We start from the raw sequence: 113,542 nt of genomic DNA on the forward strand, positions 1-113,542 counted from the left end.
CGGTCCTCGGCCGCCGCGTAGCCGGCGCCGAACTCGGTGCCGTAGCGGCTGGTACCGGTGATGTGCGGTACGCCGGCCTTCTTGTCGCGGACGATCGTCACGTCGCTGCGGCCCGCCGGGCTCTCCGTGGAGGCGACTTGATCCGAGGGGACACCGAACGAGGCGTCGTTGAAGAAGGTGTTGATCTTCGCGTCGGTGAGCCCGGAGTAGCCCGTGGCCAGGTTGGCGTAGGGGCCGAGCTGGTCCTCGGCATGGCTGGGCTGGGTGCCGAAGGCCTGGTTGAGGAGGATCTGCGCGAGGGTGGCGTTGCCGTTCTCACCGGGCGGCAGGATGTCGGAGCACTGGCCGCCGCAGTAGTCGTTCGAGGCGGTGGCGGCGGTGGCGGTCGCCTGGGTGAGCGGGGACAAAAGGCCGGCAATCAGGACGCATATGGATGCGGACTTCAGGAACCCGGTGAGTCTGCCGGGAGTTCTCAGTCTGTCGAGGGTGGTGCGCACGGTGCGCCGAGGCATGGCGGCTCCTGCCGACGAGGGGGTGTGCCGGGACGTTACCGCCGGTATCCCCGAGATTGAAGATGAACATGCGTCAAGTTTTGGAACACGGTGGTCGGCTTATGGGGGTCATCGGAAATCGGATGGAGCCGAATCGCTTGTCGATACGTCTATTCGGCGAAGTCCTTACGACGACGCCGAAGTGACCGAAGTACAGGTGCAGGTGTGACGGAGGTGCAGGACGATGGCGGGTTTCCGGAGTCTGGCGAGACAGGTCCGCGATCCGCGGTGCGATCTGGCACTGCGGCGCTACTCACTGCGCAAGTGCCTTGAGAGGTTCGCTCCTTACGGGCACAGGGCGACCTGGGACCACTTGTGCTCCCGGGCAGGGTTCGGTCCCGAGGACCGCTCTCCCGAACCGGCGCGGCTCGTGGCCGCACTGGAGGAGCTGGAGGAGGCGCGCTCGGTCTGGCTGGCCTACGAGGTCGAGTTCGCCGAGCGGCGCAAGAAGGAGAAGCACGACGGGCTGCGCCGACCGGGCAGCGTGGACGACTGGCACCGGCTGACCTGGGGCGGGTTCGGTGTCGCGTGGTGCGACGACCCACGGGTCCACCCCCGTGAGCCGCTGGCCGAGGTGCTGCGCCGGCTGATCTCCGCCCTGGAGCGCGAGCCGGGGGCGGAGTGCCCGGTGTGCGGCGGGGAGCGGCTGGTGTGGACGTACGACCTGGACCATGAACCGTCCTCCGGTCCGGTCTGCAGCAACTGCGGGATTCTGGTGCCACGGCCGGTGCTCAAGCCCGAGGCCCTGGCGGACGCAAGGCGCGGAAGGCTGCTGGTGTCGGCCTAGCACGGCGGGGGTGCGCCGGGGATGCCGCACCCCCTGTATGTCCGCCGGACACGCGGCCGGCGGTCCGTTGTCAGTGGCGTCCGGCACGCTTGGGGCATGGTGCAGGTGTGTCTCAACGGGACGCGGGGGTCCGCCGATGGCGCGGTGGTGCCGCTGACCCCTTCGGCGCTGGCCGAGTCCGCGGCCGAAGCCGTCGCGGCCGGTGCCACGGATGTGCACGTCCACCCCAAAACGCCCTGCGGGCGCGACACGTTGTCGCCGCGGGTGATCGGACCGGCGCTGGAGGCGATCCGAGCGCGGGTCCGGGTGCCGGTCGGCGTGACCACGGGCGCCTGGGCCGAGCCGGATACGGCGGCCCGGCTCGCGCGGGTGCGGAGCTGGGCGGAACTGCCCGCCCCGCCCGACCACGCCTCGGTCAACTGGCACGAGGAGGGGGCCGAGGAGATCGCCGCCGCCCTGATCGACCTCGGCGTGGGGGTCGAGGCCGGCGTCTGGTCCGGGACGGACGGCGCGCCACGGTTCGCCGTGTCGCCGCTGGCGGGACGGGTGTTGCGGGTGCTGGCGGAGGTGACGGACACCTCTGAAGGGACGGCCGAGGACAGCGCGCGGGCGCTGCTGGATCGCCTCGGTCCCGCGCGGGGGCGTCCGGTCCTGCTGCACGGCGAGGACGGGGGCGCCTGGCCGGTGCTGCGGCTGGCGGGACGGCTGGGGCTCACCACCCGGATCGGTCTGGAGGACACGCTCGTCCTGCCGGATGGCCAACCGGCCCTGTCCAACGCGGAGTTGGTGGCCGCGGGACTCAGGCAGTACCGCGACGCGCGACGGTAGCAGCCGTAAAAGCGCTCGCTCCACCGTTTTCGCGTCCGGACAGTGGGAGGCGATGAAACCGAACTGAACGCCCTCCCGAACCGAGGTGTCCCATGTCGACGCTCCGCGTCACCGCCGAAGTGCTGACGGTCCACGAACATCCCAACGCCGACGCGCTCGAACTGGCCCAGGTGGGCCTGTATCGCGCGGTCGTCGCCAAGGGTGCCTACCGCACCGGCGACGCCGCCCTCTACATCCCCGAGCAGGCCGTGCTGCCGGCCGGGCTGATCGAGGAGCTGGGGCTCACCGGGCGCCTGGCGGGCACGAAGGCCGACCGGGTCAAGGCGGTGCGGCTGCGCGGCGAGCTGTCGCAGGGGATCGTCTGCCGTCCGAAGGCGCTCGCGGACGTCGACCTGGCGCGGGCCGCCGTGGAGGGCACCGACTTCGCCGAGCTGCTCGGCATCACCAAGTGGGTGCCGCCGATCCCGCCCACGATGAGCGGCGAGGTGGAGTCCGCGCCCGAACTGCTGCCCTGGGTCGACATCGAGAACATCCAGCGGTTTCCGGACGTCTTCGCACCGGGCGAGGCTGTGGTCCTGACCGAGAAATTGCACGGCTCGGCGTGCCTGCTGACCTACGCGGCCGCCGAGGGACGGGTCTACGTATCGTCCAAGGGCTTCGGCGCCAAGTCCCTTGCCCTGAAGGAGAATCCGCGCATTCTGTACTGGCGCGCGGTGCACGGGCACGGCGTCGCCGAGGTCGCGAAACGCCTCGCCGACCGGCTGGGGGCGCGCCGGGTCGGGATCTTCGGCGAGGTGTACGGGGCCGGGGTGCAGGACCTGACGTACGGCGCGGACGGCAGGCGGGAGAGTCTCGGGTACGCCGTGTTCGACGTGTCCGCGGAGATCGACGGCACCGTGCGGTGGCTGGACGCGGCCGAACTGCTCGACGGGGAGCTGCCGTTGGCGCCCCGGCTGTACGAGGGACCGTACGACGTCGAGCGGGTGCTGGAGATCGCGAGCGGACGGGAGACCGTGTCCGGGCGCGGGCTGCACCTGCGGGAGGGGGTCGTGATCCGTACCGCGGTGGAGCGGTACAGCCCGGTGACGGGCGGCCGGGCGATCGCGAAGGCGGTGAGCCCCGCCTACCTGACCCGCAAGGGCGGGACCGAGTACGAGTAGGCCCGCGCGGTCACCCGGTCCCGGCCGTCCCGCCGCGCCGCCGCTCCACCATCAGCCGGGACCCGCTCCGCCGCTCGCCGAAGGCGTCGTCCGGGTTGGACAGGACGCACGAGTCCAGTGACAGGCAGCCGCAGCCGATGCAGTCCGTCAGGTGGTCGCGGAGTCGGTTGAGCTGCTTGATGCGCTCGTCCAGTTCCGAGCGCCAGTTCTCCGAGAGGCGGGCCCAGTCCTCGCGGGTGGGGGTGCGCTCCTCGGGGAGTTCGGACAGGGCCTCGCGGATCGTGGCGAGGGGGATGCCGACGCGCTGCGCGGCGCGAACGAAGGCGACCCGGCGCAGGGCGTCACGGGAGTAGCGGCGCTGGTTGCCCGCGGTGCGGCGGCTGCTGATCAGCCCCTTGGACTCGTAGAAGTGCAGGGCCGAGACGGCGGCGCCGCTCCGCGCGGCGAGCTGGCCGACGGTGAGCTCGTGGATCTTCTCGGGGATCTGGGGCACCCCTCGAACCCTACCCACCCCCCGTCGGCGGTCGTCCGTTGACATCGGATTCCCGGCCGACCATGCTAAGCAGTCGCTTAGACATTGCGACGCATGGGAGGCCGGGACATGGCAGAGCCGAGGATCTTCACCTCCGCCGACGAACTGAAGGCGGCGGTGGGCGAGCAGCTGGGGTACACCGACTGGCTGGAGATCGACCAGAAGCGGATCGACCTGTTCGCGGAGGCGACGGGCGACCACCAGTGGATCCACGTCGATCCGGAGAAGGCCGCCTCGGGGCCGTTCGGCACGACCATCGCGCACGGGTACCTGACGCTGTCGCTGCTGCCGCTGTTCGGCCCGCAGCTGATCCAGGTCGAGGGCGTGAAGATGGGCGTCAACTACGGCACCAACAAGGTCCGTTTCCCCGCCCCGGTCCCGGTCGGCTCCCGGCTGCGCGCGACCGCGAGGATCAGCGGCGTCGAGGACGTGCCCGGTGGCGTCCAGGTGAGCGTCGCCTACTCGGTGGAGCGCCAGGGCGGCGACAAGCCGGTCTGCGTGGCCGAGTCGGTGGCCCGCTTCTACCTCTGACGCCGCCGGGGCGGTCCGGCCGCTACTTGACCCCGACCATCCGCAGCACGAGGTCGGCGTAGAGCGCGCCGACCTCGTCCGGCGTCCAGGGGCCGTGGACGTTGAACCAGCGGGCGACGTCGATGCAGAGCGAGAGGACGGCGAGGGTGGTGCCCTTGACGTCCAGCACGTCGAAGTCGCCGACGGCGATGCCGTCCTCGATGATCCCGCGCACCTCGGCGTCGCACTGGCGGCGCAGCGCGAGGATCTCGGCGCGGGCGTCCGGGCCGAGGGAGTCCAGCTCGTACTGGACCACCCGGGCGGTCGTCCGCCCCCCGGCGTGCCAGCGCACGAAGGAGCTGACGGCGTCCGCGAGCCGCTCGGCCGGCGTGCCCTCGCCGCGGGCCGCCGTGCGCAGGATGTCGACCGCCTTCTCGTGGCCGATGCGGCTGATGCGGTGGAGCAGCTCTTCCTTGGTCTTGTAGTGGATGTAGAGCGCGGCCGGGCTCATGCCGGCCCGGCCCGCGATGTCACGGGTCGTCGTGGCGTGGTAGCCGCGCTCGGCGAAGGCCTCCACCGCGGCCATCAGCAGCCGCCGGGCCGCGTCGGGCGTGACCTCGCCCCACGGCGCCACCTCGCCGCCGGCCGTCTCCTCCGCCGTACTCATCGCTCGCTCGCCCCTCTCGCAGACAGACACCCCACCATACCGCCCAAGGTGAGCGAGCGCTTAGTCCGCGTGTTCACAGCTTCCGCGGCGGTCACGGCTTCCGCGGATGTCACGGCTTCCGCGGATGTCACGGCTTCCGCGGATGTCAGAGCTTCTCGAAGGGGTGGTACGACCGCTCCGCAGCCTCCTGCCGGTCCCGGATGACCTTGGCAAGGGTGAAGGCGGAGGTGACGAGGTAGAGGACGGCGATGCCGAGGAACGCCCGCACCCAGGCGTCGGCGTTCAGCTTGAAGATGCCGATGGCGGTGGCCGCCATGGCGACGGCGAAGGAGGCGACCGCCTGGCCGTAGAAGGCGGCGGTGTTCTGCTGCTTGCCCGAGGTCTCACTCATGGGGACAAGGGTGCGGGCGGCAGGGCGGGCGCCACATCCGCGCACATACTCAGCCGACGTACTCAGCCGGTGCGCTCAGAACGCCGAAATACCCGTCAGCGCACGGCCGATGAGGAGTTTCTGGATCTGGCTGGTGCCCTCGTACAGGGTCATCACACGGGCGTCGCGCAGCAGCTTGCCCGCCGGGTACTCGTCGATGTAGCCGTAGCCGCCGAAGACCTGAAGGGCGTTGTTGGCGGCGCGCACGGCGGCCTCGGAGGCGAAGAGCTTGGCCTTGGAGGACTCGACGGCGAAGGGCTGCCCGCGATCGATCAGATCGGCGACCCGCCAGGTCAGCAGCCGGGCCGCGTCCACGTCGACGGCGATGTCGCTGATCAGCTCCTGCACGAGCTGGTGGTGGGCGATCGGCCTGCCGAACTGCTCCCGCTCGCCCGCGTACCTCACGGCCGCGTCCAGCGCTGCCTGGGCTATGCCGACGCAACCCGCCGCGACCGACATCCGCCCCTTGGCGAGAGCCGACATCGCGACGGAGAAGCCCTTGCCCTCCTCCCCCAGCATCGCGGAGGCGGGCACCCGCACGTCCTCAAGGGCCAGCTCGGCCGTCGCCTGGCCGCGCAGTCCGAGCTTGCCGTGGATGGTGCGGCGGGTCAGCCCGGGGGTGTCGGTCGGCACGAGGAAGGCGGAGACGCCCTTGTGGCCGGGGGCGTCGGTGGAGCGGGCGAAGAGCAGGACGACATCGGCCCAGGTGCCGTTGGTGATGAACATCTTGGTGCCGTTGACGACGTAGTCGTCGCCGTCGCGGACCGCGCGCGTGGTGAGGTTGCCGGCGTCGGAACCGGTGCCCGGCTCGGTGAGGCCGAAGCAGCCGACGTACTCGCCGGAGGTGAGCCCCGGCAGCCACCGCCGTTTCTGCTCCTCGCTCCCCCGGGCGGCGATCGTCTTGGCGACCAGCCCGAGCGAGACGGACACGATCCCGCGCACGGACGAGTCACCGCGCCCGAGCTCCTCCGTGACCAGGCAGTACGCGAGGTGGTCGCCGCCCGAGCCGCCGTACTCCTCGTCGACGGTCAGCCCCAGGAAGCCGACCTCGCCGAGCTTCTTCACGATGGCCCGGTCGGCCTCCTCGGCGCGGTCCCAGGCGATGACGTTCGGGGTGATCTCCCGCTCCACGAAGTCCCGGGCGAGCCGCCGTACGGCCTCCTGCTCCTCGCTGAGCCCCAGGTTCACCACGAGATCACCCCACACAGACAGATCTTGAAAGCCGTACCTTTAAATTAGCACTGCTAGTTTCTGATCGCAGCCCTACTATGTGCGCCATGGCCCGACCGCGCAAGCCCCTGCTGAGCACCGACCGGATCGTCGAGACGGCACGCGCGCTCGTGGACGCGGAGGGCCTCGCGGCCGTCTCCACGCGCCGGCTGGCCGCGGAGCTCGGAGTCAGCGGCCCGTCGCTCTACAACCACTTCCGCACCAAGGACGAGATCCTGGAGGCGGTCGCGGACTCGGTGAGCGCCCAGGTCGACCTGTCGATGTTCGACGACGGCCGGGACTGGCGGACCGCGCTGCACGACTGGGCGGTCTCCTACCGGGCCGCGCTGCGCGACCACCCCAACATCGTCCCCGTCCTCGCCACCGGCCCCGGGCGGCGCCCGGCCGGCCTCCGGCTCGCGGACGCGGTGTACGGCGCCATGGTCCGCGCGGGGTGGCCGGCCGCGCAGGCCACGTCGATCGGCGCGCTGATGCGGTACTTCATCATGGGTTCCGCGCTCGGGTCGTTCGCGGGCGGCTTCGTGGACGACGCGGCGGCCTACGACCCGGCCGACTACCCCCACCTCGGCCAGGCCCACCTCCTGGCCGAGCACCAGGAGAAGATCGACGAGCGGGCCTTCGAGACGGGGCTGACGGCACTGCTTGACGGGCTGGCGCAGCAGTACGAGCAGGTACGGCGGCGGGTGTAGCGACCTTTCGGTGGGGGCCGAAGTGTCCGTGGCCCATGCTGGGGTGCATGACGACCAGGGATTCCCAGGCGCCGCGACTGGCCCGGCTCGCCGGCCTTCTCGCCGACGAGACGCGGGCGGCCTGTCTGCTGGCACTGCTGGACGGCCGGGCCTGGACCGCGGGTGAGCTCGCGCGGCATGCCGGGGTCGCCGCGTCGACACTCAGCGAACACCTCGGCAAGCTCGTCGCGGGCGGGCTGCTCAGCGAGGAACGGCAGGGGCGGCACCGGTACGTGCGGCTCGCCGACGCGCGCGTCGCGCAACTGGTGGAGGAGCTGGCCGCGCACGCCGGGCCCGGGGACGTCGTACGGCCCCGGGGCCTGCGGGAGTCGAGCGCCGGATCGGCGATGGCGCGCGGGCGCACCTGCTACGACCACCTGGCGGGGCGGCTCGGTATCGCGCTCACCGACGCGTTGGCGCTGCGCGGGTTGCTGCGGGTGGACACCGGGTTCGCCCTGACGGACGCGGGGGTCGAGTGGTTCGGCACGGCGGGGATCGTCCTGGAGCGCGGGGGCCGGCGTCCACTGGTCCGGCCGTGCCTCGACTGGACGGAGCGGCGGCCGCATCTGGCGGGGGTCGCCGGGGCCGCGTTGTGCCGGCACGCGCTGGACGCGGGGTGGTGCGTGCGGATCGGGTCCTCGCGAGCGGTGAAGGTGACTGCCGTCGGGGAGCGGGTGCTGGGGGAGCTGCTGGGGATCGAGGAGGGGGCGTTGCGGTGAGGTGGGGAGGGGACGGAAGGGGAGGGGGTGGGCGGATCGGTGGGATGCCGGGTGCGGGCGGTTCGTGGCCGGTCGCGCAGTTCCCCGCGCCCCTAGGGGGTGGAGCAGTCGTGGGTCGAGTGCGGGTGATCGGGGGCTGATCGCGCAGTTCCTCGCGCCCCTGGGGGTTGCCGAGCCGTCGGGGCGCAGGGGCTCGGCCCTCGGAACTTCGTCGCCTGCCACTCCCCAAGGGGCGCGAGGAACTGCGCGACAAGCCACGAACCACCCGCACGCAACACCCCACAGCACCACCCCCCAGGGGCGGGAGACTGCGCGACCGGCCCGGCACCACCCGCACCCGGCACGCACCCCAGGCCCCCACCCCAGTAGCCGCCCCCCCGTCCGAAATCCGCCAGCCCCGTACCCCCCGCCCCGCCTACCCTCAGGAGCATGATGAGCACCGCCCATTCCCGCCCCCACCTGCTCCCCACCGCCGCGGCTGCCACCACTGTCGTGCTGTGGGCCTCCGCCTTCGTGTCGATCCGGAGTGCCGGGGCCGCTTACTCGCCGGGGGCACTCGCGTTGGGGCGGCTGCTCTCCGGCTGTCTGGTGCTCGGCGTGCTCATGGTCGTACGCGGGGAAGGGCTGCCGCCGCGGTCGGCCTGGCGGGGCATCCTGATATCGGGGCTGCTCTGGTTCGGGTTCTACAGCGTGGTGCTGAACTGGGGCGAGCAGCAGGTGGACGCCGGCACGGCGGCACTGGTCGTGAACATCGGCCCGATCCTCATCGCCCTGCTGGGGGCGCGGCTGCTCGGCGACCCCGTGCCACCGCGGCTGCTGGCCGGCATGGCGGTGTCGTTCGCGGGGGCCGTGACGGTCGGACTGTCGATGTCGGGTGGCGGCGGCTCCTCCGTGCTCGGCGTAGTGCTGTGCCTGCTCGCTGCCGTCGGCTACGCCGGCGGTGTCGTCGCCCAGAAGCCCGCGCTCGGTCGGGCCAGCGCGCTCCAGGTGACGACGTTCGGGTGTCTGGTCGGCGCGGTGGTGTGCCTGCCGTTCACCGGGCAGCTGGTCGGCGAGGCGGCCGACGCGCCGGTGTCGGCGACGCTCAACATGGTCTACCTGGGAGTCTTTCCGCTGGCACTGGCCTTCACGACGTGGGCGTACGCCCTGGCCCGGACGACCGCGAGCCGTATGGGCGCGACGACGTACGCGGTGCCCGCGCTGGTGGTGCTGATGTCCTGGCTGGCGCTCGGCGAGGTGCCGGGGCCGCTCACGCTCGCGGGCGGGGCGCTGTGCCTGGCGGGCGTGGCGGTGTCGCGGTCGCGCGCACGCGCACGGGCCGCGGCCCCGGAGACGGTTCCGGGACCACGGCCCGAGCGGGCGCCGGACTCAGTGTGAACGCGCCCTGCCGGCCAGGACCTTGATGGACAGCAGGGCGATCACGGACAGCGCGATGATGTAGGCGGAGACCGACATCGAGGTGCCGGTCGCCTCCAGCAGCAGGACCATCACGAAGGGCGCGAGGCCGCCGCCGAGCACGGCCGCGATCTGGTAGCCGAGGGAGGCGCCGGTGTAACGCATCTCGGGCGTGAACAGCTCGGCGAACAGGGCGGCCTGGGGGCCGTACATGATGCTGAGGAAGCAGCCGGCGACGAAGGTGGCGACGGCCAGCCACAGCAGTGAGCCGGTGTCGATCAGCAGGAACATCGGTACGGCCCACAGGGCGATGCCGGCCGCGCCGAGGGCGTAGATCCGGATGCGGCCGACGCGGTCGGAGAGCGCCGCGGCGGCCGGGATCAGCACGAGCTGGGTGAGGCTGACGCAGAGCGAGACGGTGAGCACGGCGTCCTTCTTCATGCCGAGGTCCCGCGTGGTGTAGTCGAGGACGCCCGTGATGAGGATGTAGAAGGTCGCGGTGTTCACGGCGAAGGAGCCGCCGGCCAGGAACACGGTGCCGAGGTGGCCGCGCAGGATCGTGCGCAGCGGCGAGCTCTGCTCGGTCTTCTCCTTCTGGGCCAACTCCTGCTCGGAGCGCTGGAATTCGGGCGTCTCCTCGACGTGGCGGTGGATGTACCAGGCGAGCGCGAGCACGAACAGGCCGACGACGAAGGGCAGTCGCCAGGCCCAGGCCACGAAGTCGGCGTCGGTGGTGAACGCGCCGGCCAGCAGGAAGACGGTGTTGGCGGTCACCACGCCGATGGGGACGCCGAGTTGGACGAAGCTGCCGTAGACACCGCGCTTGCCCTCGGGGGCGTACTCGGTGGCCAGCAGCATCGCGCCGCCCCACTGCGCGCCCACCGCGACGCCCTGTACGACGCGCAGCAGGACCAGCAGGACGGGGGCGGCGACGCCGATCGTGTCGTAGGTGGGGAGGACACCGATCCCGGTGGTGGCGATGCCCATAAGGGTGAGTGCGAGGACCAGCATCGGCTTGCGGCCGCGCTTGTCACCGAGGTGGCCGGCGACGATGCCGCCGATGGGGCGGGCCAGGAAGCCGACGGCGAAGGTGGCGAAGGCGGCGAGGACTCCGGCGGTGGAGCTGCCGGAGGGGAAGTACAGGTCGCCGAGGACCAGGGCGGCGGCGATGCCGAAGACGAAGTAGTCGTACCACTCGACGGCCGAGGCGAGGGCCGCCGCGGTGGCGACGCGGCGGCGGTTGACCGCGGGGAGGACGGTCGTGGGGACGGGGGAGGTGGAGGGGGCCATGTCCATGCGTGCACACTCCGATGGGTGCGGCGGTGGGGACGTTGGCGGCGAACATACTGACCGGCCGGTATGGGGTCAACGGTCCTGCACGAAGGTTGCCCGGGGCACCCAGACCCCGGGCGCTCTCCCCCGCGTCAGAAGACGATCAGCGCACGGCCGCCCTTGCCGGCCAGCATGTTCTCGAAGGCCGCCGGGATGCCGTCCAGGGCGATCCGTTCCGTCACCAGTGCGCCCAGGTCCAGGCGGCCGGAGCGGATGTGGTCGGCCAGAACGGGCAGGTCCCGGGCCGGGTCCGAGTTGCCGTAGACGCAGCCGGACAGGGTCCGGCCCCAGTGGAAGATCTCCAGGGCGTTGAAGGTGACCTGCTGGTCCTTGCCGCCGATGCCGACGACCGTCGTACGACCGCCGCGCCGGGTGGAGTCCCAGGCCGTGCGGATCGTCGTGGCGCGGCCCACGCACTCCACGGCGACGTCGACGCCCTGCTTGCCCGTCAGGCCGCGGATCTCCCGGGCGGTGTTCTCCGACGCCACCACGTAGTCCGTGGCCCCGGCGTTGCGGGCCAGCTCCTCCTTCTCCGGTGACACGTCGACGGCGACGATCCGCGCGGCTCCCGCGATGCGGGCGGCCTGGAGGGCTGCCAGGCCCACGCCCCCGACGCCGTACACCGCGACCGTCTCCCCGGGCCGGACCTTCGCCGCGTGGTGGACGGCGCCGTAGCCGGTGAGGACCGCGCAGCCCAGGAGGGCCGCGTCGGTCAGGGGGACGCCCTCGGGAAGGGGCAGGAGGCAGGAGGCCGGCACGACCGTCTCCTCGGCGAACGCGGCGACGTTGAGCCCGGGGTGCAGGTCGACGCCGGCGGCGGTGCGGGCGTACACGTCGGCGGCGCCGTTCAGGGCGTTGGCGCACAGCCACACCTCGCCGAGCGAGCAGACGTGGCAACTTCCGCAGGAAGGAGCCCAGTTGAGGACGACGGGGTCACCGGGCGCGATGTCCGCGACGCCTTCGCCGACCGCCACGACCGTGCCCGCACCCTCGTGGCCGAGGACCGCGGGGACCGGCACCCGCATGGTGCCGTTGGACAGGGAAAGGTCGGAGTGGCACACCCCGGCGGCGGCGAGGCGGACGCGGACCCGGCCGGGGCCCGGGTCGGGCAGCTCGATGTCGGTGATCTCCAGCGGGGCGCCCACCTCGGGCAGGACGGCTGCGCGAACCATGTGAACGCTCCTCAGAACTGCAGGGACTTGGTCTGGAGGTACTCGGCGAGTCCGTGCGCGCCGAGTTCCCGGCCGACGCCCGACTGCTTGTAACCGCCGAAGGGGGCAAGGGGGTTGAAGCGGCCGCCGTTGATGTCGACCTGGCCGGTGTCCATACGGCGGGCGAATGCCACCGCCTCCGCCTCGTCGCCCGCCCAGACGGCGCCCGCGAGGCCGTAGACCGTGCCATTGGCGATACGCAGGGCGTCCTCCTCGTCCTCGTAGGGGAGGATCACCAGGACCGGACCGAAGATCTCCTCCTGGGCGACGGTCATCTCGCACGTCACGTCGGCGAAGACGGTCGGGGCGACGAAGTAGCCCCGCTCGTGCGGAGATTTCGTGCCGCCGGTCACCAGCCGCGCACCTTCCGCGACACCCTTGTCGATGTAACCGCGCACCCGGGCCAGCTGCTTGGCGTTGACGACCGGGCCGATGCGCGGGCCGTACTTCGCGGCGGCCGCGGCGGCCAGCTCGACCGCCTCCTCGTAGCGCTCCCGGTGCACCAGCATCCGGGTCCACGCGCTGCACGTCTGGCCGGAGTTGGACATCACATTGGCGACGCCGACGTTGACCGCCTTGGCGAGGTCGGCGCTCGGCAGGATGACGTTGGCGGACTTGCCGCCCAGCTCCAGGGCGACCCGCTTCACGGCCGCGCCCGCGGTCGCGCCGATCCGCCGGCCGACGGCCGTGGAGCCGGTGAAGGACACCAGGTCCACGTCCGGATGCTCGGCAAGGGCCTGTCCAGCGACCGGGCCGAGCCCGGTGACCAGGTTGAACACACCGGCCGGTACGCCGGCCTCGTGGACCGCCTCGGCGAAGAGCTGGGCGACCAGCGGGGTGTCCTCGGCGGGCTTGAGGACGATCGTGCAGCCGGCCGCCAGCGCGGGGGCGACCTTGGCGACGACCTGGTGCAGCGGGTAGTTCCAGGGGGTGATCGCGCCGACCACGCCGACCGGCTCCAGGTAGACGGTCGAGTTGCCGGCCTTCTCCTCGAAGGCGTACGTCGCCACCAGCTCGGCGTAGGAGCCCGCGACCGCGATGGGCACGGCCGCGTGCACGTTCTGCGAGAACTGCAGGGGTGCGCCGAGCTCCGCGGTGACTGTCTCCGCGATCTCGTCCTTGCGGGCCAGCAGGACGTCCCTCAGGGCGGTGAGCCGGGCGGCCCGCTCGGCGGGCGCGGTGGCGGACCAGGCCGGGAGCGCGGCACGGGCGGCCCGTACGGCCGCGTCGACGTCGGCGGCGGTGCCCGCGGGCACGTGGCCGATGACCTGTTCGTCGACCGGGTTCACGACCTCGATCACGTCCGTACCGGCGGCGGGGCGCCAGGCGCCGTCGATGTACATGCCGTCGTGTGCCTTCATGGTGCTCCTCCGGGCGGGGCGTCGTCCGCGTCACAACCTACCGACAGCCACATAAACTAGCGGCGATAGTTTTCGGACGCCAGACTCCCCCCGCCGGAGAGCCGCTACTCCTCCAGGTCGGGCAGCCGCGCCGGAGCCGGGGAGATCCGCTCGCCGTGCTGGTCGAAGACGAACAGGTGGGCGATGTCGACGAGGAGGGGGACCTGCAGGCCGCGGCGGAGGTCGATGTCGGGGGTGGTGCGGACCACCAGGTCGCCGGGGAGGCGGGGCTCCGAGGGCGTCGCCGCCGGGTCCGGGTCGGCCGGCTCGTCCAGGACCACCACCGGTCCGGCCCGCATCGCGCCCGCCCGCTCCCGCAGCCGCCCCAGCACCGTCGCCCCGCTGTCCCTGCGCCGCCGCCGGGACGGCCGCGAGGCGGGACGGGGCGCCTCCAGGTCCGGTACGACGGCGGGCTGGGAGCCGGTGTTGAAGTGGACGAGGATCTCGTGCCCCTGGAACTCCACGTGCTCCACCAGACCGGTGAGCGGCACCTCGCCGGGGCGGGCGGAGCTGTGCTTGGCGATGCGGATGGCCTCCGAGCGCAGGCCGACGATCACCTCGCGCCCCTGCTGGACGCGGAGCAACTGGTGGTCCTGGGACAGGGGTTCGGGCAGCCGCAGATACTGCTTGCCCAGGCTGATGGTCATCGCGCCGTCGAGCGGGGCGCGGACCAGGCCGCGCAGCAGGTTGATGCGCGGGGTGCCGATGAAGGCGGCGACGAAGACGTTGCGGGGCAGGGCGTAGACCGCGCGCGGGGTGCCGAGCTGCTGCAGGACCCCACCGCGCAGCACGGCGACCCGGTCGCCGAGTGACATGGCCTCGGCCTGGTCGTGGGTGACGTAGACCGTGGTGACGCCCAGTTCGCGGGTGAGCTTGGAGATCTCGGCGCGCAGATGGTTGCGGAGCTTGGCGTCGAGGTTGGACAGCGGCTCGTCCATGAGGAACGCGGACGGGTGGCGGGCGATGGCCCGGCCCATGGCGACGCGCTGCCGCTCGCCGCCGGAGAGCTGGGCTGGGAGGCGGTCCAGGAGGTCCTCGATGCCGAGCATGCGGGCGGTGGCGTCGACGCGGGGGCGCGGGTCCTCGCCCGGGTTCTCCACCCGCAGCGGGAATCCGATGTTCCCGCGGCTCGTCATGTTCGGGTAGAGGGCGAAATTCTGGAAGACCATCGCCATGTTCCGCTCGGAGGGCAGCAGGTCGTTGGCCTCCTCGCCGTCGAGCAGCAGCCTGCCCTCGGTGATCTCCTCCAGCCCGGCGATCATGCGCAGCACGGTGGACTTGCCGCAGCCCGAGGGCCCGAGCAGGACGAGGAACTCGCCGGGCTCGATGTCCAGCGACAGCCGGTCCACCACGCGAACGTCTCGCGTGTAGGTCTTGCTCACGTCCTGCAGGGAGATGGCGCGTGTCATGACTGTTGCCCCCGGGGGCTGCTGGGCGCTGGTGCTCCGCGATGCCGACCACCTCGTGCGGTTCGCACGAGGCCTGTGGGTCACGGAAGTTAACGGAATGTGCCCGGCCGAGGGAAGACTTCGGACGCTCGGGTTCAGCCTGTGAGAAAGCGGACGATCTCGTTCAGCGGTCCGTCCGCGCTCACCGTGTGCGGGTGAGGTGCGCGAACACCACGGTGTTGCCCGCGTAGCCGGTCCTGCGGTCGTAGATGCCGCCGCAGGTGATCAGCCGCAGCTCGGGCCGGCCGCGGGCGCCGTAGACCTCGCCGTTGGGGAAGTGCGCCTTCTCGTACGTCCGGACCCTGTCGACGGTGTGGACGGCTCTCCGGCCGTCCGCGCGGCGCAGTTCGACGAGGTGGCCGGGGCCGAGCTCGCCGTGACCGGCGAAGACCGCGGGGCCGGTCCGGGTGTCCAGATGGCCGACGACGACTGCGGTGCCCTGTTCGCCCGGCGAGGGGCCGCCCTCGTACCAGCCCACCCGGTGGCCGTCGTCATCGGGGGGCGCGGTGAGCCGGCGGTCGCGGTCCAGGCCGAGGCCGAAGACCGGGGCGCCGACCCCGGTGTCGGGGATGACGACGCGGGTCGGGCGGGAGCGGGACAGCGGGCGGGGCGGCGGGGCGGTGCGGCGCGGTGCCGTCCGGTGCGGGGCGGGGCGCGCGTCGGAGGCGCGGGGGGCGGGGGCCGGGAGCCGGCCGGGGGGTGCGCGGGGGTGGCCGTCGTGGCGGGAGGGCCGTCGTCCTGGGTGCACCGGACGGCGCCCACCACCAGCAGGACCCCGAGGACGTGCGTCCGGGTCAGGCGGCAGGCGCGCGTCCGGTACCAGGGTCTGGGGTGGCGCGCCCGTCCACGGTGTGTGGACGGGCGGCGGGCGCCGGGCCCCGGTGTCCTGGTGCTACGCCCTGCCATGCGGGCGGCGACGGAGCCGGAAATAGGCCGCCCCGCCCACCGCGGCCAGACCGACGGCGGCGGCACCGGCGACCTGGTTGATCGCGGCGTCGCGCGAGTCCGCCGGCGAGCCGAGGAGCGCGCTCCCGGCGAGGGTCTAGGCCGCCGGCGGACTCGCGCGCGACGCCGCAGAGGCATGGTGGGCATGCGAGTCCTCCGAGTCAGACGATTTTCGTATAAATCGCGGTTATTCTGACTCTCCTTCACATGCGGCGCGCGGAGTGCGGGAGCGTCGCCCGACGCCCCGTCACTTTTCCTCCGTCCGGAGCAGGCGAGCGCAGCGCGACCCCCGCCGACAGCAACAGCAGCCCCCCGAGCATGACGAAGGGCGCGGCCGCGCCGACGAGGCCCGCGACCAAGCCCGCCGTCGCGGGGGCGGCGACCTGGCCGAGGCGGTTGCCGGTCAGCCGCAGGGCGAGCGCGGTGGAGCGGGCGCCGTCGGGGGCGGCCTGGACGACGGTCGTCATGGACAGCGGCTGGCCGACGCCCAGGCAGAAGCCGAGCGCCGTCAGCATCAGTCCGAGGGCCCAGACCGGCACCGGCAGCGCGATGCCCGCACACAGTACGGCGGCCAGCAGGCACGTCACGGTCAGCAGCGCGGTCCGGCCGAGCAGCCGTAGCAGCGGAGTCAGGACGAGCCGGCAGGCGACGGTGGCGCCGGCCCGCAGGCTGAGCAGCACGCCGATCACGGAGGGCGCGATATCGCGGTGCTCGCCGACCACCGGGAGATAGGCGGTGAGGATGTCGGTGGCGGACAGCACGGAGAGGCTGATGAGCATGCCGGCGGGCACGCCCCGGGCCCGCAGGATGCTGCCCACGGCGACCCGGTCCGCTTGCGCCGCACGGGAGTTGACCGCCGTACGGTCCTCGATGCGCCACAACGAGGTGAAGGCGGCCGCGGCGCCCGCGCCTGCCACCAGCAGCGCCAGCGCGCTCGTGCCCGCCATGTCGGGACCGCCGATCAGCGCGCCCGCCGCGATCGGGCCGACGAGCTGGCCGAGGGAGGCGCCGATGGTGAAGTGCCCGAAGTTGCGGTCCTGTTCGTGCGGGGCGGATTGGCGGGCCACCAAGGACTGGGCGCCGATCACGAAGCAGAGGTGGCCGAGCCCCATCACGCCGCTCCACACCGCCATCGCCCACAGGGAGTCGGCGAGCCCGCTCAGGGCGCAGCCGCCGGCGATCAGTGCGACGCCGACCGGGAGCAGGGGCGCGCAGCGGCCGTGGTCGGTGCGGCGGCCCAGCGGTACGGCGGCGAAGAGCGGGAGGAGGGCGTAGACGCCCGCGATGACGCCGACCGCCCGCTCGTCGGCGCCCAGCGCGAGGGCCCGGTAGGAGACGGCGGGCCGGGCCATCGACACCGCCCCCTGTGCGAAGGAGAAGGCGATGACGAGGCGGAGCAGCCAGCCGCGGTTCCCACCGGGCCTCATGGGACGGAACCTTTCGCGGTGCGGTCAGATGATGCCGAAGAGGATGCCCGCGCCCAGGACGACGAGCGAGGTGAGCGCGGCCCACTTGACCACGAACCTGGTGTGGTCGCCGAACTCCACCTTGGCCATGCCGACCAGGACGTAGACGGCGGGGACGAGCGGGCTGGACATGTGCAGGGGCTGGCCGATGAGGGAGGCGCGGGCGATCTCCAGGGAGGAGACGCCGTGTGCCTGGCCGGCCTCGGCGAGGACGGGGAGGATGCCGAAGTAGAAGCCGTCGTTGGACATGAAGTACGTCAGCGGGATGCTCAGCACGCCGGTGACGAAGGCCATGTGCGGGCCCATGCCGTCGGGGATGTTGTTCACCAGCCACTTGGCCATGTGGTCGACCATGCCGGTGCCCTGCAGGACGCCGGTGAAGACGGCGGCGGCGAAGACCATGCCGGAGACGTTGAGGACGTTCTCGGCGTGCGCGGCGATCCGGGCCTTCTGGTCGGGCATGTGCGGGAAGTTGACGGTGAGGGTCAGGGCCGCGCCGAGCAGGAACAGCACCGGGATCGGCAGCCACTCCATGATCATGGCGGTGAGCAGGACGACCGTGAGCAGCGCGTTGAACCAGTAGAGCCTGGGGCGCAGGGTGGGCCGGTGGGGGTCGAGTCCCTGGAAGCCCTCGTCCTCGGGCGCGTCGGCCAGGCCCGCGCCGGTGCCCGAACCGGCGCCGTTGCGAGGTCCCTTGCCGTTCTTGGCGCCGTTCCCGGTGCCCGCGCCGACCAGCACGGTCTCCTGCTCGGCGGGCTCCTCCACGAGCACCTCGTCCAGCGTCAGCACGCCGAGCCGCTTGCGCTCGCGGCGGCCGAGGACGTAGGCGAGGGCGAAGACGAAAAGCAGGCCCATGGCGAGGGCCGGGATCATCGGCACGAAGATGTCGCTCGCGTCGAGCTTCAGCGCGGTGGCCGCGCGGGCGGTCGGGCCGCCCCAGGGCAGCGTGTTCATCACGCCGTTGGCCATCGCGGCGACACCGGTCATCACGACCAGGCTCATCTTCAGGCGCTTGTACAGCGGGTACATCGCCGAGACGGTGATCATGAAGGTGGTGGAGCCGTCGCCGTCGAGGGAGACGATCGCGGCGAGGACCGCCGTACCGACGACGATCCGGAGCGGGTCGGCCTTGCAGAACTTCAGGATTCCCCGAACGATCGGGTCGAAGAGGCCGACGTCGATCATCACACCGAAGTAGACGATCGCGAACATGAGCATCGCCGCGGTGGGGGCGAGGCTGGTGACGCCGTCGATGACGTAGTCACCGAGCTTGGCGCCCTTGCCGACGAACACGCAGAACAGCGCGGGAATCAGCACGAGCGCCGCGATCGGCGACATCTTCTTCAGCATGATCAGGACCAGGAAGGTCGCGATCATGGCGAAGCCGAGGATGGTCAGCATGAATGGATACCTAACGTTCGCCCTTGAACATCCCACCGGGGCAGGCGGTGCGATGACGTTAGGTCCGTTCAATCGGCGTTAACAAGTAGTTGACGTGTGAGCAATAAGCGCAAAACCGCAGGTCACAGCTTTGCTCAGGTCAGGCGGGCAGCGCGGCGGCGATTTCCACCGGCACTCCGTTGAGCACGGCGTTGCCGGACAGCGGGTCGAGGAGGCTGCCGTCGAGGAGCTGGTTGACGTTGACTCCGGGGTCGGTGGCGGCGTGGCTCATCCGGGTGCCGGGCCGGTCGTGGCCCCAGCCGTGCGGCAGGCTCACCACACCCCGGCGCACGGCGTCCGTGACCTCCGCCGGGGCGGTCACCTCTCCCCCGGCCCCCTTCACCCGCACCGGGTCCCCGTCGCGCACCCCGAGCCGCTCGGCGTCCTCGGGGTGGATGTGCAGGGTGCACCGGTTGGAACCGCCGGTCAGGGCCGGGACGTTGTGCATCCAGCTGTTGTTGGAGCGCAGGTGCCGGCGTCCGACGAGCACCAGCCCGTGGGGCAGTTCGTCGAGGGCGCGCCTGAGCCGGGGCAGGTCGTCGGCGATCGGCCACGCCAGCAGTTCGACCTTGCCGCTGCGGGTCTTCAGCGGCTGCGGGAGGCGGGGGGCCAGCGGTCCGAGGTCGATGCCGTGCGGATGCGCGAGCAGCTTCTCCAGCGACAGCCCGTCGGGGCGTACGCCGAAGCCGTCGCCGTAGGGGCCGAGGCGCAGCATCATGTCCAGCCGGCGCTCGGGGCCGTTCTCGCCGGTGAGGAGGGCGGCGAGCTCCTTGGGGTCGCGGCCGTGGACGGGCGAGTGGGGCTCCTTGACCGCCTTGCCGAGGGTCTGGCCGACGACCAGGTCGTCCACGGCGGACGGGTCGGTGCCGTGCATGCCGGTCGCGGCCAGGATCAGCCGGGCCAGGATCTCGGTCTCGGCCATGCGGCCGGGCTCCAGCGGGACGGCGGGGCGGGTGTAGCGGACCTGGTTGCGCACGGCGAGGGTGTTGAAGGCGAAGTCGTGGTGCGGGCTCTGGGAGGGCGGGGGCGGCGGCAGCACGACGTCCGCGTGGCGCGAGGTCTCGTTCAGGTACGGATCGACGCTGACCATGAAGTCCAAGCCGTCCAGGGCCTTGTCGAGCCGGTCGCCGTCGGGCGCGGACAGCACCGGGTTGGCGGCCACCGCGATCAGGGCGCGGACCGGCTCGCCCTCCTCGGTCGCGGTGTCGATCTCCTCGGCGAGTGCGGAGAGCGGCAACTCGCCCTTCGCCTCCGGGTGCTTGCTCACTCGCGAGTGCCAACGGCCCAGCGCGAAGCCGTGGCTGGGGCCGGCGGGCCGCGGCGTCCGGTCGGTGGCGGCCTGCGGGAAGAGCGCGCCGCCGGGCCGGTCGAGGTTGCCGGTGAGGATGTTGAGGACGTCGACGAGCCAGCTGCCGAGGGTGCCGTACGGCACGGTGCAGCTGCCGATCCGGCCGTACACGGCGGCGGTCGGGGCGGCGGCGAGGTCACGGGCCAGGGTGCGGATCAGGGCGGGCTCGACGTCACAGGCGCCGGCGACCGCCTCAGGGGTGAAGTCCCGCAGTTCGGCGCGGAGTTCGTCGACGCCTTCGACGTGCGGCACCAACTCGCCGAGGTCGACGAGGTCCTCGTCGAAGAGCACGTACGCCATCGCGGCGAGCAGCAGCGCGTCGGTGCCGGGCCGGATGGGGATGTGCCGGTCGGCGAGTTTGGCGGTGCGGGTGCGCCGCGGGTCGATGACGACGAGGGTGCCGCCGCGCGCCTTGAGGGCCTTGAGCTTGCCGGGGAAGTCGGGTGCGGTGCACAGGCTCCCGTTGGACTCCAGGGGGTTGGCGCCGATCAGCAGCAGGTGGTCGGTGCGGTCCAGGTCCGGCACGGGGATGGCGTTGGCGTCGCCGAACAGCAGCCCGCTGGAGACGTGCTTGGGCATCTGGTCGACCGTGGACGCGGTGAAGATGCTGCGGGTGCCGAGTCCGGCGAGCAGCACCGGCGGGTAGAGGCCGCCGGCCACGGTGTGGACGTTGGGGTTGCCCAGAACGACGCCGACGGCGTGCGGGCCGTGGCGGTCCACGACGGCGCGTATGCCGGCCGCGACCGCGTCGAAGGCCTCCTCCCAGGTGGCCTCGCGCAGCTCGCCGTCCCGGCGCACGAGCGGGGCCCGCAGCCGGTCGGGGTCGCCGTCCACGGCACCGAAGGAAGCGCCCTTGGGGCAGATGAAACCCCGGCTGAACACGTCGTCACGGTCACCGCGGGCACCGGTGACCCGGGTGCCCTCGATGGTGAGGGTCAGCCCGCAGGTGGCCTCACAGAGGGGGCAGATACGCAGGGCGGTGCGGGACACGGGTCCTCCCGGGCGGCGGCTATGCTCACTGACGGGCCGAGCATACCGACCGGTATGCATCTGGGCGAGAGGGTCGGTCGAACAGGATCGGGCCGTTGCGGGTGCCGACGATCAGTTCACCGGCGGGTCCCGTGGTGAGGGCGGTGCAGGGGGACGGCAGGACGATGGTCAGCTGCAGCGTGCCGGTGCGGCTGCCGAGGACGGCGAGGGTGGTGCCATACGCAACGGCGTAGGTGTCGCCGCCGGGCAGCAGGGCCGCGTGTTCGGCGAACTCCGCCATCTCGTACGAGTGCGTCGCCGGCGGCTCCGGGGCGGGACGGCGCCGAGGCAGCCATCGGCGGTCTGCCGCGCGGTGCTCGGGCGGCGTTTCACCCGGCCTCGTGAAGCGGGCGTGCAACGCCGCCCACGGGACGACCCATGAGCGGAACGTGCCGACCAGCAGCAGCTCGTCGCCGTCCGCGGTGGCAAGCGTGAACGCATGGCACAGGCTGTCGTCCCTGAGCCACAGGGAGGTCCAGCGGCGGCTGGAGGTGTCCAGCACGCGCACCACGTCGTCACGGTGCTGCACCAGGACCAGCAGACGCCCGGCACAGCGCACCGCATGCGGCTCCGTCTCCGGGACGTCCCCGTCGGCCGGGGTCCAGTAGGGCTGGTCGGGCAGCGGCCCACGGGCCACGTCGTGCAGGAAGACACGGCTGCCCACCTGGAGGGACAGCAGCGACTGCGCGCCGGGGCCGTCCGGCAGCACCTCCAGCCGCGCCCCCTCGTGATGGTGCGGCACCGGAGTGACCAGCGGCCGGCCGGCGGAGGAGACGGTGCCGCCGGTGCCGAAGTCCCAATACTCCAGCAGGCCGTACTCGCTGCGGGAGAAGAGCAGGGGACGCACCGGCCGCCCGGGGGAGCGCCAGTCCACACAGGCCAGCTGCCGCACCGCGCTGTGGTCGACCGGCCGCAACCGCCGCAGCAATTCCCCTCGCTCGCCGTCGCGCACCTGGAGCGAGCCGTCGGCGGCGCCCACGACGACCGCCGGCCCCTCCTCCTGCGGCACCGCGGTGACGGCGGACACCGGCCGCACCGCGTCGAGCGCCTCCACCATGCGGCGCCCCTCGGCCGTGTCGCGCATCCACCACACCTGCCCGGCCTCGTCCCCGCACAGCAGTCCGTCCTCGGTGGCGTGGAGCGAGGCGGCGGACTCCGGCATCCGGCGCTCCCAGCCGTCGGTGTACGAGACCAGGCGGTGGTCGGTGCCGAAGCCGACCAGGCCCGTCGACGTGTACGCCAGCCCGCTCACTCCGCCCCGGTGTGCCGGGCGAGGCGGCCCCAGCGGTCTGCACGTGGGCAGCGACCACTCGCGCACCGTGCCGTCGAGGCCGCCGACCGCGAGCCGTCCCGAATGGTCGACGGCCAGCGCGAGGGCGGCGGTCCACACCGGCACCTCGGGCAGCGGGCCGTAGACGTACATGCGGCCCGCGCCCACGTCCCAGCACACGATCCGGCCCGAGTCGGTGCCGGCGACCAGCACGTCCCGGCCCCGGACGCGTCCGGTGGCCAGCGCCGTGACGAGGTCGGGGACGGTGAACTCCTGCTCGGCGCGCGGCAGTCCGTCCCGCAGGACGAGGATCCGCACCCGGCCGCCGTACTCACCGGTGGCGACGAAGTCCCGGCCGTCGGCGGTGCGGCCAGTGGTTGCGCAGCTGATCAGCGGGACCTGCCAAGGGCCGGGGTCCAGCACCCGGCGCCGCCACACCTCGTGCCGGCGCCCAAGGTCCCAGCAGCGGATCTGATGGTCCTCGCCGACGCTGACCAGGGCGGGTACGCCGGACGGGCCGCGGATCTCGCCCAGGGCGAGGATTCGGCCGTCGTGGGCGGTGACCTCGACGGAGTCCGCGGCGTGCGGTGTGGGCCACAGCCTTACCACCCCGTCCGAGCCACCGACGCACACCGTGCCGCCCGCCCGGCACACCGCAGCCGCGGAGTGCCTGAGGACCTGGCCGCCGAGCCGGTCGCCGGTCACCAGGTCGTAGAGCTGGAGGCCGCGGGTGTCGCCCTGAACGGAGACGCAGGCGTGCGGCCCGAGGCCGAAGGTGCTCAGCTGGACGGACGGGCCTGCGTCCACGCGCAGCGGCAGGCCGATGGGGCGTCCGCTGTCGAGGTCGACGCGGTGCAGCTGCCCGTCGGACGTCACGGCGGCGACGATCCACTGCCGACCGACCCGGCGCACCCCGAAGGAGGCGATGGCGTTCACGCTCGTCAGGAGGGTGCGGACGGGCGCGCCCGTGACGAGATGGGAGAGCCGGAGGGTGTGGTCCGCGCCGGCGGTGACCAGCAGGCTGCCCTGCGGATGGCCGGTGACCAGGTCGATGTGGGTGACGGCTCCCTGGTGACCGGTCGTCACCGGCTCGCCGAGCGGCTCCACGGGGTACTCGTGGCGCTGCACGGTGCCGTCCTCGCGGCCCAGCAGGTACGTCATCGCGGGCAGCCCCGCGGGCGCCGCGCACGCGGTGGCGCGGGCCCCCGGCCCGTTCGGGGCCAACGCCTCGGGAGCGAGCGCGGTGAGCCTGTCGGCCAGTTCCTCCCAGCTCTCGATCTCCCAGGAGTACAGGGCACGGCGCTGTCTGCGGGACAGCGGCGGATAGTGGCGAGCCCGTCCGAAGGCGTGCACCAGGACGTGTCCGCCGCGCAGCCGCAGGACCGCCGCCGCGGGGGTGCCGTCGGCTGCCGCGAGCACGGCCAGCTGCTCCGGCGTTTCCAGGACCCTGCGCTCTGGCTCGAGGTCGTACTCGGGGCTCGGCGGCAGCACGTAGGTCTGGTGGCCGTACCCTTCCCAAAGGTGGAGCAGACGCACGTAGCCCGTCCGCTGCACCAGGCGTCCCCGCTGCACCGCCGGCTCGGAGTCGACCGTCATCGCGGCGACCGTGCCCGGCAGCTGAGGCGGTGCCATCAGGGTCCGGGTGAACCAGACGGCCTCGCTGCGGTACGCCGCACGGGTGCCTCCGTCCTCCAGGTCGTACCAGGTGGCCCCCTGCCGTGCCACCAGGTCCAGGAACCGGGCGCCACCGGGTCCCGGCACCACGATCCCCTTGCCCACCCCGATGGTCATCCCCGGGTATCGCCGCACGCCCTCGTGCGGATTCCAGGCCGCCCACCGTGCCCGCCAGGGGAGCTCCCCCTCACCCTTGTCGCACGAGTCGGCCAGCGTGCGGGCCCGGTGGCAGACGGCGCCGAGCCGCAGCCTGGCGCGCGCCTCGGGCTCGGGGCCCGCTCCCGCGTGGTCGCGCAGCATGCTCTCCAGGTCGCGGAGGGCCTGCCCCGCCCGGCGCCCCTCGGCGGTCCGCAGCCGGGGCAGGGAGGAGAGGAGCTGGCCCGGCTCTGCGGAGAGCACGAAGGAGGCGTCCTGCACCAGCGAGTCGAGCACCGCGCCCTCCCCCGCGTGCAGCGCGAGGTACCGCCGTACATAAGGGTGTTCGACGTTCCGCAGCACCTCCGTCACCGTCCGCTGGACCCACTGCGGGTCGAGACCCTCCCGCAGGTACTCGATCAGCGCCCGGTGGTAGACCCGGTACACCGAGCCGCCGTCCTCCACGCTCTCCACCACGTACGATCCCGCCGCCTGCCGCAGCCACACGATGTCCTCGTCGTCGTAGGACCGTCCGGTGATCGCCGAGGCCAGGCGGGGCCAGACGCCGCCCCAGGGCAGTCCGGCGCCCTGCGCGTAGGCGAGCGGGAGGAGCAGGTTCCGGGCACGCCCGGCCTCTGTCCCCAGGCGCTGGTCGAGGTCGCGTTCCATCGCCTCGCCCGGCAGCCGCGGGAGGTCCTCGCGCCACCGCGGGTCCCACGGGTCGGGCGGAGACGGTTCACGCGCGATGGTGCGGGCGGTGATGCGGGCCACCAGGAAGGAGCGGTCGGCGGCCTCGGCGACGGCTTCGGCGATCGCGTCGACCAGACCGGACGCGGCGGTCGCGAGTACGGAGCCGTGCGGGCACAGCAGCTTGCGGGCGTAGGAGCGGACGGCCTCGGGGTCGCTGTAGCGCTCGGAGTCGAGGTCGATGCGCGGGGCGTCGGCGGGGAGGCGGTGCGCGATGTGCGGGCGGGCCCCCACCAGCAGGCGTAACGGCAGGCGGCGTTCGGGGTCGGTGAGCGGGGTGATCAGTTCGTCGACGGTCTCGTGCGGGGCGAGTGCCTCGTCGAGGGAGTCGATGAGGACGACGAGCGGGGCGGTGCGGGTCTGAAGGTGGGCGGTGAGCGCCCCGAGCGACTCGGCGGCACAGCCCGCCGCCGCGGACAGGGAGTCGAGGAGCTGCCGGGTGGAGCGGTGACTGGCGTTGATCCGTTCGTCGACCGCGCCGGGCCCGGGCAGGAGCGCGGGCAGCCCGGCGCGCGGGACGGATGCCGAACGGCCCGGGTCGGTGAGGACCGCGACCATGCCCAGCAGGGACGACTTGCCCGAGCCGGGGTCCCCGGTCACCACGCACAGCCGCCCCTCGGCAGGCTCCGGCGCGAGCCACCGGGTGACGTCCGCGATCGCCGCGTGCCGCCCGGTGAAGTGCCAGACGTCCTCGGTGGGTACGTCCGTCCCCCGCGCCCGGGGCAGAAAGAAGCCCCGCATGTCCTGCTCCCGAGCGCCGCGTTCGCGGGCGCCGAGGGCCACGATGCGGTCGATCTCCTCCAGCCGGAGTCCGTCGGCCTCGGGGATGTGGCGGGGGTTGGGGAGGAAGGCGGGGATGTCGCCGGTGGCGTGGGTGAGGGACCACACCGGGCGCTGGGCTCGCGGAACCTCGGGGTCGTTGTGGATGGCCGCCATGACGTGTTCGAGGCTGATGTGGGCCGGCGCGTGTCCCGCGGTGGCCTGGCGGCGCACCGCCCGATCGAAGGCGGTGGACAGGGCGCCGGTGTAGGTCTCTTCCTTCCGTCGGGAGGAGGAGACGAGGACCAGCCCGGTGCTGCCGTGCTCGGTGACCGGTTCGCGGAAGCGGCGAGCCTCCAGCGCGGTGCGCAGGGCGCTGTCGGCGCCCTCCTCGGCGTAGCAGGCGTCGATCAGCACCAGCAGCCGCTCGATCGCGGTGTCCTCCCACAGGTGCGCGACCAAATCCTCGGTGGGGAGCGCGGTTCCCCTCAGGTCGCGGGCGTCGCTGTCGTGGAGCAACAGGTAGTGGCGTCCGTTGTGCGGGGCCGTCACCCCGTGGGTGGCCAGGTAGAGCACGACGTAGTCGTCCGGCCGCCGCTCCGGCGCCTTCGCGAACGCGCGCAGGGCGCCGACGAGTTGGGCCAGTGTGGGATCGAGACCGATCCGAGCGCCCGGGACGTATCCCAGCTCGCCCAGGAACAGCTCCTCCATGCGCCGTACGTCGTCGGCGAGTTCGGGACGGTCCGCCTCGGGGTGCGCCCTGACGTCCGTGACGGCGGCGGCGATCAGGAAGCGGCGTGCGGCCGGCTCAGGCGGCGCCGCAGCCATCGTTCACCGCTCGGCCGGCCTCGGGGGTATCGAGGTAGCGGGTCACATCGTGGGCCCGGCTGCCGTTGTGGACGAGGTGGCAGACGACCCGGTCGCCGAACAGCGGTCGCAGGTCTTTCACCAGGGCGACGACGTCGCCGGTGTCCGCGATGTTCGTCCAGGCCTCCACCGGCCCGGGCCAGGCTCCGGGGCGCGGTAACCGCTCGTAGACGAGGTTGCGGATACCGAGTGGGGAGCCCAGCGTCAGCAGGGCGCGCACCGGCCAGCCGGGGTTCGCGCACAGGGCGTCGTAGGCGACGACGCTGCCGAGGGAATGTCCCACGATCACCCGGGTCCGTGCGGTCACGGCGGCGGCGACGCGCTGCTGCACGGCGTCCCGCACGGCCGGGTCGCACAGGTAGGCGCGGACATGTTTGAGGTCGAGGACCAGACCGCGCAGGGCGACACCGGCGAAGAACCGTGAGCGGCTGAGGGCGTTGAGGGCCCGCTGGACGGTGTGCGCGGTACGGACCAGGGTCCGGGCGTCGGGCGGCAGGACGGCCTCGTCCGTACGGGCGGCCTCGGCCCACAGCGCCAGCAGGAGATCGGTCTCGAAGCCCTCGTCGACGTCGGAGGCGTCCAGGGGCGGGTCCTGCACGGCGAGGGTGCGGCCCGGCGGCCGGAACAGGTCACCGTAGAAGACGCAGCGCACGTCGTCCGGGGCGAGGGCGGTGGTGGCCCCGGCGCGCAGCAGTCCGTCGGCGAGCGCAGGGTGCCATGCGCTGTGCAACTGGCTTTCCCCGGCGTACTGCTGGCCGATTCCGTGAATGCAAACCACCCGAGCCATGGCGTCCCCCCATGCGCGCATCAAGGGCCTGATCATCCTAGCAACGGGCGGGCGTGGAGGCGCTGTTCAGTCCAGCACCCGCGCCAGATAGGCCCGCAGCATCTCGCGTGCCTCCTCGATGATCTTCGCGTCCCCCTCCGGTGCCATCCTGAAGGCCAGGTGGACCAGGGTGTCGGCGGTTTCGACGGCTATGAGGAAGCTGCGGCGCAGGTCCTCGTCCGGCTCGCGGTCGAGATAGCCGGAGAGCAGTTCGGTGAGGCGGTCGGCGACGCGGTGGTTGGGTTCGGCGTCGCGGGCGCCGACCGGGATCTGGTTGCCGAAGTCGACGAGGGAGAAGCCGGGCGCGGTGCGTTTCATGGACAGGTACTCGTCGAGGACGGCATCCATCGCGGTGCGCCAGCCGCCCTCACCGGAGCCCTTCAGGCGCTCGGTGACGTGCTCCGTGAAGCGTTCGAGGTTGCGCTGGGCCAGGGCGTCGGCCATCTGCCGCTTGTTGCCGAAGAAGCGGTAGACCGAGCCGATGGGGACACCGGCGCGCAGGGCGACGGCCCGGGTACTGAGGGCGTCGTAGCCGACCTCGTCGAGGAGGTCGGCGCAGGCGTCGAGAATCCTGGTGAGCCGTTCGGCGCTGCGCCGCTGCACGGGCGCTCGGCGTAGCGATGTCGCGTGGGGCACGGGTTTCATGATGCCTTTCCGACGCGGTCCGGTGAACCTCGCCCCCTGGTACGGAGATCGATGCCTGGTGCACTCATTCCGTGCGTGTCCGTCGTGTGCGTCGAGGCGCCGGACGTGGTGGTCGGCTGTGCCGTGTCGCTCGGCGAGGGTTCGGACGCCGTGATGTCGGCGGTGCTCTGCACGGGCCGGCCCTTCACGGCCCAGGCCGTGCCGTCGTCGGCGTACAGCCGGGCGGTGACGTGGTGGGTGCCGCGCGGGACGAGCCGGGCCGGGAGGCGGTAGGCGGCCGAGCGCAGCCGGGTGACGGGCCGGCCGTCGACGTACAGCCGTACATAGCCGCGGCCGGCCACCGCCCGCCGTTTCGCGTCGGCCGCCGAGAAGCGGAAGTGGTGCACGCTCAGGCGTACGTCCCAGGTGTCGTCGGTGTCCGGCTGCACCTCGATACCGACCTCGGGCGCGCCCTTCTTCTCCACCTCGCGCAGATGCCGCCCCTCCCGGTCGGTGCCGTCGAGGACCTTGCCCACGGGGGATGTCGACACCCCGTTCTCGCCCTCATGTGCATCACTGGTGCCGCAGCCCACGGATCCGGCCAGCAACAGGACGCAGACCGCGAGCGCGGCGAGAAGTCCCCGCGTCCACGACATGCCCGGAGACTAGAACACAGGTCCGACAGGCGGATCCCCCTGAAGGCTGGTTCGGCTCCTCCCTGAAGAGGAGGAGCGATGTACCTCTTGCGCACGGGAAACCGCAATCCTACGGTGTTGCATAGGAATCGGAGTCGCAAGGGAGCGATCATGAGCGATGGGGGTACGACCCGCGCGAGCGGGTTCGAGCGTGCGGGAGCGCGGAAGACCGCCGAGGGACTGACCTACCTGTCGGGTTTCGGCAACGAGCACGGCTCCGAGGCGGTGCCCGGCGCCCTGCCCGAGGGACGCAACTCGCCGCAGCGCGCACCCCTCGGCCTGTACGCGGAGCAGCTGAGCGGTTCCGCCTTCACCGAGCCGCGCGCCGCCAACCGCCGCTCCTGGCTCTACCGCATCCGCCCCTCCGCCGCGCACCCGCCGTTCACGGAGACGCACAACGGCTGGATCCGCACCGCCCCCTTCACGGAGGCCGTCCCGGACCCCAACCGCCTGCGCTGGAACCCCCTCCCGGAGCCGGCCGACGGCACCGACTTCCTCGCCGGCCTGTGGACCCTCGGCGGCAACGGCGACGCGACCCAGCGCACCGGCATGGCCGTGCACCTCTACCACGCCAACGCCTCCATGGACCGCGTCTTCAGCGACGCCGACGGTGAGCTGCTGATCGTCCCCGAACGCGGCGGGCTGCTGCTGCACACGGAGTTCGGGATGCTGCATGTGGAGCCGGCACATGTGGCGCTGATTCCCCGTGGGGTGCGCTTCCGTGTGGAGCTGCTGGACGAGTCGGCCCGCGGATATGTGTGCGAGAACTACGGCGCCCCCTTCCGCCTCCCCGACCTCGGCCCGATCGGCGCCAACGGCCTGGCCAACGCCCGTGACTTCCGGGCACCTGTCGCCGCCTACGAGGACGTCGAGGGCCCGGTGGAGGTGGTGAACAAGTTCTGCGGCAACCTGTGGCGGGCGACGTACGACCACTCCCCCCTCGACGTCGTCGCCTGGCACGGCAACCACGTCCCGTACGTCTACGACCTGCGCCGCTTCAACGTCATCGGCACCATCTCCTACGACCACCCCGACCCGTCGATCTTCACGGTGCTGACGGCCCCCTCCGACACCCCCGGGCTGGCCGGCGTCGACTTCGTGGTCTTCGCGCCGCGCTGGCTGGTGGGCGAGGACACCTTCCGGCCGCCGTACTTCCACCGGAACGTGATGAGCGAGTACATGGGGCTGATCGAGGGCGCCTACGACGCGAAGGCGGAGGGTTTCGTGCCCGGCGGGGGCTCGCTGCACAACATGATGTCGGCGCACGGCCCGGACCGGGAGACCTTCGACCGGGCGAGCGCGGCCGAGCTGAAGCCGCAGAAGATCGACGACGGGCTCGCGTTCATGTTCGAGACGCGCTGGCCGGTCACCCTCACCGCGCACGCGGCCCACGCGGAGCACCTGCAGCCGCACTACGACGACGTGTGGAACGGCCTCGAACGCCACTTCCGCCCGTTGCACTGATCGCGGCCGACCGGTACGGATAACCCCGTGACCTCCTTCGCCCCGGACTCGATCGTCCTGAACCGCAAGTTGCCGCTCTGGTACCAGGTCTCGCAGTCCCTGCGGGCCTCGATACTCGGCCGTTCGCCCCAGGACCCCCTCCGCCTGCCCACCGAGGAACAGCTGGCGGAGCACTACGGGGTGAGCGTGCTGACCATGCGGCAGGCGTTGAAGGAGCTGGAGGACGAAGGGCTGATCACCCGGCACCGCCGCCGGGGCACCTTCATCGAGCCGGACGCCCGCCGGGGCACCCCGGTGCGGCTGCTGGGCTCGGTGGACGCGATCGTGGCCCAGCAGTCCGGCATGACGACCGAGCTGCTGTCGCACGGCAGCGCGCCCGTGCCGCCCGAACTCGCCGAGTTCTTCCCGGAGATCGACGAGGTGGCCGCGTACCACCGGCTGCGCAGCGACGAGAAGACCGGTGAGCCGACCAACCACGCCCGCAACTGGGTGCGTCCGGACGTGGCAGCGCGCGTCGACCCGGCGGACCTGGTGCGCTGGCCCATGACCAAGGTGCTGCGGGACGTCGTCCAGGCCGACATCAGCCGCATCACGGACACCGTCGAGGCCCGGCTGGCCGACCCCGAGACGGCCCGGCTGCTCCAAGTCCCGCTGCTCAGCCCGATCCTGCACTACACGGGGGTGACGTACGACGCCGCCGGACGGGTCCTGGACGTGGCGGTCATCCACTACCGCGGGGACCGCTTCTCCTTCACGGTGACTCTGGACGCCACGTGACCTCACCGTCGGTGGCAGGTCGTACGATGCCCAGCGTGACGCACGACGACGCTCCGCCGCTGGCGGACCTCATGCCGTGGTCCGTCGCACCGCCGCGGCTGGGCCGGGGGTGGCCGGCGGGCCCCGACGCCGCATCCCTGAAGGCCCGCTGGGACGTCCTGCTCAAGGCTGACGGACCGGAGCGGGAGGCCCTGTTCGAGCCGACGCGCTCACGCACGCTGCACTCCGCGGTGGGGCAACTCCCGGGCCAGTCGAGCGGCACGGAGAAGCTCCTGCGTGCGGCCGGCCCGTGCCCCGAGCCGGTGCGCGTCCTGCACGCCCCCTTCGACGAGCAGTGGCTGATCCCCGACCACCGCCTGATCGACACGGCCCGCCCCGAGCTGTGGCGCGTCGCGGACGAGCACCAGGTCTTCGTGGTCGAGACGCCCTCGGAGACGGGCGGTTCACCCCTGCTGGCCACGTCCCGCCTCCCGCTGCTGCGCCCCGGCCGCATCCGCCCCCTGTACCGCCGCCCAGGTGGTACGGAGCCCAATCTGACGCAGGGGCTGCTGGACCATCTGGGCACCCGCCTCGGCCATCCGCCCACCCCGCCGGACGCCCTCGCCTGGATCATGGCGGTCGTCCGGCCGGACCTGACCGTCCCGCTCACCGAGGACGCGGAACTCTGGTCGCACGGCGTCGAGTTGGGCCGTCGGCTGCTGTGGCTGATGCGCCGCGACGGCGACCGTCCCAGGCTGCCGGGCGGCCGCCGCCCGTACGTCCGCGCCCCGCTGCCCGCACGCCCGCTCACCGTCGACTACGACCGCGACGAGGAGACCCTGCTGCTCGACGAGGGCCGCATCTCCCCCGTACCGCCCGAGGCCTGGGACTTCGAGGCGGCGGGGGTACGGGTCCTGGAGCACTGGTTCACGGTCCGGACCGCGGGGGCCGAGCCCGGTACCCTGTCCGCGATCCGCCCGGCGACCTGGCCCCAGACCTGGACCTCGGAGCTGCTGGAACTGATCACGGTCCTGGCCCTGCTGGCGGAACTGCGGCCGCAGCAGCAGGAGTTGACGGTGACGTCGCCGATCACGGCAGCGGACCTGCGCAAGGCAGGCGTCCTCCCCGCCCCGGAGGCGGCACACCGACCGGCCTCGGTCCTGGACCACCACGAGGAGGGCCCCGAGGGCCAGTTCACCCTGATCTGAGCACCCCCCAGGGGCGCGGGAAACTGCCCGACCAGCCACGACGGCGCCGCGGACGACCAACAACCCCTCCCGCCAAGCGCCGCCCAGCCTCACCCCCCAGGGGCGCGGGGAACTGCGCGACCAGCCACGACGGCGCCGCGGACGACCAACAACCCCTCCCGCCAAGCGCCGCCCAGCCTCACCCCCCAGGGGCGCGGGGAACTGCGCGACCAGCCACGACGGCGCCGCGGACGACCAACAACCCCTCCCGGCACCCCCAGCGGAGCGCTACCGCTCAGGGTCGAACCCGTCGAGCACCCTCGCCAGCGCCATGTCGAAGACCGCGTCGAGGTCGATCGGCCCCGGGTCCTCCATGAACGCCGCGGCCATGCGCGGATACGCCCCGCTCGCGACCTGACTGCCCAGATACGCGATCCGCACCGCGTTCTCCTGCTCCTCCGACCACGGCAGGTTCCGGGTCCGCTCGGCCGTGGCCAGCTCGTTGACGACGTACATCGTCACGACACCGTTCAGCAGCCCGATCAGCTGCATCTTCATGCCGTACTTCATGTCCTCGAGCGGGTCCAGACAGGCCAGGCAGTGCTCCAGGTACCGCAGGGCGTTGGGGCTGAACCCGTAAACGGGCGACATCAGACGGGGCAGCCACGGGTGCCGGTGCATCAGCTCACGGGTCTGCCGGGCCACCCGCATCATGTCGGCCCGCCAGTCCCCCGACGGCTCCCACTCCTCGTGCTCGGCGCTGACCGCGTCCACCATCAGCTCGTACAGGTCCTCCTTACGGGGGACGTAGTTGTACAGCGACATCGTGCCGCAGCCCAGTTCGGCCGCGACATGCCGCATCGACACCGCGTCCAGGCCCCCCTCGTCGGCGATTCTCACCGCCGCCGCCGCGATGTCGGCCCGCGTGAACGCCGGCCTCGGCCCGCGCCCCGCCCGCTCGGGCCGGGCCCAGATCACTTCGGGTACCGCCGCTCGGCCCGCCATCGATCATCACCTCGCCCACCATCGTAGTTACGTACACCGTACGTAGTGCGCTATGGTCGGAGCATGGCAACTACGTACGCTGTACTTAGTGAAGGTCTGGAGAAGAGGTTCGGCGAGGTGCACGCGGTGCGCGGGCTGGATCTCGCGGTGGCCCAGGGCACGGTCTGCGGTGTCCTCGGGCCCAACGGGGCGGGCAAGACGACCGCCGTACGGCTGCTGACGACGCTGCTGCGGCCGGACGCCGGCTCGGCGCGGATCGCAGGGCACGACCTGGTGCGGGAGGCGGCGGCCGTACGCCGCAGCATCGGCGTCACCGGGCAGAACGCGTCGGTCGACGGCGATCTCACGGGCCGGGAGAACCTGTGCCTGTTCGGACGGCTGCACCGGGTGCGCGCGCCGGGGCAGCGGGCCGGCGAGCTCCTCGACCGGTTCGGGCTGGCCGAGGCCGCCGACCGGCCGGCGTCCTCCTACTCGGGCGGGATGCGCCGCCGGCTGGACCTCGCGGCGAGCCTGATCCGCCGTCCCGAGGTGCTGTTCCTGGACGAGCCGACGACCGGGCTCGACCCGGCCAGCCGCGCGCTGATCTGGGACGCCGTGCGCGAACTCACCGGCGACGGCACGACCGTGCTGCTGACCACGCAGTACCTGGAGGAGGCCGACCGGCTCGCGGACGACATAGCCCTGGTGGACCGGGGGCGGGTGGCGCACACGGGGTCGCCCGCGCAGTTCAAGGCGCTCGTCGGCGCGTATGTCGAGGTCGTCGTCGCCGACGCGGACGTGATGGTGCGGGCAGCCGCGGTCCTCGACCGGCTCACCGGTGCCGAGCCGACGTTCGACCCGGAGCGGGGCGCGGTCGGCGCGGTCACCCGCGACGACACGCTCACCCTGCCACGCCTGGTGCGCGAGCTGGACGCGGCGGGGGTGCCGCTGCTCGACGTTAGCCTGCGGCCGCCGACGCTGGACGAGGCCTTTCTCCGACTGACGGGGACCGGGACGGACGAGGAGCGCGCGGCATGAGCACAGTGGCGTACGACGGGACGGCGCTGCTGGGACGGCAGCTGCGGCGGATGCGGAACAACCCGGGACTGCTGATCCTGACCCAGACGATGCCGATCAGCATGCTGCTGTTCTTCGGCTACGTCTTCGGCAGCGCGCTGGCGGTGCCGGGCCGCGAGTACCGGTCCTTCCTGGTGCCGGGGCTGCTGGTGGCGACCGCCGCGGGCGGGATCATGACCGGCATGTTCCAGGCGGCCCAGGACACGCACCGAGGTGTCATGGACCGGCTGCGGACGCTGCCGATCAGCAGGTCGGCCGTGCCGCTCGGACAGGCCGTGGCGGACCTGGTGGTGACGGCGGCCGGGACGGTGCCGTTCCTGCTGGTGGGGCTCGCGGTGGGCTGGCGCGTCGAGGGCGGAGTGTTCGAAGCGGTGGGAGCAGTGGGGCTGTTGCTGCTGTTCCGGTTCGCCGCGACGTGGATCGGCATCTTCCTCGGGCTGCTCACCCGGAACGAGGAGGCGGCCGGCCAGCTGGGCGGCGCGACCTTCCTGCTGCCGCTGCTGTCCAGCGCCTACATCCCGACCGCCGGTCTGCCCGGGTGGCTGCGTACGGCGGCCGAGTGGAACCCGATCAGTGCGGTCGCCACGGCACTGCGGGACCTGTTCGGCAACGCGCCGGTGCCGACGGGCGGCGCGTGGCCGGTGACGCATCCGATCGCCGGATCACTGGCGTGGTGCCTGGTGCTGATCGCGGTGTTCATGCCCCTCGCGGTGCGGAGGTACGCGTACGGGGGGCGGTGACCTCAACGACCGCGAGCGGGCGGGGGGTTGTCTTCGGTACCGAGCGGGTGGAACGTACCGAAGACGCCCTCCGCGGCGGGACGCACCGCACGGGACACCGTGACGCCGATACGGCTCAGCGCCCGCCGAACAGCGAGCGGGTCAGCCGGCGCAGCGGTGCGAAGAGCGACACGCGGCGGACGCGCGCACCCCTGTCGCTGCGGGTCTGCGTGGCGTCACGCGCGGTCAGCTCACGCATCAGCGAGGTCGCCTCGGCCGTCTTCTGCTGCGGCACGGCGGGGCCCGCCAGCACTGAGAGATGGCGGTCGAGGCGCGAACTGGTCGCGCTGCTCCCGCAGGTGATCGCAGGGACCCTGGCCCTGCTGCGCACTGTTATCTGTTCCATGTCACTCCCCACCCGTACGAGTCCACCCGGCCCGGGCAGGGTAACCCTATCGCCCCGACCGGGCACTCGTGTATCGCGGTCACAGGATTCACCTTCCCCGTAAGGGTGTTGACGACCCCTCCTTCATTACTCTCCGAATCCGACCGATTTCAGGGCGAGTTGGACAATGGGCTGGCTGGTGGGCCGAGGTGAGCCCCCGTCGGGTTCGACGGTCACAGCGAGTGACGCGGCGGACTTGTTGAGACCGGTGGCGACCAAGGGCGTGTCGCCGCCCTTGAACAGGCCCAAGGAGCGTGGTTGGGCATGGGGGCGCATGAGCCACAGCTGGTGCACCCGCCCGCCGGCCGGATCGGCGTATCCGCTGAGGGTGACGATCGCCTGGCCGCGGGATGCGGAAGCGATCACTCCGATACTTCGGCCCTGAGCGTCCTCACCGGTCGTCGCGCGCGCGTCGGGAGCTGCGAGAACGTGGTTGATCTCACGTGACTGGGACTGCGCGGCGTCCAGCCTGTCCTGGGTCTGCCTGGCCTGCACGGCGAAGAGGGAGGCGACCACGAGGGCCGCGGCGGCCGTCGCCGTGGCGAGCGGGACGAAGAACGGGCGGCGCTCACGGGGCGCACGGGTGCGTGCCGGCGGTGGCTGCGTGCCCCAGACGTGCGGGGGAAGTTGGGGGGTGTGCTCCGGAATCGGCGCCGGCTCCTGCGGGGTCGCGCGTACGGCGGCCAGCACCCGGTCGCGCATCGCGGCCGGCGGCGGGGCGGCCGTGGACCAGGCGAGCCGGACGGCGTCCTCGGACAGGGCGCGCACCTCGGCGGCACATCCGGCGCACGTCCTGAGGTGCCGTTCGAAGCGGACCCGCTCGGCCGGCTCCAGCGCGTCGAGCGCGTAGGGCGCCGCGAGCGAGTGCAGATCCTCGCGACGGAGCATACGGTCGAGCAGACTCATGCGACACCTCCCAGGCACTTGCGCAGCTGGGTCAGGCCATCGCGCATCCGGGTCTTGACGGTCCCCAGTGGCAGGGAGAGCCGTTCGGCCACTTCACGGTACGTGTAGCCGTCGTAGTAGGCGAGGGTGACGGACTGGCGCTGCAGCGCGGTGAGGCGGTCCAGGCAGCGGCGCACCCACTCGCGTTCGAGCCCCGCCTCGACCTCCTCGGTGACGTGGTCGAAGGCAGGGTGGTGGGCCCGGCGGGCCTCGCGCTGCTCGCGGTCGACGGCCGCGCGGGCGCTGCGCACCCGGTCCACGGCCCGGCGGTGGGCCACGGTGAGGATCCAGGACAGGGCGCTGCCGCGGCCGGGGTCGAACTTCGCCGCCGACCGCCACAGTTCGAGCAGCACCTCCTGCGCCACCTCCTCCGACTGCGCCGGATCCCGCACCACCCGGCGCACCAGTCCGAACACCGGACCGGACACCAGGCCGTACAGCTCCTCGAATGCCTTCTGGTCGCCGCCTGCCACGAGTACCAGAAGCTCGTCCGCCTCCACTCGGTCCCCTCCCCGGCCGCATGGGCCCCGTCCCGTCACACCAGGCATTCGCAACGAACGCACCTCCGGATGGGGTTACGGATCAGCAGCCCCGAAACGCGGGTCGGCGCGCGACGAAAGAAGAATCGTGCTTCGACTGAAACAAGATCAGGGCTCCGCCGTAAAGACGTTTGGGATTCCACCAATCCACCCTGTCGACCGCTCCGAATCAGCGTTCGTCAGGCAAGTTGGGACTGAGGACGGACGGCATGACAACTGACTCCAGGAGCGGCGCGGGACGCAGGGGCATCGCGACCCTCATAGCTGGTGCGCTGGCCGCCGGCGGGCTCGCGGCCGCCGGCGTGGCCACGCTCGAACCGGGGGCGGCCTCCGCCTCCAGCCACCGGGAGGCCCCGCTCATCTCGGGGCAACCGCAGTACGACAACACGGACCTGTACGCGTTCGTCAGCCCGGACAAGCCGGACACGACGACGATCATCGCGAACTTCATCCCCTTCGAGGACCCGGCCGGCGGCCCGAACTTCTTCCAGTTCGCCGACGACGCCCAGTACGACATCCACATCGACAACAACGGTGACGCGCAGGGCGAACTGCTGCTGCGCTACACCTTCCGCACGCAGACGAAGAACAAGAAGTCGTTCCTCTACAACACGGGCGTGGTCAGCAACCTCACCGACCCCGACCTCAACGTCACGCAGACGTACGACATCGACCTGGTCAAGCTGAAGCACCAGAAGGTCGTGTCGAAGACCAGGCTCGCCGACGACATCCCGGTCGCCCCCTCGAACGTCGGCAAGGCGTCGATGCCCGACTACAACAAGCTGCGCGAGCAGGCGATCTACAAGCTCTCCAACGGCGGCGAGACCTTCGCCGGCCAGGCCGACGACCCGTTCTTCGCGGACCTGCGCGTCTTCGACCTGCTGTACGGCGGGAACCTCTCCGAGGTCGGCCGGGACACGCTCAAGGGCTACAACGTCAACTCCATCGCCCTGCAGCTGCCCACCGACATGCTCACCGAGTCCAAGAACCAGCCGGTGATCGGCGTCTGGGCGACGACTCAGCGCAGGAACGCCCAGGGCTACTACGAGCAGGTCTCCCGCCTGGGCAACCCGCTGGTCAACGAGGTCGTCAACCCACTGAAGGACAAGGACAAGTTCAACGCGTCCTCGCCGTGGGAGGACGGGCAGTTCCTGAAGAACGTGACCAACCCCGAGCTGCCGAAGCTCATCGAGTCGATCTACAAGATCAAGGCGCCGTCCGAGCCGCGCAACGACCTCGTCGACGTGTTCCTCAAGGGCGTCAAGGGCCTCAACCAGCCGCCGTACGTGAAGCCGGCGGAGGAGCTGCGCCTGAACACCTCGATCAAGCCGGCCGCCAGCCCCAAGCGGCTCGGTGTTCTCGACGGTGACAACGCGGGCTTCCCGAACGGCCGTCGCCTCACCGACGACGTGATCGACGAGGCCCTGCAGGTCGTGGAGGGCGAGCTGGTCGGGTCCAAGAACGACCTGGGCGACGCGGTGAACGCGAACGACAAGGGCTTCGGCAAGTACTTCCCGTACCTGGCCAACCCGACCGCCGGTTCCCGCGGTGCCACCGCCAAGGGCGTCAGCAGCGGCAGCGACGTCAAGAACCAGCTCGGCGACGCGCTGCAGCCGTCCGGCTCCGGCGGTATGGGCAACACGGGCCTGATCGCCGCCTCCGCGGGCGGCGGCGCGGCGGGCATCGCCCTGATCGGCGCCGGCCTGATGTGGTGGCGCCGGATGCGGAGCCGGGTCTACTAGGCCACCCCCTACGGCGGACCGGGCGGTTCTTCGGAGCGGCGCCGCCCGGTCCGCGGCCCGCTCACAGACTGGCGCGGCCCGCACGAATCCATCCCCCACGGTGCGGGCCGCGCCGCCCCACGACTTCCCTTCACCGCACGGCACTTGAGGAGAGGGCATGGCCCCGCACACGAACGACAGCGAGCCGGACGACCGCTCCGCGGAAAGGGGCGGGACGGACAGTTCCTCGTCTGCGGGGTTGTCCGGGCCGGTCACGGAGTTCCTCGCGCCCCTTGAGGACGTCGCCGAACCGGAGTCGACGGAAACGGAGTCGACGGCCGCCCCCGACGAACGTGTCGCCGCAGTGCGCCGGGTCGCCGCCGCCGGCCGGCGCTGGCGAACGGCACAACTGGCGGGCGTGGCAGCTCTGTTGGCCATCGCGCTCACCGGCGGTTCCATCGCCTACGGCGCCATCCGGGACCACGGGGGAACCACCGTCGCCGCCGCGCCGAACGCCATGTCGCCGACGCTGCTGAACAGCGGGGACATCGACTCAAGCATCGCCGCCCTGCAGACCCAACTGCGGGCGCAGCCACGGGACTACGGAAGCTGGGCCACCCTCGGCCTCGCCTACGTGGAGCAGGCCCGCACCAAGGGCGACCCCTCCCGCTATCCGCAGGCCGAGAAGGCGCTGAAGCGCTCCCTGGCCCTGAGGCCCGGCAACGAGCAGGCCGTCACCGGACAGGCCGCCCTCGCCGCCGCCCGGCACGACTTCAAGAACGCCCTGAAGTACGCCGACCAGGTACTCGCGGAGAACCCCTACAGCCAGAACGCCCTCTCCTCCCGTATCGACGCCCTAGTCGAACTCGGCCGCTACACCGACGCGTCGAAGGCCGCCGACACCGCCGACTCGCGCCGCCCGGGCGTCCCGGTCTTCACCCGGTACGCGTACGTCCACGAACTGCGCGGAGACGTCAAGACGGCCCGCCGGGTCCTGGAGCAGGCCCTGGCCACCTCCACCACCCCCGGCGACATCTCCTACGTCGCCGCCCAGCTCGGTCAGCTCGCCTGGAACCAGGGCGACTACAAGACGGCACTCACCTACTACGCCCGCGCCCTCGCCGCCGACGAGAACTACCTCCCCGCGCTCGAGGGCCGCGCCCTCGCCCAGTACGGCAGCGGCGACCGGGCCGCCGCGATCGAGGGCATGGAGCAGGTCGTCGCCCGCTATCCGCTGCCGCAGCCGCTCGTCCAGCTCGGCGAGCTCTACGAGGACCGCGGCGCCGAGGGCGACCGGGCCAAGGCCCACGACCAGTACGCCCTCGTCGACGCCTGGATCGCCCTCGCCCGTGCCAACGGCGTCAACGCCGACCTCGACACCGCCCTCGCGGCCGCCGACCACGGCGACGGGGCCGCGGCCCTGCGTGCCGCCCGCGCCGAGTGGGCCCGCCGGCACACCGTGCACACCGCGGACGCCCTGGCCTGGGCGCTGCACGTCAACGGCAAGGACGCACAGGCTCTGCCCTACGCCAGGCAGGCCACCGCGACCGGCTACCGCAACGCCTCGTTCCTCTACCACCGAGGCATGATCGAACGCGCCACCGGCCACGCGAAGGACGCCCGCACCTCCCTGGAGGCGGCGCTGAAGCTGAACCCCGGCTTCTCGCCCCTGGGCTCCCGCGAGGCACGTAAGGCGCTCAAGAGCCTGGAGGCGACCAAGTGAACTGCCGTCGTCTGTTCGCCTCCGGTGCCGCCGTCCTCACGGCGGCATGCGCGCTCGCGCTGGTTCCTTCCACCGGCGCGAGCGCGCACCCTCTCGGCAACTTCACGGTCAACCGCTACGACGGCCTCGTCGCCGCCCCGGGTGAGCTGCGCGTCGACCACGTCGAGGACCTCGCCGAGATCCCGGCGACCCAGGCCAAGCCCGACATCGCGCGGCTCGGCATGGCCGCATGGGCGAAGGAGCGGTGCGAGAAGGCGGCCAGGGACAGCAGGGCCGAGGCCGACGGCCACGCCACCACGCTCACCTCGGTGAGTGCCACAGCCCGGCTGCGGCCCGGCCAGGCGGGCCTGCACACCCTCCGCGTGGAGTGCCGGCTGACGGCACCGCTGCCCGAGGGCGACACGGTGAGCCTCGGCTTCCACAGCGCGGGCGCCTCCACCGGCCCCGGCTGGCGGGAGATCACGGCGCGCGGGGACCGGATGACGCTCACCGCGACGGACGTACCGAAGAAGTCCGTCTCGCACGAGCTCACCACGTACCCGAAGGAGCTGCTCTCCTCCCCCGCCGACACCTCCTCCGCCTCCCTGCGGGTGCGGGCCGGCGGGCCGGCCCTGGCCGCGGACCGGCAGGACGCACCCGCGGCCTCCGTGCTGCCCCGCGGTGCCGACCGCTGGACCGAGGCCCTGAACAACCTCGTCGCCCGCCACCACCTCACCGCCGGCTTCGCCGCGCTCGCCCTGCTGATCGCGATCGTGCTGGGCGCGATGCACGCGCTCGCCCCGGGCCACGGCAAGACCCTGATGGCGGCGACGGCGGCGGCCCGGGGCGGCAGGGCCCGCCTGAAGGACGTCCTGCCGCTGGCCGCCTCGGTGACCGTCACCCACACCCTGGGCGTGGTCGCCCTGGGCCTGCTGGTCACGGCCGGCTCGGCGGCCACGCCCTCGGTCATCGCCTGGCTGGGCCTGGCCAGCGGCGTCCTGGTGCTGGCGGCGGGCGTGAACCTCGTACGCCGAGCCTGGCGCAACCGCGCGCACGGACACGCGCACCACCACCGTTCCCCGCGAGAAGCCGCCCCGGATCGGCAGTTGGAGCTGGTGGGCGCCCACGGTGCCCCGGCCCCGGCCGAGCACGGCCACCACGATCACGATCACGGCCCCAGCCACGGGCACGAGCACGCGCACGGACACGAGCACGGGCACCACCACGGTGACGGTCACGACCACGCCCACGATCACCACCACCCCCACCACTCGCACGAGGTCGAGCACACCCACGGCGGCTTCACCCACACGCACTCCACCGCCCCCACCCTCCGCGGCACCCTCCTCCTCGGCTTCGCCGGCGGCATGGTGCCCAGCCCCTCCGCCGTCGTCGTCCTGGTCGGCGCCGCGGCCCTCGGCCAGGCGTGGTTCGGTCTGCTGCTCGTCGTCGCCTACGGCGTCGGGCTGGCGCTGACCCTCACCGCGGCCGGGTTCGCCGTCGTGAAGCTGGGTACGGGAATGAGTCGGGTGCTGGACAACCGTCCACGCTGGACCACGCATCCCCTGGCGACCCTGGTGCGCAGGAGCGCACCGCTGGCGTCCGCCCTGGTCGTGGTGGTCTTGGGGGCCGGTCTGGTCCTCAAGGGGGCGGCTTCGGCACTCGGATGAGTTACTTTGTGAATGACTCAGGTGAGATGCCGTGGGGGGCGTCGGTGTCCGAAGACCCTGGCAGTGAACGTCTGATCGCGGGCCGCTACCGTCTGCTGTCCCCTCTCGGCGAGGGCGGCATGGGAACGGTGTGGCGGGCCCGCGACGAAGTGCTGCACCGTGAGGTCGCCGTCAAGGAGGTACGCGCGCCCGCCGGGCTGGCGGCCTCGGACGTGGAACGGATGTACGCCCGGCTGGAGCGCGAGGCGTGGGCGGCCGCGCGGGTCGCCAACCGCAACGTCGTCACGGTGTACGACGTGGCGACGCAGGACGGCCGCCCCTGGATCGTCATGGAGCTGGTGCGCGGCATCTCGCTGGCGGAGCTCCTGGACGCCGAGGGTCCGCTGGAGCCCCGGCGGGCCGCGCACATCGGTGCCGAGGTGCTGTCCGCGCTGCGGGCGGCGCACGAGGCCGGCGTGCTGCACCGGGACGTGAAGCCCGCCAACGTGCTGCTCTCCAACGACGACCGGGTGGTGCTCACCGACTTCGGCATCGCACAGGTCGAGGGCAGCTCGGCGCTGACGATGACCGGCGAGGTGATCGGCTCGCCCGAGTTTCTGGCGCCGGAGCGGGCGCTGGGCCGCACGCCGGGCCCCGAGTCCGACCTGTGGTCGCTCGGTGTGCTGCTGTACGCCGCCGTCGAGGGCAACTCCCCCTTCCGCCAGGCCACCCCGCTGAGCACCCTGCGGGCCATCGTCGACGAGGAGCTGCCGCCGCCGCACCGGGCCGGGCCGCTCGCCCCGGTGATCGAGGGGCTGCTGCGCAAGGAGCCGGCCGAGCGGATCGCGGCCGGCCGGGCCGAGCAGGACCTGCGGATCGTGGCGGCCGGGGGCACGCCGAGCGCCGACGGCGCCCTGGCGTCGCCGTACGCGCCGACGGTCGCGGCCTTCCAGGAGCCGGTGTCGCCGACCCCGCCGATGCCCTATCCGAGCGCGGCGAGAACCCGGCCGGTGCCCGGTCCGGGCACCACGGCCACGGACGCCGGGCCGCCGGAGCGCAACCGCCGCGCCGGTCTCGTGCTGGTCGTCGGCGTGGTCGTCCTGGCGCTGGCCGTCGCGGGGCTGACGTACGCCCTGCTCCACCGCGACGGTGGCGGCAAGAACCCGGACGACGCCGGCAGTCCCCGCTCGGGGACCCGGACCTCGGCGCCCGCCACGGACCCCGGGGCCGGCACGACCCCGACGAGCCCGACGCCGAGCGCGAGCGCGAGCGCGAGCAAGTCGAGTACGCCCCAGTCCGTGCGCGTCACGCTGGCGGGGACGAACACCACGTACTCCGGGACCTGCCCCCCGGACAAGTCCCGGGCGCCGGCGTTCACGGCGACCTTCACGGTGGGCCGGGTGCCGGCGACGGTGACGTACCGCTGGGTGACGCAGAAGGGCTCGCTGTCCGGGGAGTGGAAGACGCTCTCCTTCCCGGCCGGTGGCGGCCGGACGCAGCAGGAGAGGAACTTCATCACCACCCGCGACAGCAGTGGCACGTTCCAGGACGTGATCGGTGTGGAGGTGCGCGATCCCGTGCACGCCACGTCCAACTCGGTGCCGTTCTCGCTGACCTGCCAGGCGGAGACCCCTACGGGCGGGGCCTCCCCCAGTACTTCGGCGTCACCCTCCCAGTGATCAGACCGCGCCGTTGAGGACCGGCAGGTAGCCGCCGGACTGGCCGGACGCGGTCGGGTGGTACGACTCGCCGATGTTGAGCCAGTTCACGCTGTGCAGCCAGGAGCTGCCGGAGCAGATCTCGTGGCCGGTGAAGGTGGAGCGGACGTCGCCGAAGGCGAAGCCGTGATTGGCCGCGGCCTTGTTGATGGCGGTGTCCAGGTAGTCGGCGGCACCGTTGATGGCCGTCCGCTTGGTCTCGGACAGGCCGAGGCAGGTGGTGCCGAGCTTGTAGAAGCGGGGGTAGCCGATGACGACGACGTGGGCGTTCGGGGCTTTGGCGCTGATCGCCGAGTAGACGTTGTCGAGCCGGCCCGGCAGCGTCGAGTCGACGTACGCCTTGGCGGTGTTGATCCGGGACAGGCAGGTGCTGTCGGACTGGAGCACGCAGGTGGTCATGACGTCGGCGAAGCCGGCGTCGTTGCCGCCGATCGTGATGGAGACGAGCGCGGTGGCGGAGCTGAGGGTGCCGAGCTGGTTGGCCAGGACATCACCCGTACGGGCGCCCGAGCAGGCCTTGAAGTCGAAGGTCGAGGGTGAGTGCGCGGCCGCCCACAGGTAGGGGTAGGCCTTGGTGCTCTGCTTGCAGTCGCCGCTGGCGCTGAGGTAGCTGCCCGCGCCGACCCCGGAGGAGTAGGAGTCGCCGAGGGCCACATAGCCGCCGGTGGCGGCCTGCTGGGACGCCTGCGCCGCGGTGGCCCCGGTGAGGGCCGTGCCGGCGGCGAGGAGGATCGAGCTCACGAAAACGGCAATTCGGGAACGTCTCATGGAACCTCCCTTTAGCAGGATCTCTGCCATAACCGTCGTACCAACTACGCGTGTTGATGGGAAGTGTCCATGTCAAGACTGTTGAAAAGTCCTCAACTTCCGGTTGCGAACGGTCTGGATGGAATATTTGTTCAGAAATGCGCGAGAAACGGCTGTAGGCCCTTTGGTCCCTTGACGCCCCCTCTTGCGCTGAGCGACATTGAAGACTGGCATCCGGCGCGCTGGGGGGCGAAGTCGCCAATGCAGACGATCCACATCAGAAGACGCGTCAAGACGCCTTCGTCCGACGGCGTCGAGCAGGCGCGGCAGGGCCCGGAGGGGGACCTGTCACCGTTGCTCGCGGGCGCCGCGACGGCCGTTGGGGCCTTCGGTGCGCTGCTCGCACTCGTTGACGCGGACTCACCCCTGCGCGGACCGTGCACCCTGTTCTTCCTCCTCGCGGCACCGGCGACCGCCATCTGGGCGGCGCTGCGCGGGCTGGAACGATTCGGCCGTGTCCTCACCGCTCTCGCGGGCGCGGTCGTCCTCGACATGCTCGTGGCACAGGGCATGTTGGCCGTCCATCGCTGGTCGTGGCGCGGCGGGATCATCGCCGTAACCGCGATCAGCTGTCTCCTACTCCTTCTAAGTTGCGTAACGGTCAAACCAACAAAAACGTGAGGCCTGGTTCCAGGCCTTGCCATATGGGTTCAATCGTCAATACCGTCGTACATCTCACCCGCATCGGACCATCTTCCAGCGGCTCCAGGGGAGGGCTCAGGACCGCGATGGCTGCCGGGGCGGGGCGCGGTAGGGGGGTGCCGTGCTCGGTGACCGTGACCGAGTCGTGCCGCGCGACCGGCTGCCGCCCTGCGGCAGGCGGCCAGCTTTGCCAGCTCGCCTCGGCGTGCACGTAGCTCCATCTCGTCATGCCACAGGCGTGAACCCCCCTTTCGAACCGGATACAGAGCCGGACCGCCCGGGGGCGGGCGGTCCACCGGACGAGAGGGACCAAGACTCATGAGTTCAGTTCTTCGGCCGGCGGCCACGAATCACGGGCCGTCGACCGCCGACAAGTACCGGCCGATCTCCACTCACCTGGCCATCGCGCCGCCGGTGAGCGTGGTGATCCCCGCCATGAACGAGGCGGAGAACCTTCCCTACGTCTTCAAGACGCTTCCCGACTGGATCCACGAAGTCGTTCTCGTGGACGGCAACTCCACGGACGGCACCGTCGAAGTGGCCCGCGAGCTGTGGCCCAAGGTCAAGGTCGTCGAGCAGCGGGGCAAGGGCAAGGGGGACGCCCTGATCACCGGGTTCGAGGCGTGCACCGGTGACATCATCGTGATGGTGGACGCGGACGGCTCGGCGGACGGCAACGAGATCGTGTCGTACGTCTCCGCCCTGGTCTCCGGCGCGGACTTCGCCAAGGGCTCGCGCTTCGCCAACGGCGGCGGCACCGACGACATGACCTTCATCCGCAAGCTCGGCAACTGGGCCCTGTGCACGGCCGTCAACCGCAAGTTCGGCGCCCGCTACACCGATCTCTGCTACGGCTACAACGCCTTCTGGCGGCACTGCCTCGACAAGATCTCCCTCGACTGCACCGGCTTCGAGATCGAGACCCTGATCAACATCCGGGTCGTCAAGGCGGGCCTGAAGGTGCAGGAGATACCCAGCCACGAGTACCTCCGTATCCACGGCACCAGCAACCTGCGGGCCGTGCGGGACGGGATCCGGGTGCTGAAGGTGATCCTCAAGGAGCGGTCCAACCGCAAGGAGCTGCGTCGGCAGGAACATCATTCGCCGCTCCTCGACTCGGTGCGGGGAGAGGTGTCTTGAGCGATCTCGACGTCTCCGTCGTGATCTGCGTCTACACCGAGGACCGCTGGGAGGACATCCTCGCCGCGGTCTCGTCGGTGCGGTCACAGTCCCGGCCCGCTCTGGAGACCCTGCTGGTCGTCGACCACAACCCGGCCCTGCTGGAGCGGCTGGCCAAGGAGTACAAGGAAGCCGACGAGGTGCGGGTGCTCGCCAACGCGGGCCCCCGTGGGCTGTCCGCCGGCCGCAACACCGGCATCGCGGCCTCGCACGGCGAGGTCATCGCCTTCCTCGACGACGACGCCGTTGCCGAACGGGACTGGCTGCGCCGCTTCGCCGAGGGTTACGCCGACCCTCGGGTGATGGCCGTGGGCGGCCGGACGATGCCCATCTGGGCGTCGGGGCGGCGGCCCGCCTGGTTCCCCGAGGAGTTCGACTGGGTGGTGGGCTGCACGTACCGGGGCCTGCCGGCGGGCCTGGTCCGGGTGCGCAACGTTCTCGGCGGGAACGCCTCGTTCCGTCGTACGGCGTTCGACGCGGCGGGCGGATTCGCCACCGGCATCGGACGCGACGGCGACAAGCGCCCGCTGGGCTGCGAGGAGACGGAGCTGTGCATCCGGCTCACCAGGGCCAGACCCGACGCGATCCTGCTGATCGACGACCGTGCGGTGATCCATCACCGGGTTCCCGAGGCGCGCGAGCACTTCGGGTACTTCCGCACGCGCGCGTACGCCGAGGGCCTGTCGAAGGCGCTCGTGGCGCGAAGCGTGGGCGCGGACAAGGGACTGGAGTCGGAGCGCCGGTACGCGACGCGCGTGCTGCCGGCCGGGGTGGCGCGCGGGTTGCGCGACGCCGCGCTGGCCAGGCCGGGCGGCGCCGGCCGGGCGGGGGCGATCGTCGCCGGGGTGCTCACCGCGGCCGGGGGGTACGTGGTGGGGAGCGTGCGCGCCCGCCGCGGCGGAGCGGCGTTCACCGTCGCCGCGATCGAGGGGGCGGCCGATGACCGAGGGGGGAGCTCATGACCGAAGCGCCCGTGCCGATTCTCATGTACCACTCGGTCACCACCGCGCCGAACGACGCCACCCGCGGGCTGTCGGTGACGCCGGAGTCGTTCGCCGAGCAGATGTCGCTGATCGACGACCTGGGTCTGACCCCGATCGACACCGGTGATCTGGCGGCGGCTTGGCGCTCGGGACGCCCGCTGCCACCACGTCCGGTGCTGGTCACGTTCGACGACGGCTACGAGGGCGTGCACCGGCACGCGCTGCCCGTGCTCGCCAAGCACGGCTTCGCCGCCACCCTGTTCGTCTCCACCGGCTGGATCAGGGGCGCGTACGACACCGGGGGCGCCCTCGACACCATGCTCGACTGGGACCAGGTCCGCGAACTCGCCGCCGCGGACGTGGAGATCGGCGGCCACAGCCACACCCACCCGCAGCTCGACCAGCTCGACGACGAGCGGCTGCGGCACGAGCTGGCCCACTGCAGGGACATCGTCACCGACGAACTGGGCACCGCCCCGGTCTCCTTCGCCTACCCCTACGGCTACTCCAGCCGCCGGGTGCGCGAGGCCGTCCGGGAGACGGGGTACGCCCAGGCGCTCGCCGTCGGCAACGGCCTCGCGCGCCGCCGCCAGGGCCCGTACGCCCTGCAGCGGGTCACCGTGCGCCGCGGCACCGGGATCGAGGAGTTCGAGCGGCTGGTCGAAGGCCGTTCGATCGCCCGCATCTTCGCCAGGGACCGTGCCCTCACCAAGGGCTACGCCATGGTCCGCAGAACACGCCAGGTCCGCCGGAAGGCCATCGGTTCCCGTGTCTGACACGACGACCACGACACCCCAGCCGCAGTCCGTGAGCGAGGCGTCCGAGCAGTCGGGGCGCCGCCTTCGCCTGCCCGGCATGGGCAGGGGCGGTGGCAGCCAGCTGTTCCGCAACGCCTACGCGCTGATGCTGAACACGGGCATCTCCGCCGTCCTGGGCCTCGGCTACTGGCTGATCGCCGCCCGCTACTACTCCGACTCCGCCGTCGGCCAGGGCTCGGCCGCGATCGCCGCGATGAAGCTCCTCGCGGGCCTGACCGCGGTGACCCTGACGGGCGCCCTGGCCCGCTTCATCCCCGTGGCCGGCCGGAGCACCGGCCGCCTCATCTTCCGGACCTACGCGGGCAGTTCGCTGGTCGTCTCGCTCGCCGCGATCATCTTCCTGCTCACGCTGAACATCTGGGGGCCGTCCTACCGCTTCCTGCACGGACCGGTCCACGGCCTCGGCTTCATCGCGGCCGTCGTCGCCTGGAACGTGCTCACGCTGCAGGACGGAGTGCTGACCGGACTGCGCAGCGCGCCCTGGGTGCCGGTGGGCAACACCGTCTTCTCGGGGGTGAAGCTGGTCCTGCTGGTCGGCCTCGCCGCGGCGATCCCCACGAGCGGTGTCTTCGTCTCCTGGGTCGCGGCCATCGCCTTCTCCGTCGTGCCCCTGGGCTGGCTGGTCTTCCGCCGTCTGGTGCTCCGGCACATCGAGGCGACCGAGGAGCACGCCCGTGCGCCGTCCGTGAGGGAGATCGGCAGGTTCCTCGCGGGCGACTACACGGGCTCGCTGTTCTCGCTCGCCGTGGTCTACCTCGTCCCGGTGATCATCGCCTCGCAGGTCAGTTCCAAGGACAACGCGTACTTCTACATCACCACCACCATCGGCGGCACGGTCAACCTGCTCGCCATCAACATGGGCGCCTCACTGACCGTCGAGGGCTCGCACGACCCGGCCCGGCTGGCCCTCAACACCCGTGCCGCGCTCAGGCGGATGGCACGGATCATGCTGCCGATCTGCGGCCTGATGTTCGTCGGGGCACCGTGGATCCTCGGCGTCTTCGGGCAGGGCTACGCGGACGCCGCCACTCCGCTGCTGCGCATGTTCGCGGTCGGCGCGCTGCTGCGGGTCGTCATGGAGACGTACTTCGCGGTCCTGCGCGCGCAGAGCCGCACCGCCGGGCTCGCCTGGCTGCAGGGCCTGTTGTGCGTCCTGGTGCTGAGCCTGACGCTGCTTCTGCTGCCCCGCATGGGGCTGACCGGCGCCGGTGTCGCCGAGATCTCCTCGGTCGCGGTGATCGTCACCATCGCCGCGCCGAAGCTGTACCGCACCCTGAAGGCGGCCCCGCCCGCCGAGGTGCCCGAGGACGCGGCGCCCGACGGGGATCTCGCCGACCTCGGGACCGCCACCGTCCCGATCACCGAGAAGGCGCGCAGGCGGGGCCCGGCCTGGGCCCTCGACAGCGACACCCTCACGCTCGGCATCCACGTCGACTTCGACCACCTGGAGCGCCGGCCGGACGTGCGGCCGGGGCCGGGGACGCCGCCGACGGGGACGCCCGTGGTGCGGGCCGATCACCGGCCGGCCTGGGCGAAGACACCGGAGGTGGGGCTGCCGGTGGAGCCGCGCGAGCGAAGCCGGGCGTGGGGCAGCGAGCCCGGTTCGGAGGCCTCGGTGGGTCCGGCAGAGGTGGAGGTGGACGCGCCGTTCGGGGCCGCGTTCGCGGCGCGGGCGGCCGAGCGGGACGTACGGCAGGAGCCGTCGGCGCGGGAGCCCGGGCCGCCCTCCCTCCCCTGGCGCGAGCGTCTGCACCCCAGCCGCGTCGGGCTCGTCCTCGGCGGTGCGCTCGTCGCCGCGCTGCTGCTGTACTGGGTGCCCGCGCTGGAGCTGGGCGAGGCCGACCTGGACGGCATGGGCGGGCTGGGCCTGATCTCGGTCCTGCCCCTGCCGACCCTCCTCGGAGCCGCCCTGCTGGTCGCGGTGTTCGCCTCCCTGCTGTGGCTGGGCCGCGAGCACAAGGCACTGCTGCTGATCACTCTGCTGGCGACCGTGGTGTCCCTGCACGCGCTGCCCGCGGTCCTCGAGACGGAGCCGCGCTTCCCGACCGCCTACCAGCACCTGGGCTTCCTCGACCACATCGACCGCACCGGTTCGGCGGTGCCCGACCTGGACGCCCGCTGGAGCTGGCCGGGCTTCTTCGCGGTGGCCGCGTTCGTCGGCCGGGCCTGCGGGGTCACGGACTTCACCGAGGTCGTCCGCTGGTGGCCGCTGACCATCCAACTCCTGTATCTGGCGCCGATGTTCCTGCTGGTCCGCTCGATGCGGGCGAGCTGGCGGGCCAAGTGGACCGGCATCTGGATCTTCGTGCTCAGCGGCTGGGTCGGCCAGGACTACTTCTCCCCGCAGGGTTTCACGTACCTCCTCTACCTGGCCTTCGTCGCGATCCTGCTCGTCTGGTTCCGCGCGCCGCGCGTGCTCTGGACGAAGAACCGGCCCGGCGAGGCGGAGGTCGAGCCGACGGACCGCCGTCAGCAGGCGGTCCTGCTCGGGGTGCTGATCGGCCTGTTCGCGGCGAGCGTCCCGGCCCACCAGCTCACCCCGTTCGTGATGCTGGGCGTCCTCACGGTGCTCGTCCTCGTCGGCAGGTCGGAACTGCGCGGCCTGCCCGTGCTGTTCGCCGTGCTGGTGGCCGTCTGGGTGGGCTTCATGGCCGAGCCCTACTGGTCGGGGCACTTCGACGACCTGTTCGGCGGCGTCGGCGGAGTCGGCAGCAATGTGTCCACGTCCGTCTCCGGTCGCATCCAGGGCGGCGACTCCACGCACAAGCTCGTCCTGTACACGCGGGTGCTGCTGGCCGGCGGTGTGATGACGTTCGCCTGCTGGGGCTGGTGGCGCCGGCGGGACCACAAGTACCGCGAACGGTCGCTGCTGGTGCTGACGTTCGTGCCGTTCCTGGGCTTCGGGATGCAGTCCTACGGCGGTGAGATGGCGCTGCGCGTCTTCATGTTCGCCGTGCCCGGCGCCGCCCTGCTGGCCGGTCTCGCCCTGTTCCCGCGCACCGGCGTCACCGCCGAGGAGCGGGACAAGGACCGGGTGAGCCTGGCTCCGCTGGCCGCGCTGATGGCGGGCCTGCTGCTGATGGGCGGCTTCCTGGTGGCCCGCTGGGGCAACGAGCCGTTCGAACGGGTGCGGCCCGGCGAGGTCGCGGCCATGGACTACGTGTACGCGCACGACAAGCCGACCGTGCGCCTGCTGTGGCTGAGCAGCGACACCGTCAACGACGTGACGCCCGCGATGCCGTGGGGCACCAAGGACATGGAGCGGGTGAACTACGTGCCGACGCTGGCACCGGCCGACCCGGTCCTGGTGTCCGGCCTGGTCAAGGCACTCAAGGACGCGGGCCCGAACTCGTATCTGATGATCAACGAGAGCCAGCTGACGTACCTGCGGATGGACGTGGGCTACTCCCCCACCTGGGGACCCCGGCTGATCCAGAACCTTGATCGACGGGCGGAGTTGAAGAAGGTGTACGTCAACTCCGACGCCACCGTCTACGCCCTCGGCAAGCAGCCCGCGGGCGCGGTGCCGAAGCCCGACCCGGGTCCGATCGGGCCGCAGATCACCTGGACGCCGTGGTCGGTCGTCGGCGCCCTGGCCGCGCTGGCGCTCATCGTGCTGCTGACGGCCCGCGAGGTCGTCCGGGTCGCGACGCGGCCGAGCGTGCGCCAACTGCGCCGGCTGCAGAGCAGTTTCTGGTTCTCGCTGCCGCTGCTTGCGGTGCTGCTGGCCTCGCTGGTGCAGCGGTTCCTGACGATGAAGTGACCGTGCGGTGGCTCAGCGCCCGAGCCACCGCACCTCGTAGGCCGCCATGTCGAACCGCTTGCCGTCGATCTTCGCGCTGATGGACCGGCCGAGGGTGTTGACCACCAGCACGGTCCGGTCGGTGGCGAGGACGCGGACGTTGGGCACGTCGTCCGGGGCGACCGACACGGTCCGGTACGCCGTCCCGGGCGGGAACTCCTGGCCGAAGCGGGAGACGAGATCGAACATGGGGAGTTTCGCACCCCTGCTCCCGCTGTCCGTCGGTGTCCACAGGCACCCCGCGCAGCCGTCGCCCTTCTCGTCCTCCGGGTTCCAGTAGAAGCCGGAGGAGGCACCGCCCTTGGCCATGGCGATCATGCCGGCGGCCTGGACGGCGACGCGGCGGGTCTCGGACCAGCCCTTGCGCTCGTCGTTGCCGTCGGCGGGCTCGACGTAGTACTCGGCCCACCACAGCGGCAGTCCGTGGGTGCGCTGCCGTACCCACCGGCCGACGGCGGTGAACTTGTCGGTGGCCCCGAACTCGTTCGGCAGCATGTCCTCGTCGTTGGTGTAGCTGGAGCCGTCGACCACGACGAAGTCGGCGCCGGCCTTGTGCTCGTTCCAGTAGCCGAAGGCGTCCAGGACCCGCCGGTCCATGGCGCCCCAACTGCCCTTGAACGTCGGGGAGGCATCGCCGTCACGCGGGTCGACGCTGTCCATCACCAGGTAGGGACCGCCGACCATGATGTCCTTGTCGACCTTCTTCAGGGCCTTGTAGACGAGGTTGTAGAGCTTGGTGTACCCCTCGTGGTCCCAGCGGCCCTCGGCGTCGTTCCAGAAGCCCTTGAACTCGTTCCAGACGACGAAGTGGCGTACGTCGGGATAGCGCTGGGCGACGGTCGCGGCGAGCGCGGCGAAGTCGGCGTAGTGCTCGGGCAGCGGTGCCGTCTCCAGCGCGGACCGGCTCCAGTCCGTGTTGTCGACGCCGGCCCTGCCGCCCTTCATCCAGTCCGGGGAGCAGCACAGGGTGATCACCGGGGTGCCGCCCGACCTGCGGATGAAGTCGATACGGCGGTCCATGGCGCCGAAGTCGTAACGCCCCTTCACCGGCTCGGGGTTGTCGGCCCCCCAGCCCATCAGGGCCTGGTCCTGGGGCAGTCCGCCGGCGTTCGAGATCAGCTTCTCGACCCGGTCCGTGGCGGCCGAACTGCCCTCGTCGGCGCTGTACTGGGTGTGGGTGAAGCCCCACCCGACCGCGGGATCGTCCCGGTTCTTCGGTGTCACCGGGGTGCCGTGCACCGTGGCGCCGTTCTTCGAGGTGCCCCGCGTGCTGCCTCCGCTGTCCGGAAGCGTGTTGATCAGGGTGACGATCAGCGCCAGTGCAGCCATGCCCACGCCGAGCAGCGCGGTGAGCCGCCACCGCAGTGTTCCCCCGGCTCCCGAACTCCACCCATGACGTCCCATCGAGGGCAACAGTAACGGGATGGACGCCACCTGGGGCAGATGTCGTGAATCCACAGTCCTGTAACAGGACGGAGCGGACACAACGCCCCCGCGCATCACTCCCGACGCACCACGGAAACCGGGTGCACGGGGCGGCCCCGTGCCGGATCATGGACGCCATGTCTGCGAACCCACACGACGCGCTGCCGATCCGGCTCAACGTCGACGACAGCGACTCGCCGTCCGACGTCGTCGACGCGCTGTTCCTCGGCCGCTTCGCGACGGGCGAACAGCCGTACTCGCACGCGGCGAACATCGACCGTGTCCGCTCCGGCGCCACGCTGCTGCCGCCGGGCGCCCGCGTGCTGCGAGTGGCCCGCGACGACGACCGCAGCGCCACCCTGGCGGAGGGCGACGGCTGGACCGTGCTGATCTCCCGCTGGAACAGGGGCGCCGACGTCACCGTCACGGCCACCAGCGCCGAACTGGCCGAGCAGGTCCTGGACCAGGCGACCGACGGCGCGGCGGACGAGCCCGAACCCCAGCCGGAGAACGTGACGATGGGCTTCTGGTACGTCTCCCCCAGGCGCGGCCCGCACCGCACGACCCGGCAGATCTCCGCGGGCACCTGGGAGGAGGTCCGGGAGAACTACACCGCGCCGGTGGCCGACGCGATGGACCGTCTGATGAAGACGACACCGGAGGACATCGCGGGCCGCCTGCTCCTGCTGCACGGCCCGCCCGGCACGGGCAAGACCTCCGCGCTGCGCACCCTCGCCCGCTCCTGGCGGGACTGGTGCCAGGTGGACTGCGTCCTGGACCCCGAGCGGCTGTTCAGCGACGTCGGCTATCTGATGGACATCGCGATCGGCGAGGAGGACGGGACGGGCAAGGGCCGCTGGCGGCTGCTGCTGCTGGAGGACTGCGACGAGCTGATCCGCGGCGAGGCGAAGCACACGGCGGGCCAGGCACTGTCCCGCCTGCTCAACCTGACCGACGGCCTGCTCGGTCAGGGCCGCAACGTCCTGGTCGGCGTCACCACCAACGAGGACCTGGAGCGCCTGCACCCCGCCGTGGTGCGCCCCGGCCGCTGTCTGGCCCGGATCGAGGTCGGCAGACTGACCCATCGCGAGGCGGTCGGCTGGCTCGGCACCGAGGAGGGCGTGGGCCGCGAGGGCGCGACCCTGGCCGAACTGTACGCACTGCGCCGGGGAATCTCCCCGACGTCCCTGCCGGACCAGAGGGACGGAGCCGACGCGGGGCTGTACCTCTAGGGCCCCGGTGTTTTGATGGGGGTATGACCCTGTTGATCGGAACGTCGGGGTGGCAGTACAAGGACTGGCGGGGCGTGCTCTACCCCGCCGGGTGTCCGACGCGGCTGTGGCTGGAGGAGTACGCCGGGCACTTCGCCACCGTGGAGATCAACAACGCGTTCTACCGCCTGCCGACCCGGGAGAACTTCGCTGCCTGGCGCGAGCGGGTGCCGCCCGACTTCGTCGTCGCGGTCAAGGCCAGCCGCTTCCTGACCCACATCAAGCGGCTGCGTGACCCGGAGGAGCCGGTCGAGCGCCTGATGACGCACGCGGCCGGCCTGGGCGACCGGCTGGGCCCGGTGCTCCTGCAGCTCCCGCCGACGCTGAAGGCCGACGCCGGGCTGCTGGACGCCTGTCTGGACTGCTTCCCGCCCGGCACCCGGGTGGCGGTGGAGCCGCGGCACGAGTCGTGGTGGACGCCGGAGGTGCGGAAGGTGCTTCAGGCGCGCGGCGCGGCCCTGTGCTGGGCGGATGTGCTCTCCCGCCCGGCGACCCCGCTGTGGCGCACCGCCGACTGGGGCTACGTCCGCTTCCACCAGGGCCGCGCGCGGGCCTGGCCGCACTACGGACGGCGGGCGCTGGAGACCTGGGTGGACCGCATCGCCGGGACCTGGCCGGCGGACGAGGACGTGTACGCGTACTTCAACAACGACCCGACGGGAGCGGCGGTGCAGGACGCGGCGACGTTCGCGGGGGTGGCGCGCGCGAGGGAACTGGCCGTCACCCGCACCCCATGAGCCCCCGGCGGTGCCGAACCCGCCTCAGCCCTCCCCGTATCCGGCCCGCAAAGCGTCCCGCACCGCCGCGAGTGCGTCCGCCTCCGCCAGCCCCAGCCTGCGGGCGCGCTCGACGTACGCCTGCGCGGCCGACGCCAGCTCCCGTTCCGCGGCCGGGCCGGCGGCAGCCACGTACGTTCCGTTGCGCCCCCGCGTCTCGATCACGCCGTCGCTCTCCAGCGCCCGGTACGCCTTGGCGACGGTGTTCGCCGCCAGCCCCAGCGACTCGGCGAGCCCCCGCACGGTCGGCAGCCGGTACCCCACCGGCAGCACCCCCGAGCGGGCCTGCTCGGAGATCTGCACCCGCACCTGCTCGAACGGCGGCGCACTGTCGTCGATGTGGATCTTCAAGGTCACGCCCCCGATTGTCCCGCACCCGCCGGAAAATGAGGCGCGCCCGGTCGTGTCCGGCACGTAGCGTGCGCCCACATGACAGTGAACGTGCGCGATCTGCGCCCCGACGACCCCACCGATGTCGAGGCCTTCGCCCGGGTGCGGCACCTCGCCCTGCCGTACATCCTGTGGACTCCGGCCGCCATCCTCCACCACCTCGCCCACACCCCCGTCGAGGCCCGTTTCCGGTCCCTGGTGGCGGAGGAGGACGGCGAGGTGATCGGCACGGCCCAGGTGCACCTGGCGCACGAGAGTCCGGAGCCGGGCCAGGGGATGCTCAACATCTACGTGCGACCCGACCGCGTCCACCGCGGGGCGGGCACGCACCTCGTGCGCGCGGCGGAGCGGCACCTGACGGACCACGGCGCGACGAAGCTGCTGGCCTGGGTGCTGGACGAGCCGGCCCACCGCGCCTTCGCCGAGCGGCACGGCTACCGGCCCAGCCGCTCCGCCCACTTCCTGCGGCTCGATCTCACCACCGGCACGCTGCCGCCGCCGCAGTCGCCGCCACCGGGCGTGGAGTTGCGCTCGGCGGCCGACCTGGCGGACGATCCGCGGCCGCTGTTCGAGCTGGACGCGGAGACGGCGTCGGACGAGCCGAGCGACGTCGACACCGAGATGACGGACTACGAGGCCTGGGTCGAGCAGACCTGGAACCACCCCTCGTTCGACCGGGAGCTGACGACGGTCGCGTTCGTCGAGGGCCGTCCCGCCGCCTTCAGCATCGCCTACACGGACGGCCCCACCGGCCGCTACGCCACGGCGATGACCGGTACCGCCCGCGCCCACCGCGGCCGCGGACTGGCCAAGCTCGCCAAGAACCACTCCCTGCACCGCGCCCGTGCGGCCGGCTTCAGGGAGGCCCACACGGGCAACGACACCGACAACGGCCCGATGCTCGCGATCAACAAGTGGTTCGGGTACGAGATCGTCGCATCGGAGGTGCGCTATGTCCGCGAACTCGGCTGACACCGAGGGCCGGTTGACCGTCGTCCTCGTCAAGGCGGGCCGCACGAAGATCAGTTACGACGCGGGGCTGCTCGGTGACGACGGCAACCGCATCGCCGTGCGCGCCGCCTGGGCGGGCACGGGCACCCGCGACTTCGGCTTCGTCCGCTTCGAGGAGGGTGACGTCTTCACCGAGTACTACTGGCGGGACCGCTGGTACGCGGTGAAGGAGGTCCGCGACGGCACGGGGGCGCTGAAGGGCTGGTACTGCGACATCACCCGCCCCGCGGTCCTCTCCGGCTCCGAGCTGGTCGTCGAGGACCTCGACCTGGACCTGTGGCGGTCCGCCGACGGCACGGACGTGCGCCGTCTGGACGAGGACGAGTTCGCGGACAGCGGCCTGCGGGAGACGGACCCGCCGGCCGCGGCCGCCGCGGTGGCCGCCCTGGAGGAGTTGGAGGCGCTGGCCCGCGGCGACGGCTTCGGCGCACTCCTGGCCTGAGCCCTCACAGATCCGCCACCCACTCATAACGCTCCTACTCCAGGACCGCCACCACCGCGTACCGCTCGTCCTCGACCTCCTTGCCCCACAGTGCCGTCTCCTGCGACAGCCGCTCCAGCCGGACGTCTCCGGTGAGCGGCGCGAGAAGGGCCAGGAGGTCGTCGGCGGGTATCCCGACGGGGCCGACCGTCCCCCACACCCCTTCGACCAGCACGAGTCGTCCGCCCGGCCGCAGCAGTCCGCGCCAGTGCCGCAGGGCCCGGCCCGGGTCGGGCAGGGCCCACAGCACGTGCCGTACGAGGACGACGTCGAAGCGCTGCTCCCCCACCGGGGGCGCCGCCGCGTCACCGAGGAGGAACACCGCGTCACGACCGGCCAGCTTGGCCCGCGCGAGAGCGACCATGGCCGCCGAGCCGTCCACGCCGGTGACGCGGTGTCCCCGCTCGGCGGCGAGGAGCGACAGGCTGCCGGTCCCGCAGCCGAGATCCAGGACGTCGCAGGCCCGCGCCGGCAGCCAGGCGCTCAGCCGCCGCGCCCACGCCCGCCGTACGTCCGGATCGCGCAGGCCGTGGTCCGGCTCGTCGTCGAATGAGGCGGCCTGCGTGTCCCAGTCCACCCCGGCGGTCGCGTCGGGCCCGGTCGCGGCCCTGTTCAGACCTTCACTGTGATCCGTCATGGGCCCAAGAGTGACACCCGCCACTGACAGTCGAATCGTGACAGCCGCCACTGACAGACCCGCACCGATGAGTCACCCTCCCGGGAAAGGTCTACCTCCGTGAGAACGCGGAACTCGGTAGGCCCTGAAGGAGGCAGCCATGCGCCGGACCACTGTGCAGAAGCCCCTGAGGAAGACGGACCCGCGCAGGGTCCGGGAAGAGGCCGACGAGCGTCCCGCGGGACGCCCGGAGGTGCGCAAGGACATCGCGAGAACGTGGTGGCCGGACGGCTGAGTCAGTCGAGCCGCTTTCGGTAGTGGACGCGGTCGTAGGGGCCGTCCACGCGCCGCTCGACGACCTCGTAGCCGTACTTCGGATAGATCTTCTGGTTCTCCCACATCATCGCGTTCGTGTAGAGCCTGACCTCGGGAAGACCGAGCGCACGCGCGTGTGCGTCCACGAAGTGCAGCAGCCGTCGCCCCACGCCCGTGCCGTGTGCGCCGGGGTGGACGGCGATGCTGTCGAGGAACAGATGGTCGTCCCGTTCCTCCAGGACGACGAGCCCGATGACGGGCTTCCCGTCACGAAGACCTTTCCCGCGGCCACGTTCGCCGCGTGGTCCGCCTCCATGGGCACCGGCACCACCCCGATCCGCTCGATGTAGCGGTGGTACGCGGCGTCGGTCACGGTCTTCACGGCCGCCACGTCGGAGGCGACGGCGGCCCGGATCCGTTCATCTCCCATGCCGACACGGTACCTACCTGATCTCCGTCTCAGCACTCCCTTAACGCGAGCATAAGGATCTCCCGCACCCGCCTCCAGCAGGCGATTTCACGGTTTCTTGGATACGGCTCCCGATCGCTCGTGATCGGCGCCGACCAGACCGGAACCGTTTCCGAGGAGATTCCGCATGCCCGCACGCCGCCGCACGGTCGCCACGATCGCCGCCCTCGGCGCCGCTCCGCTCGCCCTGACCGCCCTCGCCGCCACCCCGGCGTCGGCGCACGGGACGATGGGCGACCCGGTCAGCCGAGTCGCCCAGTGCTACGCGGAGAACCCGGAGAGCCCGAGGTCGGACGCCTGCAAGGCGGCGGTCGCGACCGGCGGTACCCAGGCGCTCTACGACTGGAACGGCATCCGTATCGGCGACGCCGACGGCCGCCACCAGCAGCTGATTCCGGACGGCAAGCTGTGCAGCGCGAACAACGAGGAGTTCAAGGGCCTCGACCTGGCGCGCGCGGACTGGCCGGCGACGAGCGTGCACAGTGGGTCGTACACCTTCAAGTACCGCGTGACGGCCCCGCACAAGGGCACCTTCAAGGTGTACGCAACCAAGGCGGGATACGACGCGGCCAAGCCACTGGCCTGGTCCGACCTGGACCTGGAGCACCCGGTCGCGACCGCCACCGACCCGGTCGCCTCGGGCGGCTTCTACACCTTCTCCGGCACGCTCCCCGAGCGCTCCGGCCGGCAGCTGCTGTACGCGGTCTGGCAGCGCTCGGACAGTCCGGAGGCGTTCTACTCCTGCTCCGACGTGAACTTCGGCGGAGGTGCGGCGAAGCCGGCCGGCGGCGGTACGACGACCAGCTCGTCACCCGCGCCCACCGCCTCCACGCCCTCCGACGCGCAGATCGAGGCCGGTGCCGGCAGGTCGACGGTGGAGCATCACGGGCACGGTGACCAGGACGCCGCGACGTCGGCTGATCCCACTCCGGCCAACGCCCCGCAGGCGGCCGTCGCTTCGGAGCGCCTCGCCGAGACGGGAAGCGGCGGGGAGACTCCGTACCTCGCGGTGGGCGGTGCGGCCGCCCTGGCGCTCGGTTCGGCCGCCCTGTTCGCCTCGGTCCGCCGCCGCGCGAACGACGGCGGACGGCACGGCCGCTAGTACGGCCACGAAGGAGCGGGGCCCGTCCGGCGGCTCAGGCCGGACGAGCCCCGCTCGTGCGTCAGCTCAGCACCGACGCGCAGGTGGTCGCGGTGGCGTGCGCGGGGTCGAGCGCGTTGGCCACCTCATGGAAGGCGATCCGGTCGGTGAGACCGATCAGGACGTGTTCGGAGAGGTCCAGCGAGCACAGGTTCTGGATGAGGACGTTGTGGACGTCGGAGCCGCTCAGGAACTGGCTCGTGTACGGCGTGACGACCTCGTCGTACTTGCTGGCGATGACGGTGTAGTGGACGCCGGGGACGGTGTCGCCGCCGGCGTTGAGCTTGGTGAGGAAGGCGGAACCGGCCATCTGGTCGGCGAGGCCGGGGGTGGCGGCGGTGAGCAGGTCGGCGGCGCCCGGGAAGTAGGGCAGCAGCTTGGTCAGACCGTTCAGGTCGGTGCCGTGGTTGTCGGGCGCGATGCCGACCAGGGCGTTCACCTTGGCGGCTCCGCCGAGGAACCTGAGGTAGTAGCGGGGCATCATGCCGCCCTGCGAGTGGCCGACGAGGTCGGCCTTGGCGGCGCCGGTGGCGGTGAGCACCTTGTCGACGAAGGCGGAGAGCTGCCCGGCCGACTTGTCGATGGGGCCGAGGCCGTAGAAGACGGGGACGCCGGAGAGCTGGCCGTAGTCCAGGGAGAAGACGCAGTAGCCGCGGTTCTCCAGGTAGGGCGCGAGGCCCAGCCAGTTGTCGACGGAGTTGCCGAGGGTGCCGTGGACCAGGACGACGGGGCGGGGGTGGGCGGCGGACGGCTTGCAGGAGTAGTCGTTCCACCCGGTGGAGGGTGCGGTGGTGGCGTGGGCGGCAGTGGCGGGGACGAGGGCGACCGCGGCGGTGAGCAGCACCGCGGCCAGGGGTCTGAGCACTCGTTTCCAGGGCAGCATCGTGTGATCTCCTTGCGGCTCAAGGGAGTTGCGATGGCCTTACGCCCTGTGATCCGGATCACGAAGGATGCTGTTCACTCGTCAAGTTACGGACGAGTAGTGGAAGTGTGAAGTTACGCGTCAGTAAAAACTTCCAGTGATAACCGACTCGCCGGTAGCTGCCGATGAACCGTCACCAGGCGGGCCGGATCGGACCATAGGGCGCGATGCGCCCCAATTGATCGCGCAGCGCCCGCACTTCACCCTCGCCGAGTACGTCCGCCCACTCCCGCACCACTTCCGCCGCGGCCGCCTCCGCGGCCCGGGTGCAGGCCCACCCGCGCTCGGTCAGCACGACCAGTCGCGCCCGCGCGTCCGCGGGATGCGGCCGCCGCTCGGCGTACCCCTTGCGCACGACCTCGTCGACGAGCTGACTGGCGGCCTGCTTGGTGACTCCGAGGTGCGCGGCGAGTTCGGTGACCGTCGCCCCGTCCGGGGCCAGCCGCGCGAAGGCGAATCCGTGCGCGGGCCGCACCCCCTCGAAGCCACGGGCGACGACGCCTTCGTTGATGCGCTGAGTGAGCTCGCCGGCGACGGCGAGCAGGGCGGCGGACAGGGCCATGGCCTCGGAGTTGTGCACGGAGGCATTGAAACACCCTTGACGGACTGGTCAAGCAGCTTGACTATAGAAGCATCCCGGATGGTCAAGCAGCTTGACCATCCTCCGTCGAACTCGATCATCTTCCGTCGAAGGAGCCCCATGCCCGTCATCCGCACGTCCGAAGCGGTCACCCACGAGATCCACGGCGCCCGCTTCGTCTCGTACGCCACCCCGCGCACCGGCAGCAAGGAACTGTGCGCCTGGCGCGGCGAGATCCCGCCCGGCACCAGGGCCCCCGCCCACACCGTCAGCCGCGAGGAGATCTTCCATCTGCTCGTCGGCGAACTGGTCGTCACGCTCGACGACCGCACCGACCGGATCACCGCGGGCGACACACTGATCGTCAGCCCCGGCGCGACCCTGACCGTGGAGAACCCGACCGACCAGACGGCGATCTCCTGGGTCACCACGTCGATCGGCCTGGAGGCGGAACTGGCCGACGGCACGCGGCTCACGCCTCCCTGGGCCAACTGACCTTCCGCCCCGGGGACGTCACGCCGCCAGCGCCCCCGGGATCACGGCCCCCGGCCCGAACTTCGCCCGCACCCGGTCCGCGGCCTCCTCGACGCGGCGGACCTTCTCGTCCACGGGGTCGAAGGTGAGCTGGTGGGAGGCCTGTTCGGCGGGCGCGAGGGACTCGGCGCGCAGCACGAGGGCGCGCACGCGTGCGCGTTGCAGGCCGAGGGCCTCGTACAGGGCGTACGTCGCCCTCGTCAGGGCGGCCGAGTGCGCGGTCGGCTCGCGCAGGGTTCGGGTGCGGGTCGTCGCGGTGCGGTCGGCGTAGCGCACGGTGAGGGTGAGGGTGCCGCAGACCTTGTCGAGGGCGCGGAGCCGGGCGCCCAGTTCCTCGGCGGCCGACAGCAGGGCGCGGCGATGGCGGTCCGGGTCCAACTCGTCCAGCGGGAAGGGACGTTCGGTGGCCAGGGAGCGCGAGACGCCGTTCGGGACGACGCGGCCGCGGTCGACGCCGTTCGCCTTGTCGTGCAGTTCGCGGCCCGCCCGCGCGCCGATCAGGCGCTGGAGCGTGGAGAGAGGGGCGGCCGCCACCCGGCCCAGGGTGTCGAGGCCGTACTCGCACAGGGTGCGGCTGGTGGCTGTACCGACCCCGGGCAGCGCGGCCACCGGCCGGTTCGCGAGGAACTCCGCCACGGCGTCCTCGGGCACCGCGCACGTCACGCCGGGCCGGGCGTCGCGCAGGGCCACGCGGGCGAGCATCGGCCCCGGTCCCGCGCCGATCACGCAGTCGACGCCGTGCAGGGCGAGGGCGCGGACGCGGATCACCGAGGCCAGCTCGACGGCGCTGCGCCCGAAGTACCGTTCGGCGCCCCGCAGATCGGCCAGCGCCCCGTCCGGCGGCAGCGCCTCCACGACCGGCGTGAACTCCTCCAGCAGGCCGAGCAGCCCCGGCAGAGCCGCCTCGCGCGCCGGCGGCAGCTGGAAACGTACGCACAGAACGGTCATCCCGCACTCCCGGGGCTCTGGTGCCACAACTTCCTTCCCACCGCGGGCCCTTCGCCCGCGGGGCGCAGATCCGCCCAGGGGTGCATCTCGTACCCCGTGGGCATGCGGATCCTCCGGTCCTCCATCGGGTCGCGGGCCGCGGAGCCCGCGGGCGCCGGCCACCCGTCCGAACCGGCGAGCCTCGCCGGTGACGAACCGTCGCCGTCCGCCGGGGCGGAGCCGTCGGCGGGCGGCTCCGCGAGCCGGGCCGCGACGCCGTCGAGGCCTTCCTCCTCGCGCACCTCCAGCAGTTCGGCGAGGTTCCAGGCGGCGGCGCCCACCACGCTCAGGCTGCGCGGCCCGCGCCGCTGCACGACCCCGCGCACCAGCAGCAGCCAGGAGTGGAAGACGGTGTGGGCGCAGGTGTCGTGGGAGTCGTCGAAGAAGGCGAGGTCGACCAGGCCCGTGCCGTCGTCCAGGGTGGAGAAGATGACCCGCTTGCCGGACCGGATCGGCGGCGTCTGGGTGGCCGCCTTCGCCCCCGCGACCAGTACCGTCTCCCCGTGCCGCGTCTCCCGCAGCCGGCGCGCCGAGACCACGCCCAGCTCGTCGAGGAACTTTCGGTGGTCGTCCATCAGGTTTCGCGAGGCGTCCATCGACAGCACGCCCAGTTCGGCGCTGAGCTTTTCCGCCTCCGACAGGTCCGGCAGCCCGGCCGGAGCGGTCTTGCGCCCTCCCGCCAACGGGAGTTGGCCGCCGCCCCCGCTCCGGGCGCCCCGGTGCAGCTCGGTCAGGTGCAGCTGCAGATCGCGGCGGTTGGCGCCGAACGCGTCCAGGGCGCCGACCTGGGCGAGCCGCCCGGCCAGCGGCCGGCTCGGCCGGGCCCGCTCCCAGAAGTCCAGCAGGGAGGCGTACGGCTGCCCCTGGGCGATCCGTTCGGCCTCGGCCTCGCTGATGCCGTGCACATCGGAGAGTGCCAGCCGCAGACCCCACACCTCATCAGATTCAGACAACAGTTCGATACGGTGAGCGACCGCCGACTTGTTCACGTCCAGCGGCAGCACCGGCACCCCGCGCCGCCGCGCGTCCGCCAGGAGCAGCCGCTTCGGGTACATCCCGGGGTCGTGGGTGAGCAGCCCCGCATAGAAGGCCGCCGGGTGATGCGCCTTCAGCCACGCCGACTGGTACGTCGGCACGGCGAAGGCGACCGCGTGCGCCTTGCAGAAGCCGTACGACCCGAAGGCCTCGACGATCTCCCAGGTGCGCTGAATCGTTTCTGCGTCATATCCGTTCGCCGCCGCGTGCTGGGCGAACCACACCTTGATCCGCCCCTGGGACTCCGGGTCGGACAGCCCGCGCCGGATCCGGTCCGCCTCGCCGCGCCCGCAGCCGGTCATGACGGCGACGATGTCGATGATCTGCTCGTGGAAGACGACGACCCCGTACGTCCCCTTCAGCGGCTCCGTCAGATCCCGGTGCGGGTACCTGACCGGCGCCCGTCCGTGCCTCGCCTCGATGAACGGCCGCACCATGTCGGCGGCGACCGGTCCGGGCCGGAAGAGGGAGATGTCGACGACGAGGTCATGGAAAGTGGCCGGCTGCAGCCGCCCCACCAGGTCCCGCTGGCCCGGCGACTCGATCTGGAAGCAGCCCAGCGTCTCGGTGGAGCGGATGAGCCGGTACGTCTCCGGGTCGCCCGGCGCCAGCGCGTCCAGGTCGATCCGCTCCCCCGTCGCCCGCTCCACCTCGGCGACCGCGTGCGCCATCGCCGACTGCATCCGTACGCCCAGGACGTCCAGCTTGAGCAGTCCGAGGTCCTCCACGTCGTCCTTGTCGAACTGCGACATGGGCAGCCCCTCGCCGCTGGTCGGCATGACCGGGGTACGGCCGAGCAGGGACGCGTCGGACAGCAGCACCCCGCACGGGTGCATGGCGACCCCGCGCGGGAGGGCGTCGAGGGCCTCGACCAGTTCCCAGAGCCGGCCGTACTTCTCCTGCTCCCCCGCCAGCCTCCGCAGTTCGGGCAGCTCCGCCAGCGCCGCGCGGGCGTCGCGCGCCCGGATGTGCGGGAAGGACTTGGCGACCCGGTCGATCTCGGCGGGGTCCATGGACAGGGCCGCGCCCACGTCCCGGATGGCGTGGCGGACGCGGTAGGTCTCCGGCATCGCGACGGTGGCGACCCGTTCCTCGCCGAACCGGCCGATGATCGCGCGGTAGACCTCCAGCCGGCGCGCGGACTCCACGTCGATGTCGATGTCGGGCAGCACGACCCGCTCCTTGGACAGGAAGCGCTCCATCAGCAGCCCGTGCTCGACCGGATCGGCGTTCGCGATGCCGAGGAGGTGGTTGACCAGGGAGCCCGCGCCGGAGCCGCGCGCGGCGACGCGGATGCCCATGTCCCGCACGTCGTCCACCACCTGAGCGACCGTCAGGAAGTAGGAGGCGAAGCCGTGGTGGGCGATGATGTCCAGCTCGTGGTGCATCCGCTCCCAGTACGCGCGCTTTCCCGCGTGGCCGCGCAGCACCATCCCGGCCGCCGCCCGGGAGGCGAGCGCCCGCTGGGCGGTGCGGCGGCCCGCGCCGACCAGGTGCGGTTCGGGGAAGTGGACGGAGCCCATGCCGAGGTCGTCCTCGGGGTCCACCAGGCACTCGGCGGCCGTGGCCCGCGTCTGCTCCAGCAGCCGGTGTGCGGTCTCGCGCCGGAAGCCCGCGGCCTCGACGACACGCTCGGCGACCCGGGCCATGTCGTCGGCACCCTTGAGCCAGGCCTCACCGGAGTCCAGTTCCCCCGCTGGGTCGATCGGGACGAGCCGACGGGCCGCGTCCAGGACGTCGGCGACCGGGCCGAGGCCGGGGTCGGCGTAGCGGACGGCGTTGCTGAGCACCGGCCGGACGCCCTGCTCGGCGGCGAAGCCCACGGTACGGGCGGCCAGGCGCAGGGAGCCGGGGCCGGTGCCCGTGCGGCCGTGCCAGACGGCCTCCAGGCGCAGGGCGTCGCCGTAGATCTCCCGCCAGGGGGCGAGGAGCCGGGCCGCGCGGTCGGGGCGGCCGGCGGCCAGTGCGCGGCCGACGTCGGAGGCGGGGCCGAGCAGGACGGTCAGGCCGTCGGCGTGGTTGGCGTCCCAGGACAGCAAGGGCAGGTCCTCGGCGGTGTGGGCGGCGGTGACCAGACGGCACAGGTCGGCCCAGCCGCGGGCGCCGTCGCGGGCCAGGAAGGTGACGCGGGGGGTCGACTCGTCGATGAAGGCGCCGCCGCGTACGGGGGTGCGGCGCCTGTTCCGTCGTACCGGATCGTCCTCCCGGAGCCGGGCGGGCGGCTCCACCGCGAGTTCCGCGCCGAACAGCGGGCGGACGCCCGCCTTCGCGCAGGCCTTGGCGAAGCGGACGGTGCCGGCGACGGTGTCGCGGTCGGTGAGGGCGAGGGCGTCCATGCCCCGCTCGGCGGCGCGCTCGGCCAGCCGCTCCGGGTGGGAGGCGCCGTAGCGCAGGGAGAACCCGGAGACGGTGTGCAGATGCGTGAAACCCGGCACACGCACCTCCCGCACTCGCGAGCCCCGAACGACTCTCGAACATCTGTTCCCGACGACACTCCCACCATACCCCCATTCTCGAACACTTGTACGGAATCCGTTCGGGCGCGTCCCACCTGCGCAAACGTCCGCCAGCCTCGACGTTGGGGGCATGACGCAGACCACCGGCGCCGACGCTCCACCCGCTTCCCGTTCGTCCTCCTTCCTCGCCGAGGTGAAGGACGCCGTCACCTCGCGGGCCACCGTGCTGGTCATCGGTGTGATCGCCCTCCAGCTGCTGTTCATCGCCTCCTACGTGGGCGCGCTGCACGACCCGAAGCCCCGGGACGTGCCCTTCGGTGTCGTCGCGCCGGCGGCCGCGGCCCAGCAGGCGGTGACCCGGCTGGAGAGGCTGCCGGGCTCACCACTGGACCCGCGCGCGCCGGCCGACGAGGCGACGGCCCGGAAGCAGATCATGAACCGGGACATCGACGGGGCGCTGATCGTGAACCCTGCCCGGACGACCGACACGCTCCTGGTCGCCTCCGGTGGCGGCACCGTCCTCGCGACCACCCTGGAGAAGTACCTCACCGTCCTGGAGGCCTCCCAGCAGCGGACGGTCCGGACGGTGGACGTGGCGCCGGCGTCCTCCCACGACTTCGACGGGCTCACGTCCTTCTACCTGGTGGTGGGCTGGTGCGTGGGCGGCTATCTGTGCGCCTCGATCCTGGCGATCAGCACGGGCGCCCGGCCCGCCAACGCGAGCCGCGCGACGATCCGGCTGGCCGTGATGGTGCTGGTGTCGGTCGTCGGGGGGCTCGGGGGCGCGGTGATCGTGGGACCGATCCTGGGCGCGCTGCCGGGCAGTGTGGCGGCTCTGTGGGGGCTGGGGGCGCTGGTGACCTTCGCGGTGGGGGCGGCGACGCTCGCGCTCCAGGGGGTCTTCGGGATCGTCGGCATCGGTCTGGCGATCCTGCTCGTGGTGATCGCGGGCAACCCGAGCGCGGGGGGCGCCTTCCCGCTGCCGATGCTGCCGCCGTTCTGGAAGGCGATCGGGCCGGTGCTGCCGCCGGGCGCGGGCACCTGGGTGGCCCGGTCCATCGCCTACTTCGACGGCAACGACACGACCGCCGCCCTGCTGGTGCTTTCGGCATGGGCGGCGGCCGGGATCGTGATCACGCTGGTGGCGGCGGTGCTGCGGACGAGGCGTCGGGGCGGGCCCCGGCCGGCTCAGACGCCGTAGTACGCCCTGCGCATCAGCTCCCGCATGTCGTCGATCATCGGCATCCGCGGGTTGGCGGGCGCGCACTGGTCGGCGTAGGCGTTCAGGGCCTGCTGCGGGATGGCGGCGAGGAAGGCCTCCTCGTCGACTCCCTCCTCCTGGAAGGAGGCCGGGATGCCGCAGCGCTCGCGGAGGTCCTCGACGGCGCGGGCGTACGACTCCACACCCTCCTCGGGGGTCGCGGCCGGCAGGCCCAGCATGCGGGCGATGTCCTGGTAGCGCTCGGGGGCCCGGTAGGTCTCGGCCTTGGGCCACGGGGTGGCCTTGTGGGTCATCCTGCCGTTGTGCCGTATGACGTGCGGCAGCAGCAGCGCGTTCGTCCGGCCGTGGGCGACGTGGAAGGTGTTGCCCAGGGTGTGCGCCATGGCGTGGACGAGACCGAGGAAGGAGTTGGCGAAGGCCATGCCGGCGATGGTCGACGCGTTGTGCATCCGCTCCCGCGCCTTGGGCGCCCGGGCTCCCTCCTTCACACAGGCCTCCAGGTTCTCGAAGATCAGCTTGATGGCCTGCAGGCACTGGCCGTCGGTGAAGTCCGAGGCGTAGACCGAGACGTACGCCTCCGTCGCGTGGGTCAGGGCGTCGAAGCCGGAGTCGGCGGTGACCGTCGGCGGGAGGTTCATCGCCAGGACCGGGTCGACGATCGCCACGTGCGGGGTGAGGGCGTAGTCGGCGAGCGGGTACTTCTGGGCGGCCTCGGGGTCGGAGATGACCGCGAACGGGGTCACCTCGGAGCCGGTGCCCGACGTGGTGGGGATGGCGATCAGCTTGGCCTTGTCGCCGAGTTGGGGGAAGCGGTAGGCGCGCTTGCGGATGTCGAAGAACTTCTCCTTGGTGTCCGCGAACTCCACCTCGGGCCGCTCGTACATCAGCCACATGACCTTCGCCGCGTCCATCGGCGAGCCGCCGCCGAGCGCGATGATGGTGTCCGGCCGGAACTCCCGCATCTCGGCCGCGCCCGCCCGTACGGTGGCCAGCTCCGGGTTGGGCTCGACGTTGTCGATGTACTGCAGCAGCACCGGCTCCTCACGGGAGTTGAGGATCTCGGTGACCCGGCGCACGAAGCCGATCCGCTCCATGGTGCGGTCGGTGACGATCGTGACCCGGTGCACGTCGGGCATGGCCTTCAGGTAGCGCAGCGCGCCCTTCTCGAAGTAGATCTTCGGCGGCACCTTGTACCACTGCATGTTGTTGTTGCGCCGCCCGATCCGCTTGATGTTGAGCAGGTTCACCGCGGAGACGTTGTTGGACACCGAGTTGTGCCCGTACGAGCCGCAGCCGAGGGTGAGCGAGGGCAGGAAGGCGTTGTAGACGTCGCCGATGCCGCCGAGACTGGTCGGCGCGTTGACGATGACGCGGATCGCCTTGACCCGCTTGCCGAACTCCTCCGCCAGTTCCTCGTCCTCGGTGTGGATCGCGGCGGAGTGCCCGAGGCCGTCGAACTCGACCATCTGCATGGCCAGCCGGATTCCCTGCTCGGTGTCCTCGGCCCTCAGCGCGGCCAGCACCGGGGACAGCTTCTCCCTGGTCAGCGGTTCGCGCTCGCCGACCTCCGCGCACTCGGCGACCAGGATCGAGGTGCCCTCCGCCACGGCGAACCCGGCCTGTTCCGCGATCCAGGAGGCGGACTTGCCGACCGCCGTCGAATTCAGCCTGGCGGTCGCGCAGTTGGCGCCGCGGGCCGCGACACCGAAGAGGAACTCCTCCAGCTTCTCCTTCTCCGCGGCGGTGACGACATGGGCGCCGAGCCGCTTCATCTCGGCGACACCCGCCTCGTACACCTGCGCGTCCAGGACGATCGCCTGCTCGGAGGCGCAGATCATGCCGTTGTCGAAGGCCTTGGACAGGACGATGTCGTGGATGGCCCGGGTGAGGTCGGCGTCGGCGGCGACGTAGGCGGGCACGTTTCCGGCGCCGACGCCCAGGGCGGGCTTGCCGCACGAGTAGGCGGCCCGGACCATCGAGTTGCCGCCGGTGGCGAGGATGGTGGAGACGCCGTCGTGGTTCATCAGCAGCCGGGTCGCCTCCATCGACGGCTCCTCGATCCACTGCACGCAGCCCTGAGGCGCACCGGCGGCGATCGCCGCGTCCCGCACGATGCGGGCGGCCTCGCGCGAGCACTTCTGGGCGTTCGGGTGGAAGGCGAAGATGATCGGGTTGCGGGTCTTGAGGGCGATGAGCGCCTTGAAGACGGTGGTGGAGGTCGGGTTGGTGACCGGCGTCATCGCGCACACGACACCGACCGGCTCCGCTATCTCGGTGACGCCGGTGAGCTCGTCGCGGTGGACGACGCCCACCGTGCGCAGACCGCGCATCGAGTGGGTGACGTGCTCGCAGGCGAAGATGTTCTTGACCGCCTTGTCCTCGAACAGTCCGCGCCCGGTCTCCTCGACGGCCGCGCTCGCCAGCTCCCCGTGCGCGGCGAGCGCCGCGAGGGACGCCTTGGTGACGATGTGGTCGACCTGCTCCTGGTCGTACGACTCGAACCGGCCCAGCGCCTCGAGGGCGCTCTCCACCAGTTCGTTCACCCGGTCCACGACCTGCATGTCAGGCCTCCTTCGTCCCAGCCTTCTCCGACACCTCCATTCGATATCGGCGGCGATCGATCATCGATACGAGAACGGCCCCAATGAAAGGAAGAAGGTCCCTGCAGGTGTGGCGGAAGGTCCCGGTGGGCGCCGGGGGGGGAGACACGCGAGGTCCCGCCCCCTCGCACAGGGGGCGGGACCTCGGCGCCGGCCGTGCTCAGCCGATCTGCGTCCCGGTGGCCGACAGGGCCTCGGTGACCGGCTGGAAGAACGTCTCGCCGCCCGAGGTGCAGTCGCCGCTGCCCCCCGACGTCAGCCCGATCGCCGCGTCGCCGTCGAACAGCGAGCCGCCGCTGTCGCCGGGCTCGGCGCACACGTCGGTCTGGATGAGGCCGCTGACCGTGCCCTCGGAGTAGTTCACGGTGGCGTTGAGACCGGTGACCGTACCGGTGTGGACCTGGGTGGTGGAGCCGCTGCGCGTCACCTTCTCGCCCACGGTGGCCTCGGCGGCGTGCGTGATGGCCTGTGTGGAGCCGTTGTAGAGGTCGACCGCGCTCGGGTGGTCCACGGTGGCCGTGTACTTGACCAGCCCGAAGTCGTTGCCCGGGAACTGCGAGTCGGCGTTCGTGCCGATCTGCTTCCCGCTGGAGTCCGACCAGGTGGAGATCGCGTCCGTGCAGTGCCCGGCGGTGAGGAAGTAGGGCTCGCCGCCCTTGGTGACGTTGAAGCCCAGCGAACAACGGCCGCCCGAGCCGGTGATGGCGTCACCGCCCGCGACGAAGGGCTTGAACTCCCCCTGCGAGCGCTTGAGTTCGGCCTTGGTTCCGAGGCGGTCGACGACCTTGGACAACGTGGCCCACTCGGCCGCGGACACCGTCTTGTCGGCGGTCACGACGACCTTGTTGCCGACCGGGTCGGTCGACCAGGACGTGCCCGGGATGGTGGCGTCCTTCGTCAGTGTCGTCCGGGCGGCGTCGAGTTCGGCGAGGGAGTTGACGACGAGTCTGGCCTTGGCGCCGGCCGCCTCGACCGTCTGGGCGGCGTCACGGTCGAGGACGTTGACGACGAGGCTCTTGGCCTTCGCGTCGTAATACGTTCCCGCGGCCGCCGTACCGAGGTCGTCGCCGAGTGTCGAGGCGAGCTTTCCGGCCGCGGCGAGCGACAGTGTCCGCGGCGCGGAAGTCTTCGCGGGCTCACTGGCGTTCGCAGTCTGGAAGGTGACTCCCGCGGCCACCAGGGCGGCAATGCCCGCCCCGGTCAGGGCCGCACGCCGCCTGGATATGCGTCGGTGCTTCAACTCTCGTCCTCCTGTGGGGGGATGGCCCGGACCGGGGTTGTGGGGACCTCGGGGGGCCGGAAGGCGTTGAACGGCGCTCACTATTCCGAGGCCGACGGGGAGCACACAAGGGCGTGTTCAGGACGCGCGTAGAACGCGCTTCGCACGCCCCTCTTCCATTTGACGGTCAACGGTCACCCAAGGCCTTCACAGTGCAAACACCGCGCGCGGACAACCCGTGCGCACTCCGTGAGGTCTAGTCCTGTCCGGAAATCGACCCTTCGGGTTCCGGGTTCATCCGGGGCTCGGCGGGGGCGGGAGTTGCTCCTGCACCGGTTGCGGCGCCGGCTGCGGTGGCTGCGCGGGAGCCGTCGGCACCGCCTGCTGTGCCTTCTCCAGGAACCTCAGCAGCTCCACCGGGAAGGGCAGGACGAGCGTGGAGTTCTTCTCGGCCGCCACCGCCACCACGGTCTGCAGCAGCCGCAGTTGCAGCGCGGCCGGCTGCTCGGACATCTCCTTGGCCGCCTCGGCGAGCTTCTTCGACGCCTGCAACTCCGCGTCGGCGTTGATGACCCGGGCCCGCCGCTCCCGGTCGGCCTCGGCCTGCCGGGCCATGGAGCGCTTCATCGTCTCCGGCAGGGACACGTCCTTGATCTCGACGCGGTCGATGGTGACGCCCCACTCGACGGCCGGGCTGTCGATCATCAGCTCCAGCCCCTGGTTGAGCTTCTCGCGGTTGGAGAGCAGATCGTCCAGCTCGCTCTTGCCGATGATGGACCTCAGCGAGGTCTGCGCCATCTGCGAGACCGCGAACCGGTAGTCCTCCACCCGGACGACCGCCTCGGCCGGCCCGGTCACCTTGAAGTAGACGACGGCGTCCACCCGCACCGTGACGTTGTCCCGGGTGATGCCCTCCTGCGCGGGCACCGGCATCGTCACGACCTGCATGTTGACCTTCTGCAGCCGGTCCACGAACGGCACGACCATCGTGAACCCGGGTCCGCGCACCTCGGGCCTGAGCCGCCCGAGCCGGAAGACCACACCCCGTTCGTACTGCTTGACGACCCGCGCCGCCGCCATCACGTACACCACTCCGGCGGACGCGAGGGTCACTCCCGCCGCCACCAGCTCCTCGACCATGCCGGCCCCCAGGGGACTGAGCTGAGCCCTACCCGTCACTCGACGGTAACTCCGGGCCGGGACAAGAGGGAGCCCCCGCACGCCGTTCGTGTGCGGGGGCCACTGAAGGAGGACGTCAGCCGACGCTCACGCCGTAGTAGCTCAGCGCCTCGGTGACCGGCTGGAAGAAGGTCGTGCCGCCGGAGGTGCAGTTGCCGCTGCCGCCGGAGGTCAGACCGTAGGCCACGGTGCCCGCGTACAGCGGACCGCCGCTGTCGCCGCCCTCGGCGCAGACCGTGGTCTGGATCAGACCGGAGACGACGTCGCCGCCGCCGTAGTTGACGGTGGCGTTCAGCGCGGTGACCCGGCCGCTGTGCGTACCGGTGGTGGAGCCGCGGCGGTACACGGTCGTGCCGACGCTCGGGGTGGCCGCGCTGGTGATGGTCTGGCTGCCGACCGTGCTCGGGTGCGAGACCGAGGAGTTGGTGTAGCGCACCAGGGCGAAGTCGTTGCCCGGGAAGCTGTAGCTCACGTTGCTGCCCAGCACCGTGGTGTGGCCGGAGTTGGAGTACCAGGTGGAGGCGACCTCACCGCAGTGACCGGCGGTCAGGAAGTAGTAGGTGCTGCCGCTGTGCACGTTGAAGCCGAGCGAGCAGCGGTAGGAGCCGCCGTAGATGGCGTCGCCGCCGGAGATCAGCGGCTTGAACTGCCCGGCCGAGCGCTTGATGGTGAGGGCACCGGCGTTGGCGCCGGCCTCGCGCTTGATCTTGGCGATCTCCGCCTTGGAGACCGTGCTGTCGACGGTGACGACAACGCGGTGGGTCGTGCTGTCGACGGCCCAGGCGGTACCCGGGACGTCTGCCTTGAGCACCGAGCCGCTCACACCCTTCAGGGCGGAGGCGCTGAAGGTGGTGGGGGTCTCGGACGCGTTCGCGCTGGGGACCGCGAATGCTGCGGCGGCCACGAGGCCGGTGGTGACGGCGATCAGCCGGCTCCGTCTCGAAATGCCGCTGCGGGGGGTAGTGCGCTTGATCCTCACGTTCGTTCCTCCCAAGGGGAAGTCGGGGGGCCCGCGTGGGGTCGGGGCCCCGTGAGGCGCAGCCGGGGACCCGTCGTCCGGATTGCGGACACACATGCCCCTGACAAGCGCTTGCCGGGAGTATTCGGCCGAACGGCCGGTAGCCGCAAGGGCGCCTTTCGGCCGTCGAACAGTGAACGAGCCATGAGTTTTGGCCATGCACGCCCTGGTTCGGACCAACTTGCGACAGCCGCCGACCGTCGTACACCCCTCGGCGGCAAGGCCGGGCGCGCCAAGGCTCAGGAGGCGTCAACTACCCCTGGTCCAGGCGAAGTCGGGAGGGCGACGGGCCCCGGATCGCGTCCGCCCGGCCCACGGTCGACGGCGCCCCGGGCGCCGTGGACGGTCCGTGCACCCGGGGATGTCCGGAATTCGCCCGTCCGCATCCGCTTTCCGGTTCGCCCGCATCTCACCTTGTCGTGACGGCACGTGCCCCACGCCTCGCGGTCGCCCGCCCTTCGGAAGCCGCGGCCCGGTCGCCGACCACCTCGTCCATCAACGCCCCCAGCACATTGCGCACCGAGGCCCGTTCACGCGCGTCGCACTCCAGGACCGGAACCTCGACGTCGAGGCCCAGCGCCTCCCGGACGTCCTCCAGTTCGAACCGCTCGGCGCCGTCGAAGCGGTTCACCGCCAGCACGAAGGGCGTGCCGTGGGTCTCGAAGTAGTCGACCGCCGGGAAGCTCTCCTCGATCCGGCGGGGGTCGGCGAGGACGACCGTTCCGAGCGCGCCCCCCACCAGGTCGTCCCACAGGAAGGAGAACCGGCCCTGCCCGGGCGTCCCGAACAGGTACAGCGCGATGGTCGGATCGAGGGTGATGCGGCCGAAGTCCAGGGCGACGGTCGTGGTGGTCTTGGACTCGACGCCGTCCAGGGAGTCGACGCCCACCGAGACCTGGATGATCGCCGCCTCCGAGTCCACCGTCCCGAGCTCCGAGATCGCCCCCATGAACGTGGTCTTGCCGGCCCCGAGGCCTCCGCTGACCACGATCTTCACGGCAAGCGGCACGACCTCGTCACAGCGCCCGGACATGATCCCTGACCCTCCACGTGCCGCCGTTCGTACGTCAGCGTCGCCCCGCCCACGACGAGTTGTACGTCCGGGGGCGCGCCGCCGTTCACCGCGGCCGTGCCGGATCCGGCGCTCGCGGCCGCCCAAGGCTCAGCAGTCGCAGCCGCAGTCACAGCAGTCGCACCCGTCACAGCAGTCGCAGTCACAGCAGTTGCAGCAGTCACAGCAGTCGCCGCAGTCGGTGCCGTTGCACAGACCGTCCTTGCGCTCGCGGCTCCACGGGTCCTCGTACTGGCCGCAGCACATCTGGCACGTGCAGGCCAGGCCCGCCCACACCGCGCACCCGGCGAACAGCCCGCGCCGGTCGCGCCGGGGCGGCCCGGGTGGCGGCCCGCCCGGATGACCGGGCGGCGCGTACGGTCCGGCGAGCGAGGGTGCCGTGCCGTGTCCGCAGGAGGTGGTCCCGAAGGCGCGGTCGACGGAGGCGCGCAGCTCGTGCACGAGCAGCCGGTGTGCCAGCCTGCCGTCGGTGAACTCCGCCTCCCGCAGGGCGAGCCGTATGCCGTGCAGGGCGTCGTCGGCCAGCCGCCGGGCCTCGGTGAGCGGGGTGCCCGTCGTGGTGAGCGGATTCCAGGCACCTGACGCGGCGTCGGACTCGCGGTCCTCCACGGCGTCCAGCAGATGGGCGAGCCGTCCGAAGAGCCGCCCGGCCTCGGCGAGCGGTACGGCGTTCTCCGGGCGCCCGGCCAGCACCGCAGTGTGCGCGAAGGCGGCGGCGGTCGCCGTCTCGGTCGGCTCGGTGACCGTCAGGACCGGCGTCCCGGGCCCGGCGAGCGCCTCGATGCCCGCCTGCCGGTCCACGGCCTCGGTCAGCACCGCCGTGTCGAAGCCGACGCCCGATCCGCTGCGGGTCCCCGCGGCATCCCAGTTCGCGGCCACCCTGCGCGCGGCGAACGCCACCGGCCCGCGCGCCAGCAGTCCGTCGCCGTCGGTGACATGGTCACGCACCTTGGCCGAGGCGAGCACCAGCGAGACCGCGGCCGCGAGCCGCGCGCCCTCACCCTGAGCGACGGAAGCGGTGCGCATTCCGCGCAACGGACAGGGCCCCGCCGTGCGCCGCCGGTTGCCGGCCGGTCCGGCCTGAGCCTCCGTCAGAACCGATATCAGCAGCCCGTCGTAGTTCGTCACGAGCCGCGCGAACTGTCCGTGATCCTTGCGCAGCGCGAGACACAGCCCGCACAAATGCGCTGTCCACTGGATTTTGAGGCTCTCTCCGAGCCGATGAATACAAGGCCTGACGATTCCGAACACGACGTTCCCCCCCGTGGCGCGTGTGCCATCCGATATGCGGCGAGCTGCCGCATCGTAGCGGCCGCTCGTTCACCCGGACGCTCCGCTCATCACCCGTACGCCGCGAAGAATCATATTTCACTCACAGTCAGCAGCCGTTTACCGCAGGACCCTTGGGGCACCCGGGCTCTCGACGTATTCGCTGTGCACCAGTACCGTCACAAACCCCCCGCGCGGCGTCTATCCACTTGGCGCGGCATCCGCATCATGGATGACGATAGGCATGCGGAAGCAAGAAAGACCGCTGTGAGAGGAGGCGTCCATGGGATCGGTACGCAAGGCGAGCGCCTGGCTTGGCCTCGTCGACGACAACGATGACGAGCGTTACTACGACGACGACTACTCCGAGGGGACCGAGCAGCCCGGGGAAGCCTGGGTCACCGACCCGCGGGTCAAGGTGGCCTCGGACGTCGCCGAGGAGAAGGGCCGCCGCATCGGCACGGTGACCCCGGACAGCTTCCGGGACGCGCGCGCCATCGGCGAGCTGTTCCGCGAAGGCGTGCCGGTCATCGTGAACCTCACGGCCATGGAGGCCGCCGACGCCAAGCGCGTCGTCGACTTCGCGGCCGGGCTGACCTTCGGCCTGCGCGGCACCATCGAGCGGGTCGCGACCCGTGTGTTCCTGCTGACCCCCGCCAACACCGAGATCGTCAGCGGTGAGCCGGCCGGGCGCCGGGAGGACGGGTTCTTCAACCAGAGCTGAGGCAGGGCCGCTCACCGGCCCTGCCCCCGCGCAGGGTTCACCGGAATGCGTCGAGCCCGGTGAGCGCCTTGCCCAGCACGAGCTGGTGCATCTCGACGGTGCCCTCGTACGTCAGCACCGACTCGAGGTTGGTCGCGTGCCGCATGACGGGGTATTCGAGGGAGATCCCGTTGGCCCCGAGGATCGTCCGGGCCGTCCGGCAGATCTCGATGGCCTCCCGTACGTTGTTGAGCTTGCCGAAGCTGACCTGCTCGGGACGCAGGCGGCCGGCGTCCATGCGCCGCCCCAGGTGGTGGGCGAGCAGAATCCCCTTGTGCAGTTCGACGGCCATGTCGGCGAGTTTGGCCTGGGTGAGCTGGAAGCCGCCGATGGGCCGGCCGAACTGCTCGCGTGCCTTCGCGTAGTCGACGGCGGTCTCGAAACAGGACCGGGCGGCTCCCATCGCGCCCCACACGATGCCGTACCGCGCGTGGGACAGGCAGCTCAGCGGTCCCTTGAGCCCCACGACCTCCGGCAGCACGGCGTCGGCGGGCAACCGTACGTCGTCGAGCACGAGTTCACTGGTCACGCTCGCCCGCAGGGACCATTTGTGCTTGATCTCGGGGGCGGAGAACCCGGGACTGTCCGTGGGCACCACGAACCCCCGGACGCCCTCCTCGGTCTGCGCCCAGACCACGGCGACCCCGGCGACGGAGCCGTTGGTGATCCACATCTTGCGCCCGTCGAGCACCCAGTCGGAGCCGTCGCGCTTGGCGTAGGTCCGCATCGAGGCGGGGTCGGAGCCGTAATCGGGCTCGGTCAGGCCGAAGCATCCGATGACGTCGCCGGCGGCCATCCGCGGCAGCCACGTCTGCTTCTGCTCCTCGCTGCCGAACCGGTGGATCGCGTACATGGCGAGGGAGCCCTGCACGGACACCAGGGACCGGATCCCTGAGTCGGCGGCCTCCAGCTCCAGGCAGGCGAGCCCGTACTGCACGGCGCTCGCGCCCGCGCAGCCGTACCCGTCGAGCGACATTCCGAGCGCTCCGATCGCCCCGAGCTCCTTGGCGAGCTCGCGGATGACCGGCAGTTCGCCCTTCTCGTACCACTCGGCGACATGGGGCAGCACACGGTCCGCGGCCCAGGCCCGCACGGTGTCCCGTACGGCCAGGTCCTCCGGTTCCAGCAGGTCGTCGATGCCGAGGGGATCGGCGGGATCGAACGGGGGCAACTTCGAGGACGCGGACATCAGAACACCCTCCGGCACACGAAAAACTAGCAGCGCTAGTCACGACTCTGGAGCCGACGTTACGACGCAGTCTCCCGCACGTCCAGTGACCGGCCCTACGCCGAGACGCGGGATTCGGCGACCTCCCGTGGCGCGGGCAGCTCCACCGGTGCCGGGAGTTCCGCGCACTGCATGGTCCGCGGCAGCCGCAGCGCCATCAGCGCGCCCAGCAGCAGCAGGCCCGCGCTCACCAGCAGCGTCACGTGCAGTCCGTGCACGAAGGAGTCCATGGCCGCCCGGCGCAGGGCCACGCCGACGGGCCCGCCCAGCCGCCCGGCGACGTCGTACGCCTCGCCCAGCGAGTGCGCCGCCGCGGCGGACGCCGACGCCGGTACACCGGGGACGGACGACAGCCCGGGCGCGTAGGCCGCGTTCATGACGCTGCCGAGGAGGGCGATGCCGATTCCGGCGCCCAGCTGGTACGACGTCTCCCCGATGGCCGCCGCCCCGCCGGCCTGCGCCGGCGGAGCCTCGCTGAGCATCGACTCGTAGGCGCCGAAGAGGGTGGTCTCCAGACCGAAGCCCAGCAGGAGGAACCCGGACACCAGCAGCCCCGCGTTGTCCGTCCCGCCCATCACCGTCAGCAGCAGCACCGCGCCGGCCGTCAGGCAGAACCCGAAGGACACCATGCGGCGCGGCCCGAAGCGGCGCAGCATGCGAGCGCCCGCGAGCCCCGCCGCCATCGCCGCGAAGGTCAGCGGCAGCAGCCGCAGACCCGTCTCCAGCGGCGACAGCCCGAGCACCAGCTGCAGATACTGGGCCGCGATCAGTTCGAGGCCCACCAGCGCGAGCATCGCCAGCACGATGCAGCCCACCGAGGTGCTGAACGCGGGCCGGGCGAACATGCCGAGGTCGACCAGTGGATGCGCACGCCGGCGCTGTCGCCGTACGAAGAGGACCAGCAGCACCGCGCCGACCGCCAGCGGGGCAAGCGTGAAGACGCTGAGCGGCGGCTCCCCGCCGCCCAGGCGCTTGACGCCCAGCACCACACCGAACAGGCCGGCCGCCGCCATCAGCGCGCCGACCACGTCCCAGGGGCCGTTGGCCGCGCCCCGCGACTCGGGCAGCAGCAGTCGTCCGACCGGCAGGCTGATCAGCATCAGCGGGATGTTGACGAGGAAGACCGAGCCCCACCAGAAGTGCTCCAGCAGGAAGCCTCCCAGCAGGGGGCCCACCGCGGCGCCGACCGCGGCGACCGCGCTCCAGACGCCGATGGCGAGGGCCCTCTCGCGCCGGTCCGGGAAGACCTGGCGCAGGATCGACAGCGTGGCGGGCATGATCATCGCGCCGCCGACGCCGAGCAGCGCGCGGGCGAGGATCAGGACCTGCGGGTCGTGGGCGAGGGCCGCCACGCCGGAGGCGAGGCCGAAGAGGGCGTAGCCGAGGAGCAGGATCCGTCTGCGCCCGACTCGGTCGCCCAGCGTGCCGAAGAGGATCAGCAGCGAGGCGCAGACGAGGGGGTAGACGTCGACGATCCAGAGCAGTTCTATCGCGCCGGGCCTGAGGTCCTCGGTGACGGCCGGAACCGCCACGTGCAGCACGGTCGCGTCGAGCGCGACCAGCAGCAGGCTCGTGCAGAGGACGAAGAGGACGACCCAGCGGTTGGCACCGGCCCCGGCCGCCCGACGGCGCAGCGCGACGGCGGCCGTGGTCGTCCCGGACATGTACGTACCTCCCAGATGCTTCCTCGCGTTCGGCGGGCACATGGGGTGGGGACTCCCCATGATCTCGGCCGGAGAGGAGCGGCTGTCTCCGGCCCGCGCAAACGAAGGCGAGTGACTCGTCAGCGTACGCGAGTTCGCGCCGCGGTCACGTGGCGGACCTCTCAGACGCGCAAAAACTCGTGTGGCATGCACCACTCCGCTTCCCGGTGGATCATGCGCCGACCGCCCGCCCGGTCGTGGTGGCCGTCGATAATCGAGCCCGTGACCGACCTTGTGACGCGCGTTGCGCCGCCCCGTGCGCCGGCCCTGCGCCGTGCGGCCCCTGCCCTGCTCGGGTACGTGGCCGTGCGCGCCCTGGGCCTGGCGGTCCTGGCGGCGTGGACCGCCGTGCGCGGCAAGAGCGCGTACACGCTGCTGACGGCCCGCTGGGACGCGCTCTGGTACACGAGGGTGGCCGAGCTGGGATACGGCTACGAGGTACGGCTGCCGAACGGCGACGTCCACTCCAACCTGGCCTTCTTCCCGCTGCTGCCCTGGCTGGAGCGGCTGCTGCACGCGCTCACGCCGCTGTCGTACGCGGGCGCGGGCTTCTGTGTGAGTCTCGTCTCCTCGCTCGCCGCGGCCTGGGGGATCTTCGCGGTCGCGGAGCGGGTGTGCGGCCGCGGGGCCGCGGTGTACGCCGTGCTGCTGTGGGCCGTGCTGCCCGTGGGGATCGTGCAGTCCATGGCGTACAGCGAGTCGCTGTTCACGGCGCTGGCCGCCTGGGCGCTGTACGCGGTGCTGACCGGCCGCTGGCCGGCGGCGGGGGCGCTGGCCGCGCTGGCGGGGCTGACCCGTCCGGTGGGGATCGCGGTCGTCGCGGCCGTGTGGGTTGCCGGGATCGTCTCTTTCGTGCGCAGGCGAAGCGCGCCGGACCCGCACGGCGCCCGTGCGGGCGAACGCGCCCCCGCGCCGGTCCACGAAGCCCGTGCGGAGCGCGTCGGCTCACCGGACGGCGCACCTGACATGCCCCGCGCCCCCGCGGTCCTCTCCGTCGCCCTGGGGATGTTCCTGGCTCCGTTGGGCGCCTCCGGTTACGTCCTGTGGGTGGGCCACCGCACCGGCAAGGGCCCCCTGGGCTATCTCGACGTCCAGGCGGGCTGGCGCAACGGCTTCGACGGCGGCGCCGCCTTCGCCCGCTTCGTCGCCGACCGGTTCCAGTCGGTTCCGGGCGCCTTCGCGGGCGCCGCGATCGTCATCGGGGTCGCGCTGGTGCTCTGGCTGTACGCGGTGTGCGTCCGACAGCGCCAGCCGCTTCCGCTCCTGGTGTACGCCGGTGTCGTCGCCGCGCTCGCCCTGTGCGCGTCGAGTTACTTCGGTTCGAAGCCGCGTCTGCTGCTGCCCGCGTTCCCTCTGCTGCTGCCGCTCGCCCGGGCGCTGTCCCGCTCGCGGACGTCCAGGTCGGTGCTGGTGGTGGCCGGTGCCGCCGTGCTGTCGGCCGCCTACGGAGCGTTCTGGCTGAACGGCACCGGGCCACCATGATCGACTTGTGCGACCCGGTGAGCCCAAGGACAAATCCGCCCCAGCATTCGGTGAACGAATTCAAAAGTGCAACAAAACTGTTCGCAGAACGATCAAAGGAATTGAAGGGGGTGACCGGTCGGCATTGCGGATTCCTCGGAATTCAGGGCCTCCTGAGAGGAATCCCACATCACATCGTCATCACAAAGACGCGGTATCGAGGGAGAACCGACCTCACTCGCTGTAACGTCGATTGGGTGCGTACCGAACGAAAGCTCACCCGTCTGGACCGGGTGTTCGCCAGACTCGACAGGGAGCCGGAACGACCGGCCCACCTCGATGTGCCCAGGATGAGCCGGCACCGGGTGGCGCTGCTCACCGGCACCCTGGCGTTCTATCTGGCGATCGTGTGGGCCGTGGTGACCACCTCGTGGCTGGTCCGGCTGGACTGGCAGGTCATGTTCTTCCGCCCGTACCAGCAGTGGTCGGGTATCCACTGGTTCGTCGACTACTACGTCGTCCTTGGCCAGCGCGGTCCGACCGCGGTGATGGTCGCCGCCTGGCTGGGCTGGCGCTCCTGGCGGCAGCACACACTGCGCCCGCTGCTGACGCTGGGCGTCGCCCTGCTGCTGCTGAACATCACGGTCGGCGCCGCCAAGTACGGCATGGGGCGTCTCGGACCGCACTACGCCACCACCATCGGCTCGAACGAGATGGGCCTGGGCGGCGATATATTCCCCAGCGGCCACACCGCCAACGCCGTCGTGACCTGGGGAATCCTGGCCTATCTGGCCTCCACCCCGAGAGCGCGCCGCTGGCTGTCGGCACTGTCCGCCGTGACCTCGCTGGGCGTGGGCATGGCCACCGTCTACCTCGGTACGCACTGGCTGAGCGACGTCCTGCTGGGCTGGGCCGCCGGTCTGCTGATCCTGCTGGCCCTGCCCTGGTGCGAGCCGCTGATCGCCCTGGCCGAGGCCCGCATCCTCGATCTGCGCGACCGCCGACGCGCCCGTGGCGGCGTCCCGGCACCCGCACCCGCGCCCACGCCCGTCGGGGCACCGGTGCTGCTCAAGCCGCGCGCGAACGCCCAGGAGGAGGCCGCGGCACGCGAGCCGGCAGCGCGTTCCCCCCGCACGGCGCCCGCCTACCTGGCTCCCGGCCCGCACACGGCCCGCTCGGAGCGCACGCCGGTCACCCCGATCGGCAGCCGCCGGCCACCGCACTCCGACCGCGTCCCGCGCGGCACCCCGACACCGGCCCGCCCCCTGACGGGCGGCTGACCGGCCGAGGCCGGCGGCGGGGTCCCGGTACGCACAGCCGCCCGCGCACGACGAAGGCCCCGGTTCCCCGCGGAACCGGGGCCTTCGTGTCGTCTCAGCCCTTCCAGGCCCGTGCCACGCGGCCGTCCCGCACCTCGAAGTTCAGCCGGCCGGCGCGGTACTCCATGGTGATGATCGCCCCCGGCGGCAGCGAACGCACCGTGCTCCACCCCCGCTCGCGCGCGCGGCGCTCGGCGTCCGCCGCGTCGAGGCCGACGTACGCCTCCGGACTGTCCTGGGGCTCCGCCTGCGGAGCGGGATTCGGTGCCATACGGCCACGCTAGGCGCTGCCCAGCGGCCGGGGAAGGCCGGGCCGGTCCCAGGTGTCACAGATCCCCCCGCGGTCACACTTCTGTCACAGGATCACGACACGCGTTTCGACCGCGCTGCGTCACACGTACGAGCGGTTCTCTACGTCTTACGCAGGCATTCGACCGTAATTCCCGCATGCCGCGAGGCCTTGTCGAATAGCCCCTCGGAAAGCGCCGGGAGAACCGCTCCCGGACGCCCCGGTATTCGATTCCGGCCCGATTCCGGACCCGTGCGCGCGGGCCGACACCGCATAGGAAATGCATGGATCCAGCACAGAACCCCCGCATACCCCCTGCCCTGGGCGCGCCGTGCCCGACCCGCGCCGCACGGTCCCGGCGGCGCGGCGTCACGAACCCGTCGTTTCTCTCTCGGCCGCTCGGACAAGCGCGCGGGACAGCCGGTCCCGAGCGGTCCTGATCGACTCGGTCAGCTCGGCCGGCTCCAGCACCTCGAACTCGAAGCCCGTCATCATCACGTGGATGACCATGACGTCGAGACTCGCGGCCCCGGTGCGCAGGACGCAGGCGTCGGGGCCGTCCGCCTCCAGTTGCCCGGCGCTCGGCGAGATCCGCGCGGCGGCCTCCTCCACCGGCACCAGCAGCCGCACGACGGCGTGCGCGGCGTACGCGCGCGTGGAGACGCCCTCCGACACGTACGCGGCGAGGTCGTCGGCGGGCGGGGTGCGTGGCGCGAAGCGCGGGCCGTGCGGCGGCTTCGGGGTGATGCGGTCGACGCGGAACGTCCGCCAGTCCTCGCGGTCCACGTCCCAGGCGACCAGGTACCAGCGGCGCTCGCTGCACACCAGGCGGTGGGGCTCGACGGTACGGCGGGTGGAGGCGCCGCCGTGATCGCTGTACTCGAAGCGCAGGCGCTCCGCGTCCCGGCACAGGTTGGCCAGTTCGGTGAGGACGGCCGGGTCCACGGCACCGGACTGCGGCCCGCGGAGCATCGGCACGGTGAAGGCGTTCAGAGCACCCACCCGGCGCCGGAGCCTGCTCGGCAGCACCTGCTCCAGCTTGGCGAGCGCCCGCACGGAGGTCTCGCCGATGCCCTCGATGCCCTGCCCGGCGGCCGTACGCAGACCGACGGCCACCGCGACCGCCTCGTCGTCGTCCAGCAGCAGCGGCGGCAGCTCGGCGCCCGCGCCCAGCTGGTAACCGCCGCCGGTGCCGGGACTGGCGTTGACGGGGTAGCCCAGCTCGCGCAGCCGGTCCACGTCCCGGCGCACGGTGCGCGCGGTGACGCCGAGCCGGTCGGCGAGCTCGGCGCCCGACCAATCGCGGTGCGCCTGGAGCAATGAGAGCAGGCGCAGGAGTCGAGCCGAGGTCTCCAGCATGGGCACAGTCTGTATCAGGGTTCGTACGGCAGTTGCGGCACCTCGAAACACGTACTGTTCATGTCTCCTTGGGCCACCCACCCCCTGCCGTCCTGCCAGCGCGCCACCGACAGGCAGGTTCTGCGGGTCTTCGGCGGCTTCGGCAGGGCCTCGAAGGACACGGGGAGGAGGAGGCCGTCGGCGGTGTAGTCGCGGCTGCGGTTCACGAAGGCGTCGACGCACGCGCGCGTGATGCCCGTGCGGGCGCAGGACTTGGCGGCGTCGGTGAACCACATGGCGGCCGCCCAGCCCTCCAACTGCCACTGGGAGTGCGTCTTGAGGCCCTTGGTGGCGTCCCGGAACTCCCGTACCGCCGCGTCGCGGGTGTCGTCGTGGTCGCGGCTGGAGCCGGTCGCCCACAGGGCGTTGCGGCAGCGCGGGGAGTCCTCGTAGTCCTCGGGGACGGTGGACGTCCAGTTCTGCACGTTGGTCACCTTGGCGACGACCTTCGCGCCGACCTCGTCCATCGCCCTGCACAGCTGGGCGTTGCCGTGGCCGTCGATGGCGTCGAAGACCAGGTCGGCGCCCTGCTCCTTCAGGTCGGCCGCGGCCGCGCGGAAGTTGGGCAGCGCGAAGTCGACCTGTTCGGTGACCACCTTGTAGCCCTCGGCCCGCAGGCCGCGTTGCACGAGCCGCGCGTAGGCGGCGGAGGCGGCCTGGTTGTAGGACACGACCGCGGCCGTACGGGCGCCCTTGACGCGCTTGAAGTAGCGGTAGACCTCCGTGCCGCCGTACAGCTTCCCGTCCCAGCCGGGGGTGCCGTCGCGGGGCGCCGAACTGCCGTAGATGCCGTACAGGTGCGGCCAGGTGTCGTAGGCGGCGCCGATGGGCTGGCCGCCGATGTCGGGCACGCGCGCGTGGGAGACGCGAGGGGCGCCCGCGTAGTCCAGGGCGGTGGTGGCGACGAGGGCGACCACCCTGTCCTCGTCGATCAGCCGGTGCACGCACGTGTTGTCGCCGACGCCGCTGCCTCCGTCGTCGCACTCGTGCACCTCGACGCGGCGGCCGTCGATGCCGCCGCGCGCGTTGAGGCGGTCGAAGTACGCCTTGGCGCCCTGGCCCGGTCCGGTGAAGGTGTCGCCGCCGACGGGGCTGGTGGCGCTGGTGACGATGCCGACGGGGATCGGCGCACCGCCGCCGGGGGCGCGGGTGCGGGAGCCGTGTTCGAAGTCGCTCTCGGGCAGCCGGCTGCCGCAGGCGGTGCCGACGACGAGCAGCAGAGCCGCGGCGGCCGCGCGCTCAGCAGCCCGGCGCCGGCGAGCCGGACGCATCGCCGCTCAGCCTGACCAGCGCGCACAGCGTGTTGACGGACACCTTCCAGGTGCCGCCCTGCAGCACGGCCGTACCGGCGGCGTTCGGCAGGGCGGTGGCGCCGTTCAGGGTCAGCGTGTACAGCACCGTCGCCCGGGTGGCCGACGTGAACTCGATCTTCCGCACCTCGGCCTGCACCTGGCCGCCGCGCTTGTCACCGCTGAACGCCTTCAGCACCGGGGCCATCCTGGTGCCGTTCTCCAGGACCTTCTGCTTCTCGGCCAGGGAGGTCTTGGGATCGAAGAACTTCTGCCAGTTCGCGCTGATCTGCTGCTTGGCCGCCGCGGGGTCGGCCGGCGCGGTGGCCGGCGCGCTCGTCGTCCTCTGCACGGACGGCGTGGGGGGCGGGCTGGAGCTGCCGCCGCCACTCTTGTCGCTGCACGCCGCGAGGACCGGGGCGAAGATGAGAACGAGGGCGGCGAGTGCCGCCGTACCCCGTCCCGCCGCCCGTGGGCCGTGCCCCCTCGTCGCGTTCCCCCGCCTGAGGTCGCTCCCGAGAACCATCTGGCTCACCACCGGGTGTCCATCCGGGCAAGGTGCGCCCGGTGCTTTCAGGGTCAGCTTCCAGAAGGCATAGTGCAAGCCATTGGCTGACATGGACAGACACACGACGTGTGTGAACGGACGAGGAGCCAAAGATGCGGACAGCGCGACTGCGGACCGTGCACCCCGTCCTGTGGGCCGGCTGGGCCGCGCTGGCGGCGGGCGCGGTGCTGTGCGTCATCGGCTGGTACGGCGTCTCCGGCGAGCGCTACGCCGAACGGCAACTCCCCTACCTGGCCTCCTGCACGATCCCCGGCGCCGCGCTGATCGTCGCCGGGGCGGTACTGCTCGCCCACGGGCAGGGCGCCCTCGCCGCCGCGCGCGTGGAGGAGCTCTACGGCCTCCTCGTCACCGAGCCCGTCGAGGACGGCGGGGCCGGGCAGGCGGTCACCGCACCGCTCGCCGTCAGCGGGGACCTGCTGATGGTGCCGGGCGGCACGCTGTGGCACCGCGCCGACTGCCCGCTGGTCGCCGGGAAGGCGGAGGCGGTCCCGGTGGACGCCAAGGTCCTGGCGGGCGGCGAGCTGGGCCCGTGTCCCATCTGTGAGCCGTCCGAAGAAACCGACTGATGTCCTCGCTCACCTACGACCTGACGCTGGCCGGTCTTTCGGTCGGCAGCGCCGCCGCGCTCACCGGGATCGGCCTGATCGTGACCTACCGGGCGACCGGTGTGCTCAACTTCGCGCACGGGGCGATCGCCATGGTGTGCGCCTACGCGCTGCGGCAGTGCGTGGTCGAGTGGGGCTGGCCGCTGTGGCCGGCGGCGGCGCTGACGCTGGTCTTCCTCGCCCCCGCGATCGGTGTGGCGCTGGAGCGCCTCGTCTTCCGTCCGCTCGCCGTCCTGGGCGGTGACCCGGCACAGACCCTCGTCGCGTCCATCGGGGTGTTCGTGCTGCTGGTCGGCGGGGCGGCGCTGCTGTGGGGGCAGGGGGCGCGGGACGACGCGCCGGAACTGGTGTCCGCCGACCCGTGGGGGCAGCTGGCGGTCGTGCTGGTCCTGGCCGCGGGGGTCGGTGCGGTGATCCGCTGGACACGGTTCGGGCGGGAGCTGCGGGCCGTCGTGGACGACCGGCGGCTGGCGGTGCTCGGCGGGATCGACGCGGACCGGGTGGCGGCGGCGGGGTGGGCGTTCGGGTCCTTCACGGCGGGCCTGACGGGCGTGCTGCTCGCGCCGTACGTCCGTCTCGACCCCTACGGTCTGCCGCTGCTGGTCATGGAGGTCGTGGCGGTGGCGGTCGCGGCACGCATGCGCAGTCTGCCGGTCGCGGTGCTGGTCGCGCTGGGCGTCGGGGTCGCGCAGAGTCAGCTGACGCGGCTGCATCCCGCGGGCTGGGGCGGGCCGTTGCTGCAGACGGCGGGCGCGAACCTGTTCGTGGTGGCGCTGCTGGTCGCGGCCCTGGCACTGCCACGCGTCGGCAGGCGGGACGCCCTGCCGCGCACGGCCGGCGCGCGCGTGCCGACGCCGCCGGGCGCGTGGATCGTGGCGGTCGCCCTGTTCCTGCTGCCGCTGGGCTTCGCGGGCTCGGACCTGCACACGTCGGTGCAGGTGCCGGCACTGGGCGTGGTCCTGCTGTCCCTGGTGGTGGTCACCGGCCGGGGCGGCCAGATCTCCCTCGGCCAGGCGGCCTACGCGGGCCTGGGCGCCCTGTTCACCGCACTGCTGGCGGCGGGCCGCTTCCCGGGCCTGCCCCGCCTGCCGGAACTGGCCGCGCTCGCCGTCTCGGTGGCCCTGGTCGCCCCGCTGGGCCTGCTGACCGGCTGGCCGGCGATCAGCCGCCGGGGGCTCGCCCTGGCGCTGGCGACGTTCGCGGTGGGCGTCGGGGTGAGCCGCTTCGTCTTCGCCCAGCCGTACGCAACCTCGGATCTGGGCCTGGGCCGCCCGGCGGGCTTCGACGGCGACCGCGCCTACTACGTCCTCGAACTCGTCCTGCTGTTCGCCGCGTTGCTGGCGACCCGGGCGCTGCGCAGAGGCCGCACGGGCCGTGCCCTGGCCGCCATGCGGGACCACGAGGCCGGGGCGTCGGCGGCGGGCGTGCGGGTCCCGTCCCTGAAGCTCCTGGCCTTCGTCGCGGGCGCCGCGCTGGCCGCGCTCGGCGGCGGCATGCTCGGCATGGGCCTGCGCGCGTTCGACCCGGGCGCCTACGACCCCGTACGCGGCCTGCTGTGGTTCGCGGCGGTGATGGTCCTGGGCGCGGACAGCACCCTGGGCGCCCTGGCCGCGGCGGCTCTGCTGGTGGGCCTGGACGCGGGCGCGCGCGGCGGCGTCGCGGCGGCCCTGATCGGCGTCCTGGCGGTACTGATCGGCCGCTTCCCGGGAGGCCCGTACGAAGCCTGGCGAACGGCGACGCAAAGCCTGCGTTCACGCCGGCCGACGGAACTGACACAGGCGGGGGCGGCGGCCCGGGCGAGACTGACACCTTCGACCGGCCTCCGGGTGCCGGCGGGGGCGACGACAACGCCGGGTGCCGGCACGGGGCGTCGGGGTACGGGGAATGTCGGGGCGAGGGTCGCGGGGGGCGCCGCGGCACGGGTCACGGGGGATGTTGCGGCACCGGCCGCGGGGGACGCCGCGGCGTGGGTCACGGGGGATGCTGCGGCATCGGCCGCGGGGGACGCCGCGGCTCCAGCGACGGAGATCCCGGCGCCCCCGCCAGCGAAACACCCTGCGCCCCCAGCCGCAGACGACCCGACGACCCCGGCCAAGAGGGGCGCTGCGGCACCGGCCGCGGAGATTCCTGCGGCACCGGCCGGGGAGGAGCGTGAGACCCCACCCGGGGAGGACCAAGCGACCCCGCCCGCGAAACACCCTGCGCCCCCAGCCGCAGACGACCCGACGACCCCGGCCAAGAGGGGCGCTGCGGCACCGGCCGCAGAGGACGCTGCGCCGGCAGCCGGGAAGGGCCTTGCCCCGGCCGGAGAGGACCCGGCGGCCTGTGGCTCGGTCGTGGAGGGGCTCGTCGGCGCGCGTGGACGGTCCGCGGCCTCCGGTGCGGGTCGGCCGTCGGGGGTACCGGCACGGGCCGGTGGGCGTCGCGTGGGTCCGGTCGTTCTCGCGGTGCGCCGGCTTCAGGCTCGGTACGGTGGCTTCACCGCCCTCGACGACGTAGGGCTCGATGCCCACGCGGGCCAGGTCACCGCCGTCATCGGGCCCAACGGCGCCGGCAAGAGCACCCTCTTCCACTGTCTGGCCGGCACCCTGCGCCCCGCGCACGGGCAGGTTCTCCTGGCGGACCGGGACATCACGCGTCTGCCGGCCCACACCCGCACCCGCCTCGGGATCGCCCGCACCTTCCAGCAACTGGCCGTCTTCCCTTCCCTGACCGTGGCGGAGAACGTCCGCGTGGGCGCCGAGCAGGGCCGGGTCGCCGACCCCGGCGCCGTGGACCGTGCCCTGCGCCTGTTCGGCCTCGACGGCCCGCTCGGCACACTCCCCGCCGCCGCCCTGCCGACCGGCACCCTCCGCCGGGTCGAACTGGCACGGGCCCTCGCCGGCAGCCCGCGCGTCCTGCTCCTCGACGAACCCGCCGCCGGTCTCGACAGCGCGGAGGTCGCCGCGATGGCCGGCGTCCTGAAGGCCCTGGCCGCCGACGGCACCGCCCTGCTGGTCGTCGAGCACGACCTCGACCTGGTCGCCGACCTCGCCGACGTCGTGCACGTCATGGCCGCGGGCCGTATCGTCGCCGTCGGCCCACCCGACCGCGTCCTGGACGAGGTCGGACCGTGAGCGCCGGCATCTCGCTGCGCCACGCGCGCGTGCGCTACGGCCCCCTGGAGGCCCTGCACGGCGTCACCCTCGCCGCCCCCGGCCCCGGCCTCACCGTCCTGCTGGGCCGCAACGGTTCCGGCCGTACGACCGCCCTGCGCGCGCTGGCCGGAGACGTGCCGCTGTCCGCCGGGGCGGTGGTGTGGGACGGCACCGACGTGACCCGGATGCCGGCGTACGAACGGGCCCGGCGCGGCCTGTGCCTGGTGCCCGAGCGGCAGGCGGTCTTCGGCTCCCTCACCGTGCGCGAGAACCTCGAACTGGCGGCGCGGGACTTCGCCTTCGCCCTGGAGGCCTATCCCCCGCTGGAGAACCTGCTGCCGCGCCGCGCCGGCACCCTCTCCGGCGGCGAGCAGCGCATGCTCGCGCTCTCCCGCGCCCTGCTGGCACGCGCGCGCGTGGTGCTCGTCGACGAACCCGCGCAGGGCATGTCACCGCAGGTCGCCGCCCGTACGTACGAGCTGCTGGGCGGTCTCGACGCGTGCGTGGTCGTCGCCGAACAGCGGCTGCCGCCGGCGCTGGAGGGCCGTGACGCCGTCTTCGTGTACGAACTGCGGCGCGGCTCGGTGGTGTTCGGCGGCCAGGCCGGCGAGCCGGGACGACGGACACCGCGCGGGTCGTCGCGGGCACGGCGGGACTCCCCCGGATGACGCGGGGCCCCGCCCGGTCGGACGACCGTGCGGGGCCCCAGGGCCTGACCGGGAGCGTCTCAGACGACGAGCCGCTGCCCGGGCAGGATCACGTCGGGATCACCGCCGATGACGGCCTTGTTGGCCGCGTACAGGCGCTGCCAGGTGGTCCCGTGCCGGGCGGCGATCCTGCTCAGGGTGTCGCCCTCGCGGACGGTGTAGTTGCCGCGGGAGGCGCTGCGGTTGGTGTGCCCCGAAGAGCGCGTCGGCGCCTTCTTCGACGGGGCCGCCTTGGTGGACTTGGTGGTCTCGGCGGACTTCGTCGTCACCGAGCCGGAGGAGGCCGGGGCGCTTCCGGACGCGCCGGCCCGTGCCGAACAGACCGGCCAGGCACCCCAGCCCTGGGCGTGCTGGACCTTGGTGGCCACAGCGATCTGCGCTTCCCTGGATGCCTTGTCGGCGGTCGGGGCGTAGGCCGAGCCGCCGTACGCGCGCCAGGTGCCGGCGGAGAACTGGAGTCCGCCGTAGTAGCCGTTGCCGGTGTTGATGTGCCAGTTGCCGCCGCTCTCGCACTGGGCGATGCGGTCCCAGACTCCGCCGTCGGCCGCTGCCGCGTTGCCGGACGCGGCCAGCAGTCCCAGCGGGGCGGCGAGCAGTGCGGCCCCGGCGAGGGCCGCCGTCGTACGCGTCTTGCGACCGTTGTGGCGGTTGGTATCGGCACACTCGGACATGTAATTCCCTCTCCCGACACCCGGGGTCCCCCAGGACGGGGCGCGCTCGCGGCACTTGGGCCGGTCGCCACGCTCCGCCCCGTCCACGTGCTCGCGCCGGCCTTGCTTGGCCGGCCGGTGCGATCGGCGGACGTTCCCGAGCGGTGCTCGTTGCACACGGCCGAGGAATCTAAAGAGCCTGTCGAGGCGTCAGCAACCAACTCCTCGTCATTCCAGGCCAGTTCGCTGTTACCGCGGGTATCAGGGAATTCCGGCCACCCACTTCATTCCCTGATTTCAGGATTTGTCGACCAGCGACTCCTTTGATCTGTGACTCACTTCACGCAACCAACTCCCTTGCCCTTCCGAGCTTTTGACCCTGGGTGACCAATTCCGCACGGGCGGTGACCATGCGCGTTGGATGGATTGATTCCCTTCGCCCTGGAGCGTGACTCTCGCCACAGATCGGCCGTTGTCTTCTTCATGAGCCCGGGACCCGCCCGGTTCACCACTTCCCGAGGGGAGCCACCCGTGCCGCGCATGCTCGATGTCAGCGACGAGGTACGCGCCGAGATCGGCGACGAAGAGGCCGATCGGCTGCTCGCCGACGAGAACGCCCCCGGCAGTTACGACTGCACGTCCTGCCGCACCCCGGGCGACTCCGAACAGGAGCGCACCAGCACCGTCCTGTTCGTCGGCGACGAGACCGCGGTCCTCGCCTTCGCCCACGCCACCTGCCTGCCCTCGCAGGTCGTCCAGGTCACCGAGGACCAGCTCCAGGGCGCCGTGAGGTCCATCTCCGGCGACACGGTCGACCTGGACCCCGGCAAGGTCGCCCCCGAGCAGGCTGTGCTCGGCGTGACCAGCGGACTCGTGCTGATCGCCGGGGAGTTGCACCCGGCGCTGGTGGTCGAGCCGACGGGGCCGATCGTCCGTCCGGGCGCGACCGGGCTCGGTGACGACTTCCTGCCGCTGCTGATCGAGCAGGGGTTCATGCCGCTGACGCAGATCACCGAGGTACCTCCGGTGCTGCACGGCTGGTCGGTGCTGCTCGCCGTGGGCCAGCTGCACGCCGTGCTCCAGCCGAACGCCAACGGCGGCCAGCCGGTGGCCTGGTGGCAGGCGCACCAGCCGCTGCAGGTCACCGAGAGCTGGCGGGCCGCCGCCAACAAGCACCAGCAGGTGCTGATGTTCGCCGCGCCGGTGGGCTCGATCGGACGGCAGCCGCGCGAGGACCTGCTGCGGGACGCGCTGGACAAGGCGGCGGCGAACGGGAAGCTGGTCGCCGCGGCCATGCCGCTCGCGGGCACCTGAGCGCGCCCGCCCGGGGAGGCCGCATCCCAAGTGGCCCGAGGTCGTTTGGACATACGTGCACACCTACGAAGTTCCTCGCCGCTCGTCCTACCAGCCGCTCCCGTCCTCGCGGTCGTCGGCTCCGGACTTCCCGGGCGGCCCCTCGGCCACGCCGATCTACGACGCGCTCTACGCGGAGTACGTCAAGTCCTTCCGCACACTGCCGGGTGACCGCAGCGGCGAGGAGGAGCTGGGCTTCACCGCCTTCGGGAACATCCCGGACGGCGCCGAGGCGTACACCGCGCACCGCCCGGGGTCGTTCAGCAGCTCGTACGGTGCGTACAGCGCGGGGGCCCTCAGTGCCCGGCAGCAGTCGGAGTGGCAGCGGGTCGGGCACATCGGCCAGCAGGGCACGGGGATGCACCATGTGCCGGCGGCCCTGCCACCGGGCCGGCCGAGAAGCAGCTGAGGAACACGGAAAGGGCGGCCCAGGTCGGGGGCCGCCCTTTCCGCTTGCCGGTCGGCGCTACTTCTTCTTGTTGCCGCGCTTCTCGCGCACCCGCACCGAGATGTGGATCGGCGTTCCCTCGAAGCCGAACTCCTCGCGCAGCCGGCGCTCGATGAAGCGCCGGTAGCCCGCCTCGATGAAGCCGGAGGCGAAGAGCACGAAGCGCGGGGGCTTGGTGCCGGCCTGCGTGCCGAAGAGGATGCGGGGCTGCTTGCCGCCGCGGATCGGGTGCGGGTGGGCGGCGACCAGCTCGCCGAGGAAGGCGTTGAGCCGGCCCGTCGGCACCCGGGTCTCCCAGCCCGCCAGGGCGGTCTCGATCGCCGGGACCAGCTTCTCCATGTGCCGCCCGGTGTGCGCCGAGACGTTCACCCGCGGCGCCCACGCGACCTGGCCGAACTCGGTCTCGATCTCCCGCTCCAGGTAGTAGCGGCGCTCCTCGTCGAGGGTGTCCCACTTGTTGTAGGCGATGACGATCGCGCGGCCGGCCTCCACGGCCATGGTCACGATCCGCTGGTCCTGCACCGAGATGGACTCGGAGGCGTCGATCAGGATGACCGCCACCTCGGCCTTCTCGACGGCGGCCGCGGTGCGCAGCGAGGCGTAGTAGTCGGCGCCCTGCTGGAGGTGGACGCGCTTGCGGATGCCCGCCGTGTCGACGAACTTCCAGGTGACGCCGCCGAGTTCGATGAGCTCGTCGACCGGGTCGCGGGTGGTGCCCGCGATCTCGTTGACGACGACGCGCTCCTCGCCCGCCACCTTGTTCAGCAGGGAGGACTTGCCGACGTTCGGGCGGCCGATGAGCGCGATGCGGCGCGGTCCGCCGATCCCCGTGCCGCCGAAGGTCTGCTCGGGCGCCTCCGGCAGCGCCTCCAGGACGGCGTCCAGCATGTCGCCGGTGCCGCGGCCGTGCAGGGCCGAGACCGGATGCGGCTCGCCGAGGCCGAGGGACCACAGATACGCGGCGTCCGCCTCGCCGCTGGGCCCGTCCACCTTGTTGGCGCACAGCACCACGGGCTTGCCGGCCTTGCGCAGCAGTCGTACGACCGCCTCGTCGGTGTCGGTCGCGCCCACCTTGGCGTCGACGACGAAGACGACGGCGTCGGCGGCCTCGATGGCGTACTCGGCCTGGGCGGCGACGGAGGCGTCGATGCCGAGGACGTCCTGCTCCCAGCCGCCGGTGTCGACGACCTTGAAGCGGCGGCCAGCCCACTCGGCCTCGTAGGTCACGCGGTCGCGGGTGACGCCCGGCTTGTCCTCGACGACGGCCTCGCGGCGGCCGATGATGCGGTTGACCAGGGTCGACTTGCCGACGTTCGGCCGGCCGACGACGGCGAGCACCGGCAGCGGGCCGTGTCCGGCCGCCTCGATGGCCCCCTCGACGTCCTCGAGGTCGAAGCCCTCTTCCGCGGCGAGCTCCATGAACTCCGCGTACTCGGCGTCGCCAAGCTCTCCGTGGTCGTGCTCTTCGGCAGAGCCCTCGGAGTGGATGTGGTCGTTCATGAAGTCCGTACCTCGTTCATCGTGGTGATCGGTGGATCGCCCGGTGTGAGCGGTTTTGATCCACTACTCAGTGTCGCCTAGCGGCCGGTCAGCCGCCTGGCGTTTTCCAGGTGCGCGGTGAGCTGCTTCTGGATGCGTTCGGTCGCCTCGTCGAGCGCCTTGCGGGTGCGGCGTCCGGAGCCGTCGCCCGCCTCGAAGGGGTCGCCGAAGACGACATCGATGCGGCTGCGCAGCGGAGGCAGCCCCTTTATCAACCGTCCGCCGCGGCCGGAACTTCCCAGCACCGCGACCGGCACCACCGGGGCGCCGCTGCGGACGGCGAAGTAGGCGAGCCCGGCACGCAGGGAGGCGAAGTCGCCCTCGCCCCGGGTGCCCTCGGGGAAGATGCCGAGGACCCCGCCGGCCGACAGCACGTCCAGCGCCTGCGTGATCGCTCCACGGTCGGCGACCGAGCGGTCCACCTTCAGCTGACCGATGCCCAGCAGGAAGGGGTCGAGCGGGCCGATGAACGCCTCCTTCTTGATCAGGAAGTGCGTCGGCCGGGGCGCCACACCCATGACCATCGGGCCGTCGATGTTGTGCGAGTGGTTCACGGCGAGGATCGCCGGGCCGGTGGCGGGCACCTTCCAGGCGCCCAGCACGCGCGGCCTCCACAGCCCGTACATCAGGCCGACGCCGATCCGCCGCCCGACCTCGGCGCCGCGCTCGGAGGCGACGGGGACGGCGGTCACTTTCCGGCCCGCTTCTCCTCGACGAGGGTGACGACGCACTCGATGACCTGCTGGAGGGTGAGCTCGGTGGTGTCGACCTCGACCGCGTCGTCCGCCTTGGCGAGCGGCGAGGTCTTGCGGGAGGAGTCGGCCGCGTCCCGCTTGATCAGGGCCTCGCGGGTGGCGTGCACGTCGGCGCCCTTGAGCTCGCCGCTGCGGCGGGCCGCGCGGGCCTCCGGGGAGGCGGTGAGGAAGATCTTCAGGTCGGCGTCCGGCAGCACGGTCGTACCGATGTCCCGGCCCTCGACGACGATGCCGTACTCGGCGGCGGCGGCCACCGAGCGCTGCAGCTCGGTGATCCGGGCGCGCACCTCGGGCACCGCGCTGACCGCGCTGACCTGGGAGGTGATCTCCTGGGTGCGGATCGGGGCGGCCACATCGGTGCCGTCGACGGTGATCGTGGGGTGGGCCGGGTCGGTGCCGGAGACGATCTCCGGCTTGCCCGCCACGGCGGCGATCGCGGAGGGGTCTTCGATGTCGATCCCGTTGGTGACCATCCACCAGGTGATCGCCCGGTACTGGGCGCCGGTGTCCAGGTAGCTCAGGCCGAGCTGGGCGGCGACGGCCTTCGACGTGCTCGACTTGCCCGTGCCGGAGGGACCGTCGATGGCGACGATCACGGGCTTGGCGGCGCCGTTTTCCACAGGGGGACACCTTCCTGGTGCGTGTGGCGGGTGGTGTTCGGACGCGAGGGCGCCCCGCACAAGGTTACCGGCCTCCCGGGTCCCCTCTTACAGGCGGATCATCGGGAAGATCACTGCCGGATGGCCCAGCCGCGCTCCCGCAGCGCGGCCGTCAGCACGGGTGCCGCCTGCGGCTCCACCATCAGCTGCACCAGACCGGCCTGCTGCCCGGTCGCGTGCTCGATGCGTACGTCCTCGATGTTGACGCCGGCCCGTCCGGCGTCGGCGAAGATGCGGGCCAGCTGGCCCGGCTGGTCGTCGATGAGGACCGCCACGACCTCGTACGCGCGCGGGGCCGAGCCGTGCTTGCCCGGGACCCGGACCTGTCCGGCGTTCCCGCGCCGCAGGATGTCCTCGATGCCGGACGTGCCCTCGTGCCGCTTGTCCTCGTCCGAGGACTGCAGGGCACGCAGCGCCCGCACCGTCTCGTCGAGGTCCGTGGCGACGTCCGAGAGGAGGTCGGCGACCGGCCCGGGGTTCGCGGAGAGGATGTCGATCCACATGCCGGGCTCGGAGGCGGCGATCCGGGTCACGTCCCGGATGCCCTGCCCGCACAGCCGTACGGCGGCCTCCTCCGCGTTCTGCAGGCGCGCGGCGACCATGCTCGAGACGAGGTGGGGCATGTGGGAGACGAGCGCCACGGCACGGTCGTGGGCGTCGGCGTCCATGACCACCGGCACGGCGCGGCAGTGCGAGACGAGTTCCAGGGCGAGGTTGAGCACCTCGGTGTCGGTGTCCCGGGTGGGCGTGAGCACCCAGGGGCGGCCCTCGAAGAGGTCGCCGGTGGCGGCGAGCGGGCCGGACTTCTCACGGCCGGACATGGGGTGCGTGCCGATGTAGGAGGCCAGGTCCAGGCCCAGCGCCTCCAGTTCCCGGCGCGGGCCGCCCTTGACGCTGGCCACGTCGATGTAGCCGCGGGCCACGCCCCGGCGCATGGCGTCGGCCAGCACCGTCGCCACGTGCGCCGGAGGGGCGGCGACGATCGCGAGGTCGACCGGCCCGTCGGGTGCCTCGTCGGTGCCGGCGCCGAGCGCGGCGGCCGTGCGGGCCTGCTCGGGGTCGTGGTCGGCGAGGTGGACGACGACGCCCCGCTGGGACAGGGCGAGCGCGGCGGACGTGCCGATGAGGCCGGTGCCGATGACGAGTGCGGTTCTCACTGGGCGATGTCCTTGCGCAGGGCGGCCGCGGCACCGAGGTAGACGTGGTTGATCTCGGCCCGGGGCTTGTCGGTCTCGATGTGCGCGAGGACGCGGACGACCCGGGGCATGGCGCCCTGGATGTCCAGTTCCTGGGCGCACAGCAGCGGTACGTCGCCGAGGCCGAGGCCGAGCTTGCGGGCCGCCGCCGCGGGGAAGTCGCTGTGCAGGTCGGGCGTGGCCGTGAACCAGATGCTGATCAGGTCGTCGGCGGTCAGGCCGTTCCGTTCCAGGACGGCGGTGAGCAGGGCGCCGACCTGCTCGTCCATGTGTCCGGCCTCGTCCCGTTCCAGTTGGACGGCTCCCCGGACCGCTCGTACCGCCACGGCGCTGCTCCTTGCTCAGGTATCGGTTCTACGACCGTCAAGCCTAGTCAGCCTCCGCCGTGGTGGCCGTCGCCGCCCGCCCGCTGAGACGGTCCGGCGATCCACGGCGATGTCACCCGATTGTCTCTGTTCTGCCACTTCGGGGGTGAACACCCCGTGCGCCTCTTTACGCCGCACCCGCCGGTCCGCTCTGATGACAGGAAACCCGCCTCGGGGGAGGCCCGTCATGAAGCGTCCTGGACCACTGCTGACCTTGCTCGCGGGGCTGCTGCTCGCTGTCTTCGTCCTCACGCTCGACTCGACGACGGGCACGAAGAGCGCCTCGTCCGACTATGAGAAACCGTCGGCCGCGAAGCCGTCGTCGTCCCCGGCCGCCACGAGCCCGTCACCGACCCCGAAGCGGTCCGCAGCGCCGGCCGGCGTCTACACGGGCCGTACCGACGACGACTCCTCCGCCGTCGCCGTCTCGCTGCGCGGCGGCAAGGCGATCGCGTACTTCTGCGACGGCCACAACATCGAGTCGTGGCTCAAGGGCGAGGTACGAGGTGAAGGCGGCATGCGGCTGACCGGCGAGCACGGCGCCCGGCTGAACGGCACCCTCAAGGGCGGCGGGAAGCTGACCGGCACGGCCGACGTCGGCGGCGGGCACTACACCTTCACCCTCGCCAGGGCGAAGAAGCCGTCGGGGCTGTACCGGGCGAACAGCCAGGTGGCCGGCGCCAGGATCGTCGGCGGCTGGATCGTCCTGCCGAGCGGCCGGCAGGTCGGTCTGGTCACCCGCGACGGGAAGCCCTCGGCCGCCCCCGCCATCGACCCGCGGACCGGTGCGGTGACGGTGGACGGACAGCAGCTCACGGCCCGTCCCGTAACGCCCTGATCCTTCGCACGCCCCTCCTGCCCAGGGAGCCGACATGACCGTCGACCCGAACGCCGCCACCCAGAGCTTCCCGCCCCCGGAGCCGGCCCGCCGCGCCCCGGGCCCGGCCCGCTATCTCGTCCCGGCCCTGGTCGCGGCCGCGGTGGCGGTCGCCCTCGGGGTGTACGGCAGGACCCACGACCCGAGCGGCATCGCCTTCAACCTGGCCGGGTTCAGCAGCACGGGCGCGGTGAAGTCCTGGCTGGCCTCGACCGCGTTCTTCTTCGCGCTCGTCCAGCTGGTCAGCGCCCTCATGGTGTACGGGAAGCTGCCCGGCCCGCGCTGGTCGGCGGCGCTGCACCGCTGGTCGGGGCGGATCGCGTTCCTGGTGGCCGTCCCGGTCGCCGTGCACTGCCTCTACGCGCTGGGCTACCAGACGTACTCGACACGCGTGATGTGGCACTCCGCCCTGGGTTGCTTCTTCTTCGGTGCCTTCAGTGCCAAGATGCTGCTGCTCCGTTCGGAGCGGCTGCCCGCCCCGCTCCTGCCGCTCGTCGGCGGCCTGGTCTTCACCGCCCTCACCCTCATCTGGCTGACGTCCGCCTTCTGGTTCTTCCGCACGTTCGGAGTGACGACATGACCCACCGCTCGACTCGGCGCACGGTGATCCTCGCGACGGGCGCGGCGGCGCTCGCCGCGGGCTGCAGCAAGTACGGCGACGGCAACGGCTCCGGGTCGTCCTCGGCGAAGGCCTCCACCGGCCAGGAGCTGGCGAAGACCTCCGACATCCCGGTCGGCGGCGGGAAGATCTTCAAGGAGCAGAAGGTCGTGGTGACCCAGCCGAAGAAGGACGAGTTCAAGGCCTTCTCGGCGATCTGCACCCATCTCGGCTGCACGGTCGGCGCGGTGGCCGACGGCACGATCAACTGCCCCTGCCACGGCAGCAAGTACCGCATCGCCGACGGCTCGGTGGCCGGCGGTCCCGCGCCCAAGCCGCTGCCCGCCGAGCAGATCGAGGTGAAGGGAAATTCGATCCGGCTGGCGTGAGGTGCCGCGTACGCTCCCGTCCATGCACCCCGAGACGCTGGTACGCGACCACACGATCTACGCCTGCGTGATGGGTTCGCGCGCCTTCGGTCTGGCGACGGACGGCAGCGACACCGACCGCCGGGGCGTGTTCCTCGCCCCCACTCCCCTGTTCTGGCGCTTCGACAAGCCGCCGACGCACGTCGAGGGGCCCGCGGAGGAACAGTTCAGCTGGGAACTGGAGCGCTTCTGCGAACTCGCCCTGCGCGCCAACCCGAACATCCTGGAGTGCCTGCACTCCCCACTCGTCGAGTACGCCGACGACACCGGCCGCGAACTCCTCGCCCTGCGCGGGGCGTTCCTCTCCCGCCGCGCCCACGAGACGTTCGCCCGCTACGCGCTCGGCCAGCGCAAGAAGCTGGAGGCGGACGTCCGCGCCCACGGCGCCCCGCGCTGGAAGCACGCCATGCACCTGCTGCGCCTGCTGACGAGCTCCCGCGACCTGCTGCGCACGGGCGTCCTCACCGTCGACGTGGGCGACCTGCGGGAGCCCCTGCTGGCCGTCAAGCGCGGCGAGGTCCCCTGGGCCGAGGTGGAGTCCTGGATGGGCCGCCTGGCGAACGAGGCGGACGAGGCGGCCCACCGCAGCCCGCTGCCCGAGGAGCCGGACCGGCGGCGGGTGGAGGACTTCCTAGTCCGCGTCCGCCGCGCCTCAGTCCTGCAGCCGGATCCGTACGACGAAGTCGTGCAGGGCGTCGTACGCGGTCGGGGCGTCGGGTAGCGACGTGGCCTGCTGTGCCTCGTCCAGCACGGCGTGCAGCCGCTCCACATCGGCCTGTACGCGGGCGTGGTCGACGTCGGCGCCCCCGTGCTCCCGCTGGGCCTTCGCCTCGATCAGCTCCGGCAGGTAGGCGGGGGCGTCCACCTCGCCGAGCAGGGTGGGCAGATGGGCCTGCACCTCGCCACTGCGCATCAGGTGCACGCCGGTCAGCAGCACCCGGAACGTGTAGAGCAGCGGCTTGAGTTCGCCGGTCTTCTCGAACAGCCGCCACTGCGTGGTGGCGAATCCCCGGTAGTGGTGGGCGTGGTGGCCGGTGAGCACGCCCGGCGCGAGCGCGGCCAGTTCCCGGTGCGCGTCGCCGGTGTGGACGACCAGCGGCGACAGCAGCTGCTCCAGCACATAGCCGTTGCGCCGGAGCATCAGGCGGACGAACTTGCGCAGGTCGTGGGTGACGAGGTCCATCTCGACGCCGTCCCGGTCCCACATCCGGGACCGGGTCTCCGTCGGCTCCCGCAGCCCCACCAGCGCGGCCGTGGGCAGCAGGTGCACACCGCGCAGGTCCACGTCCGAGTCACGGGAGGGGAAGCCGTACAGGTGCGCGCCGGAGACGGTGGCGAACAGCACGGGGTCGGGCTGCTCGGCCACCACCGGCGTCAGGTCGATGTCCGGGGTGTCGATCACCGCTCAAGCGTCCCAGAGGGCGCCGAGGGTCATCAGGTCGCCCCGGTACTCGATGCGGTCCGCCCACTCCGTCGGCCAGGCGCCGGCGCCCAGGTACGCGCCGGCGAAGGCGCCCGTGAGGCAGGCGATGGAGTCCGAGTCGCCGGAGGTGCAGGCGGCCCGCCGGATGGCGGTGACGGGCTCGTCGACGAACAGCAGGAAGCACAACAGGCCGGTGGCGAGGGCCTCGTCGGCGATCCAGCCGGCGCCGGTGGCCAGGCACGGGTCGGTCTCGGGCGAGGCCGTGCGCACGGCGTCCTGAAGGCGGCCGAGGGCTTCCAGGCACTCGTCCCAGCCGCGGGCGATGAACGCCTCGGGGCTCGCGTCCTGCCCGCGCCGCCACAGGTCGCCGAGCCAGCGCTGGTGGTAGCGGCCGCGGTTCTCCAGTGCGTACGACCGCAGCAGTCCGACGAGCCCGGTGGGCTCTGCGCCCTGGGCGAGCAGACGTACGGCTCTGGCGGTGAGGTCGGAGGCGGCAAGCGCTGTGGGGTGCCCATGGGTGAGCGCCGACTGCAACTGGGCGGCGCCCGCGCGCTGTTCGTCGCTCAGGTTGGGCACGAGTCCGATCGGCGCGACCCGCATGTTGGCGCCGCAGCCCTTGGAGCCGATCTGGCTGGCGTCCCGCCAGGACCGCTCCGGGTCCTCCAGCAGCTCGCAGGCCCGCAGGCAGGTGTTGCCGGGGGCACGGTTGTTCTCCGGCGAGCGGTTCCAGGCGATGAACTCCTGCCGTACCGCCCCGGCCGTCTCCTCGGGCCCGAGCACCCCGCGGTCCATGGCCGTCCGCAGCGCCCGGCCCAGCGCCAGCGTCATCTGCGTGTCGTCGGTGACGATCGCCGGCGTCGGCAGCGGCATCGCCCGCCACGGCCCGCACCTGGCGAGGATCGCCGGGACGTCGTGGAACTCGGTGGGAAAGCCGAGCGCGTCCCCGAGGGCTAGCCCGGTCAACGCCCCGGTGGCGGCGCGCTTGTCGACAATGGTCGCGGTCATGCGGGGCGTCCTTCCCGGGACGGTCGGAGGAGGGGCGGAAAGAGGCTGGTGGCCGGTCCCGCGCGGTAGAGCGCGGCGGGTTTGCCGCGCCCGCCGGTCAGGCGAGCGGCGCCCGGGACGGGCTCGACGAAGCCCGGTGTGGCGAGCACCTTGCGGCGGAAGTTGGGCCGGTCGAGTTCGGTGCCCCAGACCGTCTCGTAGACCTGCCGCAGCTCGCCCAGGGTGAACTCGGGCGGGCAGAAGGCGGTGGCGAGGCAGGTGTACTCGAGTTTGGCGCCGACGCGGTCGCGGGCGTCGGCGAGGATGCGGTCGTGGTCGAAGGCGAGCGGCCGTGCCATGTCGCATTCCACCCACCGCGCGTCCGCCGCGTCACTGCCCCCGCGCGGCTCCGGCGCGTTCGGCAGCAGCGCCGTGAACGCGACGGACACGACCCGCATACGGGGATCGCGGCCGGGTTCGCTGTAGGTCCGCAGCTGCTCGAGGTGGAGTCCGGTGACGTCCCGCAGGCCGGTCTCCTCGGCGAGTTCGCGCCCGGCGGCCGTCTCGGCGGACTCGTCCGGCTCGACGAAGCCTCCGGGCAGCGCCCAGTGGCCGGCGAACGGGTCCTGTCCGCGCTCGACGAGCAGGACGTGCAGGGCGCCGTCGCGGATGGTCAGGACGGCGAGGTCGACAGTGACGGCGAAGGGTTCGTAGGCGTACTTGTCGTACTCCATTGCCCCCACCCCCTTAATAGTCACTTCGACTATAAACGCGCGGGCGGTGCTTTCACAAGCCCTCCCGGGGTAACCGGCACGTCATGGGCGAGATCCTGGTGGGCACTTGTTCGTGGACGGACCGCGCACTGGTGGGCAGCGGCTGGTATCCGGCGGGGCGCAGGGACCCGGAGGGGCGGCTGCGGTACTACGCCGAGCGGTTCCCGGTCGTCGAGATCGACTCGACGTACTACGGGCTGCCGAGCGCCCGCAACAGCCGGCTGTGGGCCGAACGGACCCCGGACGGCTTCGTCTTCGACGTGAAGGCCTTCTCACTGCTCACCGGGCACCCGGCCCGCGACTCGGCCCCGCCGGACGGGATTCCCGCGAGACCGCACGACCCGAAGGTGCTCGACGAGGTGTGGGCACGCTTCACCGACGGGATCGAGCCGCTGCGGGAGGCCGGGCGGCTGGGCAGCGTGCTGTTCCAGTTCCCGCCGTGGTTCCGGCCCGGCCGGCGTGCGGGGCAGTTCCTGAAGGACTGCGCCGAGCGGACCGCCGGGTGGCCGCTCGCCGTGGAGCTCCGGCACCCCGGATGGTGGCGCGAGGAGTGGGCGGAGGCGACCTGTGCGCTGCTCGCCCGGTACGGCATGACGGCGGTGGCCGTCGACATGAACCGCACGCTGCCGTCGTCCATTCCGCCGGTCACCCCGGTGACCTCGCCCCGGCTGTCCGTCGTCCGCTTCCACGGGCGCAGTCACGCGTGGGGCTCGGGCAGCAAGGAGGACCGCTTCCGGCACGACTACGACGAGGACGAACTCGCCGAGTGGCTCCCGCGGTTACGCGACCTCGCCGCCCGCGTCGACCGGCTCCACGTCCTGTTCAACAACTGCTGCGGCACCGCGTCCGTCCGGGCCGCCGAGCTGATGCGGCGCATGCTCGACGGCGCGGACCGGACGGGATCGGACGGCGGCGGCTGATCAGTGGCCGCGCCCCAGAAAGGCCAGCAGCCGCTCGCCGGGCTCCGCGTACGGCGGCACGGCGACCGGCGCGGCGAACCGGACACCGCGGTCCTCGGCCGCGACCACGCACCGCGCCACCGGCAGCAGTTCGGCCGCCAGCGCACCCGGCACGGGCCGGGGCCGCCCGCAGGACCGCGCCACGTCCCACCCGTGCACGGTGATCTCGACGGCGCCCACCGCGGCCATCACCCGCACGTCCAGCGGCACTTCGCCCACCAGCACCCGCTCCCCCGGCCCGGCCGCCCAGGCGCCCAGCACGGCACCCGCGCGCGTGCGGAACGCGCACGCGAGATCACCGGCCACCGGCGCCACGGGCGCCAGCCCGATCCGCCCGCCGGTCAGCCCCTCGTACAACGCGTCCAGTGAGTCGTCGAGATGCCCCAGCAGCTCGCCGAGATCCCACTCGGCGCACGGCGTGGCCCGCTCCAGGCTCCCGGGCGGCACCGCGGCGACGCTCCCCAGCGCGTAGGCGAGCGAACGCTCCAGCAGTGCACCGCAGTCCGTCGTCATGGTCATGGCGCTCCCTCCGTCACCCTTGCAGACCGTCGGGGGCGCCAAAACGAATCGGCCGGCCCGGACGAATCCGGAACCGGCCGACACCCGCGGCGCGGGATCAGAGATCGACTTCCTTCATCAGCATGCCCACCTCGGTGTTGGACAGCCGCCGCAGCCAGCCCGACTTCTGGTCGCCCAGGGTGATCGGACCGAAGGAGGTGCGCACCAGCTTCTCGACCGGGAAGCCGGCCTCGGCGAGCATGCGGCGCACGATGTGCTTGCGGCCCTCGTGCAGGGTCACCTCGACCAGGTAGTTCTTGCCGGTCTGCTCGACGACACGGAAGTGGTCCGCGCGCGCGTAGCCGTCCTCCAGCTGGATGCCGTCCTTGAGCTTCTTGCCCAGGTCACGCGGGATGGGGCCCACGATGGCGGCGAGATAGGTCTTCTTCACGCCGTACTTGGGGTGGGTCAGCCGGTGCGCCAGCTCGCCGTGGTTGGTGAGCAGAATGACGCCCTCGGTCTCGGTGTCGAGCCGCCCCACGTGGAACAGCCGGGTCTCCCGGTTGGTGACGTAGTCCCCGAGGCACTGGCGGCCCTCCGGGTCCTCCATCGTGGAGACGACGCCGGCGGGCTTGTTCAGCGAGAAGAACTGGTACGACTGCGTCGCGACCGTCAGGCCGTCGACCTTGACCTCGTCCTTCTCGGGGTCGACCCGCTTGCCCTGCTCCAGGACGATCTCGCCGTTGACCTCGACGCGCGCCTGCTCGATCAGCTCCTCGCAGGCCCGTCGGGAGCCGTAGCCCGCGCGTGCGAGGACCTTCTGCAGCCGCTCGCCCTCCTGCTCGGCGCCCGGGAAGGTCTTGGGCAGCCTGACGTCCTTCTTGCCGGCGTACCGCTCCCGGTTGCGCTCTTCGGCGCGCGCCTCGTACTCGCGGGAGGTGCCGGGGGCCGTACGGCCGCGGCCGCCCTGCTGGGACTGCCTGGGGCCGCCCTTGGCGCCGCCTCGGGCCGAACCGCCGCGACCCGACTTCGGGCCGTCCTGGGTGGCGCCGGGGCCCACGTCGTAGCGCCGCTCCTCCGGGCGCGGCTTCTTCGGCCTGCCGCTCCCCTGCTTGTCGTCACGGGAGTTGCCGGCGCCGCGGTAGTTACCGCGGCCACCGCTGCTCCCGCCGCGGCCGCCGCTGTTGCCACCACGGCTCCCGCCGTTGTTTCCGCTGCTGTTCCTGCCGCTGCTGCTTCGCATCAAAGTTCCGTCTTGTCGTCTGCGTCCTCGGAGTCCGGAGCGTCCGGATCGAACGACGGCACGCCCTCCTGGGTCTCGGCCTCGATCGCCTCCGCCTCCGGGAGGAAGGGCGCGAGCTCCGGGAGCTCGTCCAGACCGCGCAGGCCCATCCGCTCCAGGAAGTAGTTCGTCGTCCTGTACAGGATCGCACCTGTTTCGGGTTCCGTGCCCGCCTCCTCGACCAGACCCCGCTGCAGCAGGGTGCGCATGACCCCGTCGCAGTTGACCCCGCGCACCGCCGAGACGCGGCTGCGGCTCACCGGCTGGCGGTAGGCGACGACCGCCAGGGTCTCCAGGGCCGCCTGGGTCAGGCGTGCCGTCTGGCCGTCCAGGACGAGGCGCTCGACGGCGGCCGCGTACTCGGGGCGGGTGTAGAAGCGCCAGCCGCCCGCGACGAACCGCAGCTCGAAGCCGCGGCCCTGCACGGTGTAGTCGTCGGCCAGCTCCCGCAGGGCGTCGGCGATCTGCCGCCTGGGCCGCTCCAGGATCTTCGCCAGATGCTCCTCGGTCGCGGGCTCGTCCACGACCATCAGGACGGCCTCCAGGGCGGGCTTGAGGTCGAGGTCGGCGACGGAACGCAGCCCGGCCGGGAGTCCGGTGGTGTCCTCGCTCACGCCTTGTCCTCCTTGGGCGGCTCGGGCGGTCGGTCGAATTCGTCGGTCACCATCGGCTGGGCCTCCCCCTCACCGCCGGTCCACCGCACCAGCAGCTCCCCCAGGGCCGCCTCCTGCTCCAGGGCCACGGCCTTCTCCCGGTACAGCTCCAGCAGCGCCAGGAACCTCGCGACGACGGTGAGGGTGTCGTCGGCGTCCTCGACCAGGGCCCGGAAGCTGGCCTCGCCGAGCTCCCGCAGCCGCGCCACCACGATCCCCGCCTGCTCCTGCACGCTGACCAGCGGCGCGTGGATGTGGTCGACGTACACCTGCGGCTTGGGCCTGGGCTGCATCGCCTTGACCGCGAGCTTGGCGAAGCCCTCCGGACCGATGCTGATGACGACCTCGGGCAGCAGCTCGGCGTGGTGCGGTTCGAGGCCGACGGTACGGGGGTAGCGCCGGGCCTCGTCGTCCAGCCGGGCGCTGAAGATGTCGGCGATCTGTTTGTACGCCCGGTACTGCAGCAACCGCGCGAACAGCAGGTCACGGGCCTCGAGGAGCGCGAGGTCGCCCTCGTCCTCGACCTCGGCGGACGGCAGCAGCCGGGCGGCCTTGAGGTCGAGCAGCGTGGCGGCGACGACGAGGAACTCGGTCGTCTGGTCCAGGTCCCAGTCCGGCCCCATGGCCCGGATGTGCGCCATGAACTCGTCGGTGACCTTGGACAGCGCGACCTCGGTGACGTCCAGCTTGTGCTTGGAGATCAGCTGGAGCAGCAGGTCGAAGGGCCCCTCGAAGTTGGCGAGCCGCACCTTGAAGACACCGTCGCCGGGTTCCTGGGGCTCGGCGGCCTCGGACTGCTCGGCAGGCCCAGGGGATGCGGAGGGTTCGGCGGAGGCGCCCGGACTCCCGGAAACGGCCTCGGGCAACACCGCCGGCTCAAGATCGGGCTCCGGCTGCGGCCTGACGACCGCCGGCTCGACGACGGCCGCTGCCGCGACGGCCGGCTCCTCGACGGCCGGTTCCTCGCTCGGCGGCTCCACGACCGCCGGTTCCACTTCCGCCGGTGGCTGCGCGGGCGCGGCCCCCGGTCCCCGCCCCAGCGCACGCCGACGGCCGGCGCCGGCGCCGGGGCTGGGAACGTCGTTCGAGGTCATGGCCCCCGCAGGCTACCGCCTACCGCCCGCGCAGCCGACGTACCAGGATGCTCGCGTCCCCACGGGACTCCAGATCGGCCAGCACCACGGCGACCGCCTCGCGGACGATCCGCCCGCGGTCGACCGCAAGCCCGTGCTCGCCGCGCAGGACGAGCCGGGCGTGCTCGAGGTCCATCAGCTCCTCGGCGGAGACGTACACGGTGATCTTCTCGTCGTGCCGCTCCCGCCCGCTGGGGCGCCTGTTGGCCGCCCGTCCGCGCTTGCGCGGCTGGGCAGCCGCCGCCGGCCCGGCAGAACCTTCCTGCGCCGTCTGACGCCGCGCGGGGCGGCTGCGGGACTCGCCCGCGTCGATCGGCTGCTCCGGCTCCGCCGCCACGTGCTCGGCGCCCTCGCCGTCACCGCCCTGCGCGGGCACCGACTGCGGCGCGTCCTCGGACGTCACCACGGCCGGATCGCTCTCGCCGGCGGGCGCGGGCACCCGGGCCTCGCCGTTGGCCCCACGCCGCGGCGTGGACGGCTGGAGCGCCATTCCCCCTGTCGTACGGAAGAGTTCGTCGGCCCCCGGCAGACTCACTCGGCGTGACACCGGGCGAGCACCTCCCTGGCGAGCTGGCGGTAGGCGGCGGCGCCGACGGAGTTGGAGGCGTACGTGGTGATCGGCTCACCAGCGACGGTGGTCTCCGGGAAGCGGACCGTGCGCCCGATGACCGTGTGGTAGACGTGGTCGTCGAACGCCTCGACGACACGCGCGAGCACCTCACGGCTGTGCACGGTGCGCGAGTCGTACATCGTGGCGAGGATCCCGTCGAGCTCCAGCTCGGGGTTGAGCCGCTCCTGGACCTTCTCGATCGTCTCCGTCAGCAGCGCGACACCACGCAGGGCGAAGAACTCGCACTCCAGAGGCACTATCACCTTGTGCGCGGCCGTCAGCGCGTTCACCGTGAGCAGACCCAGCGAGGGCTGACAGTCGATCACGATGTAGTCGTAGTCGGCCATGAGCGGCTTCAGCGCACGCTGCAGCGTCGACTCGCGCGCGACCTCGGAGACCAGCTGGACCTCGGCCGCCGACAGGTCGATGTTGCTCGGGAGCAGGTCCATGTTCGGGACCGCGGTCTTCAGGAGCACCTCGTCGGCCGCCATGCCCCGCTCCATGAGCAGGTTGTAGACGGTGAGGTCGAGCTCCATCGGGTTGACACCGAGACCCACCGACAGCGCGCCCTGCGGGTCGAAGTCCACGAGCAGCACGCGGCGTCCGTACTCCGCGAGCGCGGCACCCAGGTTGATGGTCGACGTCGTCTTGCCGACGCCGCCCTTCTGGTTGCACATCGCGATGATCTTCGCGGGGCCGTGGTCGGTCAGCGGCCCCGGGATCGGGAAGTACGGCAGCGGGCGCCCGGTCGGGCCGACGCGCTCACGGCGCTGGCGGGCAGCGTCGGGCGCGAGCGTGGCCGCGTACTCGGGATCGGGCTCGTACTCGGCGTCCGGGTCGTAGAAGTGCCCTTCGGGCAGTTCGTCGTAGTCGGCGAAGTGGTTGTGGGGCGCGCCACTTCCGTCGCCGGCCATGGCGTTCACGTGATGGCCATCCATGCTCTGGTGTGCTGTCCCGGCAAACTGCGGGCCGGTGCTCTGGTGGGCTGCGAAGGTGCGCACAGCAACGGAGCCGACAGCCTCGAACCCCGCGGGGCCCTGGCCCCGTACAGGCATTCCTGGTTGACCACCCCCGGGAGAAAATGTCGACTCATTCACAAGTCGTCTTACCTCCTTGGTGACCAGGAAACTTCTAGACAGGTCAGCGTGGCACCATGCCGACGGTTGGCGACTCTATGGCGTGTCGGGCGTCCTCAGCAACACAATCCGCCGGACCCGGCTCGATGTGTCGACAATGAAACATCCCACTGTCAAGGGCGTACGGCCGTCGCACGGCAGGATTCACCGGTGTGCGAATCGACCGAAGAGTTACGTTCCAGGTGAGTTGACCGAGCGTCGCAAAGTGACCATACACACATCCGGCCGGACCTTGTGGGGCAAGGTCCGGCCGCGTGTGCAGGGTTGACGCGTCTTATTGACGTATCGCCTTTACGAAAAGGTGACTTAGTTCTCCGGCGACCGGAAGGTCCGCCGGGGGACTCAGCCGAGGAGCGACTCGAGCTCCACGTGCTCCAGGCCGTGCGCCTCCGCGACCTCGCGGTAAACGACCTTGCCGTCATGGGTGTTGAGGCCCTTGGCGAGCGCGGGGTCGCGGCGCAGCGCCTCCACCCAGCCGCGGTTCGCCAGTTCGACGATGTACGGCAGCGTGGCGTTGGTCAGCGCGTAGGTGGAGGTGTTGGGCACCGCGCCGGGCATGTTGGCGACGCAGTAGAAGACCGAGTCGTGCACCTGGAAGGTCGGCTCGGCGTGCGTGGTCGGGTGGGAGTCCTCGAAGCAGCCGCCCTGGTCGATCGCGATGTCGACAAGGACACTTCCGGGCTTCATCCGCGCCACGAGCTCGTTGGTGACCAGCTTCGGGGCCTTGGCGCCCGGGATGAGGACCGCGCCGATGACGAGGTCGGCGTCCAGGACGGCCTTCTCCAGCTCGAGGGAGTTGGACATGATCGCGCGGACCTTGGTGCCGAAGACCTTGTCGGCCTCGCGGAGCTTGTTGATGTCGCGGTCCAGCAGGGTGACGTGGAAGCCCATGCCGACGGCGATCTGCGTGGCGTTCCAGCCGGAGACACCGCCGCCGATGACGACGGCGCGCGCCGGCTGGGTACCGGGGACGCCGCCGGGCAGCACACCGCGGCCGCCGACCGAGCGCATCAGGTGGTAGGCGCCGACCTGCGGGGCGAGCCGGCCCGCGACCTCGGACATCGGGGCGAGCAGCGGCAGCGCGCGGGAGGGCAGCTCGACGGTCTCGTAGGCGATCGCGGTCGTGCCGGACTCGATGAGCGCGTCGGTGCACTCCTTGGAGGCGGCCAGGTGCAGGTAGGTGAAGAGCGTCTGGTCCTTGCGGAGGCGGTGGTACTCCTCCGCGATGGGCTCCTTGACCTTCAGCAGCAGGTCCGCGGCGGCCCACACCTCGTCGGCGGTGCCGAGGATCTGGGCGCCCGCGGCGACGTACTCCTCGTCCGGGATCGACGAGCCGGCACCGGCGCCCTGCTCGATGACGACCTGGTGGCCGTGGCGCACCAGCTCGTGCACGCCGGACGGGGTGATGGCCACCCGGAACTCGTTGTTCTTGACCTCGCGGGGGATGCCGACCTTCACGTCGATCACGGTCCTTGGCTCAGTGGATATGGGGCAATACAACACATACCCAGGCATGCATGAGCACACCGGGAGACACCGCAGGAGAAGGTGCGGCAGAGCCAGTCTAATGAAGGCGTTCCCGCTGTCTAGCCTTTCATTGCATCAATCTTCAGCGGGTGTACTACGGATTTCGCAGGTGTCAGCGCCTTGTTTCGTTTCATCGATCTGTTCCGGCAGGTCCGGTTCCTCGCCGAGCAGCCGCTCGGCGGCCCCGCGGTGCAGCTGCGCGGCGGCGGGATCGCCGAGGTGGTCCATCGTGTCGGCGAGCCGCAGCTGCAGCGCCGCCTGGAGCCGTACGTCGTCGGCGCGGCGCGCGAGGTCCAGCGCCTCGTGGCAGGTGCGCAGCGACTCCTCCGGGCGTCCGGCGTACTCCTGGACCCGCGCCGTCTCGCTCAACGCCCGTGCCTGGGCGGCCACATCGCCGTTCTTGCGGTGTCCGGCGGCCGCCGAGCGCCAGTTGCGCAGCGCCTCGCCGTAGCGGCCCGCGTAGGTGTGCGCGGCGGCGATACGGCCGTACAGCCGGGCGGCCTCGGCGCGCTCGTCCCGGGCCAGGCACTGGGCGAGGGCGCGGCCGAACCAGTCGGCGGCCCTGTCGTAGTCCCCGAGCTCCAGATGCGCGCCGCCTACGGATTCCATCGCGCGCCCGGTCGCGTACGGGTCGTTCGCCTCGCGTCCGGCGTCCAGCGCGGCCCGATAGCGCACCAGGGCGTCCGCCGTGCGCCCCGTCTGCGCGTCCAGGTCCCCCAGGTTCAGCAGGGCCGCCGCGGCCTCCCGGGGTAGCTTGCGGCGCTCGGCGACGTCCAGCACCAGCCCGTGGATCCCGTACAGGTCCGGCGCGGCGGCCTGCATGCCGAAGTGCGCGACCATCGTCCTGACCAGCTGGGACATCAGGCGGCGGGCCAGCGTGTCCAGCTCCCCGTCGGCCACCGCGACCCGGGCGGCGGCCAGCAGGGCCGGCCGGCGCAGGCGCAGCCAGTCCTCGGCGGCCCGCGGGTGGGGGAAGCGCAGGGAGCGGGGCATGCCCTGGAGCTTCTCGCGGGCCTCGGCACTGTCGGTCTCGGTGATCGCCCGGCACGACTGCAGCAGCCGCACCGTCCGCTCCAGCATCCGGGCGCGGGCCAGCTGCAGCTCGGCGGGGCGCTCCTGGGTCTCGGCGAGGGTCTTGAGCAGGGGGTGCAGACAGCCCGGGACCTCGTACTCCGGCAGCGGCGAGTCCACCGGGCGCAGCAGGCCCAGGGCGACGAAGTCGTCCAGCGTGGTGCGGGCGCCGCTCACCGAGCTGCCGGCCAGCGCGGAGGCGGTGTGCGGGTCGATGAGGCCGCCCGGCGCGAGGGAGAGCAGTCGCAGTATCCGGGCGGCCGTGGAGGGCAGCGAGGCGTAGGAGAACCGGAAGACACGGCCGAGCGGGGTGCCCTCCTGGCCGTCGGCCCGCAGCTGCTTGGCGAGGTCGGCGACGGCGGCCTTGGGGCGCGCCGTGAGCCAGCCGCCGGCCAGCTCCAGTGCGGCGGGCTGGCCCTGGCACTCCTCGACCAGGCCCTCGGCGGCCCGCGGGTCGACGGTGATGCGGACGGAGCCGGTGTACGCGGTCAGCAGCTCGATGGCGGACTTGGTGTCGAGGCCGCCGAGGGTGCAGGGGCGGACGTCACAGATGCCGGTGAGGGGGCCGTCGGACACGGCGACGACCAGGCAGTCCGGGCTGTCCGGCAGCAGGGCGTCGACCTGTTCGGCGTCGGCCGCGTCGTCGAGCAGGATCAGTGTGCGGCGGTCGGCCAGGGCCGTGCGCAGCGCCTCGGACAGCTCGTCCGCGGCGGCTCCGGCCGGGGTCGGCCGCTCCAGCGCGGCCAGCAGTTCGCGAGCGGTGCGCTCGGTGGGGACAGGGGTGCCGTCGGGCTCGCTGAGCCGCGCCCGCAGCACTCCGTCGTCGTAACGGTCCGCGACCTGCCGTACTAGTTCCTCGGCGAGGGCCGTACGTCCGGAGCCGGGCCGGCCCGCGATCAGCAGCACACGCGCGCGTGGAGGTTTCTTTCCGGACAGGGTGTCCAGGCCCGCACGCTCGATGTCGGCGCGCAGTTCCTTCAACTCCCTTGTGCGGCCGAGGAACTGACGCTCCGCAGCACCGCGCTCCGACAGCCGTACGCCGCCTGGGTCCACCGCCTGATCCGTCACGGGCACACTCCCGTCCCACCACACGCAAAAGCCCGCCGGGACTCCGGTCCGGGCGGTAACAGAGCCTAGTTCACGCTCTGCAACGGTCCAGGTGGAGCGCGGCGGGCAGGTCCCCCGATCGGATCAGCAGATGGTCACACCGGAACCGATCCTGACGGCACGGGTGGCTTCAGGCCTCGAACGGACGCGCGGGCCACGGCGCCTCCGCCGGGCGCAGCGCGTCCAGACCCTCGCCGTGCTGCGCGGCGACGAGCGAAAGGACGCCCACGACGAGGCAGTTGTTGTGCAGTTCGCCCGCGAGGACGCCCCGCACGAGCTCGTCGACGGGCACGCGCTCGTACTCCAGGTCGATCTCCTCGTGCTCGACCTCGAAGCGCTCCCCGTCCGCCTCGGACAGGTCGCGCGCCAGGAAGATGCGCACGGCCTCGTCGCAGCCGCCGGGGGTGGTGTAGACGTCGGTCAGCACCCGCCAGTCCTCGGCCTTGACGTGGGCCTCCTCGTACAGCTCGCGCTGGGCGGCGTGCAGCGGGTTCTCGCCGGGGACGTCGAGCAGGCCGGCCGGGATCTCCCAGAGCTTCTGCCGGACGGGGTGGCGGTACTGGCGGATGACCACGACGCGCCCGGTGTCGTCGAGGGCGAGGACGGCGACCGAGCCGGGGTGGACCTGGTAGTCGCGGCGGACGACCGAGCCGTCGGGCATGACGACCTCGTCCGTGCGGACGGAGGTCTTGTTGCCCGTGAACGGGGTCTCCGTCGCCCGGATCTCCCACTCCTCGGGGGTGTCCTTGATGGTCATGCCCTGTCCTTCCCCATGTGCAAAAAGAAGCGGCCGGGACGCCCACCTTTTGAATGCGGGCGCCCCGGCCACCGTACAACTGTTGTGTCAGTCCGAATTCGCCTGCGCGCTCTCGGCCCGCTGACGCTCGACGGCCGCCTTCACCAGGCCCGCGAAGAGCGGGTGCGGGCGGGTCGGGCGCGAGCGGAGCTCGGGGTGCGCCTGGGTGGCGACCAGGTAGGGGTGCACCTCGCGGGGGTACTCCACGTACTCCACGAGCTTGCCGTCCGGCGAGGTGCCGGAGAACAGGATGCCCGCCTTCTTCTCCAGCTCCGCGCGGTAGGCGTTGTTGACCTCGTAGCGGTGGCGGTGCCGTTCCTCGACGTACTCCTTGCCGTCGTACACCTCGCGCACGATGGAGCCCTCGGCCAGCTTGG

The 113,542-nt window shown here is 72.0% G+C and carries 101 protein-coding genes and 2 pseudogenes (2 of these 103 running past the window's edge); 42 read left to right on the forward strand and 61 right to left on the reverse strand.

What is annotated here, in order from left to right; genetic code table 11:
- On the reverse strand, window positions 1-512 hold the 5' portion of the coding sequence (locus tag FBY22_RS29080) for a penicillin acylase family protein (protein WP_142150906.1). 2,272 nt of this gene lie to the left of the window's left edge; 512 of the gene's 2,784 nt are visible here — the first part of the coding sequence; the start codon lies at window positions 510-512; the stop codon falls past the left edge of the window.
- Between the two features lie 223 nt (window positions 513-735).
- On the opposite strand from FBY22_RS29080, the gene FBY22_RS29090 reads away from it, so the two are divergent.
- From FBY22_RS29090 to FBY22_RS29100, 3 genes are all read left to right on the forward strand, one after another.
- Window positions 736-1,338, forward strand: a complete 603-nt coding sequence (locus FBY22_RS29090) for a hypothetical protein (protein WP_142150908.1) — start codon at window positions 736-738, stop codon at window positions 1,336-1,338.
- A 96-nt stretch (window positions 1,339-1,434) separates the two neighbouring features.
- On the forward strand, window positions 1,435-2,166 hold the full coding sequence (locus tag FBY22_RS29095) for a 3-keto-5-aminohexanoate cleavage protein (protein WP_174267285.1): 732 nt from the start codon (window positions 1,435-1,437) through the stop codon (window positions 2,164-2,166).
- A 92-nt stretch (window positions 2,167-2,258) separates the two neighbouring features.
- Entirely contained in the window at window positions 2,259-3,326 is a 1,068-nt protein-coding gene (locus tag FBY22_RS29100; protein WP_142150910.1) for an RNA ligase (ATP), read from the forward strand.
- Between the two features lie 10 nt (window positions 3,327-3,336).
- Here FBY22_RS29100 and soxR read toward each other — a convergent pair whose 3' ends face one another.
- On the reverse strand, window positions 3,337-3,819 hold the full coding sequence (gene soxR / locus FBY22_RS29105) for a redox-sensitive transcriptional activator SoxR (RefSeq protein ID WP_142150912.1): 483 nt from the start codon (window positions 3,817-3,819) through the stop codon (window positions 3,337-3,339).
- Window positions 3,820-3,927: 108 nt separating this feature from the next.
- On the opposite strand from soxR, the gene FBY22_RS29110 reads away from it, so the two are divergent.
- Window positions 3,928-4,389 (forward strand): MaoC family dehydratase, encoded by a 462-nt coding sequence (locus tag FBY22_RS29110; protein ID WP_142150914.1) that lies wholly within the window; start codon window positions 3,928-3,930, stop codon window positions 4,387-4,389.
- Window positions 4,390-4,411: 22 nt separating this feature from the next.
- Here FBY22_RS29110 and FBY22_RS29115 read toward each other — a convergent pair whose 3' ends face one another.
- From FBY22_RS29115 to FBY22_RS29125, 3 genes are all read right to left on the reverse strand, one after another.
- Window positions 4,412-5,035: a TetR/AcrR family transcriptional regulator gene (locus FBY22_RS29115; protein ID WP_142150916.1), complete on the reverse strand. Its 624-nt coding sequence runs from the start codon at window positions 5,033-5,035 to the stop codon at window positions 4,412-4,414.
- A gap of 145 nt (window positions 5,036-5,180) precedes the next feature.
- A complete protein-coding gene (locus tag FBY22_RS29120) occupies window positions 5,181-5,426 on the reverse strand; it encodes a YiaA/YiaB family inner membrane protein (RefSeq protein WP_142150918.1) in 246 nt (81 codons plus the stop codon).
- Between the two features lie 75 nt (window positions 5,427-5,501).
- Window positions 5,502-6,653 carry an acyl-CoA dehydrogenase family protein gene (locus FBY22_RS29125; RefSeq protein ID WP_142152552.1) on the reverse strand — a complete coding sequence of 384 codons (1,152 nt, stop codon included), beginning with the start codon at window positions 6,651-6,653 and terminating at the stop codon, window positions 5,502-5,504.
- Between the two features lie 80 nt (window positions 6,654-6,733).
- On the opposite strand from FBY22_RS29125, the gene FBY22_RS29130 reads away from it, so the two are divergent.
- From FBY22_RS29130 to FBY22_RS29145, 3 genes are all read left to right on the forward strand, one after another.
- Entirely contained in the window at window positions 6,734-7,384 is a 651-nt protein-coding gene (locus tag FBY22_RS29130) for a TetR/AcrR family transcriptional regulator (protein WP_174267286.1), read from the forward strand.
- Between the two features lie 47 nt (window positions 7,385-7,431).
- Window positions 7,432-8,142 carry a helix-turn-helix transcriptional regulator gene (locus tag FBY22_RS29135; protein WP_142150922.1) on the forward strand — a complete coding sequence of 237 codons (711 nt, stop codon included), beginning with the start codon at window positions 7,432-7,434 and terminating at the stop codon, window positions 8,140-8,142.
- Between the two features lie 429 nt (window positions 8,143-8,571).
- Window positions 8,572-9,519 (forward strand): DMT family transporter, encoded by a 948-nt coding sequence (locus tag FBY22_RS29145; RefSeq protein ID WP_142150927.1) that lies wholly within the window; start codon window positions 8,572-8,574, stop codon window positions 9,517-9,519.
- Here FBY22_RS29145 and FBY22_RS29150 read toward each other — a convergent pair.
- The 12 genes from FBY22_RS29150 to FBY22_RS29205 all read right to left on the reverse strand — a co-directional run bounded on the left by FBY22_RS29150 (window position 9,511) and on the right by FBY22_RS29205 (window position 28,714).
- On the reverse strand, window positions 9,511-10,833 hold the full coding sequence (locus FBY22_RS29150) for an MFS transporter (RefSeq protein WP_142150929.1): 1,323 nt from the start codon (window positions 10,831-10,833) through the stop codon (window positions 9,511-9,513). The two genes, FBY22_RS29145 and FBY22_RS29150, sit on opposite strands and share 9 nt — an antisense overlap.
- Window positions 10,834-10,961: 128 nt before the next feature.
- Window positions 10,962-12,041 carry a Zn-dependent alcohol dehydrogenase gene (locus FBY22_RS29155; RefSeq protein WP_142150932.1) on the reverse strand — a complete coding sequence of 360 codons (1,080 nt, stop codon included), beginning with the start codon at window positions 12,039-12,041 and terminating at the stop codon, window positions 10,962-10,964.
- Between the two features lie 11 nt (window positions 12,042-12,052).
- Entirely contained in the window at window positions 12,053-13,441 is a 1,389-nt protein-coding gene (locus FBY22_RS29160; RefSeq protein ID WP_142150934.1) for an aldehyde dehydrogenase family protein, read from the reverse strand.
- 104 nt (window positions 13,442-13,545) lie between these two features.
- Window positions 13,546-14,889 (reverse strand): ABC transporter ATP-binding protein, encoded by a 1,344-nt coding sequence (locus FBY22_RS29165; RefSeq protein ID WP_142150936.1) that lies wholly within the window; start codon window positions 14,887-14,889, stop codon window positions 13,546-13,548.
- Between the two features lie 181 nt (window positions 14,890-15,070).
- Complete coding sequence (locus FBY22_RS29170; RefSeq protein WP_142150938.1) at window positions 15,071-15,676, reverse strand: class F sortase; 606 nt, start codon at window positions 15,674-15,676, stop codon at window positions 15,071-15,073.
- A 400-nt stretch (window positions 15,677-16,076) separates the two neighbouring features.
- Entirely contained in the window at window positions 16,077-17,300 is a 1,224-nt protein-coding gene (locus FBY22_RS29175; protein WP_142150940.1) for an MFS transporter, read from the reverse strand.
- Between the two features lie 24 nt (window positions 17,301-17,324).
- Complete coding sequence (locus FBY22_RS29180; RefSeq protein ID WP_142150942.1) at window positions 17,325-18,740, reverse strand: CitMHS family transporter; 1,416 nt, start codon at window positions 18,738-18,740, stop codon at window positions 17,325-17,327.
- Between the two features lie 139 nt (window positions 18,741-18,879).
- Window positions 18,880-21,117: a molybdopterin oxidoreductase family protein gene (locus tag FBY22_RS29185; RefSeq protein WP_142150944.1), complete on the reverse strand. Its 2,238-nt coding sequence runs from the start codon at window positions 21,115-21,117 to the stop codon at window positions 18,880-18,882.
- A gap of 25 nt (window positions 21,118-21,142) precedes the next feature.
- A complete protein-coding gene (locus FBY22_RS29190) occupies window positions 21,143-26,569 on the reverse strand; it encodes a caspase family protein (protein WP_142150946.1) in 5,427 nt (1,808 codons plus the stop codon).
- Window positions 26,550-27,395 carry a hypothetical protein gene (locus FBY22_RS29195; RefSeq protein WP_174267287.1) on the reverse strand — a complete coding sequence of 282 codons (846 nt, stop codon included), beginning with the start codon at window positions 27,393-27,395 and terminating at the stop codon, window positions 26,550-26,552. The genes FBY22_RS29190 and FBY22_RS29195 overlap by 20 nt, the downstream gene beginning before the upstream one ends.
- Window positions 27,396-27,461: 66 nt before the next feature.
- Complete coding sequence (locus tag FBY22_RS29200) at window positions 27,462-28,079, reverse strand: TetR/AcrR family transcriptional regulator (protein WP_142150948.1); 618 nt, start codon at window positions 28,077-28,079, stop codon at window positions 27,462-27,464.
- Window positions 28,076-28,714 (reverse strand): hypothetical protein, encoded by a 639-nt coding sequence (locus FBY22_RS29205; RefSeq protein ID WP_142150950.1) that lies wholly within the window; start codon window positions 28,712-28,714, stop codon window positions 28,076-28,078. The genes FBY22_RS29200 and FBY22_RS29205 overlap by 4 nt, the downstream gene beginning before the upstream one ends.
- Window positions 28,715-28,864: 150 nt before the next feature.
- Here FBY22_RS29205 and hmgA point away from each other — a divergent pair, with 150 nt between their 5' ends.
- Genes hmgA through FBY22_RS29220 form a run of 3 tightly spaced genes read left to right on the forward strand, consistent with a single transcriptional unit; the run spans window position 28,865 to window position 32,181 of the window.
- Window positions 28,865-30,217, forward strand: a complete 1,353-nt coding sequence (hmgA, locus tag FBY22_RS29210) for a homogentisate 1,2-dioxygenase (RefSeq protein WP_142150952.1) — start codon at window positions 28,865-28,867, stop codon at window positions 30,215-30,217.
- A gap of 27 nt (window positions 30,218-30,244) precedes the next feature.
- Complete coding sequence (locus tag FBY22_RS29215; RefSeq protein WP_142150954.1) at window positions 30,245-30,994, forward strand: GntR family transcriptional regulator; 750 nt, start codon at window positions 30,245-30,247, stop codon at window positions 30,992-30,994.
- 26 nt (window positions 30,995-31,020) lie between these two features.
- The gene (locus tag FBY22_RS29220) at window positions 31,021-32,181 is read left to right on the forward strand and encodes a type ISP restriction/modification enzyme (RefSeq protein ID WP_174267288.1); all 1,161 of its coding nucleotides are present in this window, start codon (window positions 31,021-31,023) and stop codon (window positions 32,179-32,181) included.
- 267 nt (window positions 32,182-32,448) lie between these two features.
- On the opposite strand, the gene FBY22_RS29225 is transcribed toward FBY22_RS29220, so the two are convergent.
- Entirely contained in the window at window positions 32,449-33,165 is a 717-nt protein-coding gene (locus FBY22_RS29225) for a TetR/AcrR family transcriptional regulator (protein WP_142150958.1), read from the reverse strand.
- A 63-nt stretch (window positions 33,166-33,228) separates the two neighbouring features.
- On the opposite strand from FBY22_RS29225, the gene FBY22_RS29230 reads away from it, so the two are divergent.
- A complete protein-coding gene (locus tag FBY22_RS29230) occupies window positions 33,229-34,182 on the forward strand; it encodes an ATP-binding cassette domain-containing protein (protein WP_142150960.1) in 954 nt (317 codons plus the stop codon).
- The gene (locus FBY22_RS29235) at window positions 34,179-34,961 is read left to right on the forward strand and encodes an ABC transporter permease (RefSeq protein WP_142150962.1); all 783 of its coding nucleotides are present in this window, start codon (window positions 34,179-34,181) and stop codon (window positions 34,959-34,961) included. The genes FBY22_RS29230 and FBY22_RS29235 overlap by 4 nt, the downstream gene beginning before the upstream one ends.
- Window positions 34,962-35,076: 115 nt before the next feature.
- Here the strand turns inward: FBY22_RS29235 and FBY22_RS29240 are convergent, their stop codons facing one another.
- From FBY22_RS29240 to FBY22_RS29250, 3 genes are all read right to left on the reverse strand, one after another.
- A complete protein-coding gene (locus FBY22_RS29240; RefSeq protein ID WP_142150964.1) occupies window positions 35,077-35,346 on the reverse strand; it encodes a hypothetical protein in 270 nt (89 codons plus the stop codon).
- Between the two features lie 126 nt (window positions 35,347-35,472).
- Entirely contained in the window at window positions 35,473-36,291 is an 819-nt protein-coding gene (locus tag FBY22_RS29245; RefSeq protein ID WP_142150965.1) for an anti-sigma factor domain-containing protein, read from the reverse strand.
- Window positions 36,288-36,830 (reverse strand): sigma-70 family RNA polymerase sigma factor, encoded by a 543-nt coding sequence (locus FBY22_RS29250; protein WP_142150967.1) that lies wholly within the window; start codon window positions 36,828-36,830, stop codon window positions 36,288-36,290. Before FBY22_RS29250 ends, FBY22_RS29245 begins: the two co-directional genes overlap by 4 nt.
- Before the next feature lie 248 nt (window positions 36,831-37,078).
- On the opposite strand from FBY22_RS29250, the gene FBY22_RS29255 reads away from it, so the two are divergent.
- From FBY22_RS29255 to FBY22_RS29270, 4 genes are all read left to right on the forward strand, one after another.
- A complete protein-coding gene (locus FBY22_RS29255; RefSeq protein ID WP_142150969.1) occupies window positions 37,079-38,611 on the forward strand; it encodes a DUF4331 domain-containing protein in 1,533 nt (510 codons plus the stop codon).
- 157 nt (window positions 38,612-38,768) lie between these two features.
- Window positions 38,769-40,313, forward strand: coding sequence for a lipopolysaccharide assembly protein LapB (locus FBY22_RS29260; protein WP_142150971.1), 1,545 nt, complete (start codon window positions 38,769-38,771; stop codon window positions 40,311-40,313).
- Entirely contained in the window at window positions 40,310-41,962 is a 1,653-nt protein-coding gene (locus FBY22_RS29265; protein ID WP_142150973.1) for a sulfite exporter TauE/SafE family protein, read from the forward strand. Before FBY22_RS29260 ends, FBY22_RS29265 begins: the two co-directional genes overlap by 4 nt.
- Window positions 41,963-42,006: 44 nt before the next feature.
- Window positions 42,007-43,620: a serine/threonine-protein kinase gene (locus FBY22_RS29270; RefSeq protein WP_142150974.1), complete on the forward strand. Its 1,614-nt coding sequence runs from the start codon at window positions 42,007-42,009 to the stop codon at window positions 43,618-43,620.
- On the opposite strand, the gene FBY22_RS29275 is transcribed toward FBY22_RS29270, so the two are convergent.
- Window positions 43,621-44,427 carry an SGNH/GDSL hydrolase family protein gene (locus FBY22_RS29275; RefSeq protein ID WP_142150976.1) on the reverse strand — a complete coding sequence of 269 codons (807 nt, stop codon included), beginning with the start codon at window positions 44,425-44,427 and terminating at the stop codon, window positions 43,621-43,623.
- Between the two features lie 171 nt (window positions 44,428-44,598).
- Here FBY22_RS29275 and FBY22_RS29280 point away from each other — a divergent pair, with 171 nt between their 5' ends.
- The 5 genes from FBY22_RS29280 to FBY22_RS29300 all read left to right on the forward strand — a co-directional run bounded on the left by FBY22_RS29280 (window position 44,599) and on the right by FBY22_RS29300 (window position 51,851).
- The gene (locus FBY22_RS29280) at window positions 44,599-45,087 is read left to right on the forward strand and encodes a hypothetical protein (RefSeq protein ID WP_260845209.1); all 489 of its coding nucleotides are present in this window, start codon (window positions 44,599-44,601) and stop codon (window positions 45,085-45,087) included.
- Window positions 45,088-45,426: 339 nt separating this feature from the next.
- Window positions 45,427-46,248 (forward strand): glycosyltransferase family 2 protein, encoded by an 822-nt coding sequence (locus tag FBY22_RS29285; RefSeq protein WP_142150978.1) that lies wholly within the window; start codon window positions 45,427-45,429, stop codon window positions 46,246-46,248.
- On the forward strand, window positions 46,245-47,249 hold the full coding sequence (locus tag FBY22_RS29290) for a glycosyltransferase family 2 protein (RefSeq protein WP_142150980.1): 1,005 nt from the start codon (window positions 46,245-46,247) through the stop codon (window positions 47,247-47,249). The genes FBY22_RS29285 and FBY22_RS29290 overlap by 4 nt, the downstream gene beginning before the upstream one ends.
- Window positions 47,246-48,046, forward strand: a complete 801-nt coding sequence (locus tag FBY22_RS29295) for a polysaccharide deacetylase family protein (RefSeq protein WP_142150981.1) — start codon at window positions 47,246-47,248, stop codon at window positions 48,044-48,046. Before FBY22_RS29290 ends, FBY22_RS29295 begins: the two co-directional genes overlap by 4 nt.
- Window positions 48,039-51,851 carry a lipopolysaccharide biosynthesis protein gene (locus FBY22_RS29300; protein WP_142150982.1) on the forward strand — a complete coding sequence of 1,271 codons (3,813 nt, stop codon included), beginning with the start codon at window positions 48,039-48,041 and terminating at the stop codon, window positions 51,849-51,851. Before FBY22_RS29295 ends, FBY22_RS29300 begins: the two co-directional genes overlap by 8 nt.
- Before the next feature lie 12 nt (window positions 51,852-51,863).
- Here the strand turns inward: FBY22_RS29300 and FBY22_RS29305 are convergent, their stop codons facing one another.
- On the reverse strand, window positions 51,864-53,294 hold the full coding sequence (locus tag FBY22_RS29305; protein WP_142150983.1) for a GH39 family glycosyl hydrolase: 1,431 nt from the start codon (window positions 53,292-53,294) through the stop codon (window positions 51,864-51,866).
- A 158-nt stretch (window positions 53,295-53,452) separates the two neighbouring features.
- Between FBY22_RS29305 and FBY22_RS29310 the strand changes: the two genes are divergently transcribed.
- Window positions 53,453-54,547, forward strand: a complete 1,095-nt coding sequence (locus FBY22_RS29310) for a DUF5925 domain-containing protein (protein WP_142150984.1) — start codon at window positions 53,453-53,455, stop codon at window positions 54,545-54,547.
- 23 nt (window positions 54,548-54,570) lie between these two features.
- On the forward strand, window positions 54,571-55,323 hold the full coding sequence (locus FBY22_RS29315) for a DUF72 domain-containing protein (protein WP_142150985.1): 753 nt from the start codon (window positions 54,571-54,573) through the stop codon (window positions 55,321-55,323).
- Between the two features lie 24 nt (window positions 55,324-55,347).
- Here FBY22_RS29315 and FBY22_RS29320 read toward each other — a convergent pair whose 3' ends face one another.
- Window positions 55,348-55,719: a GntR family transcriptional regulator gene (locus FBY22_RS29320; RefSeq protein ID WP_142150986.1), complete on the reverse strand. Its 372-nt coding sequence runs from the start codon at window positions 55,717-55,719 to the stop codon at window positions 55,348-55,350.
- Between the two features lie 72 nt (window positions 55,720-55,791).
- Here FBY22_RS29320 and FBY22_RS29325 point away from each other — a divergent pair, with 72 nt between their 5' ends.
- A complete protein-coding gene (locus FBY22_RS29325; RefSeq protein WP_142150987.1) occupies window positions 55,792-56,724 on the forward strand; it encodes a GNAT family N-acetyltransferase in 933 nt (310 codons plus the stop codon).
- On the forward strand, window positions 56,705-57,205 hold the full coding sequence (locus tag FBY22_RS29330; RefSeq protein ID WP_142150988.1) for a DUF402 domain-containing protein: 501 nt from the start codon (window positions 56,705-56,707) through the stop codon (window positions 57,203-57,205). Before FBY22_RS29325 ends, FBY22_RS29330 begins: the two co-directional genes overlap by 20 nt.
- Before the next feature lie 34 nt (window positions 57,206-57,239).
- Here FBY22_RS29330 and FBY22_RS29335 read toward each other — a convergent pair whose 3' ends face one another.
- The gene (locus FBY22_RS29335; protein WP_142150989.1) at window positions 57,240-57,881 is read right to left on the reverse strand and encodes a bifunctional 2-polyprenyl-6-hydroxyphenol methylase/3-demethylubiquinol 3-O-methyltransferase UbiG; all 642 of its coding nucleotides are present in this window, start codon (window positions 57,879-57,881) and stop codon (window positions 57,240-57,242) included.
- Between the two features lie 139 nt (window positions 57,882-58,020).
- Here FBY22_RS29335 and FBY22_RS45410 point away from each other — a divergent pair, with 139 nt between their 5' ends.
- Window positions 58,021-58,155: a hypothetical protein gene (locus FBY22_RS45410; RefSeq protein WP_142150990.1), complete on the forward strand. Its 135-nt coding sequence runs from the start codon at window positions 58,021-58,023 to the stop codon at window positions 58,153-58,155.
- 1 nt (window position 58,156) lies between these two features.
- On the opposite strand, the pseudogene FBY22_RS29345 reads toward FBY22_RS45410, so the two are convergent.
- A pseudogene (locus FBY22_RS29345) lies at window positions 58,157-58,605 on the reverse strand (GNAT family N-acetyltransferase).
- Between the two features lie 166 nt (window positions 58,606-58,771).
- Between FBY22_RS29345 and FBY22_RS29350 the strand changes: the two are divergent.
- Entirely contained in the window at window positions 58,772-59,746 is a 975-nt protein-coding gene (locus FBY22_RS29350) for a lytic polysaccharide monooxygenase (RefSeq protein ID WP_142150991.1), read from the forward strand.
- A gap of 61 nt (window positions 59,747-59,807) precedes the next feature.
- Here FBY22_RS29350 and FBY22_RS29355 read toward each other — a convergent pair whose 3' ends face one another.
- Together FBY22_RS29355 and FBY22_RS29360 are read right to left on the reverse strand one after the other, a co-directional pair.
- Complete coding sequence (locus tag FBY22_RS29355) at window positions 59,808-60,668, reverse strand: triacylglycerol lipase (RefSeq protein WP_142150992.1); 861 nt, start codon at window positions 60,666-60,668, stop codon at window positions 59,808-59,810.
- Window positions 60,669-60,840: 172 nt separating this feature from the next.
- Window positions 60,841-61,287, reverse strand: coding sequence for a MarR family winged helix-turn-helix transcriptional regulator (locus FBY22_RS29360; protein ID WP_142150993.1), 447 nt, complete (start codon window positions 61,285-61,287; stop codon window positions 60,841-60,843).
- A gap of 120 nt (window positions 61,288-61,407) precedes the next feature.
- Between FBY22_RS29360 and FBY22_RS29365 the strand changes: the two genes are divergently transcribed.
- Window positions 61,408-61,782: a cupin domain-containing protein gene (locus FBY22_RS29365; protein WP_142150994.1), complete on the forward strand. Its 375-nt coding sequence runs from the start codon at window positions 61,408-61,410 to the stop codon at window positions 61,780-61,782.
- An 18-nt stretch (window positions 61,783-61,800) separates the two neighbouring features.
- Here FBY22_RS29365 and FBY22_RS29370 read toward each other — a convergent pair whose 3' ends face one another.
- Complete coding sequence (locus tag FBY22_RS29370) at window positions 61,801-62,769, reverse strand: DNA polymerase thumb domain-containing protein (protein WP_142150995.1); 969 nt, start codon at window positions 62,767-62,769, stop codon at window positions 61,801-61,803.
- Window positions 62,766-66,278, reverse strand: a complete 3,513-nt coding sequence (locus tag FBY22_RS29375) for a DNA polymerase III subunit alpha (RefSeq protein ID WP_142150996.1) — start codon at window positions 66,276-66,278, stop codon at window positions 62,766-62,768. Before FBY22_RS29375 ends, FBY22_RS29370 begins: the two co-directional genes overlap by 4 nt.
- Window positions 66,279-66,429: 151 nt before the next feature.
- Between FBY22_RS29375 and FBY22_RS29380 the strand changes: the two genes are divergently transcribed.
- Entirely contained in the window at window positions 66,430-67,500 is a 1,071-nt protein-coding gene (locus FBY22_RS29380) for a DUF3533 domain-containing protein (RefSeq protein ID WP_142150997.1), read from the forward strand.
- On the opposite strand, the gene adhE is transcribed toward FBY22_RS29380, so the two are convergent.
- The 6 genes and pseudogenes from adhE to FBY22_RS29410 all read right to left on the reverse strand — a co-directional run bounded on the left by adhE (window position 67,488) and on the right by FBY22_RS29410 (window position 75,860).
- Window positions 67,488-70,082, reverse strand: a complete 2,595-nt coding sequence (adhE, locus tag FBY22_RS29385) for a bifunctional acetaldehyde-CoA/alcohol dehydrogenase (RefSeq protein ID WP_142150998.1) — start codon at window positions 70,080-70,082, stop codon at window positions 67,488-67,490. The two genes, FBY22_RS29380 and adhE, sit on opposite strands and share 13 nt — an antisense overlap.
- Before the next feature lie 199 nt (window positions 70,083-70,281).
- Window positions 70,282-71,361, reverse strand: a complete 1,080-nt coding sequence (locus FBY22_RS29390; RefSeq protein ID WP_142150999.1) for a S1 family peptidase — start codon at window positions 71,359-71,361, stop codon at window positions 70,282-70,284.
- A 235-nt stretch (window positions 71,362-71,596) separates the two neighbouring features.
- A pseudogene (locus FBY22_RS29395) lies at window positions 71,597-72,480 on the reverse strand (slipin family protein).
- 115 nt (window positions 72,481-72,595) lie between these two features.
- Window positions 72,596-73,498 carry a S1 family peptidase gene (locus FBY22_RS29400; protein ID WP_142151000.1) on the reverse strand — a complete coding sequence of 301 codons (903 nt, stop codon included), beginning with the start codon at window positions 73,496-73,498 and terminating at the stop codon, window positions 72,596-72,598.
- Window positions 73,499-73,946: 448 nt separating this feature from the next.
- On the reverse strand, window positions 73,947-74,570 hold the full coding sequence (locus FBY22_RS29405) for an ATP/GTP-binding protein (RefSeq protein WP_142151001.1): 624 nt from the start codon (window positions 74,568-74,570) through the stop codon (window positions 73,947-73,949).
- Between the two features lie 129 nt (window positions 74,571-74,699).
- Window positions 74,700-75,860 carry a DUF5685 family protein gene (locus FBY22_RS29410; protein WP_174267289.1) on the reverse strand — a complete coding sequence of 387 codons (1,161 nt, stop codon included), beginning with the start codon at window positions 75,858-75,860 and terminating at the stop codon, window positions 74,700-74,702.
- 301 nt (window positions 75,861-76,161) lie between these two features.
- Here FBY22_RS29410 and FBY22_RS29415 point away from each other — a divergent pair, with 301 nt between their 5' ends.
- Window positions 76,162-76,602, forward strand: a complete 441-nt coding sequence (locus tag FBY22_RS29415; protein ID WP_142151003.1) for a cell division protein SepF — start codon at window positions 76,162-76,164, stop codon at window positions 76,600-76,602.
- Between the two features lie 37 nt (window positions 76,603-76,639).
- On the opposite strand, the gene FBY22_RS29420 is transcribed toward FBY22_RS29415, so the two are convergent.
- Entirely contained in the window at window positions 76,640-77,830 is a 1,191-nt protein-coding gene (locus FBY22_RS29420) for an acyl-CoA dehydrogenase family protein (RefSeq protein ID WP_142151004.1), read from the reverse strand.
- A 95-nt stretch (window positions 77,831-77,925) separates the two neighbouring features.
- Entirely contained in the window at window positions 77,926-79,533 is a 1,608-nt protein-coding gene (locus tag FBY22_RS29425; protein WP_142151005.1) for an MFS transporter, read from the reverse strand.
- Between the two features lie 261 nt (window positions 79,534-79,794).
- On the opposite strand from FBY22_RS29425, the gene FBY22_RS29430 reads away from it, so the two are divergent.
- Together FBY22_RS29430 and FBY22_RS29435 are read left to right on the forward strand one after the other, a co-directional pair.
- Window positions 79,795-81,054 carry a glycosyltransferase family 39 protein gene (locus tag FBY22_RS29430; RefSeq protein WP_142152555.1) on the forward strand — a complete coding sequence of 420 codons (1,260 nt, stop codon included), beginning with the start codon at window positions 79,795-79,797 and terminating at the stop codon, window positions 81,052-81,054.
- A 236-nt stretch (window positions 81,055-81,290) separates the two neighbouring features.
- The gene (locus tag FBY22_RS29435) at window positions 81,291-82,313 is read left to right on the forward strand and encodes a phosphatase PAP2 family protein (RefSeq protein ID WP_142151006.1); all 1,023 of its coding nucleotides are present in this window, start codon (window positions 81,291-81,293) and stop codon (window positions 82,311-82,313) included.
- 94 nt (window positions 82,314-82,407) lie between these two features.
- On the opposite strand, the gene FBY22_RS29440 is transcribed toward FBY22_RS29435, so the two are convergent.
- The 4 genes from FBY22_RS29440 to FBY22_RS29455 form a co-directional block, all read right to left on the reverse strand.
- Window positions 82,408-82,623 (reverse strand): I78 family peptidase inhibitor, encoded by a 216-nt coding sequence (locus FBY22_RS29440; RefSeq protein WP_142151007.1) that lies wholly within the window; start codon window positions 82,621-82,623, stop codon window positions 82,408-82,410.
- 387 nt (window positions 82,624-83,010) lie between these two features.
- Entirely contained in the window at window positions 83,011-84,000 is a 990-nt protein-coding gene (locus FBY22_RS29445) for a YafY family protein (RefSeq protein ID WP_142151008.1), read from the reverse strand.
- Between the two features lie 14 nt (window positions 84,001-84,014).
- Window positions 84,015-85,310, reverse strand: a complete 1,296-nt coding sequence (locus FBY22_RS29450) for an ABC transporter substrate-binding protein (RefSeq protein WP_142151009.1) — start codon at window positions 85,308-85,310, stop codon at window positions 84,015-84,017.
- Window positions 85,279-85,854, reverse strand: coding sequence for a hypothetical protein (locus FBY22_RS29455; protein ID WP_174267290.1), 576 nt, complete (start codon window positions 85,852-85,854; stop codon window positions 85,279-85,281). Before FBY22_RS29455 ends, FBY22_RS29450 begins: the two co-directional genes overlap by 32 nt.
- Before the next feature lie 134 nt (window positions 85,855-85,988).
- Between FBY22_RS29455 and FBY22_RS29460 the strand changes: the two genes are divergently transcribed.
- From FBY22_RS29460 to FBY22_RS29470, 3 genes are read left to right on the forward strand one after another with little or no spacing between them, the layout of a single operon-like run.
- A complete protein-coding gene (locus FBY22_RS29460) occupies window positions 85,989-86,462 on the forward strand; it encodes a hypothetical protein (RefSeq protein ID WP_142151011.1) in 474 nt (157 codons plus the stop codon).
- Window positions 86,462-89,617, forward strand: a complete 3,156-nt coding sequence (locus tag FBY22_RS29465; RefSeq protein ID WP_142151012.1) for an ABC transporter permease subunit — start codon at window positions 86,462-86,464, stop codon at window positions 89,615-89,617. The genes FBY22_RS29460 and FBY22_RS29465 overlap by 1 nt, the downstream gene beginning before the upstream one ends.
- A complete protein-coding gene (locus FBY22_RS29470; protein WP_174267291.1) occupies window positions 89,614-90,306 on the forward strand; it encodes an ATP-binding cassette domain-containing protein in 693 nt (230 codons plus the stop codon). Before FBY22_RS29465 ends, FBY22_RS29470 begins: the two co-directional genes overlap by 4 nt.
- 59 nt (window positions 90,307-90,365) lie before the next feature.
- On the opposite strand, the gene FBY22_RS29475 is transcribed toward FBY22_RS29470, so the two are convergent.
- A complete protein-coding gene (locus FBY22_RS29475) occupies window positions 90,366-91,016 on the reverse strand; it encodes a transglycosylase family protein (RefSeq protein ID WP_142151013.1) in 651 nt (216 codons plus the stop codon).
- Between the two features lie 510 nt (window positions 91,017-91,526).
- Between FBY22_RS29475 and FBY22_RS29480 the strand changes: the two genes are divergently transcribed.
- Window positions 91,527-92,309 (forward strand): hypothetical protein, encoded by a 783-nt coding sequence (locus tag FBY22_RS29480; RefSeq protein WP_142151014.1) that lies wholly within the window; start codon window positions 91,527-91,529, stop codon window positions 92,307-92,309.
- A 55-nt stretch (window positions 92,310-92,364) separates the two neighbouring features.
- Window positions 92,365-92,757 carry a hypothetical protein gene (locus FBY22_RS29485; RefSeq protein WP_142151015.1) on the forward strand — a complete coding sequence of 131 codons (393 nt, stop codon included), beginning with the start codon at window positions 92,365-92,367 and terminating at the stop codon, window positions 92,755-92,757.
- A 57-nt stretch (window positions 92,758-92,814) separates the two neighbouring features.
- Here FBY22_RS29485 and der read toward each other — a convergent pair whose 3' ends face one another.
- The 5 genes from der to aroH form a co-directional block, all read right to left on the reverse strand.
- On the reverse strand, window positions 92,815-94,296 hold the full coding sequence (gene der / locus FBY22_RS29490; RefSeq protein ID WP_142151016.1) for a ribosome biogenesis GTPase Der: 1,482 nt from the start codon (window positions 94,294-94,296) through the stop codon (window positions 92,815-92,817).
- A gap of 77 nt (window positions 94,297-94,373) precedes the next feature.
- Window positions 94,374-95,027, reverse strand: coding sequence for a 1-acyl-sn-glycerol-3-phosphate acyltransferase (locus tag FBY22_RS29495; RefSeq protein ID WP_142151017.1), 654 nt, complete (start codon window positions 95,025-95,027; stop codon window positions 94,374-94,376).
- A complete protein-coding gene (gene cmk, locus FBY22_RS29500) occupies window positions 95,024-95,710 on the reverse strand; it encodes a (d)CMP kinase (protein WP_142151018.1) in 687 nt (228 codons plus the stop codon). Before cmk ends, FBY22_RS29495 begins: the two co-directional genes overlap by 4 nt.
- Before the next feature lie 110 nt (window positions 95,711-95,820).
- Entirely contained in the window at window positions 95,821-96,906 is a 1,086-nt protein-coding gene (locus FBY22_RS29505) for a prephenate dehydrogenase (protein ID WP_142151019.1), read from the reverse strand.
- Window positions 96,903-97,271, reverse strand: a complete 369-nt coding sequence (gene aroH, locus FBY22_RS29510; protein WP_142151020.1) for a chorismate mutase — start codon at window positions 97,269-97,271, stop codon at window positions 96,903-96,905. The genes FBY22_RS29505 and aroH overlap by 4 nt, the downstream gene beginning before the upstream one ends.
- 226 nt (window positions 97,272-97,497) lie before the next feature.
- Between aroH and FBY22_RS29515 the strand changes: the two genes are divergently transcribed.
- The 4 genes from FBY22_RS29515 to FBY22_RS29530 are packed head-to-tail and all read left to right on the forward strand — an operon-like array spanning window position 97,498 to window position 99,934.
- On the forward strand, window positions 97,498-98,148 hold the full coding sequence (locus FBY22_RS29515; protein WP_142151021.1) for a hypothetical protein: 651 nt from the start codon (window positions 97,498-97,500) through the stop codon (window positions 98,146-98,148).
- 34 nt (window positions 98,149-98,182) lie between these two features.
- Window positions 98,183-98,767: a DUF6529 family protein gene (locus tag FBY22_RS29520; protein ID WP_142151022.1), complete on the forward strand. Its 585-nt coding sequence runs from the start codon at window positions 98,183-98,185 to the stop codon at window positions 98,765-98,767.
- Window positions 98,764-99,174: a Rieske (2Fe-2S) protein gene (locus FBY22_RS29525; protein ID WP_142151023.1), complete on the forward strand. Its 411-nt coding sequence runs from the start codon at window positions 98,764-98,766 to the stop codon at window positions 99,172-99,174. The genes FBY22_RS29520 and FBY22_RS29525 overlap by 4 nt, the downstream gene beginning before the upstream one ends.
- 22 nt (window positions 99,175-99,196) lie before the next feature.
- Window positions 99,197-99,934, forward strand: a complete 738-nt coding sequence (locus FBY22_RS29530) for a DNA polymerase beta superfamily protein (protein WP_142151024.1) — start codon at window positions 99,197-99,199, stop codon at window positions 99,932-99,934.
- On the opposite strand, the gene FBY22_RS29535 is transcribed toward FBY22_RS29530, so the two are convergent.
- The 3 genes from FBY22_RS29535 to FBY22_RS29545 are packed head-to-tail and all read right to left on the reverse strand — an operon-like array spanning window position 99,866 to window position 102,354.
- Window positions 99,866-100,615: a nucleotidyltransferase domain-containing protein gene (locus FBY22_RS29535; RefSeq protein ID WP_142151025.1), complete on the reverse strand. Its 750-nt coding sequence runs from the start codon at window positions 100,613-100,615 to the stop codon at window positions 99,866-99,868. The genes FBY22_RS29530 and FBY22_RS29535 overlap by 69 nt on opposite strands.
- 3 nt (window positions 100,616-100,618) lie before the next feature.
- Entirely contained in the window at window positions 100,619-101,641 is a 1,023-nt protein-coding gene (locus FBY22_RS29540; RefSeq protein ID WP_142151026.1) for an ADP-ribosylglycohydrolase family protein, read from the reverse strand.
- Window positions 101,638-102,354: an NUDIX domain-containing protein gene (locus tag FBY22_RS29545; RefSeq protein WP_142151027.1), complete on the reverse strand. Its 717-nt coding sequence runs from the start codon at window positions 102,352-102,354 to the stop codon at window positions 101,638-101,640. Before FBY22_RS29545 ends, FBY22_RS29540 begins: the two co-directional genes overlap by 4 nt.
- Window positions 102,355-102,437: 83 nt before the next feature.
- Between FBY22_RS29545 and FBY22_RS29550 the strand changes: the two genes are divergently transcribed.
- Window positions 102,438-103,313, forward strand: a complete 876-nt coding sequence (locus FBY22_RS29550) for a DUF72 domain-containing protein (RefSeq protein WP_142151028.1) — start codon at window positions 102,438-102,440, stop codon at window positions 103,311-103,313.
- Here the strand turns inward: FBY22_RS29550 and FBY22_RS29555 are convergent, their stop codons facing one another.
- The 10 genes from FBY22_RS29555 to FBY22_RS29600 form a co-directional block, all read right to left on the reverse strand.
- Entirely contained in the window at window positions 103,314-103,871 is a 558-nt protein-coding gene (locus tag FBY22_RS29555) for a TIGR03086 family metal-binding protein (RefSeq protein WP_142151029.1), read from the reverse strand.
- Window positions 103,872-103,968: 97 nt separating this feature from the next.
- A complete protein-coding gene (locus FBY22_RS29560) occupies window positions 103,969-105,093 on the reverse strand; it encodes a pseudouridine synthase (RefSeq protein ID WP_142151030.1) in 1,125 nt (374 codons plus the stop codon).
- Window positions 105,093-105,746, reverse strand: coding sequence for an SMC-Scp complex subunit ScpB (gene scpB / locus FBY22_RS29565; RefSeq protein ID WP_142151031.1), 654 nt, complete (start codon window positions 105,744-105,746; stop codon window positions 105,093-105,095). The genes FBY22_RS29560 and scpB overlap by 1 nt, the downstream gene beginning before the upstream one ends.
- Window positions 105,743-106,879 carry a ScpA family protein gene (locus FBY22_RS29570; protein ID WP_142151032.1) on the reverse strand — a complete coding sequence of 379 codons (1,137 nt, stop codon included), beginning with the start codon at window positions 106,877-106,879 and terminating at the stop codon, window positions 105,743-105,745. Before FBY22_RS29570 ends, scpB begins: the two co-directional genes overlap by 4 nt.
- 19 nt (window positions 106,880-106,898) lie before the next feature.
- Complete coding sequence (locus FBY22_RS29575; RefSeq protein WP_142151033.1) at window positions 106,899-107,465, reverse strand: hypothetical protein; 567 nt, start codon at window positions 107,463-107,465, stop codon at window positions 106,899-106,901.
- Window positions 107,450-108,583: a ParA family protein gene (locus FBY22_RS29580; RefSeq protein WP_142151034.1), complete on the reverse strand. Its 1,134-nt coding sequence runs from the start codon at window positions 108,581-108,583 to the stop codon at window positions 107,450-107,452. Before FBY22_RS29580 ends, FBY22_RS29575 begins: the two co-directional genes overlap by 16 nt.
- Before the next feature lie 423 nt (window positions 108,584-109,006).
- Window positions 109,007-110,122 carry an alanine dehydrogenase gene (gene ald, locus FBY22_RS29585; RefSeq protein WP_160159960.1) on the reverse strand — a complete coding sequence of 372 codons (1,116 nt, stop codon included), beginning with the start codon at window positions 110,120-110,122 and terminating at the stop codon, window positions 109,007-109,009.
- Between the two features lie 144 nt (window positions 110,123-110,266).
- Window positions 110,267-112,330, reverse strand: a complete 2,064-nt coding sequence (locus FBY22_RS29590) for a tetratricopeptide repeat protein (protein WP_142151036.1) — start codon at window positions 112,328-112,330, stop codon at window positions 110,267-110,269.
- A 169-nt stretch (window positions 112,331-112,499) separates the two neighbouring features.
- On the reverse strand, window positions 112,500-113,126 hold the full coding sequence (locus FBY22_RS29595; protein ID WP_142151037.1) for an NUDIX hydrolase: 627 nt from the start codon (window positions 113,124-113,126) through the stop codon (window positions 112,500-112,502).
- An 87-nt stretch (window positions 113,127-113,213) separates the two neighbouring features.
- Window positions 113,214-113,542: the end of a CTP synthase gene (locus FBY22_RS29600; protein ID WP_142152557.1), read on the reverse strand. 1,360 nt of this gene lie beyond the right edge of the window; the window shows 329 of its 1,689 coding nt (coding positions 1,361-1,689); its start codon lies off the right edge, out of view; it ends in the stop codon at window positions 113,214-113,216.

Origin of the sequence: Streptomyces sp. SLBN-31 (assembly GCF_006715395.1) — a bacterium.
GTDB lineage: Bacteria > Actinomycetota > Actinomycetes > Streptomycetales > Streptomycetaceae > Streptomyces.

What these genes read in the sequence shown, in the direction of transcription:
- FBY22_RS29090 (WP_142150908.1), top strand. Translation starts at nt 736, where the DNA reads ATGGCGGGTTTCCGGAGTCTGGCGAGACAGGTCCGCGATCCGCGGTGC.
- FBY22_RS29095 (WP_174267285.1), top strand. Translation starts at nt 1,435, where the DNA reads ATGGTGCAGGTGTGTCTCAACGGGACGCGGGGGTCCGCCGATGGCGCG.
- FBY22_RS29100 (WP_142150910.1), top strand. Translation starts at nt 2,259, where the DNA reads ATGTCGACGCTCCGCGTCACCGCCGAAGTGCTGACGGTCCACGAACAT.
- FBY22_RS29110 (WP_142150914.1), top strand. Translation starts at nt 3,928, where the DNA reads ATGGCAGAGCCGAGGATCTTCACCTCCGCCGACGAACTGAAGGCGGCG.
- FBY22_RS29115 (WP_142150916.1), bottom strand. Translation starts at nt 5,035, where the DNA reads ATGAGTACGGCGGAGGAGACGGCCGGCGGCGAGGTGGCGCCGTGGGGC.
- FBY22_RS29120 (WP_142150918.1), bottom strand. Translation starts at nt 5,426, where the DNA reads ATGAGTGAGACCTCGGGCAAGCAGCAGAACACCGCCGCCTTCTACGGC.
- FBY22_RS29130 (WP_174267286.1), top strand. Translation starts at nt 6,734, where the DNA reads ATGTGCGCCATGGCCCGACCGCGCAAGCCCCTGCTGAGCACCGACCGG.
- FBY22_RS29135 (WP_142150922.1), top strand. Translation starts at nt 7,432, where the DNA reads ATGACGACCAGGGATTCCCAGGCGCCGCGACTGGCCCGGCTCGCCGGC.
- FBY22_RS29145 (WP_142150927.1), top strand. Translation starts at nt 8,572, where the DNA reads ATGATGAGCACCGCCCATTCCCGCCCCCACCTGCTCCCCACCGCCGCG.
- FBY22_RS29150 (WP_142150929.1), bottom strand. Translation starts at nt 10,833, where the DNA reads ATGGACATGGCCCCCTCCACCTCCCCCGTCCCCACGACCGTCCTCCCC.
- FBY22_RS29155 (WP_142150932.1), bottom strand. Translation starts at nt 12,041, where the DNA reads ATGGTTCGCGCAGCCGTCCTGCCCGAGGTGGGCGCCCCGCTGGAGATC.
- FBY22_RS29160 (WP_142150934.1), bottom strand. Translation starts at nt 13,441, where the DNA reads ATGAAGGCACACGACGGCATGTACATCGACGGCGCCTGGCGCCCCGCC.
- FBY22_RS29165 (WP_142150936.1), bottom strand. Translation starts at nt 14,889, where the DNA reads ATGACACGCGCCATCTCCCTGCAGGACGTGAGCAAGACCTACACGCGA.
- FBY22_RS29175 (WP_142150940.1), bottom strand. Translation starts at nt 17,300, where the DNA reads ATGAGGCCCGGTGGGAACCGCGGCTGGCTGCTCCGCCTCGTCATCGCC.
- FBY22_RS29180 (WP_142150942.1), bottom strand. Translation starts at nt 18,740, where the DNA reads ATGCTGACCATCCTCGGCTTCGCCATGATCGCGACCTTCCTGGTCCTG.
- FBY22_RS29190 (WP_142150946.1), bottom strand. Translation starts at nt 26,569, where the DNA reads ATGGCTGCGGCGCCGCCTGAGCCGGCCGCACGCCGCTTCCTGATCGCC.
- FBY22_RS29195 (WP_174267287.1), bottom strand. Translation starts at nt 27,395, where the DNA reads ATGGCTCGGGTGGTTTGCATTCACGGAATCGGCCAGCAGTACGCCGGG.
- FBY22_RS29200 (WP_142150948.1), bottom strand. Translation starts at nt 28,079, where the DNA reads ATGAAACCCGTGCCCCACGCGACATCGCTACGCCGAGCGCCCGTGCAG.
- FBY22_RS29205 (WP_142150950.1), bottom strand. Translation starts at nt 28,714, where the DNA reads ATGTCGTGGACGCGGGGACTTCTCGCCGCGCTCGCGGTCTGCGTCCTG.
- hmgA (WP_142150952.1), top strand. Translation starts at nt 28,865, where the DNA reads ATGAGCGATGGGGGTACGACCCGCGCGAGCGGGTTCGAGCGTGCGGGA.
- FBY22_RS29220 (WP_174267288.1), top strand. Translation starts at nt 31,021, where the DNA reads ATGCCCAGCGTGACGCACGACGACGCTCCGCCGCTGGCGGACCTCATG.
- FBY22_RS29225 (WP_142150958.1), bottom strand. Translation starts at nt 33,165, where the DNA reads ATGGCGGGCCGAGCGGCGGTACCCGAAGTGATCTGGGCCCGGCCCGAG.
- FBY22_RS29230 (WP_142150960.1), top strand. Translation starts at nt 33,229, where the DNA reads ATGGCAACTACGTACGCTGTACTTAGTGAAGGTCTGGAGAAGAGGTTC.
- FBY22_RS29235 (WP_142150962.1), top strand. Translation starts at nt 34,179, where the DNA reads ATGAGCACAGTGGCGTACGACGGGACGGCGCTGCTGGGACGGCAGCTG.
- FBY22_RS29240 (WP_142150964.1), bottom strand. Translation starts at nt 35,346, where the DNA reads ATGGAACAGATAACAGTGCGCAGCAGGGCCAGGGTCCCTGCGATCACC.
- FBY22_RS29245 (WP_142150965.1), bottom strand. Translation starts at nt 36,291, where the DNA reads ATGAGTCTGCTCGACCGTATGCTCCGTCGCGAGGATCTGCACTCGCTC.
- FBY22_RS29255 (WP_142150969.1), top strand. Translation starts at nt 37,079, where the DNA reads ATGACAACTGACTCCAGGAGCGGCGCGGGACGCAGGGGCATCGCGACC.
- FBY22_RS29260 (WP_142150971.1), top strand. Translation starts at nt 38,769, where the DNA reads ATGGCCCCGCACACGAACGACAGCGAGCCGGACGACCGCTCCGCGGAA.
- FBY22_RS29275 (WP_142150976.1), bottom strand. Translation starts at nt 44,427, where the DNA reads ATGAGACGTTCCCGAATTGCCGTTTTCGTGAGCTCGATCCTCCTCGCC.
- FBY22_RS29285 (WP_142150978.1), top strand. Translation starts at nt 45,427, where the DNA reads ATGAGTTCAGTTCTTCGGCCGGCGGCCACGAATCACGGGCCGTCGACC.
- FBY22_RS29295 (WP_142150981.1), top strand. Translation starts at nt 47,246, where the DNA reads ATGACCGAAGCGCCCGTGCCGATTCTCATGTACCACTCGGTCACCACC.
- FBY22_RS29305 (WP_142150983.1), bottom strand. Translation starts at nt 53,294, where the DNA reads ATGGGACGTCATGGGTGGAGTTCGGGAGCCGGGGGAACACTGCGGTGG.
- FBY22_RS29310 (WP_142150984.1), top strand. Translation starts at nt 53,453, where the DNA reads ATGTCTGCGAACCCACACGACGCGCTGCCGATCCGGCTCAACGTCGAC.
- FBY22_RS29315 (WP_142150985.1), top strand. Translation starts at nt 54,571, where the DNA reads ATGACCCTGTTGATCGGAACGTCGGGGTGGCAGTACAAGGACTGGCGG.
- FBY22_RS29325 (WP_142150987.1), top strand. Translation starts at nt 55,792, where the DNA reads ATGACAGTGAACGTGCGCGATCTGCGCCCCGACGACCCCACCGATGTC.
- FBY22_RS29330 (WP_142150988.1), top strand. Translation starts at nt 56,705, where the DNA reads ATGTCCGCGAACTCGGCTGACACCGAGGGCCGGTTGACCGTCGTCCTC.
- FBY22_RS29335 (WP_142150989.1), bottom strand. Translation starts at nt 57,881, where the DNA reads ATGACGGATCACAGTGAAGGTCTGAACAGGGCCGCGACCGGGCCCGAC.
- FBY22_RS45410 (WP_142150990.1), top strand. Translation starts at nt 58,021, where the DNA reads ATGCGCCGGACCACTGTGCAGAAGCCCCTGAGGAAGACGGACCCGCGC.
- FBY22_RS29350 (WP_142150991.1), top strand. Translation starts at nt 58,772, where the DNA reads ATGCCCGCACGCCGCCGCACGGTCGCCACGATCGCCGCCCTCGGCGCC.
- FBY22_RS29355 (WP_142150992.1), bottom strand. Translation starts at nt 60,668, where the DNA reads ATGCTGCCCTGGAAACGAGTGCTCAGACCCCTGGCCGCGGTGCTGCTC.
- FBY22_RS29365 (WP_142150994.1), top strand. Translation starts at nt 61,408, where the DNA reads ATGCCCGTCATCCGCACGTCCGAAGCGGTCACCCACGAGATCCACGGC.
- FBY22_RS29370 (WP_142150995.1), bottom strand. Translation starts at nt 62,769, where the DNA reads ATGACCGTTCTGTGCGTACGTTTCCAGCTGCCGCCGGCGCGCGAGGCG.
- FBY22_RS29380 (WP_142150997.1), top strand. Translation starts at nt 66,430, where the DNA reads ATGACGCAGACCACCGGCGCCGACGCTCCACCCGCTTCCCGTTCGTCC.
- adhE (WP_142150998.1), bottom strand. Translation starts at nt 70,082, where the DNA reads ATGCAGGTCGTGGACCGGGTGAACGAACTGGTGGAGAGCGCCCTCGAG.
- FBY22_RS29405 (WP_142151001.1), bottom strand. Translation starts at nt 74,570, where the DNA reads ATGTCCGGGCGCTGTGACGAGGTCGTGCCGCTTGCCGTGAAGATCGTG.
- FBY22_RS29415 (WP_142151003.1), top strand. Translation starts at nt 76,162, where the DNA reads ATGGGATCGGTACGCAAGGCGAGCGCCTGGCTTGGCCTCGTCGACGAC.
- FBY22_RS29420 (WP_142151004.1), bottom strand. Translation starts at nt 77,830, where the DNA reads ATGTCCGCGTCCTCGAAGTTGCCCCCGTTCGATCCCGCCGATCCCCTC.
- FBY22_RS29425 (WP_142151005.1), bottom strand. Translation starts at nt 79,533, where the DNA reads ATGTCCGGGACGACCACGGCCGCCGTCGCGCTGCGCCGTCGGGCGGCC.
- FBY22_RS29440 (WP_142151007.1), bottom strand. Translation starts at nt 82,623, where the DNA reads ATGGCACCGAATCCCGCTCCGCAGGCGGAGCCCCAGGACAGTCCGGAG.
- FBY22_RS29445 (WP_142151008.1), bottom strand. Translation starts at nt 84,000, where the DNA reads ATGCTGGAGACCTCGGCTCGACTCCTGCGCCTGCTCTCATTGCTCCAG.
- FBY22_RS29450 (WP_142151009.1), bottom strand. Translation starts at nt 85,310, where the DNA reads ATGCGTCCGGCTCGCCGGCGCCGGGCTGCTGAGCGCGCGGCCGCCGCG.
- FBY22_RS29455 (WP_174267290.1), bottom strand. Translation starts at nt 85,854, where the DNA reads ATGGTTCTCGGGAGCGACCTCAGGCGGGGGAACGCGACGAGGGGGCAC.
- FBY22_RS29460 (WP_142151011.1), top strand. Translation starts at nt 85,989, where the DNA reads ATGCGGACAGCGCGACTGCGGACCGTGCACCCCGTCCTGTGGGCCGGC.
- FBY22_RS29465 (WP_142151012.1), top strand. Translation starts at nt 86,462, where the DNA reads ATGTCCTCGCTCACCTACGACCTGACGCTGGCCGGTCTTTCGGTCGGC.
- FBY22_RS29475 (WP_142151013.1), bottom strand. Translation starts at nt 91,016, where the DNA reads ATGTCCGAGTGTGCCGATACCAACCGCCACAACGGTCGCAAGACGCGT.
- der (WP_142151016.1), bottom strand. Translation starts at nt 94,296, where the DNA reads ATGAACGACCACATCCACTCCGAGGGCTCTGCCGAAGAGCACGACCAC.
- FBY22_RS29515 (WP_142151021.1), top strand. Translation starts at nt 97,498, where the DNA reads ATGAAGCGTCCTGGACCACTGCTGACCTTGCTCGCGGGGCTGCTGCTC.
- FBY22_RS29520 (WP_142151022.1), top strand. Translation starts at nt 98,183, where the DNA reads ATGACCGTCGACCCGAACGCCGCCACCCAGAGCTTCCCGCCCCCGGAG.
- FBY22_RS29525 (WP_142151023.1), top strand. Translation starts at nt 98,764, where the DNA reads ATGACCCACCGCTCGACTCGGCGCACGGTGATCCTCGCGACGGGCGCG.
- FBY22_RS29530 (WP_142151024.1), top strand. Translation starts at nt 99,197, where the DNA reads ATGCACCCCGAGACGCTGGTACGCGACCACACGATCTACGCCTGCGTG.
- FBY22_RS29540 (WP_142151026.1), bottom strand. Translation starts at nt 101,641, where the DNA reads ATGACCGCGACCATTGTCGACAAGCGCGCCGCCACCGGGGCGTTGACC.
- FBY22_RS29545 (WP_142151027.1), bottom strand. Translation starts at nt 102,354, where the DNA reads ATGGAGTACGACAAGTACGCCTACGAACCCTTCGCCGTCACTGTCGAC.
- FBY22_RS29550 (WP_142151028.1), top strand. Translation starts at nt 102,438, where the DNA reads ATGGGCGAGATCCTGGTGGGCACTTGTTCGTGGACGGACCGCGCACTG.
- FBY22_RS29555 (WP_142151029.1), bottom strand. Translation starts at nt 103,871, where the DNA reads ATGACCATGACGACGGACTGCGGTGCACTGCTGGAGCGTTCGCTCGCC.
- FBY22_RS29560 (WP_142151030.1), bottom strand. Translation starts at nt 105,093, where the DNA reads ATGCGAAGCAGCAGCGGCAGGAACAGCAGCGGAAACAACGGCGGGAGC.
- FBY22_RS29570 (WP_142151032.1), bottom strand. Translation starts at nt 106,879, where the DNA reads ATGACCTCGAACGACGTTCCCAGCCCCGGCGCCGGCGCCGGCCGTCGG.
- FBY22_RS29580 (WP_142151034.1), bottom strand. Translation starts at nt 108,583, where the DNA reads ATGCCTGTACGGGGCCAGGGCCCCGCGGGGTTCGAGGCTGTCGGCTCC.
- FBY22_RS29595 (WP_142151037.1), bottom strand. Translation starts at nt 113,126, where the DNA reads ATGACCATCAAGGACACCCCCGAGGAGTGGGAGATCCGGGCGACGGAG.